At 39.2% G+C, this 115,343-nt stretch carries 83 protein-coding genes, 6 tRNA genes and 3 pseudogenes (1 of these 92 running past the window's edge); 56 read left to right on the top strand and 36 right to left on the bottom strand.

Going from position 1 to position 115,343, the window contains the following annotated elements; genetic code table 11:
* Window positions 1–92 precede the first annotated feature (92 nt).
* The 6 genes from OCV82_RS06825 (at window position 93) to OCV82_RS06850 (ending at window position 8,734) form a co-directional block, all read left to right on the top strand.
* Window positions 93–1,373, top strand: coding sequence for an acetylxylan esterase (locus OCV82_RS06825; protein WP_154043712.1), 1,281 nt, complete (start codon window positions 93–95; stop codon window positions 1,371–1,373).
* 92 nt (window positions 1,374–1,465) lie between these two features.
* Window positions 1,466–2,563: a glycoside hydrolase family 26 protein gene (locus OCV82_RS06830; RefSeq protein ID WP_154043713.1), complete on the top strand. Its 1,098-nt coding sequence runs from the start codon at window positions 1,466–1,468 to the stop codon at window positions 2,561–2,563.
* Between the two features lie 17 nt (window positions 2,564–2,580).
* Entirely contained in the window at window positions 2,581–3,753 is a 1,173-nt protein-coding gene (locus tag OCV82_RS06835; RefSeq protein ID WP_154043714.1) for a glycoside hydrolase family 130 protein, read from the top strand.
* A gap of 21 nt (window positions 3,754–3,774) precedes the next feature.
* Window positions 3,775–5,154, top strand: coding sequence for an MFS transporter (locus OCV82_RS06840; RefSeq protein ID WP_154043715.1), 1,380 nt, complete (start codon window positions 3,775–3,777; stop codon window positions 5,152–5,154).
* A gap of 3 nt (window positions 5,155–5,157) precedes the next feature.
* On the top strand, window positions 5,158–6,354 hold the full coding sequence (locus OCV82_RS06845) for an AGE family epimerase/isomerase (RefSeq protein WP_154043716.1): 1,197 nt from the start codon (window positions 5,158–5,160) through the stop codon (window positions 6,352–6,354).
* A 40-nt stretch (window positions 6,355–6,394) separates the two neighbouring features.
* Complete coding sequence (locus OCV82_RS06850; protein WP_154043717.1) at window positions 6,395–8,734, top strand: glycoside hydrolase family 3 N-terminal domain-containing protein; 2,340 nt, start codon at window positions 6,395–6,397, stop codon at window positions 8,732–8,734.
* Between the two features lie 701 nt (window positions 8,735–9,435).
* Here the strand turns inward: OCV82_RS06850 and OCV82_RS06855 are convergent.
* Genes OCV82_RS06855 through OCV82_RS06865 form a run of 3 tightly spaced genes read right to left on the bottom strand, consistent with a single transcriptional unit; the run spans window position 9,436 to window position 16,065 of the window.
* Window positions 9,436–11,013: a fibronectin type III domain-containing protein gene (locus tag OCV82_RS06855; RefSeq protein ID WP_154043718.1), complete on the bottom strand. Its 1,578-nt coding sequence runs from the start codon at window positions 11,011–11,013 to the stop codon at window positions 9,436–9,438.
* Window positions 11,014–11,046: 33 nt separating this feature from the next.
* On the bottom strand, window positions 11,047–12,828 hold the full coding sequence (locus OCV82_RS06860; protein WP_154043719.1) for a RagB/SusD family nutrient uptake outer membrane protein: 1,782 nt from the start codon (window positions 12,826–12,828) through the stop codon (window positions 11,047–11,049).
* 18 nt (window positions 12,829–12,846) lie between these two features.
* Window positions 12,847–16,065, bottom strand: a complete 3,219-nt coding sequence (locus tag OCV82_RS06865) for a SusC/RagA family TonB-linked outer membrane protein (protein WP_154043720.1) — start codon at window positions 16,063–16,065, stop codon at window positions 12,847–12,849.
* Between the two features lie 468 nt (window positions 16,066–16,533).
* Here OCV82_RS06865 and OCV82_RS06870 point away from each other — a divergent pair, with 468 nt between their 5' ends.
* The 10 genes from OCV82_RS06870 (at window position 16,534) to OCV82_RS06915 (ending at window position 31,497) form a co-directional block, all read left to right on the top strand.
* The gene (locus tag OCV82_RS06870; RefSeq protein ID WP_317258401.1) at window positions 16,534–18,003 is read left to right on the top strand and encodes a pectate lyase family protein; all 1,470 of its coding nucleotides are present in this window, start codon (window positions 16,534–16,536) and stop codon (window positions 18,001–18,003) included.
* Window positions 18,004–18,036: 33 nt separating this feature from the next.
* On the top strand, window positions 18,037–19,488 hold the full coding sequence (locus OCV82_RS06875) for a pectate lyase (protein ID WP_394802651.1): 1,452 nt from the start codon (window positions 18,037–18,039) through the stop codon (window positions 19,486–19,488).
* Between the two features lie 88 nt (window positions 19,489–19,576).
* Window positions 19,577–21,145, top strand: a complete 1,569-nt coding sequence (locus OCV82_RS06880) for a glycoside hydrolase family 28 protein (RefSeq protein WP_154043722.1) — start codon at window positions 19,577–19,579, stop codon at window positions 21,143–21,145.
* Window positions 21,146–21,271: 126 nt separating this feature from the next.
* Entirely contained in the window at window positions 21,272–22,492 is a 1,221-nt protein-coding gene (locus OCV82_RS06885) for a DUF4861 domain-containing protein (RefSeq protein WP_154043723.1), read from the top strand.
* Between the two features lie 25 nt (window positions 22,493–22,517).
* A complete protein-coding gene (locus tag OCV82_RS06890; protein WP_154043724.1) occupies window positions 22,518–24,194 on the top strand; it encodes a glycoside hydrolase family 43 protein in 1,677 nt (558 codons plus the stop codon).
* A gap of 258 nt (window positions 24,195–24,452) precedes the next feature.
* Complete coding sequence (locus tag OCV82_RS06895; protein ID WP_154043725.1) at window positions 24,453–25,895, top strand: tagaturonate reductase; 1,443 nt, start codon at window positions 24,453–24,455, stop codon at window positions 25,893–25,895.
* A 4-nt stretch (window positions 25,896–25,899) separates the two neighbouring features.
* Window positions 25,900–27,399 (top strand): UxaA family hydrolase, encoded by a 1,500-nt coding sequence (locus tag OCV82_RS06900; RefSeq protein WP_394802652.1) that lies wholly within the window; start codon window positions 25,900–25,902, stop codon window positions 27,397–27,399.
* A gap of 156 nt (window positions 27,400–27,555) precedes the next feature.
* Window positions 27,556–29,001: an MFS transporter gene (locus tag OCV82_RS06905; protein WP_262543178.1), complete on the top strand. Its 1,446-nt coding sequence runs from the start codon at window positions 27,556–27,558 to the stop codon at window positions 28,999–29,001.
* 17 nt (window positions 29,002–29,018) lie between these two features.
* Window positions 29,019–30,425: a glucuronate isomerase gene (gene uxaC, locus OCV82_RS06910; RefSeq protein ID WP_154043727.1), complete on the top strand. Its 1,407-nt coding sequence runs from the start codon at window positions 29,019–29,021 to the stop codon at window positions 30,423–30,425.
* A 109-nt stretch (window positions 30,426–30,534) separates the two neighbouring features.
* A complete protein-coding gene (locus OCV82_RS06915; RefSeq protein ID WP_154043728.1) occupies window positions 30,535–31,497 on the top strand; it encodes a pectinesterase family protein in 963 nt (320 codons plus the stop codon).
* A gap of 49 nt (window positions 31,498–31,546) precedes the next feature.
* On the opposite strand, the gene OCV82_RS06920 is transcribed toward OCV82_RS06915, so the two are convergent.
* On the bottom strand, window positions 31,547–35,977 hold the full coding sequence (locus OCV82_RS06920; protein WP_154043853.1) for a hybrid sensor histidine kinase/response regulator transcription factor: 4,431 nt from the start codon (window positions 35,975–35,977) through the stop codon (window positions 31,547–31,549).
* 111 nt (window positions 35,978–36,088) lie between these two features.
* On the opposite strand from OCV82_RS06920, the gene OCV82_RS06925 reads away from it, so the two are divergent.
* Window positions 36,089–37,243, top strand: coding sequence for a dienelactone hydrolase family protein (locus OCV82_RS06925; RefSeq protein WP_154043729.1), 1,155 nt, complete (start codon window positions 36,089–36,091; stop codon window positions 37,241–37,243).
* A 53-nt stretch (window positions 37,244–37,296) separates the two neighbouring features.
* Here the strand turns inward: OCV82_RS06925 and OCV82_RS06930 are convergent, their stop codons facing one another.
* The 5 genes and pseudogenes from OCV82_RS06930 to OCV82_RS06950 all read right to left on the bottom strand — a co-directional run.
* Window positions 37,297–38,607, bottom strand: a complete 1,311-nt coding sequence (locus OCV82_RS06930) for an acetylxylan esterase (protein ID WP_154043730.1) — start codon at window positions 38,605–38,607, stop codon at window positions 37,297–37,299.
* Between the two features lie 4 nt (window positions 38,608–38,611).
* Window positions 38,612–40,363, bottom strand: coding sequence for a pectinesterase family protein (locus tag OCV82_RS06935; RefSeq protein ID WP_154043731.1), 1,752 nt, complete (start codon window positions 40,361–40,363; stop codon window positions 38,612–38,614).
* Window positions 40,364–40,379: 16 nt separating this feature from the next.
* Window positions 40,380–41,489 (bottom strand): glycoside hydrolase family 88/105 protein, encoded by a 1,110-nt coding sequence (locus tag OCV82_RS06940; protein WP_235339406.1) that lies wholly within the window; start codon window positions 41,487–41,489, stop codon window positions 40,380–40,382.
* 235 nt (window positions 41,490–41,724) lie between these two features.
* Entirely contained in the window at window positions 41,725–43,395 is a 1,671-nt protein-coding gene (locus OCV82_RS06945; RefSeq protein ID WP_154043733.1) for a SusD/RagB family nutrient-binding outer membrane lipoprotein, read from the bottom strand.
* An 18-nt stretch (window positions 43,396–43,413) separates the two neighbouring features.
* Window positions 43,414–44,661: pseudogene (locus tag OCV82_RS06950) on the bottom strand (SusC/RagA family TonB-linked outer membrane protein); the annotation flags it as partial.
* On the opposite strand from OCV82_RS06950, the pseudogene OCV82_RS06955 reads away from it, so the two are divergent.
* Both OCV82_RS06955 and OCV82_RS06960 read left to right on the top strand, forming a co-directional pair.
* A pseudogene (locus tag OCV82_RS06955) lies at window positions 44,661–45,494 on the top strand (efflux RND transporter permease subunit); the annotation flags it as partial. The pseudogenes OCV82_RS06950 and OCV82_RS06955 overlap by 1 nt on opposite strands.
* Before the next feature lie 18 nt (window positions 45,495–45,512).
* Complete coding sequence (locus tag OCV82_RS06960; protein WP_154043734.1) at window positions 45,513–46,880, top strand: efflux transporter outer membrane subunit; 1,368 nt, start codon at window positions 45,513–45,515, stop codon at window positions 46,878–46,880.
* 60 nt (window positions 46,881–46,940) lie between these two features.
* Here OCV82_RS06960 and OCV82_RS06965 read toward each other — a convergent pair whose 3' ends face one another.
* On the bottom strand, window positions 46,941–47,984 hold the full coding sequence (locus OCV82_RS06965; RefSeq protein ID WP_154043735.1) for a mannose-1-phosphate guanylyltransferase: 1,044 nt from the start codon (window positions 47,982–47,984) through the stop codon (window positions 46,941–46,943).
* Window positions 47,985–48,152: 168 nt separating this feature from the next.
* Here OCV82_RS06965 and OCV82_RS06970 point away from each other — a divergent pair.
* The 3 genes and pseudogenes from OCV82_RS06970 to OCV82_RS06980 all read left to right on the top strand — a co-directional run bounded on the left by OCV82_RS06970 (window position 48,153) and on the right by OCV82_RS06980 (window position 49,452).
* Window positions 48,153–48,236, top strand: a tRNA-Leu gene (locus tag OCV82_RS06970).
* A gap of 176 nt (window positions 48,237–48,412) precedes the next feature.
* Window positions 48,413–48,535 (top strand): annotated as a pseudogene (locus OCV82_RS06975) (Fic family protein); the annotation flags it as partial.
* 134 nt (window positions 48,536–48,669) lie between these two features.
* Window positions 48,670–49,452 carry a 4Fe-4S binding protein gene (locus OCV82_RS06980; protein ID WP_154043736.1) on the top strand — a complete coding sequence of 261 codons (783 nt, stop codon included), beginning with the start codon at window positions 48,670–48,672 and terminating at the stop codon, window positions 49,450–49,452.
* Between the two features lie 248 nt (window positions 49,453–49,700).
* On the opposite strand, the gene OCV82_RS06985 is transcribed toward OCV82_RS06980, so the two are convergent.
* Window positions 49,701–51,479, bottom strand: coding sequence for an aminopeptidase P family protein (locus tag OCV82_RS06985; protein WP_154043737.1), 1,779 nt, complete (start codon window positions 51,477–51,479; stop codon window positions 49,701–49,703).
* 170 nt (window positions 51,480–51,649) lie between these two features.
* Here OCV82_RS06985 and rpsU point away from each other — a divergent pair, with 170 nt between their 5' ends.
* The 17 genes from rpsU to rpoC all read left to right on the top strand — a co-directional run bounded on the left by rpsU (window position 51,650) and on the right by rpoC (window position 66,144).
* Window positions 51,650–51,841, top strand: coding sequence for a 30S ribosomal protein S21 (rpsU, locus tag OCV82_RS06990; RefSeq protein ID WP_154043738.1), 192 nt, complete (start codon window positions 51,650–51,652; stop codon window positions 51,839–51,841).
* A 75-nt stretch (window positions 51,842–51,916) separates the two neighbouring features.
* Window positions 51,917–52,798, top strand: a complete 882-nt coding sequence (locus tag OCV82_RS06995) for a tyrosine-type recombinase/integrase (protein ID WP_154043739.1) — start codon at window positions 51,917–51,919, stop codon at window positions 52,796–52,798.
* Window positions 52,799–52,814: 16 nt separating this feature from the next.
* Window positions 52,815–53,114 (top strand): ribosome hibernation-promoting factor, HPF/YfiA family, encoded by a 300-nt coding sequence (hpf, locus tag OCV82_RS07000; RefSeq protein WP_154043740.1) that lies wholly within the window; start codon window positions 52,815–52,817, stop codon window positions 53,112–53,114.
* A 93-nt stretch (window positions 53,115–53,207) separates the two neighbouring features.
* Window positions 53,208–53,281, top strand: a tRNA-Thr gene (locus OCV82_RS07005).
* Between the two features lie 8 nt (window positions 53,282–53,289).
* Window positions 53,290–53,372 (top strand) — tRNA-Tyr (locus tag OCV82_RS07010).
* A gap of 11 nt (window positions 53,373–53,383) precedes the next feature.
* Window positions 53,384–53,456, top strand: a tRNA-Gly gene (locus OCV82_RS07015).
* A gap of 23 nt (window positions 53,457–53,479) precedes the next feature.
* Window positions 53,480–53,551, top strand: a tRNA-Thr gene (locus tag OCV82_RS07020).
* Window positions 53,552–53,602: 51 nt separating this feature from the next.
* The gene (gene tuf, locus OCV82_RS07025) at window positions 53,603–54,787 is read left to right on the top strand and encodes an elongation factor Tu (RefSeq protein WP_154043741.1); all 1,185 of its coding nucleotides are present in this window, start codon (window positions 53,603–53,605) and stop codon (window positions 54,785–54,787) included.
* A 59-nt stretch (window positions 54,788–54,846) separates the two neighbouring features.
* Window positions 54,847–54,919: transfer RNA gene (locus tag OCV82_RS07030), tRNA-Trp, on the top strand.
* A gap of 16 nt (window positions 54,920–54,935) precedes the next feature.
* On the top strand, window positions 54,936–55,130 hold the full coding sequence (secE, locus tag OCV82_RS07035; RefSeq protein ID WP_154043742.1) for a preprotein translocase subunit SecE: 195 nt from the start codon (window positions 54,936–54,938) through the stop codon (window positions 55,128–55,130).
* 12 nt (window positions 55,131–55,142) lie between these two features.
* The gene (gene nusG, locus OCV82_RS07040; RefSeq protein ID WP_154043743.1) at window positions 55,143–55,685 is read left to right on the top strand and encodes a transcription termination/antitermination protein NusG; all 543 of its coding nucleotides are present in this window, start codon (window positions 55,143–55,145) and stop codon (window positions 55,683–55,685) included.
* 59 nt (window positions 55,686–55,744) lie between these two features.
* Window positions 55,745–56,188, top strand: coding sequence for a 50S ribosomal protein L11 (gene rplK, locus OCV82_RS07045; protein ID WP_154043744.1), 444 nt, complete (start codon window positions 55,745–55,747; stop codon window positions 56,186–56,188).
* Between the two features lie 16 nt (window positions 56,189–56,204).
* Window positions 56,205–56,903 (top strand): 50S ribosomal protein L1, encoded by a 699-nt coding sequence (gene rplA / locus OCV82_RS07050; RefSeq protein ID WP_154043745.1) that lies wholly within the window; start codon window positions 56,205–56,207, stop codon window positions 56,901–56,903.
* Window positions 56,904–56,917: 14 nt separating this feature from the next.
* Window positions 56,918–57,433, top strand: coding sequence for a 50S ribosomal protein L10 (gene rplJ, locus OCV82_RS07055; protein WP_154043746.1), 516 nt, complete (start codon window positions 56,918–56,920; stop codon window positions 57,431–57,433).
* Window positions 57,434–57,511: 78 nt separating this feature from the next.
* Window positions 57,512–57,889 (top strand): 50S ribosomal protein L7/L12, encoded by a 378-nt coding sequence (gene rplL / locus OCV82_RS07060; protein WP_007567329.1) that lies wholly within the window; start codon window positions 57,512–57,514, stop codon window positions 57,887–57,889.
* A 135-nt stretch (window positions 57,890–58,024) separates the two neighbouring features.
* On the top strand, window positions 58,025–61,837 hold the full coding sequence (gene rpoB, locus OCV82_RS07065; protein WP_154043747.1) for a DNA-directed RNA polymerase subunit beta: 3,813 nt from the start codon (window positions 58,025–58,027) through the stop codon (window positions 61,835–61,837).
* 20 nt (window positions 61,838–61,857) lie between these two features.
* Window positions 61,858–66,144, top strand: a complete 4,287-nt coding sequence (gene rpoC, locus OCV82_RS07070; protein WP_154043748.1) for a DNA-directed RNA polymerase subunit beta' — start codon at window positions 61,858–61,860, stop codon at window positions 66,142–66,144.
* An 85-nt stretch (window positions 66,145–66,229) separates the two neighbouring features.
* On the opposite strand, the gene OCV82_RS07075 is transcribed toward rpoC, so the two are convergent.
* On the bottom strand, window positions 66,230–67,240 hold the full coding sequence (locus tag OCV82_RS07075) for an ATP-dependent 6-phosphofructokinase (protein WP_154043749.1): 1,011 nt from the start codon (window positions 67,238–67,240) through the stop codon (window positions 66,230–66,232).
* A gap of 145 nt (window positions 67,241–67,385) precedes the next feature.
* On the opposite strand from OCV82_RS07075, the gene OCV82_RS07080 reads away from it, so the two are divergent.
* The 10 genes from OCV82_RS07080 (at window position 67,386) to OCV82_RS07125 (ending at window position 81,444) form a co-directional block, all read left to right on the top strand.
* On the top strand, window positions 67,386–68,891 hold the full coding sequence (locus tag OCV82_RS07080) for a GH3 auxin-responsive promoter family protein (protein WP_154043750.1): 1,506 nt from the start codon (window positions 67,386–67,388) through the stop codon (window positions 68,889–68,891).
* Between the two features lie 49 nt (window positions 68,892–68,940).
* Window positions 68,941–70,878 (top strand): Ig-like domain-containing domain, encoded by a 1,938-nt coding sequence (locus OCV82_RS07085; RefSeq protein WP_154043751.1) that lies wholly within the window; start codon window positions 68,941–68,943, stop codon window positions 70,876–70,878.
* The gene (locus OCV82_RS07090; RefSeq protein ID WP_154043752.1) at window positions 70,875–71,681 is read left to right on the top strand and encodes a DUF3108 domain-containing protein; all 807 of its coding nucleotides are present in this window, start codon (window positions 70,875–70,877) and stop codon (window positions 71,679–71,681) included. Before OCV82_RS07085 ends, OCV82_RS07090 begins: the two co-directional genes overlap by 4 nt.
* Window positions 71,682–71,732: 51 nt before the next feature.
* Window positions 71,733–72,713 (top strand): lytic transglycosylase domain-containing protein, encoded by a 981-nt coding sequence (locus tag OCV82_RS07095; protein ID WP_154043753.1) that lies wholly within the window; start codon window positions 71,733–71,735, stop codon window positions 72,711–72,713.
* Between the two features lie 57 nt (window positions 72,714–72,770).
* Entirely contained in the window at window positions 72,771–75,881 is a 3,111-nt protein-coding gene (locus tag OCV82_RS07100) for a glycoside hydrolase family 2 TIM barrel-domain containing protein (protein WP_154043754.1), read from the top strand.
* Window positions 75,882–76,264: 383 nt separating this feature from the next.
* Window positions 76,265–77,395, top strand: coding sequence for a UDP-galactopyranose mutase (gene glf / locus OCV82_RS07105; RefSeq protein ID WP_154043755.1), 1,131 nt, complete (start codon window positions 76,265–76,267; stop codon window positions 77,393–77,395).
* A 107-nt stretch (window positions 77,396–77,502) separates the two neighbouring features.
* Entirely contained in the window at window positions 77,503–78,537 is a 1,035-nt protein-coding gene (locus OCV82_RS07110; RefSeq protein ID WP_154043756.1) for a glycosyltransferase family 2 protein, read from the top strand.
* 100 nt (window positions 78,538–78,637) lie between these two features.
* Window positions 78,638–79,507 (top strand): lysophospholipid acyltransferase family protein, encoded by an 870-nt coding sequence (locus tag OCV82_RS07115; protein WP_154043757.1) that lies wholly within the window; start codon window positions 78,638–78,640, stop codon window positions 79,505–79,507.
* A 47-nt stretch (window positions 79,508–79,554) separates the two neighbouring features.
* Window positions 79,555–80,547 (top strand): stealth family protein, encoded by a 993-nt coding sequence (locus tag OCV82_RS07120; RefSeq protein WP_154043758.1) that lies wholly within the window; start codon window positions 79,555–79,557, stop codon window positions 80,545–80,547.
* 24 nt (window positions 80,548–80,571) lie between these two features.
* Entirely contained in the window at window positions 80,572–81,444 is an 873-nt protein-coding gene (locus OCV82_RS07125; protein ID WP_154043759.1) for a glycosyltransferase family 92 protein, read from the top strand.
* Between the two features lie 130 nt (window positions 81,445–81,574).
* Here OCV82_RS07125 and OCV82_RS07130 read toward each other — a convergent pair whose 3' ends face one another.
* The 8 genes from OCV82_RS07130 to OCV82_RS07165 form a co-directional block, all read right to left on the bottom strand.
* Complete coding sequence (locus OCV82_RS07130) at window positions 81,575–82,624, bottom strand: galactofuranosyltransferase (RefSeq protein ID WP_154043760.1); 1,050 nt, start codon at window positions 82,622–82,624, stop codon at window positions 81,575–81,577.
* Window positions 82,625–82,642: 18 nt separating this feature from the next.
* On the bottom strand, window positions 82,643–83,437 hold the full coding sequence (locus tag OCV82_RS07135) for a glycosyltransferase family protein (protein WP_154043761.1): 795 nt from the start codon (window positions 83,435–83,437) through the stop codon (window positions 82,643–82,645).
* A gap of 100 nt (window positions 83,438–83,537) precedes the next feature.
* Window positions 83,538–85,130 carry an ArnT family glycosyltransferase gene (locus OCV82_RS07140; RefSeq protein ID WP_154043762.1) on the bottom strand — a complete coding sequence of 531 codons (1,593 nt, stop codon included), beginning with the start codon at window positions 85,128–85,130 and terminating at the stop codon, window positions 83,538–83,540.
* Window positions 85,131–85,132: 2 nt separating this feature from the next.
* Entirely contained in the window at window positions 85,133–85,771 is a 639-nt protein-coding gene (locus OCV82_RS07145; protein ID WP_154043763.1) for a lipid-A-disaccharide synthase N-terminal domain-containing protein, read from the bottom strand.
* Between the two features lie 14 nt (window positions 85,772–85,785).
* Window positions 85,786–86,517, bottom strand: a complete 732-nt coding sequence (locus OCV82_RS07150) for a glycosyltransferase (RefSeq protein ID WP_154043854.1) — start codon at window positions 86,515–86,517, stop codon at window positions 85,786–85,788.
* Between the two features lie 95 nt (window positions 86,518–86,612).
* Window positions 86,613–87,653, bottom strand: a complete 1,041-nt coding sequence (locus OCV82_RS07155; protein ID WP_154043764.1) for an NAD-dependent epimerase/dehydratase family protein — start codon at window positions 87,651–87,653, stop codon at window positions 86,613–86,615.
* Between the two features lie 143 nt (window positions 87,654–87,796).
* Entirely contained in the window at window positions 87,797–89,599 is a 1,803-nt protein-coding gene (typA, locus tag OCV82_RS07160; RefSeq protein WP_154043765.1) for a translational GTPase TypA, read from the bottom strand.
* A gap of 97 nt (window positions 89,600–89,696) precedes the next feature.
* Window positions 89,697–90,443 (bottom strand): hypothetical protein, encoded by a 747-nt coding sequence (locus OCV82_RS07165; RefSeq protein ID WP_154043766.1) that lies wholly within the window; start codon window positions 90,441–90,443, stop codon window positions 89,697–89,699.
* A gap of 165 nt (window positions 90,444–90,608) precedes the next feature.
* Here OCV82_RS07165 and rpsO point away from each other — a divergent pair, with 165 nt between their 5' ends.
* A complete protein-coding gene (gene rpsO, locus OCV82_RS07170; protein WP_154043767.1) occupies window positions 90,609–90,878 on the top strand; it encodes a 30S ribosomal protein S15 in 270 nt (89 codons plus the stop codon).
* A gap of 266 nt (window positions 90,879–91,144) precedes the next feature.
* On the opposite strand, the gene OCV82_RS07175 is transcribed toward rpsO, so the two are convergent.
* On the bottom strand, window positions 91,145–91,624 hold the full coding sequence (locus OCV82_RS07175; RefSeq protein ID WP_154043768.1) for an S-ribosylhomocysteine lyase: 480 nt from the start codon (window positions 91,622–91,624) through the stop codon (window positions 91,145–91,147).
* 32 nt (window positions 91,625–91,656) lie between these two features.
* On the bottom strand, window positions 91,657–92,355 hold the full coding sequence (locus OCV82_RS07180; protein ID WP_154043769.1) for a 5'-methylthioadenosine/adenosylhomocysteine nucleosidase: 699 nt from the start codon (window positions 92,353–92,355) through the stop codon (window positions 91,657–91,659).
* Window positions 92,356–92,718: 363 nt separating this feature from the next.
* Here OCV82_RS07180 and OCV82_RS07185 point away from each other — a divergent pair, with 363 nt between their 5' ends.
* From OCV82_RS07185 to OCV82_RS07195, 3 genes are read left to right on the top strand one after another with little or no spacing between them, the layout of a single operon-like run.
* Window positions 92,719–93,099, top strand: coding sequence for a winged helix-turn-helix transcriptional regulator (locus OCV82_RS07185; protein WP_154043770.1), 381 nt, complete (start codon window positions 92,719–92,721; stop codon window positions 93,097–93,099).
* 27 nt (window positions 93,100–93,126) lie between these two features.
* Window positions 93,127–93,705, top strand: a complete 579-nt coding sequence (locus tag OCV82_RS07190) for an NADP-dependent oxidoreductase (protein ID WP_154043771.1) — start codon at window positions 93,127–93,129, stop codon at window positions 93,703–93,705.
* Window positions 93,692–94,453: an EFR1 family ferrodoxin gene (locus OCV82_RS07195; protein ID WP_154043772.1), complete on the top strand. Its 762-nt coding sequence runs from the start codon at window positions 93,692–93,694 to the stop codon at window positions 94,451–94,453. The genes OCV82_RS07190 and OCV82_RS07195 overlap by 14 nt, the downstream gene beginning before the upstream one ends.
* Window positions 94,454–94,591: 138 nt before the next feature.
* Here the strand turns inward: OCV82_RS07195 and OCV82_RS07200 are convergent, their stop codons facing one another.
* Window positions 94,592–95,002, bottom strand: a complete 411-nt coding sequence (locus tag OCV82_RS07200; RefSeq protein ID WP_154043773.1) for a cupin domain-containing protein — start codon at window positions 95,000–95,002, stop codon at window positions 94,592–94,594.
* A 143-nt stretch (window positions 95,003–95,145) separates the two neighbouring features.
* Between OCV82_RS07200 and OCV82_RS07205 the strand changes: the two genes are divergently transcribed.
* Entirely contained in the window at window positions 95,146–95,532 is a 387-nt protein-coding gene (locus OCV82_RS07205; RefSeq protein ID WP_154043774.1) for a winged helix-turn-helix transcriptional regulator, read from the top strand.
* Window positions 95,533–96,046: 514 nt separating this feature from the next.
* A complete protein-coding gene (locus tag OCV82_RS07210) occupies window positions 96,047–98,536 on the top strand; it encodes a YfhO family protein (RefSeq protein ID WP_154043775.1) in 2,490 nt (829 codons plus the stop codon).
* Window positions 98,537–98,700: 164 nt separating this feature from the next.
* Here OCV82_RS07210 and uraH read toward each other — a convergent pair whose 3' ends face one another.
* The 10 genes from uraH to metG form a co-directional block, all read right to left on the bottom strand.
* Window positions 98,701–99,117 (bottom strand): hydroxyisourate hydrolase, encoded by a 417-nt coding sequence (gene uraH / locus OCV82_RS07215; RefSeq protein WP_154043776.1) that lies wholly within the window; start codon window positions 99,115–99,117, stop codon window positions 98,701–98,703.
* 143 nt (window positions 99,118–99,260) lie between these two features.
* Window positions 99,261–100,037 (bottom strand): glycosyltransferase family 2 protein, encoded by a 777-nt coding sequence (locus tag OCV82_RS07220; protein ID WP_154043777.1) that lies wholly within the window; start codon window positions 100,035–100,037, stop codon window positions 99,261–99,263.
* Window positions 100,030–101,292, bottom strand: a complete 1,263-nt coding sequence (locus OCV82_RS07225) for a glycosyltransferase family 4 protein (RefSeq protein ID WP_154043778.1) — start codon at window positions 101,290–101,292, stop codon at window positions 100,030–100,032. The genes OCV82_RS07220 and OCV82_RS07225 overlap by 8 nt, the downstream gene beginning before the upstream one ends.
* A gap of 107 nt (window positions 101,293–101,399) precedes the next feature.
* Window positions 101,400–102,308, bottom strand: coding sequence for a glycosyltransferase family protein (locus OCV82_RS07230; RefSeq protein ID WP_154043779.1), 909 nt, complete (start codon window positions 102,306–102,308; stop codon window positions 101,400–101,402).
* A gap of 14 nt (window positions 102,309–102,322) precedes the next feature.
* Window positions 102,323–103,423, bottom strand: a complete 1,101-nt coding sequence (locus OCV82_RS07235) for a hypothetical protein (protein WP_154043780.1) — start codon at window positions 103,421–103,423, stop codon at window positions 102,323–102,325.
* 10 nt (window positions 103,424–103,433) lie between these two features.
* Complete coding sequence (locus tag OCV82_RS07240; protein WP_154043781.1) at window positions 103,434–104,534, bottom strand: glycosyltransferase WbsX family protein; 1,101 nt, start codon at window positions 104,532–104,534, stop codon at window positions 103,434–103,436.
* Window positions 104,535–104,544: 10 nt separating this feature from the next.
* Entirely contained in the window at window positions 104,545–105,510 is a 966-nt protein-coding gene (locus OCV82_RS07245) for a glycosyltransferase family 8 protein (protein WP_154043782.1), read from the bottom strand.
* Between the two features lie 3 nt (window positions 105,511–105,513).
* Complete coding sequence (locus tag OCV82_RS07250) at window positions 105,514–106,458, bottom strand: glycosyltransferase (protein ID WP_154043783.1); 945 nt, start codon at window positions 106,456–106,458, stop codon at window positions 105,514–105,516.
* Window positions 106,455–107,900 (bottom strand): lipopolysaccharide biosynthesis protein, encoded by a 1,446-nt coding sequence (locus tag OCV82_RS07255; protein ID WP_154043784.1) that lies wholly within the window; start codon window positions 107,898–107,900, stop codon window positions 106,455–106,457. Before OCV82_RS07255 ends, OCV82_RS07250 begins: the two co-directional genes overlap by 4 nt.
* Before the next feature lie 74 nt (window positions 107,901–107,974).
* Complete coding sequence (metG, locus tag OCV82_RS07260; RefSeq protein WP_154043785.1) at window positions 107,975–110,017, bottom strand: methionine--tRNA ligase; 2,043 nt, start codon at window positions 110,015–110,017, stop codon at window positions 107,975–107,977.
* A gap of 212 nt (window positions 110,018–110,229) precedes the next feature.
* Between metG and OCV82_RS07265 the strand changes: the two genes are divergently transcribed.
* The gene (locus tag OCV82_RS07265) at window positions 110,230–111,228 is read left to right on the top strand and encodes a cation diffusion facilitator family transporter (RefSeq protein WP_154043786.1); all 999 of its coding nucleotides are present in this window, start codon (window positions 110,230–110,232) and stop codon (window positions 111,226–111,228) included.
* 19 nt (window positions 111,229–111,247) lie between these two features.
* On the opposite strand, the gene OCV82_RS07270 is transcribed toward OCV82_RS07265, so the two are convergent.
* The 3 genes from OCV82_RS07270 to OCV82_RS07280 form a co-directional block, all read right to left on the bottom strand.
* A complete protein-coding gene (locus OCV82_RS07270; protein ID WP_154043787.1) occupies window positions 111,248–112,786 on the bottom strand; it encodes a YifB family Mg chelatase-like AAA ATPase in 1,539 nt (512 codons plus the stop codon).
* Between the two features lie 6 nt (window positions 112,787–112,792).
* Window positions 112,793–113,800 (bottom strand): thioredoxin-like domain-containing protein, encoded by a 1,008-nt coding sequence (locus OCV82_RS07275; RefSeq protein ID WP_154043788.1) that lies wholly within the window; start codon window positions 113,798–113,800, stop codon window positions 112,793–112,795.
* Window positions 113,801–113,932: 132 nt separating this feature from the next.
* Window positions 113,933–115,343 carry the 3' portion of a tetratricopeptide repeat protein gene (locus tag OCV82_RS07280; RefSeq protein WP_154043789.1) on the bottom strand. The gene runs 263 nt beyond the window's last position, so the window shows 1,411 of its 1,674 coding nt (coding positions 264–1,674); its start codon lies beyond the right edge, outside the window; its stop codon occupies window positions 113,933–113,935.

Here is a 115,343-nt window from a genome sequence, read left to right on the forward strand (position 1 = left end):
TGCTAATCTTTCTTTTGTCAAAATACTCGGTTTTATATCAATTTTAGTATAAACCTGTCCTACTTTATGTGTAGGACGCTTAATATTTACGTATGAAAAATATATTATCCTTTTTAATAGTATTATTTTATTCTATTTCATGTTTTTCCCAAATTAGGGGGGAAGAAATAAATGTGATGGTTTCACCTGATCATGCTGACTGGAATTATCAACTTGGGGAAAAGTGTACCTTCACAGTTAGGGTGCTTAAAGCAAATAATCTGCTTCCGGATGTAGTGATAGATTATGAACTCGGACCTGAAATGTATCCTGTAGAAAAGAAATCCGGTGTTAAACTTAAAGATGGAAAAATAACTCTTACCGGTAAGATGAATACTCCGGGGTTCTTCATGTGTAAGGTTAGTACAACGGTAAAAGGACGTAAATATGAGGGACTGGCAAATGCGGCGTATGAACCTTTGAAATTAAAGCCTGTTACTGTAATGCCAAAAGATTTTACTTCATTTTGGACAGAATGTATAAGCAAAGCCAGAGAAGTTCCGTTGGATTATAAGATGAAACTTTTACCTGACAGGTGTACGGAAACTGTAAATGTTTATGAGGTAAGTTTCCAAAATAATCGTTATGGCTCACGCATTTATGGTATTCTTACTATGCCAGTAAAGGAAGGTAAATATCCGGCTTTGCTGAGAGTGCCAGGCGCTGGTGTACGTCCTTATCAGGGAGATACATATATAGCTTCAAAAGGAGCAATAGTCCTGGAAATAGGAATACATGGGGTATCTGTTACTCAAGAACAGAAAATGTATGATGATTTACAAAATGGACCGTTGAATGGTTATTGGACTTTCAATGCTCATGACAGATATAACTGTTATTATAACCGTGTTATAACAGGTGTAATACGCTCAATTGATTTTATCGAGTGTCTGCCACAGTTTAATCGTGAACAGTTGGGTATAACAGGAGCAAGCCAGGGAGGTGCACTTTCTATAATTGGAGCTGCATTGGATTCAAGAATAACGTTTTATGCGGCAATTCATCCTGCTCTTTGTGACCATACGGCTTTTTTGAAGAAACGTGCGGGAGGATGGCCTCATTATTTGTATTATAATAGTGATCCAAGTGATGAACTTATCAAGAATATCCGATATTATGATACCGCGAATTTTGCGACTCTGCTTAAAGTTCCAGGTTGGTTCAGTTTTGGTTATAATGATGTGGTATGTCCTCCTACATCGGTATATTCTGCGTATAACGTAATAACTGCTCCAAAAGAAGTCCATACTTATCTTCAGACAGGTCATTACTGGTATCAGGAACAGTATGATGAATGGAATAACTGGCTTTTAAAGATGCTGGAGGTACAATAATTCAAGAAACTATATAATATGGTTAAAATAGTATCATATAACGTGTGGTTGTTTTTTTATTTTTGCAATGAAAGAGTAATAAAAATAAGTTTATGACTAAATCTAAATTTTTTTCGGTTATACTTATGGCGTTGTCTGTAATGTCATGTTCTGATATAGAAAAGGAAACAGTAAATAAAACACCTGAAGCAGAGGAAATGCTTGACAAGTTAAGAGATATTTCTGCAGAAAAGAAATTTATGTTCGGTCATCATGATGATCCGGTATATGGAATTGGATGGGATGGTGATGAAAACAGAAGCGATGTTAAAAGTGTGTGTGGTGATTATCCTGCTATAATGTCTTTTGATTTGGGACGTATGGAGATATTTGGTGACAAGACTTTGGATAATGTCCCTTTGGATAGAATAAGAAAAGAGGTTATTGCACAATATGAAAGAGGAGGTATGTCATCTTTCAGTTGGCATGTCGATAATCCGCTTACAGGAAAAGACTCTTGGGATGTAAGTGATTCAACAGTTGTAAAATCTGTATTGCCAGGCGGTGTTAATCATGAAAAATTTATAGGTTGGTTAGATAAGATTGCCGATTATATGAATTCTATAAAAACATCTGATGGTGTCAAGGTTCCTATCTTGTTCCGCCCATGGCATGAACATACCGGCAGCTGGTTTTGGTGGGGACAAAATTTGTGCTCTACAGAAGATTATAAAGCGCTTTGGCGTATGACTTACGACAGAATGCAGGAAAAAGGTGTTACACAGCTCCTTTACGCGTATTCTCCAGGTACAGAACCTAAAGATTCAACTGAGTATCTTGAACGTTATCCGGGTGATGATATCATTGACTTGATTGGTGTTGATGCCTATCAGTTTGACCGTGATGCCTATTTGAAGAGTCTGGATAATTCACTGACTATAATGTCGCAGGTAAGCAAGGCGCATAATAAGCTGATGGCTGTAACTGAAACAGGATACGAGACTATTCCTGATTCGTTGTGGTGGACTCAAACCTTGATGCCGGCAATAGAGAAATATCCTATTAGCTATGTTCTGGTATGGAGAAATGCCAGAGAAAGGGAGAATCATTATTATGCTCCTTACCCAGGACATAAATCTGTTCCAGATTTTGTGAATTTCTATAATGATCCTCGTACTTTGTTTGCAGGTGATATGAAAACTATAAAATAAACTAAATTAAAATAGAAATGAACCAATTTGACGAAAATGTAAAAAAACTGTTTGAACAGCATGAAGAGTTGATTACTCGTAAGAATGAACCTATTGAAACATCGAATGGAGTTTATACTCGCTACAAATATCCTGTGGTTACCGCAGCTCATACTCCTGTGTTCTGGCGTTATGATTTGGACGAAAAGACAAATCCGTATCTGATGGAACGCATTGGAATGAATGCTACAATGAATTCTGGCGCGATAAAATGGAACGGAAAGTATCTTCTGGTTGTACGCGTAGAAGGTGCCGACCGTAAATCTTTTTTTGCGGTTGCCGAAAGTCCTAACGGAGTTGATAATTTCCGTTTTTGGGATTATCCTATTACTATGCCTGACGATGTAATTCCGGCTACTAACATATATGATATGCGTCTGACAGCACATGAGGATGGATGGATTTATGGTATATTCTGTGCAGAACGTCATGATGATAGTGCTCCTGCTGGAGATCTTTCGTCTGCTACTGCCACAGCGGCAATTGCACGTACAAAAGACTTGAAAAATTGGGAACGTCTGCCTGATTTGAAATCAAAGAGCCAGCAGAGAAATGTTGTCCTTCATCCTGAGTTCGTAGATGGTAAATATGCATTCTATACTCGTCCTCAAGACGGATTTATTGATGCCGGAAGTGGTGGCGGAATAGGTTGGGCTTTGGTTGATGATATTACTAATGCTGAAATTAAGGAGGAGAAAATTATCGACCAGCGCTATTATCATACTATTAAGGAAGTTAAGAACGGTGAGGGACCTCATCCTATCAAGACTCCTAAAGGATGGTTGCATTTGGCTCATGGCGTTCGTGGTTGTGCTGCAGGATTGCGTTACGTACTTTATATGTATATGACTTCATTGGAAGATCCTAGTAAGCTGATTGCATCTCCTGGAGGTTATTTTATGGCACCGGAAGGAGAGGAAAGAATCGGTGATGTATCAAATGTGCTTTTCACTAATGGATGGATAGCTGATGAGGATGGTAAGGTATTTATTTATTATGCATCTTCGGATACACGTATGCATGTGGCCGTTTCTACTATTGACAAGCTTGTGGATTACTGTATGAATACTCCACAGGATGGTCTGACTACTACAGCCTCTGTAGAAACCTTGAAAAAACTTATAGATAAAAATTTGAAATTAATAAAATAAAAAGAAGGAGTAAGTACTGCTATGATAAAACTCACGGAAAAGATTGGCTATGGTTTTGGCGATATGGCATCGTCCATGTTCTGGAAACTGTTTGGAGCTTATTTGATGATATTCTACACTGATATATTCGGATTGCCGGCTGCAATGGTCGGTACGATGTTTTTGGTAACGCGTATATGGGACTCGGTTTTTGATCCTATAGTAGGTGTAGTAGCTGATCGTACTTCAAGCAAGTGGGGAAAATTCAGACCATATCTGCTATATCTTGCAGTTCCGTTTGGGTTGATAGGAGTACTTACTTTTTATACACCTCCGTTTGGTAACGCAGGTAAGTTGGTATATGCATATATCACATACTCGCTGATGATGATGGTTTATTCGGGTATTAATGTCCCTTATGCATCATTGTTAGGAGTAATGAGTCCTGATCCTAAAGAACGAAATACTCTTTCCACCTATAGAATGATGTTTGCCTATATAGGTAGTTTTATAGCATTATTACTGTTCATGCCAATGGTTAATTTATTTAGCGGTAATAGTAAGGATTTGTCTGATCAGCAGTTTGGATGGTTCATGGCTGTCGTAGTTATTGCTGTGATGTGCATACTTTTGTTCTTGGGATGTTTTGCATGGACTAAAGAACGGGTAAAGCCTATTAATGAAAAGAAAACTTCGCTTAAGGATGATATCAGGGATTTGTTTCATAACAAGCCATGGTGGATTTTATTCGGAGCAGGTGTGGCGACACTTGTATTTAATTCTATACGTGACGGAGCGGCAGTTTACTATTTTAAATATTTCGTGTTGGAAGAAGAACATAATACAATTTCTTTAATGGGTGTTTCGTTTGTATTGAGCGGACTTTATCTTTCTGTTGGGCAGATAGCGAATATTATAGGTGTTGTTTTAGCCGCTCCTTTAAGTAATAAAATAGGCAAAAAGAATACATTTGCATTGTCAATGCTTGTGGCATCTGTACTTAGTGTTATTTTCTTTTGGTTCGATAAGGATGATTTGTCGTTGATATTCATATTCCAGTGTCTTATTAGTATTTGTGCAGGAAGTATATTCCCTTTATTGTGGTCAATGTATGCAGATTGTGCAGATTTCTCGGAGTTGAAGACTGGAAATCGTGCTACAGGATTGATTTTTAGTGCTTCGTCTATGAGCCAGAAATTCGGATGGGCTATAGGTACCGCAGTAACAGGCTGGTTGTTGTCTTTCTTCGGCTTTCAGGCTAATGCTGAGCAAAGTGCTGAGACAATTAATGGTATAAAAATGTTTTTAAGTCTGCTTCCTGCGGCAGCGGCATTCATCTCGGTTATATTTGTTTGTTTTTATCCTTTGGGCGAACAGAAGATGAAAAATGTAATGGAACAATTGAATTTAAAACGTAAATAAATTATGTCTAACGAAATGGTGAAACAACTAAGTTCTGAGGTTAAAGCTGAACTTGAAAATAATATACTTCCATTCTGGATGACAAGAATGGAAGACTGTGAGAATGGCGGATTTTACGGACGTATTTCAGGTGAAAATGAGTTGTATAAGTCTGCCTCTAAAGGAGCAATCTTGAATGCGCGTATCTTGTGGACTTTTTCTGCTGCTTATCGCTTGTTGGCTAAAAAAGAATATCTTGATACAGCGACCCGTGCGAAGGATTACATCATAAATCATTTTTATGACAAGGAATTTGGAGGTATTTATTGGGAACTTGATTATCTTGGAAATCCTGTAGATACTAAAAAACAGATTTATGCAATAGGTTTTGCTATATATGGTCTTAGCGAGTATTCTCGTGCAACAGGAGATGCGGAAGCTTTAGATTATGCAAAGCGTTTGTTTGATGTGATTGAGAAATATAGTTTCGACTCTGAAAGAAATGGATATGTTGAGGCTTTGACTCGTGAATGGCAACCTATAGAGGATATGCGCCTAAGTGATAAGGATGAGAATGAAAGAAAAACAATGAACACTCATTTGCATATTCTTGAACCATACACAAATCTGTATCGTGTATGGAAGGATGAAAGATTGAAGAAGCAGATAAGTAATCTGATTGATATATTCTTAGAAAAGATTCTTGATAAAGATACTTATCACTTGAACCTTTTCTTTGAAGATGACTGGACAAATAAATATCATATTGTTTCTTATGGACATGATATTGAAGCTTCATGGCTTATTCATGAGGCTGCGCTTGTGTTAGGTGATGAGGATATATTGAAAAAGGTGGAACCTGCTATTGTTAAGATAGCTAAGGCTGCTGACGATGGATTGAATCCTGACGGAAGTATGATTTATGAAAATTTTATAGATAAAGAAAAAGTTGATAGAGAACTGCATTGGTGGGTACAGGCTGAGAATGTAGTGGGACATATGAATCTGTACCAGTATTTTGGAGACAGACAGGCGCTTGAAAAGGCTGTGAAGTGCTGGAATTTTATAAAGACATTCATTATTGACGGACAGAATGGTGAATGGCACTGGAGTGTATATGCTAACCACGAAGTGAATATTAAAGACGACAAAGCTGGTTTCTGGAAATGTCCATATCACAACGGGCGTATGTGTATGGAAATATTGGAACGCTTCAGTTGAATTTTATTATATAAAAGGTCTTATCAATATAATGAAAATTATGAATAACATTAAAAATATAGCTATGGCTTCATTGGTATGTTTAGGTAGTTTGGCGGTAGATGCGCAGGTTGCTCCTGCAATACCTTCTGATCCTGAGATTGAAGCAAATATCCAAAGATGGTTGAAGAAAATGACTTTGGAGGAGAAAATCGGTCAGATGTGTGAAATTACAGTGGATGTGGTTACTGATTTTCCCGGTAGCAAGAACGGATTCAAGCTGAGTGAAGCTATGTTGGATACCGTGATAGGCAAATATAAGGTGGGCTCTATATTGAATGTCCCTCTCAGTGTCGCTCAAAAGAAAGAAGTATGGGCGTCTGCCATCAGACAGATTCAGGAAAAATCCATGAAAGAAATAGGAATACCATGTATTTATGGTGTCGATCAGATTCATGGAACAACATATACTTTGGATGGAACATTGTTTCCTCAGGGGGTAAACATGGGAGCTACATTCAATCGTACTCTTGTACGTCGTGGAGCTGAAATCTCTGCTTATGAAACAAAGGCAGGATGTATTCCATGGACATATGCTCCTGTTGTGGATTTAGGTCGTGATCCTCGTTGGCCACGAATGTGGGAAAATTATGGTGAGGATTGTTATCTGAATGCGGAAATGGGCGTTGAGGCAGTGAAAGGCTTTCAGGGAGAAGATCCGAATCATATTGGTGAATATAATGTAGCAGCATGTATGAAACATTATATGGGTTATGGTGTTCCGGTCTCCGGAAAAGACAGAACTCCTTCTTCTATATCCCGTACTGATATGCGTGAAAAGCATTTTGCTCCTTTCCTCGCGGCTGTTAAGGCAGGTGCATTATCTGTAATGGTCAATTCCGGTGTTGACAACGGAATACCTTTTCATGCAAATAAGGAATTATTGACAGAGTGGTTGAAAGAAGATCTGAATTGGGATGGTATGATAGTTACAGACTGGGCTGATATTAATAATCTTTGCACTCGTGATCACATAGCAGAAACGAAAAAAGAGGCTGTAAAGATAGCTATCAATGCCGGAATTGATATGTCAATGGTTCCATATGAAGTGAGTTTCTGTGATTATCTCAAGGAACTGGTGCAAGAGGGAGAAGTACCTATGAGTAGAATTGATGATGCTGTGGCCAGAGTGTTAAGATTGAAATATCGTCTGGGATTGTTTGAAAATCCATATTGGGATATCAAGAAATATGATAAGTTCGGGTCAGAAGAGTTTGCTTCTGAAGCCCTTCGTGCCGCTGAAGAATCTGAAGTCCTTCTTAAAAACGAAGGTAATATTTTACCTTTGAAGAAGGGTACAAAGATTTTGCTTGCAGGTCCTAATGCCAATTCAATGCGTTGTCTGAATGGCGGATGGTCGTATAGTTGGCAGGGACACCGTGCGGATGAATTTGCCGGTGCTTATAATACAATATATGAAGCTTTATGTAATGAATTCGGTAAAGATAATATAGTTTATGAGCCTGGTGTTACTTATGCTTCATATAAGAATGATAACTGGTGGGAAGAGAATACCCCTGAGATAGAAAAAGCTGTAAAAGCTGCGGCAGGTGCTGATGTTATTATTGCTTGTATCGGTGAAAATTCATATTGCGAGACTCCTGGAAATATGAGCGATTTAACATTATCTGTTAATCAGCGTAATCTGGTCAAGGAATTGGCCGCTACAGGTAAACCGGTAATACTTGTATTGAATCAGGGAAGACCGAGAATTATAAATGATATAGAGCCTTTGGCTGATGCTGTAGTGAACGTTATGTTGCCAGGAAATTATGGCGGGGATGCTTTGGCTAATTTATTGTCAGGTGATGCAAACTTTAGCGGTAAGATGCCTTTTACTTATCCACGTTTTATCAATTCTTTGGCTACATATGATTACAAACCTTGTGAAAACATGGGTCAGATGGGAGGTAATTATAACTATGATGCTGTTATGGACGTTCAGTGGACTTTTGGATATGGCTTGAGTTATACAACTTTCCAATACAGCAATCTAAAGGTTAATAAAACAGAATTTATTGATTCGGATGAACTGGTATTTTCAGTTGATGTAACTAATACCGGAAGTGTAGCAGGTAAGGAAAGTGTGCTTCTATACTCAAAAGACCTGGTAGCAAGCAGTACTCCTGACAATATTCGTCTGCGTAATTTTGATAAGATTGAATTGGCGCCTGGCGAAACAAAGACTGTTACTTTAAAGTTGAAAGGAAGTGATCTTGCTTTTGTAGGATATGATGGAAAATGGCGTCTTGAGAAAGGAAACTTTATAATTAAGTGTGGTGATCAACGTATAGATATCAGTTGTACTAAAACAAAAATATGGGACACTCCTAATCGTTGAATTAAGTTGATGTTATAAATAATAGTCTTAATTCTAGTATTTTTATAAATAAAAGAATCTGAATCTTACCCAAGTTTACAATCTTTGATGTAATCTTGGGTAAGTTTTTTTGTGGGCTAATGATTTATTTAGGACTTAATTACAATGCTCTAGCTTTAGATAATATATAATCTTAATTTATCTAGAAGGGTTTGTATAAATATATAATTGAAATGTAAATGTCTTAAAATAAACTTTGACATAACCCTTTTTCTATTTTATGGAAGATTGTTATAGGAATTTAAGGTAATGTTTATAGGTCGATTTTAGTATTATTTTATACATAAGATGGATAGTATTTATTATACCTTATGAATTATTATAAACTTTGTTGTAATGGTAAATACTTCGTATTATATATGTGTGGTATTACATCTTGCTATATATTAGGGGCCTATTGTAACGGAAAATTTTGTAAGTCTTAGTATTGGTGAGGTTAATATTAAAAAACAGATTTTGATAATCAAATAAGAATTGTTTGACTCTGTATATGTAATAATTTAGATATTACACAGGAAACGATTGAAACATACTGTAATAAATATAAAGAATTTTTGTAGTAAAATGAATGTATAAAGAGGGGCTGTCTCAATTTGTTTTGAAACAGCCCCGTCTCTTTAATAGAGGGTAATAATCTAATCTTCTATTGAATTAATTATAGATTAATACCATCTTGGATCTCCGACTTTGTTGTAGATTAAATCTTCATTACCTAAAGTAAAGTCACCGTTAGTTGTATCTTTATAATTAGGATCTAACGTTGTACCTCTTTCATCGAAGAATTTGGCAGTTGATTCACCAGACTTTGAGGTAAGATTTATAGTATTGAAGTAATTATTGTTTTCAAATGTAGGAACAGCAGTATTACTCTGATCAGAGAAACCTCTTCCGCATGTCGGCATATTTGATATAATGTTATTTGTTATTGAAATTGTATTGTTTTTGAAACGAACATATAGCAATCTTCTACTTGCATCATTGGAAACGCCGTCAATAGTACAGTGATCTATTGTTATAATAGGAGCTGCACCGGCAAAGCTACCAGAAGCATCATCATAACGTATGAAATCGCGTGCTTTGCAACTGTTCCATATTGTAGAGTTAGTGATGTTTAGTTTGGCAATATATCCCTTTCTACTATCAAACAAATCACCTCCACTGCATTCAATATTATGTATAAGACAGTTGTTGATTGTAATCTCTGAAATGTTTGCTGCGACATTGACATAATAGAAACCTTTAGTATAGTTTCTGATCTCGCAGTCGTCAAGAATAAACTTACCATATTCTGTCGCTGTCTTGAAATCAAATGCCTGGCTACCGTCTGTGTTTGTACCGTCAAGTATAATTTGTGACATAGATAAAGAAGCGCCATCCAACAATTGTATGCAACCGTTGATGATAGGACGATCGCTAGGACGTACTGCCTTGATTTCAATATTCTTATTAATTTTCAGACTTCCGACCTTTCCTTCTTCTCCAGTTATGGTATATGTTCCCGGATGTAAAGCGAATGCATCGCCATCATTGGCAGCTTCTATCATTGATATAAAGTCTGACTCAGGTTTAACTTCTATTGCACCACCTAGGTCAATAAGAGTCTTGAACTTTTGTGTTCCTCTTGTCTTTTCTCCGTTCATCAGTTTTGCTGTGTATTCAGTTTCTGCTTTTAGTCCGGTTATTGTGGCTATACCGACAGCAATTTCCTCTGCTGTTACTGTATGAGGTTCAACATCGGCCGGTTCTAATATGATTTCTGTTGCTTCTTCTCCAGGAGTCCAACGTAATACAACTGAATTGAATGTCAAATCTTCTTCTGTTACAGCAGAAAGTATTTGTTCTGTATCGGTTTCAAAGAATACTCCGCTCCATTTTGAGGCTTCAGATTCTGTTTCATTTACAGACTGTACTCTTGCAGAATATTGAGTCTCACCTTCAAGCCCTTTTATAGTGTATGGTATTTCCTCTTCTGTTATTCCGCTAAATGTAAGTACGGGTGAACCCGCAAATGTAAGACTGTCATTGGCAAACAGCTCTATATTATATGAGCTGGCTCCTTTGGTGAGATTCCATGATAATTCTACATTGGTTCTGTCTTTAACACGTGCTTCCAGCTTAATAGGTGCGAAGAGTCTGTCATAATTAATGTTTGTGATTTCAGTACTCTGATCTTCACATGCTGTGGTTAGGGCTAATAGTGATAGCCCTAACATATATTTGTATTTAAAACAATTCTTCATAATCTATATTTTTACTTAGTGTTTTTTCAATGATTATTCATTGGTCAACATACCATTACTGCTATCTATAAATGTTTGCCATATTGGCCATACCTGGTTCTCATCTGGATTCTGGGTATATAATGATTCTATGAGTGTGTCTTCCAATTTTTCTGTTGAAATCCATGTGGTATTGCTTTCATATCCTAAAGCCTCACCTTCTTCGTCTGTGTCACCATGATTAAGTCCGTATATAATAAGAGTTTCGCCATCCTCTGCAGTCTCGAAGTATAATTTTTCAGGCAGGTCATTGTATGGTGCTTCTCTTCTGGCAAGCTTTTTCATTTTATCTTTTGCTTCATCAAGTTTTGTCTTTAGGAGATTCCATCTTATAAGGTCTGCTTTTCTTAAACATTCACCTGCAAATTCAAATGCTCTTTGATCGACTATCGCATTGAAGAAAGCATCTTTGCTTGCTGTAGCTGTTGCCATATATGCCGTTACTTTGTCTGCCGGTAATGCGCGATCAAGAATAGGTTTCAAATATTGTGCGGCTTCTGCAGGTGTGCTAAGCTCATTGATTGCTTCAGCAGCCATAAGGTATACATCTGCCAAACGCATGTATTGCCAGTTCACACCATCGTCATTTGTAGATGTTACTATACGCTTCATCCATTCATAGCGTAATTTCCCGAAACACCAGTTATCCAGACTTCGTAATTCCTGTTTAGAACGTCCGTTAACCAATTCTTTTGACCAGTCGTATGGCACGCATGTAATGTCTCTTCGTATATCTTCTACATCATAGTCGTAGAATAGGTATGGTAGTGGACCATTTACACCTCCATTATTCTGTTGTGTATACTGGTCTTTTGCATTATGCTTTACACCAAATGTATATAGAACACGACCTCTACCGTCTGAGAAAGGAATTTCCCACAATGATTCTGCTCCTGCAGTAACATCATCCTGGCATAATCTAAGGAAATTATCCTTGAATGCAAGTTTTGATAGTTCCGGACAATGCGCTATTACGTCCAGACATTCATCGCGTGCTATTGTATACATCGCCTCGCGAGATAATTCCGGATCATTACTTAGGCGAATACCATCAGCTCTTTGACTGTATCCACCGGCATATAGGGCAACACGTGCGCGAAGTCCTTTTGTAAATGCTTTATTTACACGTTCAACAGATTTTGTAACTGAGGTTTCGTTAGGCCATGCTACCAGTGTGCTGGCTTCTTCAAGGTCGCTAAGCAATTGCTTGTAAATAATATCTCTGTCAGAACGTCCAACGTACATTGTTTCTGTAGTTATAGGCTCAAAACGCGCAGGTACATCACCCCAACCTTTTACCAAATCAAGGTATAATACAGCACGCAGAGTTAATGCTTCTCCAAGCAACTGTGCCATAGTCGAATTATTCTCTACATCTCCGTATGTTTTTAGTCCTACAATTGCCTGATTTGCTCTTTCAATTCCTTCGTAGAACTTTGCGTAAGCATTATTTGTGGTATTCATTTGTGTATTGGTAGCTGTACTGGCGTATGTACACAAATCGTATTTACCTGCATCCGGCATTTTTGTCGGATCCATACCATTTATCCATTCTACGTCTGAGTTTATTCCATAATATGGCAAGTAGCGTCCTCTATATGAATTTGTCTCACCGAATGACTGATGAATACCCATTACTGCACCTTCGGCTAATGAAGGTGTTGAAAATATGACAGAAGAGTCCATTGATGATTTTGAAGGTGCTTCAAGATCACATGATGACACCAATCCCATCAAAGAAACTGAAAATAATGATATGTATATATAACGTTTCATCTTTTTATATTTTTATGGTTAAAAGTTTAAATTAACACCAACAACAAATTGACGGCTTTTTGGATAAGCGGAATAATCAACTCCCGGTGTTAGATTTGTTTTGCGGATTGTTGAAACTTCCGGGTCATATCCTGAATAGCTTGTCAGACAGAATACATTATAACCTGTAACATAAAAACGCAAGTTCTGTATTTTTACTTTGTTCAATAATGACTTAGGTAATGTATAACCTAATGTAAGTGTATTTAGACGTAAGAATGATCCATCTTCTACTGCCCAATCACTAAATACCATTCTGTCTGTCAGTGGAGACCACATAGTTGTATTGGCATTCATAGCTGCAAGTTCTTCAAGATCGTGGCTAAGAGTACCATCAGGTCTCAGGTTTGTCCAACGCTTTCCGTCTGCCATCTCAGATGTCATGTTTCTGTATTGATATTTACTAGTTTGGGTAAATTCTATTTTGTTGGCATTGTATACATCGTTACCGTAACTCCAGTTGAAGTTTGCTGACAGGTCAAAACCATATAAACGAGCGTTAATACCAAAACCACCAGTATGCAAAGGATTGGCATTCCCTATTATTTCACGGTCATCAGTTGTAACTTTATTATCTTCACTACCGTCGATATTTTTCAGTTTCATTGACCCCGGTCTTATCTTACCTACAACAGCAGAGCAGTCAACTACACCGTCTCTTAATAACCATGTATCAGTGGTAGCATCATAGCCGATGAAATCTGTTGTCTCATATCTTCCGTCAGATCGGTAACCGTACATTTCTCCTACAGAACCACCCTTGGAAATCCAGAAGTCATTACCTATTTCGGATGAAGCCCAGTAGGTTTCGGCTCCGAAATCGTTCATCATTCCTAGGTCAAGAATAGTATTTTTGTTGAATCCAATATTTGCATTTAAGCTGATACCCCAGTTCTTCTTGTCAACTATAACCCAATTGATAGTTGCTTCAAGACCCTTGTTCTCTGTTTTACCCATGTTTCTGTATTGGTTGTCATAACCGGTACCGCCTACAGGAAACTGTATGAGAAGGTCTTTGGTTGTATTCAGATATGCTTCTAATGTACCGTTCAGTTTACCTCCAAGCAATGTGAAATCTAAACCAAGATTTCGTGTGACAGTAGTTTCCCATTTCAGATCCGAGTTGGCCATAGTTTTTGATGGAGCCCAATAGTTTGTGAAACCGTTAATCCATGATGTAGCTGAGTTGCTATATGTCTGAACCATTTGTCCTGAAGGAATGTTGTTGTTACCTGCAGTACCATAACTAAAACGTAACTTTAAATCGTCTAACCAGTTCTTGGTACGCTCCATGAAACTCTCAGATGAGATACGCCATGCAACTGCTGCTGAAGGGAAATATCCCCATTCGTTGCCTGCAGCGAATTTAGATGAACCATCGGCACGGAATGTTGCACTTAAAAGATATTTGCTCTGGTAGTCATAATTGATACGTCCAAAATATGATAAAAGTTTATCATCAGGATTGTAGAAGTTATCAATAGAGTACGGAGTACCCATAGAAGTCAGTTTCCATGCATCTTCTGATGAGAATGTTTCGGGGAATCCATGTACAACGTTTGTAAGAACATTTGACTCAGTTATAATCCATTCGTGACCAACCATAGCTGTAAGATTATGATCATCATTACCTATAAGTTTTGAGAAATCATAATTTATGGTATTTGTATTACGGAACTTATTACGATTTGTTGTTGCTAACTGAATAGCCGGTTTTCCCTGATTTTCTGCTGATGGCACATTCTTGATATAATATGTAGTGAGACCGTAGAAACGTTGGTCCTCATTACGATAATCATCGTATCCGAATTCTGTTCTGAACTTAAAATTCTTGAAAATTTCCCATGTGAAACTTCCTGACATGTTCAGTGTCTTTCTTTCTTGATTTCTGTCATTGTCAGAAATAGCAGTAAGAGGATGATACAAGTTTCCTAAATCATCATCACCGCTACCTGCTGATGAATCAAGGTTTTCCAAAGGTATCGGAGTGTAAATAACAGAATATTTCAGTCTCTTGTCTGAATCGTATGTACTTGATACATCATTGGCACCACCTCCGCCTATATTTGTACTTGAATAGCGTACAGAGAAATCAAGAGATACATTTTTAACAGGTTTGGTATTCAGTTTCAGACTTAAATTGTCTCGTTTAAAAGTAGAACCTTCCATGATAGCTTTATCGTTCATGTGGCTATAGCTGAATGCATACTTTATCTTTTCACTACCTCCGGTAATGCTCAAGTTGTGATTGAATGTAGTACCGGTACGTCCAAAAGTCAAATCTTGCCAATCATTATATGGAATATTATTGTATAGATCAATATCAGAATATGAACCAAAATAATTTTCATAATTGTCAACATAGCTGTCACCTCTTAAAAGAGCCTGTTCGTATTGCCATTTTGCATAGTCGGCAGGTGAGAGTACATCCAATGTCTTTGCAATTTTCTTGACACTATAATAGGCATTGTAGCTAACGTTTACTTTCCCTTCCTTTCCTGATTTTGTAGTTACCAATATTACACCATTTGCTCCTCGTGAACCATAGATAGCAGTAGATGAGGCATCTTTCAGTACGGTGATATCTTCAATGTCGCTGGCAGGAATGTCTGATATTGATTCTACCGGGAAACCATCTACAATAAGAAGAGGTGAATTGTCGCCTGTGATAGAACCTCCACCACGAACACGGATTTTCATTTCTGCATCAGGAGAACCTTCTGTAGTTGTGATTTGTACACCAGCCATTTTACCTGTTAGGGCTTCAGTAGCTGAAGCTACTGGAACTGCTGTTAAAGCCTCTGAACTTACAGTTGCTACAGATCCAGTTAAGTCTTTACGTTTAACAGCACCATATCCGATTACAACGACCTCTTCTAGGGCCTGTGTGTCGTCAGTCATAACGACATCTACGCGGCTTCTGCCGTTAACTTTCTCCTCAAGTGTTTTCATTCCAACATATGAAAATACGATTGTTGAATTTTGTGAGACAACTAAACTATAGTTGCCGTCAATGTCGGTAATGGTACCATTAGTGGAGTTCCCTTTTTCAACGACTGAAGCACCGATAATTGTTTCTCCATTTTTGTCTTTCACAACACCCTTTACTGAAAAGTTTTGCGCTGATACGCTTAGCGATATCATTGCTACTAGAAGTGTTAGTAGGCTAACGCGAGTGGTTTTCATTTTCTTAGACATTTTTATTTGAATTAAAGTTATATGTTTAATAAAATTTCCATTCGCAAATTTAGACTTTATAGATTTAAGATATGTGTAAGAATTGATATTAGGTAGTAGAAAAACTGTTTTTTTACATTTGAGATGAAATATTTTACTTTAATGCCTATGTAAAAAAGAAAATTTCCAGATATAGGATTTTGCTGTGGAATTGTTTTTCTAAAAATTGGAGTTTTATAATTAGTTAGGATTAAAGTTGTGGTAATATTACATAATTATAAATTTAGAAGAAAGTTGATATAAACCAATTTTTCAAATATTAAAGTCAAAAAATGCAGTATATAGAAATGTTGAATTCCTAAATTTGTTGTGCAATTGATTTTTTAAGATAATATTATGAAAAGACGATTTTTATGTTACTTTTTTTGTTTTTGTGGGTTGGGAATTATTTCATCTTCATGTGGAAAAACGACAGATAAAGATCTCAATATGAATGAAGATGAATTAAATGGGGAATTGCCCGATTATCAGACACCCGACAGAACAAAAATAAAATCATTTCCTGGCGCATACGGAGCCGGTGCTTATACTGTCGGTGGTGCCGGTGGAAAAGTGTTGATTGTGAATTCCTTGAAAGATGATGGCTCGCAGGGAACGTTGCGTTGGGCTGTAAATCAGTCAGGTAGCCGTACCATAGTATTTGCTGTAGGTGGTATTATCGAGATGGAAAGTGAACTGGCAATCAGAAATGGAAATCTTACTATCGCAGGACAGACAGCACCGGGCGACGGTATATGCCTGAAAGGACATCCGGTTTCTATAAAGACTGATAATGTGATAATAAGATTTATTAGATGCCGTATGGGGGCTGATAAACTGACAGCCGATGAGGCCGATGGAGCTGATGCAATGTGGGGTAAGGGGCATAGTAATATAATAATAGACCATTGCTCGATGAGCTGGAGTACGGATGAATGCTCGTCATTCTACGACAACTCTGATTTTACCATGCAGTGGTGTATAGTAAGTGAAAGCCTTGCACGGTCCTTGCATGATAAGGGAGCTCATGGATATGGAGGTATATGGGGAGGAAACCGGGCGACATTCCATCATAACCTGATTGCTCATCATAGCAGCCGTACTCCTAGATTGTGTGGAAGCCGTTTTACAGGAGACCCTGAAAACGAGATGGTGGACGTAAGGAATAATGTATTCTATAACTGGGGACCCACTAATGGAGGATACGCGGGAGAAGGTGGCTATTATAATTTCATAAACAACTATTATAAACCGGGACCTTCTACTTCTACCAAAAAGAGTCTGGTCAACAGAATCTTCCAGCCTAACGGAGATGACGGCACACAGAAAAACAAGAAAGGAGTGTGGGGTAAGTTCTGCCTGAAAGGTAATTTCTTCGATGATACATGTCCGTATATGACAGGCGAAATGAAGACATTGATTGGAAAGGTGAATTCAGATAACTGGGAAGGATTGCAGCCAAAGACTACCGCGGATGTGCCATTGCCTAATAATGACAAGTCTGAGATTCAGTCTGAAAATGAATTCGAGATATCCTCAGATGTAAGTGAGATGACTCAATTGGCTCAGGATGCATATAATAGTGTGTTGTTGCTTTCGGGCGCTTCTTTAAAACGTGACGCTGTTGATGATAGAATTGTGGATAATGTATTAAAAGGCAACTTTACAGCCAATGGCAGCAACGGTAGTACTAACGGAATAATAGACAGTGCGGAAGATGTGGGAGGATGGCCTGTTTATGACGGAGGAACAGCTCTGGAAGATTCCGACAAAGACGGGATGCCTGATTCCTGGGAGGAAGAACATGGACTTGATAAAAATAAGGACGATAGTTCAAAATATAACTTAAGTAAAGAATATACTAACCTTGAGGTATATTATAATAGTATTGTAGAAGATTTATATTTAATACAAAAATAGCAAATTATGATTTGGAGAGACATTTTTAAAGGTATGTTTGGTTTGCTTTGTCTTAATATGATGACTCTGTCTGTATTGATGGCAAATTCTTATCCGACTCCTGACAGGACAAAGATTCCGGCTTTCCCCGGTGCTGACGGTGCCGGTAAATATACGACAGGTGGTGCCGGCGGTACAGTTTACACTGTTACATCATTGGAGGATGACGGTTCTGAAGGAACATTACGTTGGGCGGTCAATAAAAAAGGACCACGTACTATTGTCTTTGCTGTGAGCGGTATAATTGAGTTGAAGAGCCCGCTGAAAATCTCAAACGGTGATGTGACTATAGCAGGCCAGACTGCTCCAGGTGATGGTATATGTTTGAAAAACTATACTTTCGGAATTCAGGCCGACAATGTGATAGTGAGATTTATACGTTCACGTATGGGAGCTGATATCGTTCAGAAAGGCGACGATGCCATGAATGGATTCAAGTATCACAAGAATATAATAATAGACCATTGTTCTGCAAGTTGGAGTACCGATGAGTGTGCTACGTTCTATAATAACAGCAATTTCACTTTGCAGTGGTGTATCATAAGTGAAAGTCTGGCAAACTCAATTCATGAAAAAGGCGCTCACGGCTATGGTGGAATCTGGGGAGGACAAGGAGCTTCTTTCCACCATAATCTTCTAGCCCATCATACTAACCGTACTCCTCGACTTTGCGGTAGCCGCTACACGGGAAAACCTGACGAGGAGAAAGTGGAACTGTTTAATAATGTGATTTATAATTATGGTAGTGACGGAGCGTATGCCGGCGAGGGAGGTTCGTATAATTTTATAAACAATTATTATAAACCGGGGCCATTCACAGCTACAAAACCATCATACAAACGTTTGTTTACGGCGTATGCCGATGATGGAAAGAATAATAATGTGAAAGGTGTTCATGGTGTATTCTTTTTCAAGGGTAATTACATTGACCCTACATGTCCTAAGTTATCCGATAAACAGCGTAAGGATATAAAGCTTGTAAATAAGGATAATTCTTTAGGACTGATAATCAAGAATGATTTTGCTCCTGCAGGTGAGGTATTGGCCATGAGTCCTTTCGTGATTGCAGAACATAGTTCTTTGCAGTCAGCCAGTGACGCTTTTGTTTCTGTCCTAAAATATGCCGGAGCATCTTTACGTCGTGACTCTCATGATGAACGTATAGTAAGGGAAGCTAAAGAGGGTACTTATACGTTTGAAGGTTCTCATGGCAGTACTAACGGAATGATTGACCAACCGTCAGATGTGGGAGGTTGGGGAGAATACAGGCAGACTACAGCTCCTGTAGATTCGGACGGAGACGGTATTCCAGACGAATGGGAGAAAAAGAACGGATTGAATCCTAATGATCCGAAAGATGGGGCTATATACAGTCTTGATTCTTCATATACTAATCTGGAATTATATATTAATGGACTGGTAGAACATTTATTTCCCGGATTATAACTAAAAGTACACATATATTATCAATTAATACACAAAAAAGTGTCGGTTATAGCCTAATTTTGCGATAAACTTAAACTAATTATCAGGAATGAAAACAACGCTTAAAAACCTTTTCGTGTTTGCTATGGCTTTATTGCCTGTCGCATGTGCACAAAAAAACGAAATGCAAAAATTGGAGAGTGTCATTGACGAAGGCGTTTACGAAGGTTTGCCTTTTGAAATGCAACAGGTGGAACAGCCGGTTTTCCCGGAATATTCTGTAAATATTACTGACTTTGGAGCTGTTGCCGATGGTAAGACACTGAATACAGAGGCGATAAACAATGCCATTAAGGACGTTAATTCTAAAGGTGGTGGTAAGGTTGTTATACCTGCCGGCTTATGGTTGACAGGTCCTATCGAGCTTAAGAGTAATGTAAATCTTTATACAGAACAGAATTCATTGATATTGTTTACTGATGATTTCAATGCTTATCCTATACTTGAAACATCATTCGAAGGATTGGAAACACGTCGTTGTCAGTCGCCTATATCTGCATGGAATGCTGAGAATATAGCTATAACAGGATACGGGGTATTCGATGGCTCCGGCGACAGTTGGCGTCCTGTAAAGAAAGGCAAAATGACTGCATCACAATGGAAATCGTTGCTTGCATCAGGTGGAGTGGTTGAGAATGATGTCTGGTATCCTACTGCAGGTTCTTTGAAAGGTGCAAAGGCATGCAAGGAATTTAATAATCCTGAAGGTATTGAAACAGATGAAGAATGGAATGAAATTCGTCCTTGGCTACGTCCTGTATTGCTTAACATAGTAAAAAGCAAGAAGGTCCTTCTTGAGGGTGTGACTTTCAAGAATTCTCCAAGCTGGTGTCTGCATCCGCTTTCATGCGAACATATCACTATAAAGGATGTCAAGGTGTTCAATCCGTGGTATTCTCAGAATGGTGATGCTCTCGATCTGGAATCATGTAATTATGCATTGATTATCAACAATGTTTTTGATGCCGGTGATGATGCGATATGTATAAAATCAGGAAAAGACGAGGATGGACGTAAACGTGGCGAACCATGTCAGAATGTTATTGTTAAGAATAATGTTGTTCTTCACGGACATGGTGGTTTCGTAGTGGGAAGTGAAATGTCTGGCGGAGTAAAGAATATATATGTTTCGGACTGTACTTTCCTTGGTACAGATGTCGGTTTACGCTTCAAGAGTACCAGAGGTCGTGGCGGTGTAGTGGAGAATATTCATATCCACAATATCAATATGATAGATATACCTCATGAAGCATTGCTGTTTGATCTATTCTACGGTGGTAAAGGCGCTGGTGAGGAGACAGAAGAAGAATTGATAGCCCGCATGAAGACAGCAATACCTCCTGTGACAGAAGAAACTCCTGCTTTCCGCGATATCTACATTTCAGGTATAACAGCCAATGGAGTAGGACGTGCAATGTTCTTTAACGGACTTCCTGAAATGCCTATTAGAAATATCGACATAAAGGATGTGCAGATTACTAATGCCAAAGCCGGTATTGTAATCAGCCAGGCTGAGAATGTAACTATAGATAATGCAAACGTAGAGACAGAAGGCGAAGTGTTGAAGGTTAGATTTGCCAAGAATGTCAAGGTTAATGGTGAAGAGTTCCATAATTGAAAATTAATAAACTGTTGTTTGTGTTTTCGGGATATTTATAATAATGTGGTTTTATAATTTGCTCTTTGCGTTCTTATTGCTTAAATTCGGGTGCAAAGAGCAATATTTTTAAATGTCGTATTTATTATGAAAACAAAGTTATGTCTTTTCCTTATGGCATTTTGTAGTGCTTCTCTTATGGGACAATCTGTAAAAACTGTTTCCTTGGAGTTGAAAAACGGATTGGATAAGGATCTGAAGGATGTCCCTGTATGTGTGAAGATTGATGACTTACGTGCGGGTTTCACAGTCCGTTCAGCTAAGGTTATGGATAGTATGAAGGAGATTCCTTCGCAATTGGATGATATGGATACTGATTTTGTCCCGGATGAACTGGCATTTGTGGTAGATATGCCGGCAAACGGAACAAAACGTATAGAAATCGAACTGAATAGCGAAAGAATGGTCAGACAGTATCCTCAACGTGTATTTGCTACGATGCTTGCACGTGATACAAAGAAAGGAAAACATGCCGAGATACGTTCTGTGACGGTTCCGGGTGACGTTAATTTCTATAATATGATTCATGGTCATGGACCGATGTTCGAGTCTGAGCTTGTGGGATATCGTATTTATTTCAATGCGAAACAGACTGTCGATCCGTATGGAAAGTTTGACAAGGGACTGGAACTTGAAGAAAGCAAGTTCTATCCTAATGATGAACAGCTGGCAAAGGGGTTTGGTGATGATGTTCTTATGGTAGGGAACAGCTGTGGAGTAGGAGCTTTGAAAGGATGGAATGGAGAGAAGGCTATTCATATTGAGCCTGTTGCTTTTAGGACTGAACGAATTCTTGCTAAAGGGCCGGTTCGTGTCATTGCAGAAGTAAAAGTGGAAGGATGGGAGTATCAAGGCTCATTGCTGAATATGACAAACAGATATACTTTGTATGCCGGACACAGGGATCTGATAGTTGATACGTATTTCGACAGTCCTTTGCAGAAAGAAATATTTTGTACAGGAGTTCAGAATATAATGGGAACAGAAACTGTCTCTTATTCAGACCATAAAGGACTTGTTGGCAGTTGGGGGCGACACTGGCCTGTGACCGATACGGTGAAGTATGCAAAGGAAACAGTTGGTATTGCTACTTTTATTCCAAGGAAGTATGTAAAGCAGGAGGTGAGCGATAAGGATAACTTCCTTTATACTATATCAGCAGCAGGTGAAACATCTTTCAGATATTATACAATGTTTACTTCCAGAAAGGAAAAATTCGGCTTTGAAACTCCTGATTCATGGTTCGGATATATGAATGAATGGAAAAAGGAACTTGAGAATCCTGTAGAAGTGAAAATAATTTATTAACTTTTTGATATATAGATTTAATGCCATGAGCATTTTAAAGACTGTTATCGGCATGGTTGCTTTGTCTGTCATGCCTGTTATTGCACAAAACACTGAATATGTTTCTCAGGTGTGGGTATCTGATTTAGGAAACGGAAAGTATAAGAATCCGGTATTGTATGCAGATTATTCCGATCCTGACGCTTGTAGAGTAGGCGATGATTATTATATGACATCTTCCAGCTTCAATTGTTTGCCTGGACTTCAAATTCTTCATTCCAAGGATCTGGTCAATTGGACTATAATAGGAGCGGCAGTGCCATACGAACTGGCTCCTGTACAGATGCCTGAAAGGCCGGAACATGGTAATCGTGTATGGGCTCCTAGCATACGTCATCATAATGGAGAATTTTATATCTTTTGGGGAGACCCTGATCAGGGAGCTTTTATGGTTAAGGCAAAAGATCCGAAAGGACCATGGTCTGAACCTGTTTTGGTTAAGGCTGGTAAAGGAATAATTGATACTTGTCCGTTGTGGGATGAAGATGGTAAGGTGTATATGGTGCATGCTTATGCCGGAAGTCGTGCCGGACTGAAAAGTGTGATTGCTGTGTGCGAACTCAATGCTGAGGCTGATAAGGCTATTACTCAGTCACGTATCATATTCGATGGTCATGAAGCACATGAAACTTGTGAGGGACCTAAGTTTTACAAGAAAAACGGATATTATTATATCTTCCATCCGGCAGGAGGAGTTCCAACTGGTTGGCAGGTGGTCCTGCGTTCGAAGAACGTATATGGACCATATGAATGGAGAACAGTGTTGGCTCAAGGAGATACAGAAGTGAACGGACCTCATCAGGGAGCGTGGGTTGATACGCAGACAGGTGAAGACTGGTTCCTTCATTTCCAGGATGTCGGTGCATACGGTCGTCTTGTTCATTTGCAGCCAATGACATGGAAGGATGGTTGGCCTGTTATAGGAACAGATAAGGATGGAGACGGATGTGGTGAGCCTGTTTCTACTTATAAGAAGCCGAATGTAGGAAAAACTTATCCGATATGTACTCCACAGGAAAGTGACGATTTTGACGGATTTACCCTTTCGCCACAATGGCAATGGCATGCGAATATAAACGAAAAGTGGGCTTATTATGCAGGCGACAAGAGTATTGTACGTTTGTATTCTTATCCTGTGGTAGATAATTATAAAAACTTGTGGGATGTAGCAAATCTGTTGCTTCAGAAAACTCCTGCAAAGAATTTTACAGCTACAATGAAAATGACGTTCACTCCTTCTGCTAAATATAAGGGAGAACGTACAGGTTTGATTGTAATGGGATTTGATTATTCAGGTTTGATTATTGAAAATACTGAAAAAGGACTGGAACTTTCGCAGGTTGAATGTAAGAGAGCCGATAAGGGTACACCTGAAACTAAAAACGCTACAGTTGCCCTGTCTGACAGCACGGTATATCTTCGTGTTAAATTCAGTTGCGATGATAAGAAAATTGCCAAGAGTGAAGGCGGACATGATCTTGTCGTGATGTGTGATTTCAGTTATAGCCTGGACGGAAAAAAATATAAGAAACTGGGCAATAGTTTCCAGGCAAAGGAAGGTAAGTGGATAGGTGTCAAAGTCGGCATGTTCTGTACACGTCCTGCTATTGTCACAAATGATGGCGGATGGACTGATGTTGACTGGTTCAAAATTACAAAATAGAAAGGTTGAGTTCCATGTCTTACAGATGGGACTCTGATTAAGATTGGTTTATTTTATGGCAGAGGTGTATTTTTTATAGATACATCTCTGTTTCTTTATATACATATATCAGCATTATGGCATATAGTGGCAGAAGAATATGAAAGTAACAAAAATTACATGAGAAATAACGATTATTACACATGATATTAGTGTTATATGGATAATTTTGCGGATATGAATAAACACTATAATAATACAATTTAATATCTTTACATTATGAAAGCATTAAATAAAGAGACAGCCGTCAAGGTTGTTCGTCCTGAACGCATCATTCAGTTTGGTGAAGGAAATTTCCTGAGATGTTTTGTTGATTGGATAATCTCCAATATGAATGAAAAGACAGATTTCAACAGCAGCGTAGTGGTTGTACAGCCTATCGATAAAGGAATGATAGATATGATCAATGCCCAGGATGGTCTTTACCATGTAAACCTACAGGGACTTGAAAAAGGCGAGGTAATCAATTCATACAGACTCATTGATGTAATCAGCCGCTGCCTTAACCCTTATACAGAATACCAGTCATATCTTTCACTGGCAGAACAGCCGGAGATGAGATTTGTCATTTCCAATACAACAGAAGCCGGTATCGCATTCGATCCTGCATGCCGTCTTGAGGATACTCCTCCAAGCTCATATCCTGCAAAACTTACACAGCTCCTCTATCACCGTTACAAGTTCTTCAACGGTGCTATGGACAAAGGTCTGATAATCTTCCCATGCGAGCTTATATTCCTGAACGGTCACAAGCTGAAGGAAACAATCTATCAGTATATCGAACTCTGGAACCTAGGCGAAGAATTCAAGACATGGTTCGAACAGGCTTGCGGCGTTTACGCTACACTTGTTGACCGTATCGTTCCGGGATTTCCAAGAAAGACCATCAACGAAATCAAGGAACACCTCGGTTATGATGACAACCTGGTTGTTCAGGGCGAGGCATTCCACCTTTGGGTAATCGAAGCACCTGAAAGCGTTGCAGCGGAATTCCCTGCAAACAAGGCTGGTCTGAACGTATTGTTCGTACCGTCAGAAAAACCATACCACGAACGTAAGGTGACATTGCTTAACGGAACACATACAATCCTTTCTCCTATCACATATCTTTCAGGTATTGATATTGTGCGCGATGCATGCAAGGATGAGGTTATCGGCAAGTATATCCGCAAAGCTATGTATGAAGAGCTCATGCAGACACTAAACCTTCCGGAAGACGAACTCAAGGCATTTGCGGCAAGCGTACTTGAACGCTTCGAGAATCCTTTTGTTGACCACCAGGTTACATCAATCATGCTTAACGCATTCCCTAAGTTCACAGCACGCGATCTTCCTTCGGTTAAGGAATATCTAAGCCGCAAGGGTGAACTTCCATACGGAATCGTTCTCGGTCTTGCCGCGCTTATCGTATATTACAAGGGAGGAAAACGTGCCGACGGTGCTGAAATCGTTCCGAACGACGCTCCTGAAATCGTGGAATACGTGAAGAACGCATGGACTATGTCCGACCTTCATGCAGTAGCAGAAAAGGTATTGGCGGCAGACTTTGTATGGGAAGAAAACCTCAACAATATCCCTGGTCTGACAGATATGGTAGCAGATATGCTTAAGGGAATTGAAGAGAAAGGCATGTATGAAATGGTGAAGGAATACGTAAAATAAATCCCTGATGGAAAATATACTTCATATAAACAGTAAGGACAACGTCGTAGTGGCGTTGTCCGATCTTGCTGCCGGTACAGAAATCGTTGTTGACGGACGTAGCATTACCCTGAAGGATGATGTTCCTGCCGGACACAAGATAGCGCTTCAGGATTTCCATACAGGAGATGTGGTGGTGAAATACGGTTTCCCTATCGGTTCGCTCAAGGAAGACAGAGCTGCAGGAAGCCTTATAAACGAGAAATATATCCGTACGCTCCTTGGCGAGATCAAGGACTATACATACAATCCTGCAGAGGTACACTCATGCAAGTCGGAAGGTATGGTCTATTTCAAGGGTTATGAAAGGAAGAACGGCGATGTCGGAATCCGTAACGAGATATGGATTGTCCCTACAGTAGGCTGTGTGAACGGGGTGGCAAACGAACTTGTCAAGCTGTTCAACGAAAAGACAGCTGGTGATAAAGCCGACAATTTTGACGGTATCCATGCCTATACACACAACTGGGGCTGCTCGCAGCTGTCGGAAGACCACGAGAATACACGCAAGATACTGCGCGATATGGTTCTTCATCCTAATGCGGGAGGCGTGTTGGTATTGGGACTCGGATGCGAGAATAATCAGGTTTCTGCTTTCAGAACAATGCTAGGCGAGTATGACAGTGAGCGTGTGAAATTCCTCGAATGTCAGAAAGTGGAGGATGAGATCGCTGCAGGTATGGAAATCCTTATGGGCCTCTATGAGAATGTAAAGAAAGACGTAAGAACAGAACAGCCAGTATCAAAACTGAGAATAGGTCTTAAATGTGGTGGCTCAGATGGCTTCTCAGGTATCACAGCCAATCCGTTGCTAGGTCTGTTCTCCGACCGTCTTGTTTCATACGGCGGTACATGCGTGCTTACAGAAGTGCCTGAGATGTTCGGTGCAGAGACAATCCTCATGGACCGCTGCAAGGACGAGGAAACTTTCCATAAGACAGTCAGTCTGATAAACAACTTCAAGAACTACTTCATAAAGAACGACCAGGTGATATATGAAAATCCGTCACCGGGCAACAAGGCTGGAGGTATCTCTACTCTTGAAGAGAAATCTCTAGGCTGTACACAGAAATCAGGCTCCAGTGCAGTGATTGACGTGCTGGAATACGGTGACCGTATCTCGGCTCACGGACTTAACCTTCTGAGCGCTCCGGGTAATGACCTCGTTGCAAGTACGGCACTTGCTTCCGCCGGCTGCCATATGGTACTTTTCACTACAGGTCGCGGAACGCCATTCGGAACATTCGTGCCAACGGCAAAGATTTCTACCAACTCAAACCTCTATAACCGCAAGACACGCTGGATGGACTTCAATGCAGGTGTTTTGGTGGAAGGCAAGAGCAAGGAAGAGGTGCTTGACGAGTTCTTCAACTTTGTCATATCGGCCTGCTCCGGTTCATATGTAAAGAACGAGATAAACAATTACCGTGAGATATCCATATTCAAGACCGGTGTAATACTTTAATATTGAGTTGTCAGTTTTTAGTTGACAAGTGGACAAGTTGACGAGTTGACAAGGTTGCCATTTGGATGCTAGTCTAACAACTAATAACTAACAACCAACAACTAATAACTGATAACCAATTCTTAATTTTTAATTTTTAATTCTTAATTGACATAAATGAACAATAATAAAATGACCAATTACCGCTGGTATGTATGTGCGATGCTGTTCTTTGCAACCACGGTAAACTATCTTGACCGTCAGGTTCTTTCTCTTACATGGAAAGACTTCATCTCTCCTGAATTCGGCTGGACTGACGTTCATTACGGTACCATCACCGGATGCTTCTCCTTTGTATATTCCATCGCGATGTTCTTTGCGGGAAGGACAGTCGATTATCTTGGAATCAAGAAAGGCTATTCATGGGCCATCGCCCTCTGGTCTCTCGGTGCCTGTCTTCATGCATTTTGCGGTATCGCTACTGCCGGAATAGTGCTTGACAGCTGGACCATGACATTTGCAGGAGCGCGTGAACATATAGAAATAGCCCGCAATGCCGGTACCGCGATGATGGGTATATCCACCGTGAGCATGTGGCTTTTCCTTATAGCAAGATGTATTCTTGCAGCCGGTGAGGCAGGAAACTTCCCTTGTGCCAACAAGACCATTTCCGCCTATTTCCCTCAGAAAGACCGTGCCTTTGCCACCAGCCTTTTCAATTCAGGCTCACAGATAGGAGCTATGCTCGCTCCGTTTACAATTCCTGTGATAGCCCGTTTCTGGGGATGGGAAATGTCATTCCTCATTATCGGTCTCCTCGGTTTCGTATGGCTGGGTATATGGCTCAAGACATACGAGGCACCGGACAACAATAAGCGTATGAACAAGCTTGAACTTGACTATATACGTCAGGATGAGAATAAGGCGGAGAATGAGACAAAACCGACAGAAGAGCCGAAGGAAAAGGTAAATATCTTCAAGTATTTCGCCTATCGTCATACATGGGCTATATTTGCTTCACGTTTCCTTCCTGAAGGCGTATGGTGGTTCTTCCTGTTCTGGGCACCTGCGTATGTGAAAGATATCTATGGCTACAGCTCAGACTCTTTCATGGGTATGTTGCTGATATTCACATTGTATCTCATCACCATGCTCTCAATCGTCGGAGGATATCTTCCTACGTTCCTTGTGAACAAGAAAGGACTTACTCCGTTCGGCGGCCGTATATCATCAATGTTCGTTTATTCGCTATTCCCTCTGTTGGGTATAGTTGCACCATTCCTTGGAGTACATTCATGCTGGTATCCTATAATCATCATCGGTATCATCGGTGCCGCACACCAGAGCTGGAGCGCAAACGCATATTCTCTTGTAAGCGACCTCTTCCCTAAATCGGTAGTTGCCACACTTACAGGCCTTGCCGGTATGGTCGGTGGTCTTGGAAGCTTCCTTTTCAACCAGGGTTCAGGTATCCTGTTCACATATTCACGCGAGAGCAATATGTCTTTCCTCGGTTTCGAAGGAATCCAGGCAGGCTATATGATAGTATTCCTTGTAGCATCAGTAGCTTATATATTAAGCTGGTTTGCAGTCAAGAGTTTGACATCAGACGTTAAGAAATAACCAAAAACATACTAATTATGAGAAATTTTATGGATGAAGACTTCCTGTTGTATTCGGACACAGCGAAGTATCTGTATCACAATTTTGCAAAACATAATCCGATAATCGACTATCACTGCCACCTTGAACCAAAGAAGATAGCGGATGACTATAAATTCTCTTCAATCACGGAAATCTGGCTTGGCGGCGACCACTACAAGTGGAGAGCCATGAGAACAAACGGAGTGGATGAGGAATATATCACAGGAAAGTCAACTTCAGACTGGGAGAAGTTCGAAAAATGGGCTGAGACAATCCCTTACACAATGAGAAACCCTCTTTACCACTGGAGTCATCTTGAACTGAAGACAGCCTTCGGTATCGACAAGCTTCTTTCTCCGAAGACAGCACGTGAGATATTCGACGAATGTAACGCAAAACTTGCAACTCCTGACTATACAGCCCGCAAGTTCATGGAACGCTACAATGTAGAGACAGTATGTACTACAGACGATCCTGTAGATACATTGGAATATCACAAGACAATAGCTGAAAGCGGTTTCAAGGTAAAGGTTCTTCCTACATGGCGTCCGGATAAGGCTATGGCAGTTGAGAATGCGGCAAACTTCCGCAGCTATGTTGAGAAACTTTCTACGGTTTCTTCAGTATCAATCAGCACATTCAATGACCTGGTTGACGCATTGAAGAACCGTCACGATTTCTTTGCAAGCATGGGCTGCCGTCTGTCTGACCACGGTATCGAAGAATTCTATGCCGAAGACTATACAGATGCCGAAATCAACGCAATCTTCAACAAGGTATATTCAGGCAAGGAACTTACAAACGAGGAAATCCTCAAGTTCAAGTCTGCAATGCTCGTAGTCTTTGCCGAAATGGACAATGAAAAAGGCTGGACACAGCAGTTCCACTACGGAGCTATCCGTAATAACAACACACGTATGTTCGAGAAACTAGGCCCTGATACAGGTTTCGATTCAATCGGTGTGTTCAATACCTCAAAGGCAATGGCCAAGTTCCTTGACCGTCTGAATTCAGCAGACAAGCTGACAAAGACCATCCTTTACAACCTCAATCCGGCAGACAATGAAGTTATAGGTACAATGATCGGTAACTTCCAGCAAGGTCCTGTAGCCGGTAAGATCCAGTTCGGTTCAGGCTGGTGGTTCCTTGACCAGAAGGACGGAATGCAGAAACAGATGAACTGTCTTTCGGTACTTGGATTGCTTAGCCGTTTCGTAGGTATGCTTACAGACTCACGCAGCTTCCTTTCTTATCCACGTCATGAATACTTCCGCCGTATTCTATGTAACCTTATAGGTGAGGATGTAGAGAAGGGAGAATTGCCTGCATCAGAAATAGAATTCCTTGGTCAGATGGTCAATGACATTTCATATAACAACGCAAAGAGATATTTGAATCTTTAATAATATCTCTATATAGAAAATAAATAGATAGAATTACATTAATTAACAATCAGCCAGTAAGTTATCATTAGATGGTTCTTGCTGGCTGTAAGTTTTTTTAAAAAGTATTATGAAAAAGGCATTAACAATAATTTGTCTGATTTTATGTTCTGTGTCTTCAATATTTGCGGCACAGCAATATAAAGACAGTATAGTTGTGGCAAGGGACGGGACTGGGGATTACCGTACAATTAATGAAGCTCTGGAAGGGATAAGGGCTTTTATGGATTACAAGGTAAAAGTCTTTATAAAGAAAGGTATATATAAGGAGAAAATTGTTGTTCCGGCGTGGCTACAGAATGTTGAGTTTATAGGTGAGGATGTCTGTAATACTGTTATAACATATGACGATCATGCTAATATCAATAAAATGGGGACATTCAGAACTTATACACTTAAAGTGGAAGGTACAATGTTGACTTTCAGAAATCTTACTATAGAGAATAATGCTGCACAGTTGGGCCAAGCTGTTGCCTTGCATACGGAGGGAGATAAATTGAGATTCTTCAATTGCCGGTTCCTGGGAAATCAGGATACGGTCTATACCGGTCGTGCAAACTCACGTCTGTATTTCAAGGATTGCTATATTGAGGGTACGACAGATTTTATTTTCGGCCCATCAACAGCCTTGTTTTTGGATTGTATAATTCATAGTAAGAGAAATTCCTATATAACGGCAGCTTCAACTCCTAAGGATGTAAAGGTTGGATATGTCTTTAAAAATTGCAGATTGACAGCTGACGCTAATGTGACTAAAGTATATTTGGGACGTCCATGGCGTCCGTATGCTGCAACGGTGTTTATCGGTTGCGAAATGGGGAAACATATCCGTCCGGCAGGATGGGACAACTGGAGAAATCCGGATAATGAAAAGACCGCCAGGTATGCCGAATTTGGTAATACCGGTGACGGCTCTTCTACTGAAGGGCGTGTAAAATGGTCTGGTAAGCTGAAAAAGGATGAGGCCGGATTGTATGATGATTTTTCATATATGTATTCTGTTTCAGATTCATGGAATCCTTCTGAAAACTGAAAGAATAGTCCACAGACAGTTTTGTAATTCGCCGTCTGTGGACTGTTTTTTATTTGTTCTGCCCTTTCTGATCTCTATATTCCGATGGGGTCATTCCCATTTTCTGTTTGAAGCATTTGCTGAAATATCTTGGATCGTTTATTCCAACCATGTATGCTATTTGTGTGATGGAGTATTCTCCAGACTCTATCAGCTTGATTGCTTTGTTTATTCTTACTTCTTTAATGAATTCTACAGGAGCAAGGCCGGTAAGTGTCTTCAGCTTCTTGAAGAAAACGGATCGGCTTACCGCCATCTCTTTTACAAGATCGTCCACAACCAATTCGCTGTTGTCTATTCTGCTTTCCATCAGTTCCAACAGCTTGTCCATGAATTTTCTGTCGCTTGGGGACATGTCAGGAACTTGCGACTCATTATCTTCTGTCTTGTTGTCCGTGTTCAGACTTTGATCCAATAATCTTTCTCTGTATGCTTGCTGGATCTTCAGTTTCCTTTGCAGGATGTTTTTAACCCTCGCTTTAAGGTAAGTGGCGCTGAAAGGTTTTGTTATATAGTCGTCTGCTCCGTATTCCAACCCTTCAAGCTTGCTTTCAATAGCGGTTTTTGCTGTCAGTAGGATTAGAGGTATATGGCTGGTCGTTATTTCGCCTCTTAGTTCCTGCATCATCTGGAAACCGTCCTTTACAGGCATCATTACATCGCTTATGATGATGTCAGGTACATATTTTAATGCTTTTTCCTTTCCTTCTTCACCATTTGCGGCTTCTATAACATGGTAGTCTGCAGTAAATATGTTATGTAGAAATTGTCTCAACTCGGAGTTGTCTTCTACGATAAGCATAATGTCTTTGTTCGTATCGATCTCTTCATCTTCTTTTGTAACTTCATTATTACATTCTGCAACGGTGTATTCTGTGCCTGATGCATAATCCATGTCATTCTGCAAGAATTCTACTTTGTTGTCGTAATGTTCTTTGCCTTTCTTGAAATCGATTTTGAAGCAGCTTCCTTCGTTTGGCTTGCTTGTTACTGTGATTTCTGCTTTATGCATATCTACAAAGTCTTTAACCAGTGAAAGGCCTATTCCGGTACTCAATTGTGATGTTCCTTTTGTCTCAACATGGTTTTCAAAACGTACAAACAGTTTCTTTTTCTTATTTTCGGTTATTCCTACTCCTTTGTCTATAACAGAAATAGCTACAGTATCTTCGTTTTCGTGTATAGTTATTTTTATAGATTTTCCGTCTGGAGTATATTTGAATGCGTTTGAAAGAAGGTTATATATTATCTTCTCATATTTGTCGGCATCAACCCATAAATAGATTGAGCTCTTGTTTGTTTCAATGTCGTATGATATGTTGCGTTCTTTTGCTACTGCCTCGAAGTATTCCATCACTTTGCGGGTGAAAGAGACTACTTCAAGTAATTGTACCTGCATCTTCATTTTCTTGTTTTGTATTTTCCTGAAATCAAGAATCTGGTTTACAAGTCTGAGCATACGGTTTGCATTACGTTCCACCACGGAAAGTTGTTCACGAATTCCGCCTGGAAGATCTTTTTCTTCAAGGATATTCTCAAGTGGAGCAGTGATGAGTGTCAACGGAGTTCTGAGCTCATGGGATATGTCTGTAAAGAATCTCAGCTTCAGGTCTGTAAGCTGGTGTTCCATCACTACTTTATGTTTCAGTCGGTATATGGTTGATAGAATATATACAGCAGTGAACACTATCAACAGTAGTACAAATACGTATATGAGATATGCCAATGGTGTCTCCCAAAATGATGGCAGAATCCTTATATTAAGATTTCGTGTATTGTCAATCCATACGCCATCGGAGTTCGTTGAGCGTACTTTGAATACATAATCGCCTTTCGGCAAATTAGTGTATGTGGCCATTCTCTGTTTGCCTACATAGTTCCAGTTCTTTTCAAATCCGTCTAATATGTATGCATATTGAATGTCCGAAGGGGTAGTGTAGTCCAATGCTGCAAATTGTATAGTGAATATGTTTTCTTTGTGTGAGAGTGTAAGACGTTCTATATCATCTATTGTACATTCTTTTAACGGAGCTGTTCCCGGAACTACTGTGTTGTTGGCAAGCAGTAATTGTGTGAATATAACCGGTGGCTCATATATACTTTTCTTTATAGAGTCAGGATTGAAATAGAAGATACCTTGATTTGTTCCAAATACCATGTCTCCATTTGACAAGTATTCGGATGATGCTTCACTGAAACGTATCTTGAAGTTCCTATGTCTGTCCTGGAAATTTTCAAAACGTTCGTCCTCCGGATTGAATTTTGTAAGTCCGTTTTCTGTACTTATCCATAACAGCCCGTTCTTGTCTTCCTGGATAGACAGTAGTATGTCTGATGGGAGTCCATCCTTAACCGTATATGTCTTGAAACTTACTTTGCCATCTTGACTTATACTGTTAAGTCTGTTAAGGCCTCCTCCGAATGTGGCAATATATAATTCTCCGTTATGTGTAGGAGTTATCCAGTGTACATCATTATTGCTTAATGTAGTAGGATCGTCCGGTGAACGCATATAATGGTGGAACACGGCTTCTGATGGATTTTCGAAGTCGAGTTCTGTCATAACCAATCCTCCAGTGGTGGCTATCCATAGCCTGTTTTTTTCATCGGCAGTTATGTATCTTACTTTATTGCATTCTTTTATAGGAAATCCTTTAAGTATGTTTCGATGATTGATAAATACAGTTTCACCTTTCTCGTTCTTAGTGATATAGTTTATGCCGTTTGAGAATGTTGCAATCCATATTCTTCCCGAATTATCTTCGTATATGCAATAAACGTTATTGTCTGACAGACTGTAAATGTCATCAGGATTATATTGGTAGCGTGTAAGACGGAACTGCATTGCATCGGCGGTCGGTTCTGCCTTTATCAACCCGGCACCTTTAGTAGCCAGCCACATTATTCCTTTGCTGTCGCGCATCATGTAATAGACATTTCCTAATAATGGAGCTCCTGATTGGGATATTCGGCCTGTTTCTGTCATGTATCCTATTTCGCTGTATTTATTGTCATAAACCTTCAGCATTCCATCTTTGAGTCCTACCCAAAGGTTACCGTTGTACTCCTGATATGCCCTTACTTCATTGCTTAATGTTTCATAGTGGGATTCTACCGGACGTTTAATTCTGAAATGTTCGGTTCTGAATGTTACTTTTTCAAGTCCCTTGGAGTGTGTACACATCCATAAGTTACCCTGCCTGTCAGAAAAAGCGCTGTGTATTTTATTTGAAAAGTGCCATTTCCCGCCATTCATGCTGTTATAGAATGGTACCAGACTATTTTTCTCTCTGTCAAAATATGAGAATCCTCCACCGTATGGGTGTACCCATAGAGACCCGAATATATCTTCGTGTATATGGAATGCCGGTCTGGATCTGTCGGTATTTGTAGGTTCAGCATATACCTTTTCTATTTTGATTTTATTGGTATATGGATTATAGTGTGCAACTTCTCCGGTCACATTTTGCTCAAACCATACTTCGTCAGCAGTATCTTTATATATATCGTCAATGCTTGCATCGGGAAGCATGTTTGGCTTGAAATGTTCGTAAGTATCGTTTTTTATGTCATATACGAAAAAGCCGTCTTTCTTGGAGGCTATAATAAGTTTATCATTTTTCTCTATGTATTTTATACCTGTTATATTTGATTGTACAGGGAGTTTAAGTGGAGTGAAAATATTATTACCTTTATTCAGAATCCAAACGTATCCGTTGTTCGCACCGAAAAACAGCTTGTCTTTGTTCTCTTCAAGTGTGAAGAACTTTTGTTTTCTTACTATGCCGTCTTTGCCTGAACTGTTAAGTTCGAAAAACACTTCAGGATTATTACCCGGTTTATTGAAACATGCGAGTCCGTTGTCCGACAGTACCCATTCATCGTCTCCTATCTGATAGACGTTAAAGACAGATGATACAGGAAAAACTTCGGAACCGGAAGAATAATATTCTGTAGTGATTTTTTTGCTTATTGAGTCTGTTATAATTCTTATTGCTCCTCTATTTTGTGATAGTAACCAGACGTTACCGTTTGGAAGTGTTTTTATTCTTGTTATCGGTATGTGTATTTCTGTATTGTCATAGTCTGGTACACTTTCAAATATTTCAGTACGCGGATCAAAGCGAAAAGCGCGCTCATCGTATGTAAGCATCCAAATGTATCCGTATTTGTCAAGCTCCATACAGTCAACACGATTATTTGTCAGTGCTATTTCATTGTCCAGAAATCCTTTGTAAGTATGGAATGTGTACCCGTCGAACTTGTTTATGCCATTCCATGTTGAGAACCACATATTTCCTTTCTTGTCCTGCAATATATCCATAACCGTGTTTTCGGACAGACCGTCTTCTGAAGAATAATGCGTTATTACGCAGTCTGTTTGCGAATAAACGTTTACTATCTGTAGCAATAAAAGGATAAAAATCGAAAAGTTCTTCATGATGCTGTTTTTGCTTATTTTTATAAACATATTGATATTTTTATATCATTGCAAATATAATGAAAAAATGATTTTTTGGAGTATATTTGCAATGATAACTGGTGATAAAATATGAATATAGTTACTTTATTTTTAGTGTTTTTATTTGTGCTAGGGCATACTAAAGCTCAAAGTACTTCCGATAGGTTTGAGATAAATAAAAATCTGCCGGTTTATTATGATCGGATGAAAAGTCTGTTGACATATCCCATGTCGTGGCAATCGCAGAAAAATAAGGATTTTGATGTTTGGAAGAAACAGGCTCGTGAGATTCTTTTTGAATGTATGGATATTGTTCAGCCTGCTCCTGACGATTATGATATGAAAGTTATAGATAGCGAACAACGGGAGGGCTACAGAGCGTTGAAGATTGAATTCAATATATCCAAGTGGTCAAGAGTTCCTGCTTATCTGCTTGTTCCTGACGGTGAAGGTGTATTCCCTTCTGTGGTTATGCTACATGATCATGGAGCACATTTCCTTATAGGAAAGGAGAAAATGATACGACCTTTTAATGTGGACCGTGAAATCGTGTCTGATGCAGATTTATGGGCATTGAAATGTTATGATGGCAGATATGTTGGTGACTATTTTGCTATGAACGGATATGTGGTATTGTCGGTGGATGCCTTGTTTTGGGGAGATAGAGGTTGTAAGGAAGGTATTGACTATGACCGTCAGCAGGCATTGGCCTCGAATTTCATGCAGATGGGTGCTTCATGGGGAGCTTATATAAATATGGATGATATGAGGAGTGTTGAATTTCTGGCATCTTTGCCTTTCGTTGATAGTGACAGGATAGGATGTCTGGGCTTTTCAATGGGAGCCTACCGTTCTTGGATGCTTAGTTCAATGACTGATATGGTTAAAGTCTCCGCTTCAGTATGTTGGATGAATACCACTGATTGTCTTATGACTGTTGATAATAATCAGAATAAAGGTGGATCGGCTTATTCAATGCTTCTTCCACGTATAAGGAAGTATCTTGATTATCCTCATGTTGCAAGTATTGCATGTCCGAAACCTTCGCTTTTCTTCAATGGCAGTCAAGACAAACTTTTCCCTGTAGAGGGAGTGACGGATGCTTATCGTCAGATGAAAGAGGTTTGGGATAGTGTTGGAGCATCCGATAAGTTGGTCACTAAAATGTGGGATGAGAAACATTTCTTTAATAAGAAAATGCAGGAGGAAGTCTTGGATTTCTTTAATAAATGGTTAAAGCCCTAATGACTTTCGTCTTTGGGCTTTAACTGTTAATGTATTCTCTATTGGGATACCTTTTATTTCAGGTGTTTTTTTATCCATTCCAGATGTCCGCGCTCTGTCTCTTCTGATGTCCAATGTTCATTAATTGGAGTTATAAGCGCTTCTTTATTGCATTCAAGGGTGTTGTAAACTGCATAACTTGTAGTCGGTGGACAGGTGTTGTCGTTGAATCCCCATGTCATGAAAGTGTCAGCCTTTATCAGTCGTGCAAAATTTACCACATCATAATATGACATAGTTTCCAGTTTTTCTTTAGTGTCCATTCCTCTTGTACGGAAGAAATGCGGATATCCTCCTGCACGTCCTGCCATATATCCTGCCATATCGCTTAGTGCAGGATGATTTACTACACATGCTGTCACTCTTTTGTCAAGCCCGGCAGTAATCATGGCAAGTGCTCCGCCTTGGCTGCCACCTTGTACTATGACATTCTTACCGTCCCATTCCGGTAGTGATGTGAGCAGGTCGATACAACGCAGGCATGACAGATATACACGTTTCATGTAATAATTGTCTTTATTGTCCAGTCCGTTTGTAAGGTATCCGTTTTCTTTACCGTTGAAAGCATTGCTTATCTCCTTAAATTGCTCTTCGCTCATGGTAGGATTAAGTCCATGTATTTCGAATTCCAGACGGATAAATCCTTCTTCGGCATAATATTTGTGTCTGAGAGGCTCCTTTATTGTTTTGATTCCTGCTCCTGGAGGAGACAATACAACCGGACAGCTTTCTGGTTTTGCATTTTTGGGATAAAAGAGATAGCCGTAAACAGCTTGTCCTCTGTTGTTGAGCTGCAGCTTTATAAGATAGCAGTCTATCTTCTCAGTACAATATTCTTCTGCCTTTTCTTTGGTGTATTTCAGTGGAAATTCTGATGCTTCTTTGATGTTGTTCTTCCAAAAATCCATGAAACCATTGGGCATTTTAGTATAAGGCTTTATTTTATCCGGAGAAAATCCGACTTTTACGTGATGGCTGTATTTTCTTCCGTTTATCATTACACTGAATATACAGTCGCGGAATCCCGGTTTATCCAATGTGCCTATATTTATTTCAGCCTTACCGTTCTTCAATGTTATGCTTCCCGTTTTGTCGGATGGCATAAGTTCGCTTCCCGTCTCATAGTTTACAGTTATTCCATCCTGTGGAATTCCATATTTGAAAAGGCTGATTTTTATTTTTGCCTTTTCGCCTGTACGGTATATCCAGTCCGGATGATCAGGTTCTGTAACCCATAGCAGATCACTTCTGTAAGGATAATTTTCTGCCATGGACAGAATGACCATTATACAAACTGTTATTGTAAGTAATATTCTGTTTCTCATTTAATTATCTCTTGATGTTTAATAATGCATTACCATTCTTTGAAGGATTCCAACCATCGTTTCCGGATAAAACTTCTTCAATGCTGTAGCCCTCAGTATTTTTCAACTGTTTTGAATAAGCGACACGTTTTCCAGGGTTGGCTCCTTCTCCTTTGCTCTTGTATTCAGCATAAAAAACAGTTTTTTCGTTATTCTTGTTTCTCCAGTTGTCCCATCCTTCAGGAAGGATATGCTTGCCCATATTGCATTGTATAAATACTGCTTGTGCATATGGTCGCCAAGGACGTGACAAATATACTTTGTCCACATCAGAGTTGGCTGTTATCTCACAATTATAGAACACATATCCGTATTTCTGTCCTTTGTCAGTTGACGGAGCAGTGATGTATCCGTTTCCTATGCTGTGTATATGACAACGGTTGAATACTGCAGTTGACCATCCGAATATGAAGTCAACTGTCCCTTCGATATAACATTCGTCATAGTACTGTCTGCATCCTTTCCCATAGGTATATAATGTGTCTTGAAAACCTAGGAATCTGCATTTCTTGAAATATGCCCTGTCTGCACTTACGAAACATGCTACAGCCTGTCCTACAGGTCCTGACGTGTTTTCGAATGTAATGTTTTCAGCATAAAAGTCAGGTGCGTATATATAGCAGGATGATGATCCTGAAGTGCCTTTGTTTTCTCCGAAGATGTTAGGCTTGCTTGCATAGTCATCATAAGTTATTTTTACTTCGCCTTGACCTATAAGAGATACAGCATTCTTACTTGCCGGTATTATGACTTTCTCTTTGTATGAGCCTTCTTTTATCAGAATTGTTGTTCTTGCGTTCTTTCTGTAGTCAGGTACCGCATTAATAGCTTCCTGCACAGTGAAAAAGTCACCGGACCCGTCTTTGGCTACTACTAAATCATAGTGGCGTACGTACTGTTGTAGTTCGGGTATTGCTTCGGCTACAGCTTTTACAGCCATTTCTGCTATAACAGAAGCTCCATGTACATTCAAATGTGTATTGTCTTCTCTACCATTTGGTAATGCAGGCACTGTTTTAGGTTCAACCCACAGATACAGTTCCTTTGATTTCTGAGGTCCCATACCTTCCACCAACTTGTGAGTAAGGCTGTTTAAATCAATGAAAGTAACATTGAGTTCTTTTGCGACATTCTTAGGCGAAATCAGATAAGCTCCGTGTGTATCTATAAGTGTCGCTCCTTCTTCAATGCTGTCTTTGGGTGCTTTGGGATCAATTCCGTTGCGTATATCGTCCTGCTTTATAGCATTAGCTACAGCATTTCCATCAGCTTTACCGAAGTTACGGCGCACAATTGAGTTGAAAAGAACAGGAATACCTCCCTTTGCTCTCGTATCTTCTACAAATTTTTTGAGATTTGCGTCAAATGTTGTTCCAGGATCGGTATGACGGTTCGGATCGTCTTTTTCATCATTATGACCGAACTGAATGAATACATAATCGCCTTTTTGTATTTTTGAGAGAACAGCATCCCATCTGCCTTCATTGATAAAACTCTTTGAGCTTCTTCCGTTTACGGCATGGTTGTCTATGGTAATATCATCTGTAAAATATCTTGAAAGCATTTGTCCCCAACCTCTTTCCGGATTTCCTCCTTCAAGTTTTTTGTTAGCCATTGTTGAGTCACCTATGGTGAATATTGTAATATTCCGTTTGGCAGGTGTAAATGCTGTTAGGACAAACAGAAGTCCTAACAGAAGTGTAATCTTGTTTTTCATATTATTTCCCGATTAATTATTTTACGATTTTTCTTACTTCCTGCAAACGTTCCCATTCAAGGCTTGCCATGATGAACGGACCTACAGCCTTAGGGTCATTGTCTCTGATCTGTTCGTTTATATAGTAGTCATAATCCCCCATGCGGTAATTTTTGCCTCCCAATCCTGCTACGGCACATGCTTTGGTAATGCTTATCATTCCTTTATCGTCGGTAGTGATAAAGTGTTCCAAAACGCCTTTATATCCTTTTTCCGCTACAGCAAGATAAGATGGATCAACATATCCTTTGCGTACAGCCTTGAACAGTGTATATACGAACATAACCGAACATGATGATTCCAGATAGTTTCCTTCATCTCCGCTTCTGTCAAGAACCTGATACCACAATCCGGTTTTTTCGTCCTGGAGTCTTTTTATCTGTTGTGCTACTTTATTAAGAGTTATTATCATGGAATCTCTTCCAGCCTCGTGCTGAGGAATAAATTCCAGTGCATCAACGAATGCCATTGCATACCATCCAAGTGCTCGTCCCCAGCTGTGTTGTGACTGTCCTGTCACAGGGTCTGCCCATTTCTCTTTTCTGCTTACATCGCAAGCATGCTTATATAAATCGGTTTTAGGATCGTATGTGTGGCGTGCGGCCATCAGGAACTGGTTGATGATATCCTGATAAGCCCCGACTTCATTGTTTCTGAACGCATATTCGGCATAGAAAGGAGCTCCCATGTAAATACCATCCAACCATACTTGATTAGGATAGATCTTTTTGTGCCAGAAACCGCCGTCTTCGTTTCTCGGATGGTCTTCAAACTGGCTTCTCATAAGGGCTAGTGCCTTTTTATATTTCTCGTCTTTGGTCTGTTCATATATGCGGAAAAGGAATTTGCCTGAGTTTACACGATCAAGGCTGAATTCCTCGCGTTTGTACATTTTGATTGTACCGTCGGCATTAACCATAGTGTCGGCGTATGCAAGTGCATACTCATATATTTTGTCATCACCGTATCGGTCATAAACATCAAGCATAGCCTGCAATTCAAGTCCGTGACAATAGTCCCATTTCAGTTTAGGCTGGAAGTCAAGTTGCCACGATTCCGGCCATCTTGCCATCTCCGATTCTACCATTCTTACAGACCATGGCTTATCCGGTGTTTCGTTTGGTTGTTGTACTTGCGATTGTGTGTTTTGTGAACAAGCTGTACTGATTAATGCAATTCCTACAAATGCCAATGTGTTTATTAGTTTATTTTTCATGGAACAAATTAATTTTAAAGTTTATATTGGCAAAAGTAGGAACATCTGCATAAATCAATGTGTAGTTTTCATCATAAAAGGTATATTTTTTGGTTTTTATATGGATTTATTTTGCCCAAAACAATTTTGTGTAGTATGTATCTTCGTTTTGCACATCCTTGTAATAAGGGTTGTAGTCCATTTCTGTTGTAGGATATTTCCATCTGTCAGGAACATTTGGTATTGTACCTGCCACTTCCGGGAATACAAGTCCTGAAGGATATCCTGTACGTCTGAGGTCGCTCCATGCTTCTCTGCTGGCAGTAATTGCGAAATGTAACCACTTCTGTGTGATGATGGCATCCTGCTTGTTTTCGTATTTTGTATATGACCATCTTGACTCTGCAAAAGAGTTTATTTCTTCTTCTGTCGGTGCGTCATATTGTCTGGAATTCTCACCAGTGCTGATTGAGTCGTAATAATAATAGAGGCTTATTGACTGGCTGACGGCTTTGATGAATTCTTCTTTTGCCTTGTTTTCGTCTGCCGTTACACCATATCCCATAAGATAAGCTTCAGCTTTCAAGAAATGGATTTCCGGAGATGTCATAATGAGCATATCGAATTTATCGTTTTCCCAAAAGAATCCTTTCTGTGTAATTTGTGAGAAACCGGTATTGCCATAGGCGTCGGTGGCCTGCGAGTTGTAATATTCGGTAGCTTCATCTGCTACAGTAAGATCCGTACCTAAGTATCTGCCTTCATCTTTGGCTCCCGTATATTTATTTGTTATGCTGATTGGATTATAATACAGAAGAATTCTAGGATCGTCAGTTCCTTTTACATATACACCGGTATTAGGATTTTCCTTGTTGTCCATATTATAGTTGCCGTTGCTGAGCATTCTGTTTATTACCGCTCCTGAAGCCTGTCTGTTTGTTACCCAGTCGCCCAGTCCTTGCCCTGCTGTAAAATTCAACTGGCCGGATTTCTGGTTTACGATGAATATATTATTACTCTGTTCGTCTATCAATGGATATGTTTCAGGATTTTCCAGTATTTCTTTCACTGCTGCTTTACCTGTTTCTGCCAGTTCGCCCTGTGAGGATACTCTCACTGCCAGACGCAATCGGAGACTGTTGGCGTATCTTTCCCATTTGTCAATATCTCCATTGTTGATGAAATCCTGTGTAGTGAAATTTCTTGGGATAGTGACAGTACGGAATTTTGGTGCTATCTCTTTCAGCTCATCCAAGATCGTTTTGTATATATCTTCAGCCTTGTCGTATGGTGCATACGATTTTTCTACATCATTGGTAAGCGGGAGAGTACATGCCTTGCTGAACGGCATATCTCCGAAAATATCAACCGTAGCGGAAAAATAGTCGTATAACTGTACTTTTGCAGCTAGCATGAATGCTTCATCCTGTAACTTCTGTGTTTCATTCTCGGCATTGTAGAGTTCTTCCATTTTCCTGTATTGTGTAAGTGCCGAATACAGATTGTCCCACTGGCTGTCGATATATGGGATATATCCAGGGGTGTACATGCTGCTTGAGTAAGTGTATCCGAATGTTTGGGCATACTTGCCTACAAACTGAGAGTCGAAGCCGAAATATCTGTTGTAAGTATGTGTGTCGTAATCCTTGGATTTTTGGAATACTCCTACCATGAGATTACTTATGCTTACTGTGGTAACTTTCGATGGGTCCTGATATTTACTGTCAAAATCTTCCTCAGTGCATCCTGTTGAAGCTAAAGCCAGTGTAAGAGATGTGATATATAATATTTTTTTCATGTCTGTAAATCTATAATGTTAAAAACTTGCTCTTATTGCAAAACCGAAACTGCGTGTGGCTGCAGTAGATGTTCCTACAATAGCCTGACTTGACCATGATGTGCCTACTGATGATTCAGCATCGTAATTTTTTAAAGCCTTGTAGAAGTAGAACAGGTTCCTGCCGAATACAGAAACTGTAAGATTGGTCATACCTATCTTCTGAATAGCTTTTGAAGGTATACGATAACTGAGGTTCAGTTCGCGAAGTTTTACATACGTATTGTCAAATACAGAGTTGGCATATGTCAATTGTTCAGAATTAGTACCCCAGTTATAAGTCATATTGTAATAATATCCGGCTGGGATAATTCTGTTATTAGGCTCTCCTGTTGAAGCCACTACGCCAGGAAGAATTAATCCGTCGTGATAAATGTACTCTCCGTTTGGTCCGGCTGTGGTCGTCGGGTCAACCTGTACCGGTACTCCACCACTATTATTGTTGTTAGGATAATAGTATGAAAGTCCTCCATGTTCGGTGTCACGATATTTTAGTGATTCAGGTGTCAAACCAAGACCTGTGGCATACTGGTTCATTTCGTTTATTACGTCACCTCCAATTCTGAAATCGATACTGAAATCAAGTGAGAAATTCTTGTATGAGAATGAGTTGTATAATCCTCCAACTCCGTCCGGATTAATGTTTCCTACCTTTTTCAGCTCTGTCTGATTCAGATATAATCCGTTGTCAGATACCAGGAACTCGCTGTTCTCGTTTACTTGTGGCACCTGAGTATAAATATCACCCATAGGTTGTCCTGCTACAGCCTGTATTTTTGCACCGCTTCCACCCAGGTTTGATATTTCCAGATATGGAACACCGTCTGCAAGTTTTATTACTTTATTTCTATAAACTCCGTATGTAGCAGTAAGATCCCATCTGAAATCTTTTGTAAGTACAGGTGTGGCAGACAATGCAATGTCCCATCCGTTGTTTGCCACTTCACCTACATTCATTAGTACATATTTAGCTCCTGAACTTGAAGGTTGTGGTGTAGAGAGGATCTGATCTTTTACTATGTTGTTATAGTATGATACGTCTATTCCGAGACGGTTGTTTAAGAACTTGCTTTCAAATCCAATTTCGTATTCATATTTTTTCTCTGGTCTGATATTCTCATTACCTATAGATGTAGGAATGGTATTCCAGGTAAATCCGTTGTCAGAACCTTGTTCATAAACAATGTTTGCCGCGTATGTTTCCGGTGAGTTACCGACGATACCATATGGTGCAGGCTTCACCGGAGTTCCGACTTGACACCGAATCATTGAACAGTATCTATGTCCGTAATGATTCTGGCGAGATGAGTCCTATTAGCCAATATCTGAAACTGACACGTGTATATGGTTCTGAAGTACTGACACGTTTTAACCTGTTCTCTGCCATACAGGTAAATGGTGCCGCTGCATCTGGATATAGCTCTGGTCAGGCAATCAAGGCTGTTCAGGAGGTTGCTGCACAGACATTGCCTACAGGATACGGATTTGAGTTTGGTGGAATGTCGCGTGAAGAGTCAAATACAGGAAACACCACTACTTTGGTATTTGTCATTTGTGTTGTTTTCATCTATCTCATTCTTTGTGCATTGTATGAAAGTCTGTTTGTTCCTCTTGCGGTCATACTCTCTGTGCCGTTCGGACTGGCGGGCAGCTTCCTGTTTGCAAAGATGTACGGACTTGAAAACAATATATACTTGCAGACAGGTCTGATTATGCTTATCGGTCTTCTTTCAAAAACAGCGATATTGCTTACAGAGTATGCTTCCGAGCGCCGTCGTCATGGTATGACTATAATGCAGGCTGCGGTTTCTGCGGCACAGGTACGTTTGCGCCCAATTCTGATGACTTCGCTTACTATGATATTCGGTATGCTCCCGCTTATGTTCGCTACGGGTGTAGGTGCCAATGGAAATATATCTATTGGTGTAGGAACGGTAGGAGGTATGTTGATCGGTACGATTGCATTGCTGTTTATTGTGCCCCCATTGTTTATGGTGTTCCAGTATCTGCAGGAAAAGTTTATGCCTGAACGCCAGTTACCAAAGATTGAGAAAAAATAACATCAAAGAATAAAGTGTATGATAAGAAATATAATAATCGTTTCAGCAGTTTCCATTGCGATGAGCGGATGCCATATATATCGTGCATACGAGCGTCCGGATGTTACGTCGGTAGTCGATAGCATTTACCGTCAGCCTGTAGCTGTCGATGATACCGTTTCGTTGGCTTCTTTGTCTTGGGAACAGCTTTTTACGGACGCTAATCTGCAAGAGTTAATAAGGTACGGTCTTGATAATAATACTGATTTAAGTGTTGCCAGGCTGAAAGTGGAAGAAGCAGAAGCACTTCTTATGACTTCAAGGCTGTCATATCTGCCTTCAATAACATTGTCGCCTGAGGGTACAATAACAAGCGTTGGCGGTGGAGAAGCTTCAAAGAAATATAATATTGCGGCATCTGCAGATTGGGAGATAGACCTCTTTGGCAAATTGCTCAATGCCAAACGTGGTGCACAGGCCGCTTTGGAGCAAAGCGATGCTTATCGTCAGGCTGTACAGACCCAACTGGTGGCTACAATAGCCAACAGCTATTACACGCTGCTTGTTCTTGACGAACAATTAAAGATAACTCAGGAAACAGCAGAGACATGGACTGAGAGTTTGCGTACGATGAAGGCATTAAAACGTGCCGGACAGGCAACGGAGATGGCTGTTGCACAGACGGAGGCAGCAAAACTGTCTGTAGATGCTTCTGTATTGTCGATACAGCGTCAGATATCGGAAATGGAAAATTCTCTGTCAGCCCTGTTGGGAAAAGCTCCACAGGCTATAGTACGTGGAACATTAAGCGAGCAGATATTTCCTGATTCACTGTCAACGGGTGTTCCTTTGCAATTGTTAAGCCGTCGTCCTGACGTGCGTCAAAGCGAAGCACAGTTGGCTGTGGCATATTACGCTACGAATTCTGCACGTTCGGCATTTTATCCGAGTATAACATTGGGAGGTTCGGCAGGATGGACAAACTCCGCCGGTGCGGTTGTAGCCAATCCGGGTCAATGGCTGTTGACAGCCGTCGGTTCATTGGTACAACCTATATTCAATAAAGGCAAGAACATTGCGAACCTGAAAATAGCGAAAGCGCAGCAGGAGGAGGCATTATTGATGTTCAGACAAAGTCTGCTTGATGCCGGAACAGAAGTCAATGACGCTTTAGTACAATGGCAGACAGCAAAAGAACGGATTATATTGGATGAACAGCAGGCTGCGTCACTGAAATCTGCTTTAAAGAGTTCCGAGCTGTTAATGAAATACAGCTCTCAGAATTATCTGGAAGTTATAACAGCCAGACAGTCACTTCTGCAGGCTGAACTGAATACGGTTACAGACCGTTTTGATGAGATTCAGGGAGTAATAAATCTCTATCATGCCTTGGGCGGTGGATACTGATTATAAACAATAAGAGCCGGATTGTTACTGTCCGGCTCTTATTGCTTATAATGCTTTTTGTTATACATATTCATCTCCGAATTTCATTTCCACATCATTCACAAATTTGCGTATGGAGTTCTGGTCGTCTTTCTTGCATATCAAAAGAACATTGTCATGTTCCGCAATCAGATATCCTTCCAGACCTTCGGCTACTACCAGTTTGCCTTTTGGCATCAGGACGATGTTTTCATTGCAATCGTATAAGAGTGAATTGCTGTTTAAAATGACATTGTGGTTAATGTCTTTAGGTGATGCGTCGTATAATGATTGCCATGTACCTATATCAGCCCATCCGAAATCACACATTTGTACATAAACATTATCTGCTTTTTCCATGATACTGTAATCTATAGAAATATTTGGACATGCAGAGAAATCGGGAGTTTCACATTCTAGTCGTGGACACACCTCTGTCATGTTCTCATGGAAAGCCTTCATAATTGTTGTAACATGCCAGATAAATATTCCGGAGTTCCAATAAAACTCATTGTCTTCCACAAATACTTTTGCAAACTCCAATGCTGGTTTCTCAATGAATGTCTTTACCTTACAGAAATCTCCGTCTCTTTCTTCTTCCTCAATCTGTATGTAGCCATAACCGGTTTCCGGCCTTGTCGGTTTAATACCTATATTAATCAGTCTGCCTGATGTAGCTACATAATCCAACCCTTTTAAAATTGATGACCGGAAACTGTCAATATTCAGTATAAGTTGGTCGGAAGGCATGACTACTATAGTAGCGTCGGGATTTATTTTCTGTATTAGATATGAAGCGTATGCCAGCGAAGGTGCTGTGTTTCTTCTTTCTTCTTCTATTATAATCTGTTCGTCTTTTATTTCAGGAAGAATCTTTTTTACAATATCTTTATAATCAATGAATGTGGAAATATAGATATTCTGTGGTGATATTAATCCTTTGCATCTGTCGAATGTGATACGTAACAAGGTTTCACCTGTGCCGAAGAAATCAAGAAACTGTTTTGGCAATTGTTTCCTGCTGTATGGCCAGAATCTTCTCCCCATTCCACCTGCCATTATTATGCAATAGTAGTTATTGTTCATGGTAATATAATTTGTGTTATTAACTATGCTAAGATACTGATTATTTTAGAAAATCGGACTTTAATAGTTTCTAAATAGTGTTAGACATAAAAAATATTACATTTTCTAGCCGAAAAGTATTGCAGATATGAAAATTATGTTTACCTTTGCAACGCAAAATAAAAATAAGCCCAGATGGCGGAATCGGTAGACGCGCTGGTCTCAAACACCAGTGGAGTAACATCCATCCCGGTTCGACCCCGGGTCTGGGTACAGATTAAAAGGCTAAGTAATGAATTATCAATTACTTAGCCTTTTTACTTGTCTGATTTTTCCCCGCATTTTCCCCACAGACGCAAAAAATATAGTAGTAAATCATTATTTTCTTTGGCTACACAATACAAAAACACTACCTTTGAAAAGAAATAAATCCAATTAAATGAAAGTCAATGGAACAAGGTGTTTGGCAAGAGATTGAACAGTTGTACCAGAAGTTTCAGCAACTTGGTATAAGTGAAGCGGTGGACTATGAAAAGTACTACCTCTATTCTCTTATTACCCATTCTACGGCGTTTTCGCTATTGTAATTAAAATCTATTATTTTTTCTCTCAAGTTTCTTATAAAAAACTTATAATATTATTATTTGGTTACACTTATTTGCTTATTTTTGTAACCCAAATAAGGTAATCTTCAAAATATAAGTTTATGAACAGTATTATAAATTCCGTAAATCTGATTTATTATTCACCAACTGGAACGTCAAGAAAAATAGCTCGTGCCGTAGGTGATGGATTGAAGGTGAACAATCTGACCGAATCGGATATTACGTTGGATAATAATAATATAAAAAGTTTCCCGAATGATTCTCTTACGGTTTTCGTGTCACCCGTTTACGGAGGTCGTATCCCTTCAATATTTTTTGAGCGTTTAGGTACATTGAATGGGAACGGAGCTATGTGTGTAGTAGTGGTGGTGTATGGAAACAGACATTATGATGATGCGTTGCTTGAGCTGAAAAACGAGATGACCAATAGAGGATTCCGTGTATCGGCTGCTGCTTCATTCATAGGCGAACATAGTTTCAGTAGAGAGAATATGCCTGTTGCAGCCGGAAGACCTGATTTCTATGATTTGGGTATGGCCGAGCATTTTGGAAAAGAGGTTATGGATAGAATAACAACAGTTCCTGATTTTGGGGATTTGTTTGTGCCGGGAAATTATCCATATAAGGAAGTAAAACCTAAACAGCCTGCCGCTCCAATAAGTACGGAAGATTGTTGTTCGTGTGGATTGTGTGTTTCTTCTTGTCCGACTCATGCTATATCTTTGGACGCATCGGGAAATGTATGTACAGATATTTATAAATGTACATTATGCTGTGCGTGTGTTAAAGTGTGTCCTCAAGGAGCAAGAATATTTGATACACCGTTTACCAAATTCTTGTATGATAACTTCAGGGAAAGGAAAAATCCTGAGTTCTATTTTTGAATCTAATAGTGTAAGTGATATTGTGGAAAAGAACGTGGTCGCAATAGGTTCCACGTTCTTTTTTTTGTCTTAATAGTTCCTTTCTTTTATCCGTTTTTTAGGTCCTAAAATGTAATTTTCAAAGCGTGCGCACATTCAACTTTAAACGTGCGTCCATTCAACTTTAAACGTGCGTCCATTTTACCTAAAATGTGCGCATGTTTTTTACGATTTGTTTTGCTTGTATTCTTGTAAATTTTTCTTACCTACTAAATAGGATAGGTCATTGTTTTGAGCCAGGTATTTTCTTCATTTGTGAGGTATGGCGAAAGTTTTTCGTAAACCGTTGCATGGTAATTGTTCAGCCATAAGATTTCCTCGTGTGACAACATTTCTTTTATTATCGGATCTTTGGATATAGGGCACAGTGTAAGTTGTTCGAACTTATAGAATGTTCCGAATTCTGTCTCTTTCCCCGGTACTATAAGCATTGTGTTTTCTGTGCGTATTCCATATTGTCCGCTTCTGTATATTCCCGGTTCATTTGTAATTGTCATTCCCGGTTTTAATATGGTTGGTACATTGTTCATTCTTATCTGATGCGGTCCTTCATGGACATTCAGGAAATGTCCCACTCCGTGTCCTGTTCCATGGCCGTAGTTAACTCCTTCTTTCCACATTGCAATTCTTGCCAGTACGTCAAGCTGAGTTCCGCATGTCCCGTCAGGAAATTCTGCCATTGCAAGCTGAATAAATCCTTTTAGGACTAAGGTATAGTCTTTCTTCTGGGCGTCTGATATAGCTCCTAGCGGTATGGTACGTGTTATGTCGGTAGTGCCGTCCAGATATTGTGCGCCGCTGTCAAGGAGTAGAAGGCCTTCCGGTTTGAGAGTTGAAGCGGATTCTTCAGTAGCCTCGTAATGTACTATTGCTCCATGTTCCTGATAGCCGGCAATTGTGTCAAAACTGATTCCCTGGAAGTACTCCATTTCAGAACGGTATTTGTATAGCTGCTTGTCTATGCTTGTTTCTGTCTGGTCGCCGTTTTTTACGGATTTGTCCAGCCACATTAGGAACCTTACCATAGCTATACCGTCGCGTATCATTGCATTGTGGAAGCCGGATATTTCAGTCTTGTTTTTTATCGATTTGAATTCGCATACAGGCGAATTGGTAAGGTTTACAGTGTTTTGTCTTATTGCTGCATTATATATTGCAAAATTTATTGTTGGCGACATCCATATGTTATAGTTATGGCATGACATAATATCGCTTTCTATCTCTTCATAGGCTTTGATGGTTATATTGTACGATGTTAAGTAAGCTTCGACATCCTCCGACAGTTTCTCCTTATTTATATATAATACGGCATAATCTTTTAATATGAGCAGATATGACACAAAAAGAGGGTTGCAATGTATGTCGTTACCGCGCATATTTAGTGTCCATGCAATCTCGTCCAGCGAAGATAAGAGTACAGCTTCATTTTCTTTTAATGAAAGCTTGCTCCTGATTCTTGAAAGTTTGACGTCTGTGTTTTCGCCGGAAAACTTTTCGTCTAGAATGAACGGTTTGTGTGTTAGTATTTCAGGCCTGTTGTTCCATATCAGTTTATACGGGTCTTCTGTCATGACCAGTCTTATCCCTTGGGCTGCTAGATTTTCTTCCAAATCTTTTATAACACTTACTGATGTCGTATAACCGTCAAAACCGACTTTATCTCCCTCTTTCAGAACACTGCATAACCATTCGCTTATTGACGGAGTGCCGGCTATACGTTCCTTGAACAATTTAAGTCCGCTTCCGGCAAGCTGTTCTTCAGCCTGTAAAAAATATCTTGAATCAGTCCATAAGCCTCCGCCGTCTTTTGTTATAACTGCTGTTCCCGCGGAACCGGTGAATCCTGTTATCCATTTTCGTGACTCCCAGTGTGCAGGCACGTATTCGCCTGAATGTGGGTCTGTGCTGAATGTTATATATGCTGATAAGTCATTTCTTTTCATGAATTGCCTTAATGAGGCTATCCTTCCTATAATTATATCTTTCATTAGTATATTGGTTTTAGTAATTATTTGATTTACAAAGATAGTGCTATTTATGTGTTTTGTGGAAAAAATGCGTGGAAAGTTTTGTATATTAAGAAAGTATGTGTAATTTTGCACCGCAATTTTGACTGCGGAAAAATATTTAACAACAACATAATTAATTTTTTAAAAACATGATCGTAGTTCCAGTAAAAGAAGGCGAAAACATTGAAAAAGCGCTGAAAAAATTTAAGAGAAAATTTGAAAAAACAGGTGTTGTAAAAGAACTTAGAAGCAGACAGCAGTTTGATAAACCGTCTGTTTTGAAAAGATTGAAAATGGAACGTGCTATTTACGTTCAGAAATTACATCAGGTAGAAGAATAATAATTTCGCAAAGTTCTTTGAATTATTGAATTCTTTTTCATATATTCGTTGCTGAATTAATAATGCAATGTTTCTATGACAGTAGAGTCTTTTCTTCATTACCTAAGGTATGAACGCAACTATTCTGAGAAGACAATTGTTTCTTATGGAATAGACTTGAAGGAATTTCAAGGGTATTTGAATGGATTAGACAGCGAGTTGAAACTTGAAAACGTTGATTCTGACGTAGTACGAGGATGGGTTGTAAAACTCATGGAAAGTGGAATGTCCGGGGCTTCGGTAAATCGTAAGCTTAGTGCGTTGAGAACTTTCTATAAGTATCTTTTGAAGAAAAAGATGATAACAGTCGATCCGATGTCTATAGTGAAAGGCCCTAAAAGAAAGAAACCTTTGCCAACCTTTGTAAGGGAGGAAGATATGGATAAACTTTTGGATGGTGATCTTTTTGATGATTCGTTTGAAGGTGTTCGTGATAAGCTTATAATGACCATGTTTTATGAAACTGGTATGCGACTTTCCGAATTGATTTCGCTTGATGATGCTGACATAGATTTGTTTTCCAATCTTATCAAAGTAACAGGAAAACGAAATAAACAGAGACTGATACCTTTTGGAGAGAATCTGAAATGTGAAATACAGTCTTATGTGGAGTATAGAAATATTGCTGTAGGCTGCTCGTGTGAAGCTTTTTTCGTGAGAAAAAATGGAAAGAGACTTTATCAGATGTTGGTCTATAAATTGGTGAAGCAAAACCTGTCGAAAGTCGTTGCGTTGAAAAAAAGAAGTCCGCATGTGCTCAGACATTCATTTGCAACAGCGATGCTTAATAATGATGCAGAGCTGGAAGCAGTAAAAGAGTTGTTGGGGCATGAAAGTGTTACGACTACTGAAATATATACTCATACGACTTTTGAAGAATTAAAAAAAGTATATAAACAAGCTCATCCAAGAGCGTAAAGAAAAGGAGGTTTTTATGGAAGTAAGAATTCAATCAATTCATTTCGATGCATCAGAAAAATTGGAGGCTTTTATTCAGAAAAAAGCTGAAAAGCTCGAGAAGTTTTGCGACGATATAAAGAAAGTTGAGGTGTCTCTAAAAGTAGTAAAACCGGAAACAGCAATGAATAAGGAAGCCGGAGTTAGAATCTTGGCTCTAAATTCCGAGTTTTACGCAGAAAAAGTATGCGATACATTCGAAGAAGCTATAGATACATGTATGGATGCTTTGTCGAAACAATTGCAGAAAACAAAAGAAAAACAGCAAATTAAATAAAAAAAATAAGAGTATTTATTTTGTGATTTAAAAATTATATCTAACTTTGCAGCCGCAAACTACCGCTTTGCGGTTGCAAAGTTCTTTTAATAAGCCTCTTTAGCTCAGTTGGCCAGAGCACGTGATTTGTAATCTCGGGGTCGTTGGTTCGAATCCGACAAGAGGCTCAAACAAAGGGCAAATACCAGAGTGGCCAAATGGGGCAGACTGTAAATCTGCTGGCTTACGCCTTCGGTGGTTCGAATCCATCTTTGCCCACAAAAGAAGATGCGGAAGTAGCTCAGTTGATAGAGCATTAGCCTTCCAAGCTGAGGGTCGCGGGTTTGAGCCCCGTCTTCCGCTCTCTTTAAATGATAAAATCCATCGCTGTTATAGCTCAGCGGTAGAGCACTTCCTTGGTAAGGAAGAGGTCCCGGGTTCAAGTCCCGGTAACAGCTCATTGAGATAGAAAAGCTGATTATTAATCAAAATAAATAACAAGTAAAGCTATGGCTAAAGAGAAATTTGAACGTTCGAAACCGCATGTAAACATCGGTACAATTGGTCACGTTGACCACGGTAAAACTACTTTGACTGCTGCTATCACAACAGTATTGGCAAAGAAAGGTCTTTCAGAAATGCGTTCATTCGATTCTATCGATAACGCTCCAGAAGAAAAGGAAAGAGGTATCACTATCAACACTTCTCACGTAGAATATCAGACTGCTAACCGTCACTATGCTCACGTTGACTGTCCGGGACACGCCGACTACGTTAAGAACATGGTAACTGGTGCTGCTCAGATGGATGGTGCTATCATCGTAGTTGCTGCTACTGATGGTCCTATGCCTCAGACTCGTGAACACATTCTTTTGGCTCGTCAGGTAAACGTTCCACGTCTTGTTGTATTCTTGAACAAGTGTGATATGGTTGACGATGAAGAAATGTTGGAACTTGTAGAAATGGAAATGCGTGAATTGCTTTCATTCTATGATTTCGATGGTGACAACACTCCTATCATCCGTGGTTCTGCACTTGGTGCATTGAACGGTGTTCCACAGTGGGAAGAAAAGATTATGGAACTTATGGATGCAGTTGATACATGGATTCCACTTCCTCCACGTGATATCGATAAACCATTCTTGATGCCTGTTGAAGACGTATTCTCAATCACTGGTCGTGGTACAGTTGCTACAGGTCGTATCGAAGCTGGTGTTATCAAGGTAGGTGACGAAGTTGAAATCCTTGGTCTTGGTGAAGACAAGAAATCAGTTGTAACTGGTGTTGAAATGTTCCGTAAATTGTTGGATCAGGGAGAAGCTGGTGATAACGTAGGTTTGTTGCTTCGTGGTATCGACAAGAATGAAATCAAACGTGGTATGATCCTTTGCCACCCAGGACAGGTTAAAGCTCACTCTAAATTCAAAGCTGAGGTTTATATCTTGAAGAAAGAAGAAGGTGGTCGTCACACTCCATTCCACAACAAATACCGTCCTCAGTTCTACTTGCGTACTATGGACTGTACTGGTGAAATCACATTGCCAGAAGGAGTTGAAATGGTAATGCCAGGTGATAACGTTACAATCAACGTTGAACTTATCTACCCAGTAGCATTGAACGTAGGTCTTCGTTTCGCTATCCGTGAAGGTGGACGTACAGTAGGTGCTGGTCAGATTACTGAACTTCTTGACTAATACAAGTCAATAATATAACAATATTTAGTTCCCGAGATTTATTTTCGGGAACTATTTTTACGGGAATAGCTCAGTTGGTAGAGCATCGGTCTCCAAAACCGAGTGTCGGGAGTTCGAGCCTCTCTTCCCGTGCTAAAATTGATAGGATATGTTTAAAAAGATAGCTAATAATTTTAAGGAATCATACAACGAACTAGTCCATAAAGTTACATGGCCTACGAGTAAAGAGCTTTCTAGCAGTGCAGTGGTTGTTTTAACTGCTTCCCTACTCATTGCACTGGTTGTTTTTCTTATGGATTCTGCCTTCCAGTTTATAATGGGAGATATTATCTATCCGCACTAAAAATAAGAAAAGATGTCTGAGATTGTAAAAAAATGGTACGTACTTCGTGCCGTAAGCGGAAAAGAAGCTAAGGTAAAGGAATATCTTGATGCTGATTTAAAGCATAATGAACTTAGCGAATTCGTATCTCAGGTATTGATTCCTACCGAAAAATATGTTCAGGTTCGCAATGGCAAAAAGATTGTGAAAGAAAGAAGTTATCTTCCTGGATATGTTTTGGTTGAAGCAGCTCTGGTAGGTGAGGTTACTCATTATTTGAGAAACATCCCTAACGTGATTGGCTTCCTTGGTGGTCAGGAAAATCCGGTGCCACTAAGACAATCGGAAGTGAATCGTATTTTAGGTACGGTAGATGAATTGCAAGAAGTGGAAGAGGATTTGAGTATCCCTTACACAGTAGGCGAAACAGTGAAAGTTTGTGTTGGACCGTTTACTGGTTTCAGTGGTCTCATTGAAGAAGTAAATTCGGAAAAACGTAAGTTGAAAGTAATGGTCAAAATCTTCGGACGTAAAACTCCGCTGGAATTAGGCTTTACGGATGTGGAAAAGGAATAACTCATTCTGTTACGTGATGTTGTTCTATTCGTTATTCAATTATATTAAATCTAAAAAAAATGGCTAAAGAAGTTGCTGGACTAATCAAATTACAGATTAAAGGAGGCGCTGCAAATCCATCACCTCCCGTTGGACCTGCTTTGGGTTCTAAGGGTATTAATATCATGGAATTTTGCAAGCAATTCAACGCCAGAACCCAGGACAAGGCAGGTAAAGTATTGCCTGTTATCATTACCTACTACACAGACAAGTCTTTTGATTTCGTAATCAAAACTCCTCCTGTAGCAATACAGTTGTTGGAAATGACTAAATTGAAGAGCGGTTCTGCTGAACCTAACCGTAAGAAAGTTGCTGAACTGACTTGGGATCAGATTCGTACTATCGCTCAGGACAAGATGGTTGACTTGAACTGCTTTACTATTGAAGCTGCTATGAGAATGGTAGCTGGAACAGCTAGAAGTATGGGTATCGCTGTAAAAGGTGACTTCCCGGGTAATAACTAATTAACTTCAATTGAGAATGGGTAAACTGACAAAAAATCAAAAGTTAGCTGCAGAAAAAATTGAAGCAGGGAAAGCATACTCACTAAAAGAAGCTTCTGAATTGGTAAAGGAAATCACTTTTACAAAATTCGATGCTTCATTGGATATTGACGTACGTTTAGGTGTTGACCCTCGTAAGGCAAACCAGATGGTAAGAGGTGTTGTTTCTCTTCCTCATGGTACAGGTAAGCAGGTTAGAGTGCTTGTTCTGTGTACACCTGATGCTGAAGCTGCTGCAAAAGAAGCTGGTGCTGACTATGTTGGTCTTGATGAATATATTGAAAAGATCAAAGGTGGATGGACTGATATTGATGTGATAATCACTATGCCGTCTATCATGGGTAAGATCGGTGCTCTGGGTCGTGTGCTCGGTCCTCGTGGATTGATGCCAAACCCTAAGAGTGGTACTGTAACTATGGATGTAGCTAAGGCTGTTAAGGAAGTTAAGCAAGGTAAAATTGATTTCAAGGTTGATAAGAGCGGTATCGTTCATACTTCAATCGGTAAAGTATCATTTACTGCTGACCAGATCCGTGAAAATGCGAAAGAATTTATCGCTACAATCATAAAACTGAAACCTACTACAGCTAAAGGTACTTATATAAAGAGTATTTATCTTTCAAGTACAATGAGTAAGGGTATTAAGGTTGACCCTAAATCAGTGGACGAAATTTAAAATAAGGAGTAATCATGAGAAAGGAAGATAAAGGCGCAATTATAAGTCAGTTGGCTGATACAGTTAAGCAATACGGACATTTCTACTTGGTTGATACAACTGCAATGGATGCAGCTTCTACAAGTGAACTTCGTAGAAAATGTTTTAATGCTGGTATTAAGCTGATGGTTGTGAAGAATTCTTTGCTTCACAAAGCATTGATGAGTTTGGATGTTGATTTCTCTCCATTGTATGACTCTTTGAAGGGTACAACTTCAGTAATGTTTACAGAAACTGCAAACGTTCCTGCAAAATTACTTAAGGAATACAAAGAGGGAGTTCCTGCATTGAAAGCTGCATATGCAGAAGAAGGTTTCTATGTAGGTGCTGATCAACTCGATGCACTCGCTACAATCAAGAGCAAGAACGAAGTTATCGCAGATATCATTGCATTGTTGCAATCTCCTGCGAAGAATGTTGTTTCAGCTCTTCAGTCTGGTGGTAACACCATTCACGGAGTTCTTAAGACTTTGGGCGAACGTGCTGAATAATACAGCGGTTCAACCATTAAGAACAAAAAATAATTATTTATATTCAATTTAGTAACAAACAATTAAATTCATACAAAAATGGCAGATTTGAAAGCTTTTGCAGAACAATTAGTTAACTTGACAGTAAAAGAAGTTAATGAACTTGCAACTATCCTTAAAGAAGAATATGGTATTGAACCTGCTGCTGCAGCTGTAGCTGTTGCTGCTGGTCCTGCTGCTGCTGGTGCAGCTGCTGCTGAAGAAAAAACATCTTTCGATGTAGTTTTGAAGAGCGCAGGTGCTGCTAAGTTGCAGGTAGTTAAGGCCGTTAAAGAAGCTTGTGGTCTTGGCTTGAAAGAAGCAAAAGACATGGTTGACGGTGCTCCTAGCGTAGTTAAAGAAGGTTTGGCTAAAGACGAAGCTGAATCTTTGAAGAAAGTATTGGAAGAAGCTGGAGCTGAAGTTGAGCTTAAATAAGATTATCCTGTAAATCAGGTAGTTCGGTTAAGAGTCCTCGTCATTGAGGATTCTTAACCTTTTTGCGTCTCACAGCGTATCGTTGTCTTAACAACAGAAAAATATAATTATTTTTAATTCATAATTGAATTACAGATGTCTTTAAACACTCAAAATCAAAGAATTAATTTTGCTTCTATTAAGAATCCGATGCAGTATCCGGATTTCCTGGAAGTACAATTGAAGTCGTTTCATGACTTCCTGCAACTGGACACACCGCCTGAATTGCGTAAGAAGGATGGACTCTACAAGGTATTCTCTGAGAATTTCCCTATTGCAGATACACGCAACAACTTCGTGCTCGAGTTCCTCGATTACTATATAGACCCGCCACAATATTCTATCGATGAATGTCTGGAAAGAGGTCTTACATATAGTGTCCCTTTGAAAGCTAAAATGAAGCTTTATTGTACAGACCCCGATCACGAGGATTTTGATACAGTAATTCAGGATGTATTCTTAGGCCCGATTCCATATATGACACCAAAGGGTACATTTGTAATAAATGGTGCAGAACGAGTTGTCGTTTCTCAGTTACATCGTTCTCCTGGTGTATTCTTCGGACAGAGCATACATGCTAATGGTACAAAACTGTACTCAGCACGTATTATCCCGTTCAAGGGCTCATGGATTGAGTTCGCTACAGATATCAACAATGTCATGTATGCATACATCGACCGTAAGAAAAAGTTGCCTGTAACAACATTGCTACGTGCCGTTGGTTTTGAAAACGATAAAGACATTCTTGAAATCTTCAATCTGGCAGAAGAAATTAAGGTTAATAAGCAGAACCTTAAGAAGATTGTAGGCAGAAAGCTTGCTGCACGTGTTCTTAAAACCTGGACAGAAGATTTCGTTGATGAAGATACTGGTGAAGTTGTATCTATTGAACGTAATGAAGTAGTTATCGACCGTGAAACAGTTATCGAACCGGAGCATATTGATACTATACTTGAATCCGGAGTACAGAACATCCTAGTACATAACGAAAACGCTAACGCTTCTGACTACTCAATTATATATAATACACTGCAGAAAGACCCGTCTAACTCTGAGAAGGAAGCTGTATTGTACATCTACAGACAGTTGAGAAATGCTGACCCTGCTGATGATGCCAGCGCAAGAGAGGTTATTAATAACCTGTTCTTCTCTGAGAAACGTTATGACTTGGGTGATGTAGGTCGTTACAGAATTAACAAGAAGTTGTCACTTGATACATCAATGGATGTTAGAGTGTTGACTAAACAAGATATTATCGAAATCATCAAATACCTTATCGAGCTTATTAACTCTAAGGCTGACGTTGATGATATCGACCACTTGAGTAACCGTCGTGTACGTACCGTGGGAGAACAGCTTTCAAACCAGTTCTCTATCGCTTTGGCACGTATGAGCCGTACTATTCGTGAACGTATGAATGTACGTGACAATGAAGTGTTTACTCCGATAGACTTGATCAACGCCAAGACTATTTCGTCTGTTATCAATTCATTCTTCGGTACAAATGCTTTGTCACAGTTCATGGACCAGACAAACCCATTGGCTGAGATTACACACAAGCGTCGTCTCTCTGCTCTTGGTCCTGGTGGTCTTTCACGTGACCGTGCCGGATTCGAAGTACGTGACGTTCACTATACTCACTACGGACGTTTGTGCCCTATTGAAACTCCTGAAGGTCCGAACATCGGTTTGATTTCTTCTTTGTGTGTATATGCAAAGATCAACGACCTTGGATTTATCGTAACTCCTTACCGTAAAGTTAAGGATGGCGTAGTTGACTTGTCACCAGAAGGTATCGAATACCTTTCAGCTGAAGAGGAAGAAGATGTAGTAATTGCACAGGGTAATGCTCCACTTAATGACGATGGTACATTTATCCGTGAAAAAGTTAAGGCTCGTCGTGACGCTGACTATCCAGTAGTAACACCGGATCAGGTACAGTTGATGGACGTTTCTCCTCAGCAGATTGCATCTATAGCAGCTTCTTTGATTCCGTTCCTTGAACATGATGACGCTAACCGTGCGTTGATGGGATCAAACATGATGCGCCAGGCTGTTCCATTGTTGCGTACTGAAGCACCTATTGTAGGTACTGGTATTGAAAAACAGCTTTGCGAAGATTCAAGAACTCAGATTGCTGCTGAAGGTGATGGTGTTATTGACTTCGTTGATGCTACTACAATACGTATATTGTACGACCGTACAGAGGATGAAGAGTTTGTAAGCTTCGATTCTGCTTTGGTTGAATATAAAATACCTAAGTTCCGCAAAACTAACCAGAGCATGACTATCGACTTGCGTCCTATCTGCTCAAAAGGTCAGCGCGTGAAGAAGGGTGATATCCTGACTGAAGGTTATTCAACAGCAAACGGAGAGTTGGCTTTGGGTAAGAATCTGCTTGTAGCATACATGCCATGGAAGGGATATAACTATGAGGATGCTATCGTATTGAACGAACGTGTAGTAAGAGAAGATATCCTTACTTCTGTACACGTTGATGAATACATCCTTGAAGTGCGTGAAACAAAACGTGGTATGGAAGAGCTTACTGCAGATATTCCTAACGTAAGCGAAGAAGCAACTAAAGACCTTGATGAGACAGGTATCGTACGTATAGGTGCACGTATCGAACCGGGAGATATACTTATCGGTAAGATTACTCCTAAGGGTGAATCTGATCCTTCTCCTGAAGAAAAACTGTTGCGTGCAATCTTCGGTGATAAGGCTGGTGACGTTAAGGATGCTTCTCTGAAGGCTTCACCATCATTGAGAGGTGTGGTAATAGACAAGAAGCTGTATTCACGTGTAGTCAAGACTCGCAGTGAAAAGAATGCAGATAAACTTATCTTGCCTAAACTGAATGAGGAGTTTGAAGAAAAAGTAGCAAAACTTAAAGATATACTTGTTGAAAAATTGATGGTTCTTACTAATAACCTCGTTTCTCAGGGTGTCAAAGATTATCTGGGAACAGAAGTTATTGCTAAGGGCGCTAAATTCAACAAACGTGATCTTGAAATTCTTGACTATACTGTTATCCAGCTCAGCTCATGGACTTCTGATGAACATAAGAATGGCATGATACGCTCATTGATTATGAACTTCATCAAGAAGTATAAGGAATATGATGCTGAATTGAAACGTAAGAAATTCGCTCTTACTATTGGTGATGAGTTGCCATCAGGTATTATGCAAATGGCTAAAGTTTACATTGCCAAGAAGCGTAAGATCGGTGTCGGTGATAAGATGGCCGGTCGTCACGGTAACAAGGGTATTGTATCAAGAGTTGTTAGACAGGAAGATATGCCATTCTTGGCTGACGGTACTCCGGTAGATATAGTATTGAACCCATTGGGTGTGCCTTCACGTATGAACATCGGACAGATATTCGAAGCTGTATTGGGACGTGCAGGAAAAGAACTTGGACTCAAATTTGCAACACCAATCTTCGATGGTGCAACACTTGAGGATCTTGATAAATGGACAGACAAGGCAGGTTTGCCACGTTATTGCAAGACTTATTTGTATGATGGTGGTACTGGTGAACAGTTTGACCAGCCGGCAACAGTTGGTGTAACTTACATGCTTAAACTTGGTCACATGGTTGAAGACAAGATGCATGCTCGTTCAATCGGTCCATATTCGTTGATTACGCAGCAGCCACTTGGTGGTAAAGCTCAGTTCGGTGGTCAGCGTTTCGGAGAAATGGAGGTTTGGGCTATCGAGGCATTCGGTGCAGCTCACATTCTTCAGGAAATTCTGACAATCAAGTCAGACGACGTTGTAGGACGTTCTAAGGCTTATGAAGCTATTGTCAAGGGTGAACCAATGCCTACACCGGGCATACCAGAGTCACTGAACGTATTGCTTCATGAATTGAGAGGTCTGTGCTTGAGCATAACAATGGAATAAACAAAAAAACAAATTTAAGTATGGCTTTTAGAAAAGATACTAAAATAAAAAGTAATTTCTCTAAGATTACTATTGGTTTGGCTTCACCAGAAGAGATTCTTGAAAACTCTTACGGTGAGGTTCTGAAACCAGAAACCATTAACTACCGTACCTATAAGCCTGAACGTGATGGCTTGTTCTGCGAGCGTATATTCGGTCCGGTAAAGGATTACGAATGTCACTGTGGTAAATACAAACGTATTCGATATAAAGGTATTGTCTGCGACCGTTGTGGTGTTGAAGTAACAGAAAAGAAAGTACGCCGTGAACGTAGTGGACATATACAGCTGGTTGTACCGGTTGCTCATATCTGGTACTTCCGTTCATTGCCTAATAAAATCGGTTATCTGCTCGGCTTGCCTACAAAGAAGCTTGATGCAATCATTTATTATGAACGCTATGTCGTTATACAACCGGGTATTAAGGCTGAAGACGGATTGAGCAAGTATGACTTGCTTGAAGAAGGCGAATATCTTGATATCATGGAATCACTTCCTAAGGAAAACCAGTTCCTTGACGATAGTGATCCTAACAAGTTCATCGCTAAGATGGGTGCTGAAGCAATCTACGATCTTCTTGCAGGATTGGATCTTGACGCACTTTCATATGAACTTCGTCATAAGGCTAACAATGATTCATCTCAGCAGCGTAAAAATGAAGCATTGAAACGTTTGCAGGTTGTTGAATCGTTCCGTTCTTCAAAGGGAAGAAACAAGCCTGAATGGATGATTATCAAGAACGTTCCGGTTATACCACCAGAATTGCGTCCTCTTGTACCATTGGATGGTGGACGTTTCGCAACTTCTGACTTGAATGATTTGTATCGTCGAGTTATTATACGTAATAACCGTCTGAAGAGACTTATTGAAATCAAGGCTCCTGATGTAATCTTACGTAATGAAAAGCGTATGCTTCAGGAAGCTGTTGACTCATTGTTCGATAACTCTCGTAAGGCAAGCGCGGTTAAGACAGACGCTAACCGTCCTTTGAAATCTCTTTCTGATAGCTTGAAAGGTAAGCAGGGACGTTTCCGTCAGAACTTGCTGGGTAAGCGTGTTGACTACTCTGCACGTTCGGTAATCGTCGTTGGTCCTGAATTGAAGATGGGTGAGTGCGGTATTCCTAAGTTGATGGCTGCCGAACTTTACAAACCATTTATCATCAGAAAACTTATTGAAAGAGGTATCGTTAAGACTGTAAAATCAGCGAAGAAGATAGTTGACCGCAAGGAAGCTGTTATTTGGGATATCCTTGAACATGTAATGAAAGGACATCCGGTATTGCTGAACCGTGCGCCGACACTTCACCGTTTGGGTATCCAGGCATTCCAGCCTAAGATGATCGAAGGTAAGGCTATCCAGTTGCATCCATTGGCATGTACTGCGTTCAACGCCGACTTCGACGGTGACCAGATGGCCGTACACTTGCCTTTGAGCAATGAAGCTATTCTGGAAGCTCAGATGTTGATGTTGCAGTCACACAACATCCTTAACCCTGCAAACGGTGCGCCTATCACTGTGCCTGCACAGGATATGGTTCTTGGTCTTTACTATATTACTAAGTTGCGTAAGGGTGCAAAAGGTGAAGGACTTATATTCTACGGACCTGAAGAAGCTCTTATCGCATACAATGAAGGTAAAGTAGATATTCATGCAATAGTTAGCGTAGTTGCTAATGACTTGGATGAAAACGGAAATATTGTCAAGAAGATGATTAAGGAAACTTCTGTAGGACGTGTAATCGTAAATGAAATCGTTCCTGACGAATGTGGTTACCTTAATACAATCATATCTAAGAAGTCATTGCGTGACATCATCAGCGATGTAATCAAGGCTGTGGGTGTTGCACGTGCTTGTGAATTCCTTGACGGTATCAAGAACCTTGGTTATAAGATGGCATTCGAAGGTGGTCTGTCGTTCAACCTTGGTGATATCATTATACCGAAGGAAAAAGAAGAACTGGTAAGACGTGGTAACGAAGAAATTGAACAGATTATGATGAACTATAACATGGGATTCATCACTGACAATGAACGTTACAACCAGGTAATTGATACTTGGACACACGTTAACAGTGATTTGTCTGATATTCTGTACAAGACTATCAAGAACGACGACCAGGGATTCAACTCAGTATTTATGATGCTTGATTCAGGTGCCCGTGGTTCTAAGGAACAGATCCGTCAGTTGTCTGGTATGCGTGGTTTGATGGCTAAACCTCAGAAAGCAGGTGCCGAAGGTGCTCAGATCATTGAAAACCCTATCCTTTCTAACTTTAAGGAAGGTCTTTCCGTGTTGGAGTACTTTATTTCAACTCACGGTGCTCGTAAGGGTCTTGCCGATACTGCGTTGAAGACTGCCGATGCCGGATACTTGACTCGTCGTCTTGTTGACGTATCACACGATGTGATTATCAACGAAGAAGACTGTGGTACATTGCGCGGACTTGTTTGTACAGCATTGAAGAATAACGATGAAGTTATTGCTACACTTTATGAACGTATTTTGGGACGTGTTTCTGTACACGACATTATACATCCTACAACTGGTGAGCTTATTGTTGCTGCCGGTGAGGAAATAACAGAAGCAATAGCTGAAGAAATAGAAAAATCACCTATCGAAAGCGTAGAAATCCGTTCTGTGCTTACTTGTGAGTCTAAGAAGGGTGTTTGTGCTAAATGTTACGGACGTAACCTTGCTTCAAGTAAGATGGTTCAGAAAGGTGAGGCTGTGGGTGTCATCGCTGCACAGTCAATCGGTGAACCGGGTACACAGCTTACTCTTCGTACATTCCACGCCGGAGGTATCGCCGGTAACATGGCTGCTAATGCATCTATCGTTGCCAAGAACCCTGCTCGTCTGGAATTTGAAGAATTGCGTACTGTTGATGCTGTTGAAGAAACAGGCGAACCAGTTAAGATTGTTGTAGGACGTTTGGCTGAAGTTCGTTTCGTTGATATCAATACTGGTATCATATTGTCAACTCACAACATACCTTACGGTTCTAAACTTTATGCAGCAGACGGTGAAATTGTTGAACAGGGTAAACTTATTGCAAAATGGGACCCATTCAACGCTGTAATCGTAACTGAAGTTGGTGGTAAGATAGACTTTGAATCAGTAATCGAGAACGTAACTTATAAGGTTGAATCTGATGAAGCAACTGGTTTGCGTGAAATCATCATTATTGAGTCTAAGGATAAGAACAAGATCCCATCATTGCATATACTTGACGAAAACGGTGGTATCCTGCGTACATACAACTTGCCTGTAGGTGGTCACGTAGTAGTAGAGGATAAGGAAAACGTTAAGGCTGGTGACATTCTTGTTAAGATCCCACGTGCGGTAGGTAAGGCTGGTGATATCACCGGTGGTCTTCCACGTGTAACAGAGTTGTTTGAGGCTCGTAACCCATCTAACCCTGCTGTGGTATCAGAAATTGACGGTGAAATCACAATGGGTAAGATCAAACGTGGTAACCGTGAAATCATCGTGACATCCAAGACTGGTGAAGTACGTAAGTATCTGGTAGCGTTGTCTAAGCAGATTCTTGTACAGGAAAACGACTATGTACGTGCCGGTACTCCATTGTCTGATGGTGCTATTACTCCAGCTGATATCCTTGCTATTAAGGGTCCTACAGCTGTACAGGAATATATCGTTAACGAAATCCAGGACGTTTACCGTCTGCAGGGTGTGAAGATCAACGATAAGCACTTCGAAATTATCGTACGTCAGATGATGCGTAAGGTACAGATTGACGAACCGGGTGATACAAGATTCCTTGAACTTCAGGTGGTTGACCGCCAAGAGTTTAACGAAGAAAATGATAGAATCTGGGGTAAGAAAGTTGTAGTGAGTGCGGGAGATTCTCAGAACCTTAAACCGGGTCAGATAGTAACAGCTCGTAAGTTGAGAGATGAAAACAGCTTGTTGAAACGTCGTGACCTCAAACTGGTTGAAGTTCGTGATGCTATTCCTGCTACATCAACTCAGATACTTCAGGGTATCACTAGAGCAGCTCTTCAGACTTCAAGCTTTATGTCTGCAGCTTCCTTCCAGGAAACTACTAAGGTGCTTAATGAAGCTGCAATAAACGGTAAGGTTGACCGTCTGGAAGGTATGAAGGAAAATGTGATCTGTGGTCATTTGATTCCTGCAGGTACCGGACAGCGTGAATTCGAAAAGATTGTGGTAGGTTCTAAAGACGAATACGATAGAATCCTTGCTAATAAAAAGAATATATTGGACTATAATGACGTAGAATAATCTATTCTTAATATATAAAAAGAGAGCAGTAACTTAATGAATAATATAGAGTTACTGCTCTTCTTTTTTTGTTATATCTGATATTTTATCCGAAACAAATTCCCATTCTTCTGCCTTGTTCCACCAGTTCATGATTTTCTGTTACCAAACGTAGTTTTCCTGCAGTTTCGTAAAGAGGTATGGATGATATCTTGCTGCCTTGCAATGCCACCATTCTGCCGTATTGCTTATTTGAGATTAATTCTACAGCATGACCTCCCATCAGTGTTGCCAGATTTCTGTCGAATGCCGTAGGGCTTCCACCACGTTGGATATATCCAAGAACAGTTTCCCTAGTTTCGAAACCTGTTTCGTATTCTATTTCCTCGGCTATATATTGCGCGGCTTTTTTACCTTCAGGGGTGTTTATTCCTTCTGCTACTACTACTATTGAGTAAGGTTTGCCTTTTTTTAATCTGTTGATTATGGTATCACCTATCCTGTGAATATCAAATGGAATTTCAGGCATTAATATAATATCTCCGCCACCTGCCATACCTGAATACAGGGCCAACCATCCGGCTTTATGTCCCATGACCTCTATAACCATTACCCTTTGATGTGAACTGGCTGTAGAATGTAGCCTGTCTATCGCGTCGGCAGCAATTGAAACTGCTGAATCAAAGCCAAATGATATGTCTGTACCCCATACATCATTATCAATGGTTTTAGGTATGCTTACTACATTTATACCTACTTCCATTAATTTGGCAGCAGTCTTTTGGGTGCCGTTTCCTCCAATACAGACAAGACAGTCTATGCCATAATCCTTGATGGTATTTATGATCATTGATGGCTTGTCATTGTTGATCGAGGCTGAGGCTTTTTTGAATGGTTTCTCACGTGATGTTCCGAGTATGGTACCACCTAATGTGAGTAAACCTGATATTGAATCTTCTGTAAGACGGTTTACATGTCCGTCCATTAGGCCACGGAACCCGTTGTGAATGCCGTAAACTTCCATTCCATAATGATTTAGTGCACTTTTGCATACACCGCGTATCGTTGCATTTATACCAGGACAATCGCCTCCTGATGTCAGTATTCCTATTTTCATATGGCAAACAATTAATTTATGATGTAAAGTTATTAAAAAAACAAGATTTACTCGATTTTAATAAAAAATAATCCTGCCAAACATATATATAATAATAAAAAACATACCTTTGCAATAATATCAAAAACAGAAAATTGTAATCAATATGAATCCAACCAAATTGATTGACAGAATATTTGAACCACGTAGAAAGCAGATTGAAAAGTATTCGGAACATGCCGAAGAAATACAGGAAAAGGTCTTGAACAGACTAGTAACTTCTGCTTCGTGTACAGAGTGGGGAAAACGTTATAATTACAAGAATATAAAAGATTATTCCGGATTTAATAAACTTCCAATTCAGACTTATGAGGATGTAAAAGAGTATATTGACCGCATGCGCCATGGCGAAAAAGATATATTGTGGCCTGGGCAGGTTAAATGGTATGCGAAATCATCCGGTACAACTAATGATAAAAGCAAGTTTATTCCTGTCTCAAAAGACGGACTTAAAAACATCCATTACAAAGGAGGCAAAGATGCCGTTGCCTTATATCTCGGTGAAAATCCTGACAGCCATTTCTTCGAAGGTAAGGGACTGATACTAGGTGGAAGTCATGCGCCTAATTATAATCTGAAGGATAGTCTGGTTGGTGATTTGTCTGCTATACTTATACAGAATGTGAGTCCTTTGGTAAATCTTATACGTGTACCAAGCAAGGAGATAGCATTGCTGAGTGAGTTCGAGGAGAAAGTTGAAAGAATAGCTTCTTCTACTGTTAATGAGAATATTACTAATATTTCCGGCGTTCCGTCATGGATGCTTGCTGTAATAAAAAGAATATTGGAAAAGACAGGGGCAAAAACTTTGGATGAAGTATGGCCAGGACTGGAAGTATTCTTCCATGGTGGAGTATGTTTTACTCCTTATAGGGAACAGTATAAGGGCCTTATAAAATCAGACAAGATGCATTATATGGAGACTTATAATGCAAGTGAAGGCTTTTTCGGACTTCAGAATTCTTTGTTGGATCCTTCTATGCTTCTGATGATTGATTATGACGTCTTTTATGAATTTATTCCTTTAGATGAGTTTGAGAATGAAAATCCTACCGTAGTTCCGTTATGGGGAGTAGAAGTAGGCAAAAACTATGCAATGCTTATAAGTACTTCTTGTGGATTGTGGAGATATGTCATAGGTGATACTGTGAAATTTACTCAGAAAAATCCATATAAGTTTGTCATAACAGGACGTACCAAACATTTTATAAATGCTTTTGGAGAGGAACTGATGGTTGATAATGCAGAAAAAGGACTGCAGACAGCTTGTCGTGAAACAGGTGCACAGGTCTTGGAATATTCGGCAGCACCGGTATTTATGGATGCTGAGGCTAAATGCCGTCATCAATGGCTGATTGAATTCAGCTGTATGCCTGATTCTGTTGAACATTTCCGCCATGTGCTTGATAAGGCCCTTCAGAGTATAAATTCTGATTATGAAGCCAAAAGACATAAAGACATTACATTGCAGGAATTGGAGATTATTGTAGCTCGTCCGGGATTGTTTCATGATTGGCTCAAGCAGAAAGGAAAATTAGGCGGTCAGCACAAAATCCCACGTTTAAGTAATAATCGAGAATATATTGAGAGTATGTTAACTCTTAATATGTAAGCAATGTTTGTTTGAATTAATATCATTTACACCATAGTAAAGTTTTACGATGAAATTATCTACACTACATATTTTGCCAATTGCAGTAATAATATTGATGATATATGCATGTGCAAGTACGGGTACTCCGGATGGAGGACCATATGATGAAACTCCTCCAAAATTTGTGCGTGCTACTCCCGAACCTAATGCTATAAACAATAAACGGAAGAAAGTATCATTAGAGTTTGATGAGTTCATCAAAATTGAAAATGCTGCAGAAAAGGTAATAATCTCGCCACCACAGGCAGAAATGCCGGAAGTAAAGGCTAGCGGAAAAAGAGTTTTAGTAGAGTTTTTTGACTCTTTAAAAGCAAATACTACCTATACAATAGATTTTGGCGATGCTATTGTAGATAATAATGAGGGAAATCCTATGGGAAATTTCTCTTATGCTTTTTCAACAGGAGAGACAATAGATACAATGGAAGTCTCGGGTACTGTTCTTAATGCTCAGGATTTGGAACCTATAAAAGGTATCCAGGTTGGATTGCACAAAAATCTGGACGACTCGGCTTTCGTGAAAATACCTTTCGACAGAATTTCGCGTACTGATAGTAGAGGACGATTTTCAATTAAGGGAATAGCTCCTGGAAAGTATAGAATATATGCATTGAAGGATGGAAACCAGAATTATCTGTTCGATTCGAAAACAGAAATAATTGCATACAATGATTCTGTTATAGTTCCTTCTATGGAAGCAGCAGTAAAGAATGATACTGTATGGAACTCTATTGATACCTTAAAAATTGATACTGTTCTGACGGTGCATTATACTCATTTTATGCCTGATGATATTGTCCTAAGGGCTTTCAAAGAAGTAAATACAATGCAATATCTTGCTAAAAGCGAGAGAGAACAGCTAAACAGATTTTCACTCTATTTCAGCGCCAAGGCAGATACTCTGCCTACAATTACAGGAATTGATTTCGATGCTAAAGATGCTTTTATAATTGAATCTTCTGTTAACAACGATACAATAAGATATTGGATAAAAGATACTGTGCTTTGTGAAAGAGATACATTGACTCTTCAAGTAGATTATCTTTATACTGATACCTTGGGTAAACTTGTGCCGAAATGCGATACATTGATCATGATGAACAAGGTGAACAAGGCTAAACGTATGGCTATGGCAAAAGAAGAAATGGAGAAGAAAGAGAAGGAATTGAAGAAAAAAAGGAAGAAAGGAGATACTATAAATGTGGTTGAAACAAAATTCTTCAACATGAATGTTGATGCTCCTTCTTCAATGGATATAAACAGAAATTTATGCTTGAAATTCGATGAACCGGTATTGAGTATTGATACTTCTGCAATTCATGTTGACGTGAAAGTTGATACCTTATGGGAAAATGAACGTTTCATATTGATGGCAGACAGTGTAGTGCCACGTCAATATTATATACTGAGCGATTGGAAGCCCGGAAACGAATACAGGCTCAGAATAGACTCTACTGCAATAAAGAGTATTTATGGACTTCATACCAACAAGGTGGAAAATACTGTCAAGGTGAAAACTCTTGAGGAGTATGGAACTCTTTATTTGAATATAAGCGGAATAGAAGGTAATGATGCCTATGTGCAGTTGTTGAATTCAAGTGATGCTGTAGTAAGAGAACAGAAAGTAAAGAATAACAATACATGTGATTTTTATTTTCTTCAGCCAAATACGAAATATTACATAAGAATGTATATTGACAAGAATGGCAACGGAAAATGGGATACAGGCGAGTATGATAAAAAAATACAGCCTGAGGAAGTTTATTATTTCCCTAAAGTATGGGAAATGAAAGCAAACTTTGAGTTTGAAGAAAATTGGGATGTTAAGGCTGTGCCTTTGGAAAAACAGAAACTTGATGAGATAAAGAAGCAGAAGCCTGAGGAAGCCAAGAAAATAAAAGATAGAAATAAGGAACGTGCAAAAAAATTAGGACTGACATCATGATAAAACGTATATATATATGCATATTATTGTTCCTATTTACTGGAATATGTGCTAAAGCACAATGTGGCGCTGTAAATGACGCAATCAAGCCCGGTGAAGAACTCTCATATGAACTGAAATTCAACTGGAAGTTTATATGGATAAATGCCGGCTGGGCTAAAATGACGGTTGACACTACCACATATAATGGAATGAAATGTCTTAGGACAGATTTGGAGTCGTTTACAAACAAGAGGATTGATATGTTTTTCAGAATGCGTGATACTCTTACTTGTATTACGTCAGATGAACTTGTGCCGTTATATTTCCGTAAAGGAGCAGCAGAAGGCAAAAGATATAGTGTGGATGATGTAAAGTTCAGTTATAGGAATGGAAAGTGTATAGTAGATCAGTATAGGATAGTAAATGGAAACTTGAGAAAGAACTATCAGGAATCATCCGTTTGCGTTTATGATATGCTCAGCATACTTTTGCAGGCACGTTCTTATGATGCCACAAATTATAATATCGGTGATAAAATCCTGTTCTCTATGGCTACAGGAAAAGATGTAGATAAACAGACTCTTATCTACAGAGGAAAGGATGTTTATAAGGCAGAAGACGGATGTAAATATCGTTGCCTTGTATTTTCGCTTGTGGAATATGTAAAAGGAGAAGAAAAGGAAGTTATTACATTCTATGTGACAGACGACCGGAATCATTTGCCTGTGCGTCTGGATATGTATCTTAACTTCGGATCTGCCAAGGCATTCCTGACAAAGATAAAAGGTAATAAGTATCCGTTGGATTCTTTGGTGGAATGACAATTTTTGTATGACGGGTTTCAATAACCTAATAATTAAAATCCATATATTATGATTAACAAATTGAAGAAAGAGCTTTCAGGAATATACAAAGTATTGATTTTGGTATGTGTATTGCCTTTTCTTGTAAGTGCATACTGTATTGGCTCTGATAATAGAGAAGAGCAAACAGATGATGATAGATATACATGTGTTGATGTTCCGAGATATACTGTATTTTGTGGAGATACAATAGATTTGACAAGATATGACAGGCATGAACGTATGGATAGGGAGTTGTTGGCATTCTCGTTTATGCACAGCACATCTATCCAGACTATTAAAAGAGCGAACAGATATTTCCCTGTGATTGTTCCTATCCTTAAAGAAAAGGGAATACCTGAAGATTTCAAGTATCTTATGGCAATAGAAAGTGCTTGCAACCCGTTGGCACGTTCAGGTGCAGGTGCTGCCGGATTATGGCAGTTTATGCCTACAACAGGAAAGGAATATGGGCTTGAGGTCAATTCTCATGTGGATGAAAGATATAATGTAGAGAAAGCCACTTATGCAGCATGTAAATATTTAAAGGATGCATATAATAAATTTGGCGATTGGGTAAGTGTTGCAGCTTCTTATAATGCAGGACAAGAAAGAATTTCACAGCAACAGGAGAAGCAATATACAGATGAAACCTTGGATCTTTATCTCGTGGAAGAAACCGCAAGATATATATATAGGATTTTTGCAGTTAAAATGTTGTTTGAAAATCCTACCGATTTCGGTTTTTACTTGAGATCATCTGATTTATATCCGCAAATTCATTATAGAACTGTAAAAGTGTCTGAAACTATAACAGATTTGGCGCGTTTTGCAAAAAGTCAGGGAACGACTTATGCACTTTTGAAAAATCTGAATCCTTGGCTCAGAAGTACATCTCTCCCATGCAAGAACGGAAAAGAGTATGAAATAAAGCTTCCGGACAAAAACAATATGAATTATAATCCGGATTTTACAATGCCATACAGCAGGAATTGGGTGATTGATAAATAAGTCACTGTATGGTAATTATCTAATATTTGAAAACATAATATCATAAATAAAATAACCATGAGAAACTTTTTATTATTAGGCACAATGTGTGTATGTGCATTATCTGTGTCTGCCCAGTCATTTAAGGAGTGGCAGGATCCGGAGGTAAATGCCATTAATCGTGCTCCTATGCATACAAGCTTTTTTGCTTATGAGAACCTTGAAACAGCAAATAAAGGAGTAAAAGAAGAATCGGATAATTTTATGACGCTTAACGGAAAGTGGAAATTTCTGTGGGTTGAAAGTGCGGATAAAAGACCTGATGACTTTTTCCGTGTAGGATATGATGATAACGGATGGGATGATTTCCGTATTCCGGCAGTATGGGAGCTTAACGGATATGGTGATCCTATTTATGTCAATATAGGTTATGCTTGGCGAAACCAGTATAAAAATAATCCTCCTTACGTTCCTGTTGAAAAGAATCATGTGGGTTCCTATCGTAAGGAAATTGTTGTTCCTGCCAATTGGAAAGGAAAAGACATAATAGCTCATTTCGGCTCTGTTACTTCAAATATGTATTTATGGGTGAATGGTAAGTTCGTGGGATACAGTGAAGACAGTAAACTGGAAGCCGAATTCGATATCACTAAATACCTTGTTCCCGGCAAAAAAAACCTTATAGCATTCCAAGTGTTCAGATGGTGTGACGGTACTTACCTGGAGGATCAGGATTTCTTCAGATATAGCGGTGTGTCACGTGACTGCTATTTATACACACGCAATCGTAATCGTATAGACGATATTCGTGTTACTCCGTCATTGGACGATGAATATAAGAATGGAATTCTTGATGTGGAATTAAGCCTTAAAGGTAACAATAACGTTAGTCTGGAACTTCTTGACGCTGACAACAATGTTGTACAGGTAAAGGAAGTAAAGGGCTCTGGAACAGTTAAAGCAGAATTTAATGTTGAAAATCCTAATAAATGGACAGCAGAAACTCCATATTTATATACACTTCGTGCGAGTCTGGTTAATGGAGGTAATATTACAGAAATTGTTCCGTTGAAAGTTGGTTTTAGAAGAATCGAGATAAAGAATGCCCAGGTTCTTGTAAACGGACAGCCTGTTTTATTCAAAGGCGCCAACCGTCATGAAATGGATCCTGACGGTGGATACGTGGTATCACGCGAACGTATGTTGCAGGATATTCAGATAATGAAAAAGTTCAATATAAATGCAGTTAGAACATGCCATTATCCGGATGATCCATATTGGTATGAGCTTTGTGACAAGTATGGTATTTATATGGTTGCTGAGGCTAATATTGAATCACATGGAATGGGATATGGAGAAACTACGTTGGCGAAAGTTGATTTCTATAAAAAAGCACATATGGAGAGAAACATGCGCAATGTACAACGTAATTTTAATCACCCTAGTATCATATTCTGGTCTTTAGGAAACGAAGCCGGATATGGATCTAATTTTGAGGCTGCATATCATTGGGTGAAGAATGAAGATAATAGCCGTCCGGTACAATATGAACGTGCCGGATATTCCGGATTGACCGATATCTTCTGTCCAATGTATTATGGTTACGATGCTTGCGAGAAATATTCTGAGGATGACAGCAAAAATAAACCTCTTATTCAGTGTGAGTATGCTCATGCTATGGGTAATTCAGAAGGAGGTTTCAAGGAATATTGGGATCTGATACGTAAATATCCGAAATATCAGGGAGGCTTTATTTGGGATTTTGTAGATCAGTCATGCCGTTGGACCGGTAAGAATGGAGAAATGATATATGCTTACGGTGGTGATTTCAACCGTTTTGATGCCAGTGACAATAATTTCTGTGATAATGGATTGATTAGTCCTGATCGTATTCCTAATCCGCACATGTATGAAGTAGGATATTTCTATCAGAACATATGGACAACCCCTGGTGATATTGCTAACGGAGAAATAAAGATATACAATGAGAATTTCTTCAGAGACCTTTCCGCTTACCGCATGCAATGGGAGGTAATAAACAATGGTAAATCTGTTCGTACCGGAATCGTTGAAAATCTTGATGTAGCACCACGTCAGACGGTATCATATAAAATAGATTTTGGTAAGCTTGATGAATCGGGTGAGTGGCTTCTGAACGTGAAATATATACAGAAGACAAGTGAAAATCTTGTTCCTGCAGGACATGTAGTAGCAAAGAATCAGATAGTATTGAAAGGTTATGATGCTTCGGATATGAAATTCGAGAATATAGCAGAGAAGAATATTTCTGTTATAGCGCCTGTAGCTAATGATGAAAATGTTAATTGTCTTGAAGTCAGTGGCGAAACATTCAATATTCAGTTCAATAAGCAAAACGGATTTATGGACAGTTATTGTGTCAATGGTACACAAATGATAAACGAAGATGCTCAGCTGACTCCGAATTTCTGGCGTGCTCCTACTGACAATGATTATGGTGCAGGTTTGCAGAATAAGTATGCAGTATGGAAAAATCCTGAGATTAAACTTGTTTCAATGAAACACGAATCGGTGAATGATATGATTGTAGTATCTGCAGAATATGATATCGCAAGTGTTTCAGCCAAGTTATATCTCACTTATACCATAAACAATCAAGGTGCTGTGAAAGTAACACAGAAGATGGTTGCAGACAAATCGGCAAAAGTATCTGATATGTTCCGTTTCGGAATGCAGATGCCAATGCCAGAATCGTTTGAGAATATTGTATATTATGGTCGTGGTCCTGTTGAGAATTATATAGATAGAAATCACAGTACAGATATAGGTATTTATTCTCAGACAGTCACTGAGCAGTTCTATCCATATATCCGTCCTCAGGAAAATGGAACCAAGACAGATATACGTTGGTGGAAGCTGTTTAATGAAGAAGGTAAGGGATTAATGTTTGTTGCCGAGAAACCATTCTCTGCGTCTGCTTTACATTATACAATGGAGTCTCTTGATGATGGCAGTGAAAAGAATCAGCGCCATTCTAATGAGGTCGTTCCGTCGAAGCTCACAAACTTGTTGATTGATAAAGTACAGCAAGGTTTGGCTTGTGTTGACAGTTGGGGAGCAATTCCGCGTCCTGAATATAGAATCCCATATGATGATTATGAATTTACATTCATAATGACTCCTATATCCAGTATGGTGATTATGAAATAATGGTTAAAGCTGTCTCAAAATCCGGTTGATGATTTTGGGACAGTTTTTTTATATTATCGTATGTTTATATATACCTTACTATAGGATTATTATAGATTTTGGGTATTATGCATTGAAAAAACGAAAGAAGTTTTGAAATAAGCAACTAATAAACTATATTTGATGTCGGTTTATATTAATCATTTAAATTTAACAAAATAAAATATAAGGATGGTTGCTATTACAAAGTAACATAAATGGTGTACCATGTTAATCACAATAAATTAATATATGTTTTTACTTTAATGCAGACTTAAAAGAATATTTGGCTTTTCATGAATTTGTATTTGAGTTTAAACATTGGACTTATAAACTGATATATAAAATATTTAATTCATTCACATATGTATAAATTTGATTATTTGATAGTTGGAAGTGGCTTGTTCGGTGCTACTTTTGCTTACAGAGCAAAGCAAGCAAACAAGAAATGTTTGGTTATAGATAAACGTAATCATATTGGTGGTAATATATATTGTGAGAATAAACATGGAATAAATGTTCATAAATATGGTGCACATATATTTCATACATCAAATAAAAAAGTATGGGATTTTGTAAACCGCATTGTTGAATTTAACAGATATACTAATTCACCGGTTGCAAATTATAAAGGAAAGTTGTTCAACTTGCCTTTTAATATGAATACTTTCTATCAAATGTGGGGAGTAATTACGCCAGCCGAAGCTCTTGATAAAATAAACAGCCAGAGACAGGAAATGTTGGAGAAGATTTCATTATCTGAAACAAAAGAACCTGCAAATCTGGAAGAACAGGCAATATCTCTGATAGGTGTTGACATTTACGAGAAACTTATTAAAGGCTATACAGAAAAACAATGGGGAAGAAAATGTACTGAACTTCCGTCTTTTATTATCAAGAGACTTCCGGTTAGATTCGTTTATGACAATAATTATTTTAGTGATAAATATCAGGGTATTCCAATCGGTGGATATAATAAACTGATAGAAGGCTTGCTGAAAGATATTGAAGTCATAACTGATACCGATTTCTTTGAGAACAGAGAATACTGGGAACAAATGGCTGAAAAGATAGTATTCACAGGTAAAATAGATGAATTCTACGATTATAAGTTTGGAAAGCTTGAATATAGAACAGTCTATTTTGAAGAGGAAGAGTTGGACTGTTCAAATTATCAGGGAAATGCTGTTGTCAACTACACAGATATAGACGTTCCTTATACAAGAGTAATAGAACATAAACATTTTGAAATGTTTGGAGATGAGGTTGATAAGTGTAAAAAAACGGTTATCTCTAAAGAATACTCTATTGAATGGAATGAAAATCTTGAACCATATTATCCTATAAACAATCCTAAGAATAACGAATTATATCAGCAGTATAAATTGCTGGCAGATAAAGAAACAAGGGTAATTTTTGGCGGAAGATTGGCTGAATATAAATATTACGATATGGCTCCAATCATAGAAAAAGTTCTTAATATGGATATATTTTGAAAATTATAAGGGTGGGTAAATATTAGTTATGCCCGTAAAGCAGTAAATATAAATTATCTGCATTTTATATATTGATATTTTGTAACATTTTAATATGATTTAAATATATGAAGTTATTATCATTAGTTGTTCCAACGTATAATATGGAGAAATATATAGCAAGATGTCTGGATACAGTAACAGATGCTATAGTTCCATCTACTTTGGAGGTAATCGTTGTCAATGACGGAAGCAAGGACAAATCGCTTGAAATCATCCGTAGTTATGAAAAGAAGCGTCCGGATATAATTACGGTAATTGATAAGGCAAATGGTCATTATGGCTCTTGCATAAATGCTGCACTTGCAGTAGCTAAAGGTAAATATTTCAGAATGCTTGATGCCGATGACTGGTTCGATACAAAAGCTCTTGTAGAACTGTTGAGAAGATTGGAAACATGTGATACCGATTTGTTTGTTACATTAAGAACAGAGTACAGAGTAAAGAAGAATGGTAGTGTAGATATAAAGAAATTTCCTTTCAACACGGTTGAATATAATAAAGTCTATCAAATGCAGGAATTCGAAATAGAGCCTCATGTGGTGGGTAGAGAATTCAATATGCATAGTATGGCATACAAAACCGAAATCTTGAGAAAGGTTGGATTAAAGCATATAGAAGGTATATGTTATACTGATATCCAGTACTGTTTTCTTCCTATAGACAGGATAAAGGACTTTATTGTATTTGATTTGTATTTGTACTATTATTTTATTGGACGTGATGATCAGTCAACAAGCGCTGTCTCTTTGTTAAGAAACTATCAACACGTAGTTAAGGTAATAAGCTTTGTGCTTGACTATATGGATAAGTCATATAGTAATAATAGTGAGATTACAGTATCAAATCAGAGATATTTTCTATCGGAGATTTATAATATGTTCATTAATAGTCTTAGGTGGCATAAACCGCTTACTGATGATGAATATTCTGTAGTTGAAAATATTATAGTCAGGGCAGAGAAGTATAAGGCGGAAAGTAAAATCATGAGTAAGTTCTATTTTAAACTATATAAAATAGTTAAAAGTAGAATAGTCTTGAATATGATTATCTTTTTATATCAAAACGTTCATTACCAAAAGAAAAGACGTTTTAAAGTTTAATATTTCTTTAGAATATTATTATCTCTATAGTTGTTAATTGATGGTTTCTGGAAGTAATTCAGATTGTTAAAAAGTTTAGAAACGTTATAAAGGACATTTTATGGTATATTCTCTGTTGTTTTTTTTAGTGAGACTTTTGTCTTATATCCCTTTCAAAGTTTTATATATAATATCAGATTGTCTTTTTTACATAGTATATTATATAGTTAGATACAGAAGGAGGATAGTACGTAAGAATATGATAGAATCATTCCCTGAGAAAAATAAACAAGAGATAATAGCTTTAGAGAAAAAATTCTATCGTTTCTTTACGGATAATATTCTTGAAAGTTGCAAAATGGCCACAATCTCAAAGCAGGAAATAGGTAATCGCATGAAATTTAAAAACTTTGAGGACCTGAACGCTATACTTAGGGATGGCAAATCCGTATCACTTTATTTGGGACATTATGGAAATTGGGAATGGGTATCATCTATACCTTTGTACATTGAAAAAAAAGGAATAGTAGCTGCTCAGATATATCATAAATTACGGAATAAGTATATGGATAAGTTGATTCTTAAGAATCGCGGTCGAATGGGTGCTATAAATGTAGAGATGCATAAGACAGCACGGTATATAAATGAGTTAGCTATGGGAAATAAAGTATCTGTAATAGGGTTTATAGCTGATCAGTCACCTAGAAAGATAGAATCGCGCTATTTTATACCATTTTTAAATCATAACGTGCCTGTATTGACTGGAACGGAAAAAATAACCAAACACTATGGCTTTGAAGCTTTATTCATTAAAATGAAACGTGTAAAGAGAGGTTATTATGAAGTTGAATTTGTAAGAATGCATGATGATCCGAAATCACTTCCAGATTTTGAATTAACTACTATATATTTCAACATGTTGGAAAAAATGATTAAAGAAAGTCCGGAACTTTATTTGTGGACGCATAATCGTTTTAAACATGCTAAATAGTCATAGAAGAAATATTGATTAAGAACCAAATGAAAAACCATATAAAAATGGATATAGATTTTGTAGTCACATGGGTTGATATGAATGACCCAAAATGGCAAGCTGAATTTGCTAAATATTCTGGTAATAAGGAAAACACAAAGAATGGAGTATCTAAAGCTAGATTCCGAGACTATGGCTTTCTTAAATATTGGTTTCGTGGGGTTGAGAAATTCACCCCTTGGGTTCGTAAAATACATTTTATCACTAGTGGACAGAAACCTAATTGGCTAGATGCCAATAATCCAAAGATAAATTTGGTAAATCATAAAGATTATATACCTGAACAGTTTTTGCCTACATATAATTCGGTTGTTATAGAAAGGTATATACACAGGATACCTGATTTGGCTGAACATTTCGTATATTTTAATGACGATTTTTATATAATAAGTCCAACTGGAGAGGAACGTTTTTTTCGTAATGGTTTACCATGTGATATTGCCACCTTTCTATACAATCCTTCATGGTCGCAATGGTATATAAGAATTAAAAATAATATGAGGATTATAAACCGTTATTTTGATAAGAAAGAAGTGATGGCTCGTGATCATGATAAGTGGTTTAACTCAAGTTATGGGTCACGTGCCTGTTGGAATTATATACTTAAGCCATACGGGAAATTTATCACCTTGCGTACACCGCATAATGCACAGCCATATTTAAAGAGTACATTTAATGACGTATGGGCTGTGGCTGAGAAAGAACTTACAGAAACCTCAGTCAATAGGTTTCGTTCATTAAGTGATTATACGCCGGAGTTGTTTAGAACTTGGCAGATATGTAGCGGGAACTTTGAGCCATATAACACATATAGTGATACAAAAATGTTTCCTTTGATGGTAAAGCCTAAGCAGGCTGTCAGAGCGATATATAATCAGTCATATAAATTAATATGTCTTAATGATAATGTGCATATTCGTAATTATGAACAGGTCATGAAGAATATAAAGAATGCTTTTGAGTCAATTCTTCCAGAAAAGTCAAGTTTTGAGCTTTAATATTAAAAAGTAAACATATTTACGATGAATAAAGTATTGGCAGAAATTATAGCAGGAGTGATTCCTAATAAGATGGAGCGCAATAGATGGCGTGGAATCCTTCGCTATGGGCTTTTCAATGCAATAAGATTAAAATATAGGATGATGCATGATAAAACTGTTCCTAAGTATTATCTGACAGTTTGTGCAATAGCTAAAAATGAGGGGCCTTATTTCAAGGAATGGATAGAATGGCATAGTAAGCAAGGTGTAGAGAAGTTTTATATCTATGATAATGAAAGTGATGATTGTACAAAAGAAGTGCTTGCTCCTTTTATTGAATCTGGTTTGGTTGAGTATAATTATTGGCCAGGTCATAAGCAACAACTTGCTGCCTATGATAATTGTTTTGAGAAGCATCGCACGGAGGCACGGTGGATTGCAGTTATAGATTTGGATGAATTTATAGTCCCTGTAAAAGATAAAAATATTCGGGAATTTCTTCAGCGTCTGGAGAGTTTTTCATCTGTTGAGATAAATTGGTTAGTGTATGGTAGTGGGGGAGCTAAGAAACATGAGCCTGGAGGTGTTATGGAGAGGTTTAGAAAGCATTCAGTTCCAAACCATAAGCTTAATACTCATGTGAAAAGTATAGTTGATCCGAGACGTGTCTGTACAATGGTGGGCTGTCATGAAGCTGCACGAATATCCGGACGCGCTGCTGATTCACATGGAGTGTCATTGAAGAAAGGATTTCGTGATCGTGAGCCTCAACAAGATGTTATTCGTATTAATCATTATGCTGTAAAATCTTATGAGGAATTCTTGGCTAAACGTGCTCGTGGACGTGCCCGTATTAATACTTTGCGTGATTTTGGCTACTTTGATTTATACGATTTAAATGATATTGAGGAATAGAGTCATGACTGTTTATGATCGTTTTTCTAATAAGATAAGATTGAAAAGTAGTTTAATTTTTATAATGCAAGCTCTAAAAATATAGTATTGAGAGCTTGCATATTTATTATCTATTGCTTTTTGGTGGGGGCTAAAGTTCTTTTAGTCGTGAGCTAGCTTCAGAAATAGCTGTTTTGCAATACCAGCCTTCTGATAATCTATAACTTATTCTTAGTACGTTATCACACATTTTCACATATTCATCCTTTGTTATATTTTTATATATGTTATTGATGTCTTTTAATGAATCTACACATATTCCAATTTCATTTTCTTCGACAAATTGTGCCATTGCAGCTTTTCGCCATATTATAATCGGTAAGCCACAGCGTATATATAATGAAACTTTATGTGGCGTATTTATTTTGAGGTATTCCCCCCAATTACCATCGCAGCTGTTAATATCTCCTCCGTCCCAAACGAGTCCAAAATCACCTTCTGCGCAGCTGATTAATTTGTCTGGTAGCATAAATCCTTTTATGTCAAACTTCTCAGGACATGTCGCTATGGATTTATCAAATCCTTTTCCGTAAACATTCATAGTATAGTTTTCTATATAGCTTCCTATTTCATATAAGAATTTGTTTTTTATAGGTGCAAGTTGTCCGGCGTATGTAATACTGTGTGAAGGCCATCTTTTTTGTTTGTCTGTGCATTGAGAATCTGATAGGAAATCGAATACATTAAGTGTAACTAAAATACCTTTTCCGTTGTATCCTTTGAAACCATTATCGCATAGCCATTTGTTCATTGTCGGATTATGGCATATTATGGCATCAGACATGTTCATTAATTCTATTTCTTTTCTTACAGAATTCCTTTTTTTACGGAAACATTCTAGATCATGTATTATTGTAATTACTTCTGCTTTTCTTAAATGAACTAGAAAACATAGTAAACGATAGTATTTTACTGGATATTGTAAGATCAGTATGTCTCCTTTTTTAATGTACATTGGCATTTGTACAACCGTAATTAATGTTTGTATGAAATGTATTAGACGGTTTTTACTTATAGCTTTATGTTTACCAGTTGGAATATAACCTAATAAATCCATTGTCCTTTCTATATCAATTCTGGCTTTACTGCCTGCGTCATTAATACGTTTGAATTTGTAGTTTTTTGGTAAATAGTATATCATGATATCAAATAATTAATATTATTTTGTCTCAAAACCAATTCTCTTTCCTACGTTAGGAAATTCTTTAAGAATAGCAGCCAAGGCTGCGGCATTTCTATCAATGCCAGATTTAAAATTTGTAGTTTTCAATGATAAATTTCGTGGCTTATTTAGACTTTTGGGCTTGTTATAACCAAATGGTACAGGTATGACTGGCACATTGTTAGCAACTGCTGCAGCCCAAAACCATATATCGTCTGTTGTAGGTGCTATTTTGGTAAATAAATTAACATCAAGCATTTCGGCCTTTAATGAATGTGGGGGATATAATACTCCACCTACTCCGGTTTGTATATTCCTGAAATCGGAGTGTATTTTCTTGAATAAGAAATTATACCATCTGTACTTCTTCCATTTACGATATGGTTTTCCCGGATACATAAGTTTTGCTCTATGAGCGAATATAGCTTTAGGATATTGCATGTGAAATTGCAATAAGTCACGTAGCATATTTTTGTTATATGCCACATCGTCATCCACAGTTACTATAATAGCGTCAGGAAAATCTGCTAATGCAGGAATTAATTTTCTATATGAACGTATGTCTTTGTCATAATTTCGAATCTCAAACTTAGGATTAACCTGCGATAGGTTCAATAACTGTTGAGGTATACCTTTCTCTCCAAATTGAGAGAAAGTTAGATAGAGTATAACTTTATCAGGAAGTACAGAACCATTTAGGATTGATTCAACAGCCTTTTGTGCGTATGGTATTGCTGCGGGAAATGAAGTCATTGAAACTATGACTTGCTGTTTTGATGTATTATGATTCATATTTCAGAACTTATCGTTTGTTTTTCATTTTAAGTATATAGCAAAGATAGGCATGTTTTTAATAATATGTAATAATACAATTATCTTTTATGACACATACTTACTGTATTCTCACCAAAACATATTTGCCATCCAGTATCTCAACCTGCTCTTTGCCGTCGATATATGATTTTATATTTTCCTCTTCCTTATATCTTCCATCTAGAATAAGAAGGCTATTATTGATGTTCTTCAGTGAGTCTGCTTCATGACGTGAATAAACGGTAAGTCTGTCCGGGAAATATACATCCATGTTTTGGGCTCTCCATACTCCGAGCGTTGTAACTCCTGAAACATTCCATTCCTTTTCTTTTTCCTGAGCCTTACGGCATAATTCGCCATATCCTATTTGCGGATTGAACTTAGGCATGGCAAAACCTGCTAAAAAGGCTGTTATCAGGAATCCGGAGCAGAATGTCACTATGGTCATTCTGATGTTTCTGTCTTTCCATGCCATGACTATTGATATCGCTCCTGTAACTGTAAGCAGTATTGAGCATATCATAAGCAGTGGAGATGTAATTTCAGGTATAAACCTTGTTGCTACTATATAGGCCGGCAGTGCCAACAGAATTACAAAACCGGGGAAACTGGCTGCAAAAGCTTGCCATTTGTTCCATTGTAGCTTTTCCATACACATCAGACTCAGATAAGTCATAAATGGGAAAATAGGAACCAGATATATTGCCAGTTTGCTTCCGAAGCATGAAAGCATTACGAAGGTTGACAATATTTCTATGACAAACAGTTTTTGCAAATCGCTTTTGAACATCCTGTTTTTCATGCCCCATATTATGTTTCCGACATAAAGGAATGTCCATGGCGCTACTCCATAACTCAAATATATGATATAGAAATAGAATGGATGTTTGTGTACTGATACTTTTACGGAACGGCTTACAGTCTGTCCAACAGTAAGATTATAGAGATATTCGCTTCCTGCTTCCACCCATACCATCACGAACCATAAAGCGATACCTCCGATTACTATGCTCCATACCTTCCAGTTCCAATAGCGGAAAAATGTTTTTCCTTCCTTTTTTGTGATAAGGAAAACCAGAGAAGTCATCAGTGGTATCAATACGCCCATGAATGCTTTTGAATAGAATCCCAAAAGAATGTATATGCCGAAAAGTATCTGATGACGTTCGAATTTTCCTTCTCCGGTGTACATACGGTAGAACTCTCTTATGGCAAGTATGATAAACCATACCATAAGCATGTCCATACGCAGTACCATAGCTGTACCTACAAAATATCCTGTAGTTATAAGCAGGAGAGGTGCTATATTCCTATATCCTTTACCAAGTTCCTTGTCACACCATTTATCCATGGTGTACATACATCCCAAGGCAGGAATTATTGAGAACATCATAAGCAGCCATATATGATATTCGCCTGTTATCATCTTGCTTATCATAAGCAGCCAGAAATAAAATGGCGGTTTGTCACTGTATGGCTCACCGTTGTTTGTCAGCATGAACCAGTGCCCGTTTCTGATTGCTTCGTCTGCAATGCTGATGTATCTCAGTTCGTTAGCCGGAGTAAAATCGCGTAAGGCACTTATAGGTATCAGACAGATGAAAATAAACAACATCCATTTCAGAAAGCTTATGCTGTCTATTTTGTCCGTAAAGTTCTTGGCATTGTACATCTTTATTTGTGTTCTAAGTTTGCTGATTTGTTTTTTCTTACTCCCAGGATTATATTCCTTATATATGCTATAAATCCTACTGACTGTCCTAAAATGAGTACAGGGTCAAGTCGGAAAATACCGTAGCTTACTATAATACTGCTGCCTATCAGGCTTATTATCCAGAAGCCTATCGGCAGTTTCGACTCATGCTTATGGTATGAATATATCAACTGATATATGAATCTCAGAGTGAATATCACCTGTCCTGCCGAGCCGAAAACGAGCAGCCATATTGGAATGTCCTCGTTTTTGAAGAACTGGCTTATAAACTGTTCAGGCGATTCCAGAAGGAAAGCACAGGCCACTACAGGTGTTATGAAGAGTATTATTCTCAATATGATATTTATGTTTCTCCATATCCCTTTGGCATTCAGATTCCAGATATAAATATAATAGGAAATGATTTGTCCAAGTATTATCGAGAAATCATCCCTGCACCATCCGTATATAAACAAAAGGTATGATCCGGCAATACTAAGTACCCAGAAGATAGATGGGGATACAATTTCTTTTGCTTTTTCCGACAATATCCATTGTACAAGAATTCTTGCCGAAAAAAATATCTGTGCCAAAAAGCCTATTATATATACAATTGTCATTAGGAGCGGTTTAGTTAGATATTGTTTTCTTTAATATGGTAGTTTATGTATCTGTGTTTCATCCATCTGTAGGCAAAACAGTCCTTAAATGGTGATATAAGTCTGTTCCATAGGTTAAATTTTGATTTTCCTGCAACTCTTGGGAAGTGTCTTACTGGAATTTCCTTAAAGCATCCTCCATCCTGAAGCAATATAAGTGCAGGAAGGAATCTGTGCATTCCTGTGAAGAAAGGAATACGCTTTGCGTAGTCTGTATGGAGAATCTTTAGCGGACAGCCTGTGTCTGTGGCACCGTCGTGTGTCATCATGCGTCGGAAGCTGTTGGCTATTTTGGATTGCAGACGTTTGAAACCAGAATCCTTTCTGTTTGCACGGATACCCATTACCAGTTTAAAGTCATTGATATATTCAAGCAGCAGGTTGAAATCGTCCGGAGCAGTCTGCAAATCGGCATCAATATATCCTACATATTTTGATTGTGCTGTGTCAAAGCCTGCTTTTATAGCTGCGCTAAGTCCTGCATTTTTTAGAAAACTGATATAGAAGAAGTCATTGTGTCTGCTGCAGATATCCTGTATCCCTGCCAGACTGTTATCTTTTGAACCATCGTTTACGAATAGGATACATGCCGGACACTTGGCAATGGCTGTAAATGCCGACAGCTTTTCTTCCAGCATTTTCATGTTCTCTTCTTCGTTATATACAGGCACTATGACAGTCAGGTCATAATCAGCTGTTTTGTTGATAGCAAGTAACTCTTGCGCAAATTCTTTCATAATGTTGTTTGATTAGTGGTGATTTTGCAAAGTTATCCAAAACTTTCAGAAAACAATTATCTTTACTATTCTTTTAAAGGGTTGCTCTCTGATTTATACCATTCAATGAACTTTGTGATGCCTTCGTGAAGGCTGATTTGCGGTTTGTATCCGGTTTCATTTTCCAGTTTAGTGGTGTCTGCATATGTCTGGAATACGTCTCCCTGTTGCATCGGAAGATATTCTTTGATAGCTTCTTTACCCAAAGCCTGTTCCATCTCTCTGATGAAGTCCATAAGTCTTACCGGTTCCGAGCAGCCTATGTTGTATATCTTGTATGCAACACCGTTTTCGCATTCTTCTGCTTTCGGGGTGTTGTTTATCACACGTATCGTACCCTCTACAATATCGTCAATGTATGTAAAGTCTCTGCTTAGATTTCCGTTGTTGAATATTTTGATAGGTTCGTTTCTGGAAATGGCTTTTGCAAAAAGCATGGGAGCCATGTCCGGACGTCCCCACGGACCATAAACAGTGAAGTATCTTAATCCAGTAACGGCAAAACCATATAGCTTGCTGTAGGCGTGTGCCATCAGTTCGTTCGATTTCTTGCTGGCTGCATAAAGACTTACCGGGCTGTCCACCTTGTCGTCTTCAGAATAAGGAGTTTTTGAGTTCAGTCCGTAAACCGAGCTTGATGATGCGAATATAAGATGTTTTACTTCATAGTTTCTGCATGCCTCAAGTATATTAAGGAAACCTACTATATTGCTGTTAAGATAAGAATACGGATTGGTTATCGAGTATCTTACACCGGCCTGTGCTGCAAGATTCATAACCTTGTCGAATTTCTCCTTTTCAAACAGTTTGTCTATTGAATCCTTGTCGTCTATTGACATCTTTATGAACGAGCAATTATTGAAAACAGTGCTTTGCACTCTTTCATTATAGATGTAAGAGTTGTCAGGAACAGCTATTCCGAATTCTTTTAACCTTGCAAATTTAAGACGCACGTCGTAGTAATCATTAATTTCGTCAACTCCTACTACTGTATCACCTTTTTTTGCCAATTGGTACATTAATTTTGATCCAATGAAACCTGCTGCACCTGTAACCAATATTTTCATAATTGCTTTGTTTTTAGATGTGAATCCTTAATGATAGGATATGATTGTTTTCCAGATATAAAATTCAAGGATTGTCAATAATAACAATTCCATTGGACTTTTGATTTGTCCAATGGAATTTGTTTTATGTTCTTTATTGTTTATCAGTTCTTGTTTGCACGCTTGCGTTCTGTTTCGTCAAGTATTATCTTACGCATACGCATACTCTTAGGAGTAACTTCTACGTATTCGTCTTCCTTGATGTATTCCAACGCTTCTTCAAGTGAGAATATTACCGGAGGAATGATACGTGCCTTGTCGTCTGAACCGGAAGCACGCATGTTTGTAAGTTTCTTCGATTTTGTTACGTTGATTACCAGGTCATTCTCATGTACGTGTTCACCTACTACTTGTCCTGCATAAACCTCATCTTGCGGATAGATAAAGAACTTACCTCTATCCTGAAGCTTATCTATTGCATATGCAAATGCTGTACCTGATTCCATGGCTATCATTGAACCGTTTGTACGGCGGTCGATCTCACCCTTATATGGTTGGTATTCCTTGAAGCGGTGTGCCATGATAGCTTCTCCCTGAGATGCGGTAAGTACGTTTGTACGTAAACCGATGATACCGCGCGAAGGCATATTGAACTCAATGTTTACACGGTCGCCCTGAGTTTCCATTGATGTAAGTTCACCTTTGCGGCGAGTCACCATATCAATCATCTTGCTTGAGAATTCTTCAGGCACGCTGATTGTAAGTTCTTCGATAGGTTCGCATTTCACTCCGTCTATTTCTTTGAAGATAACCTGTGGCTGACCTACCTGAAGCTCATAACCTTCGCGGCGCATTGTTTCGATAAGTACAGACAAGTGGAGCACACCACGTCCTGAGACAATCCACTTACCGTCTTCATTTTCAGTCTTTCTCACGCGGAGGGCAAGGTTCTTGTCAAGTTCCTTCATCAGACGGTCGTGTATGTGACGTGATGTCACAAACTTACCTTCCTTGCCAAAGAAAGGCGAGTCGTTTATTGTGAAAAGCATACTCATTGTAGGCTCGTCGATAGCAATTGGTGGAAGTGGTTCCGGATTTTCGAAATCGCATATAGTATCACCGATTTCAAAACCTTCTATACCCACTATTGCGCAGATATCACCAGAAGAAACCGATTCTACTTTTTTACGTCCTAGACCTTCGAATGTATGTACTTCTTTTATTTTTGATTTGACCAATGTTCCGTCACGTTTGGCCAATGTTATATTCATTCCTTCTTTGATTGTACCTCTGTGTACACGTCCTACAGCTATACGTCCTGTGTAAGAAGAATAGTCCAATGATGTGATAAGCATCTGTGGGGTACCTTCAAGAATCTGTGGAGCAGGAATATATTTTACGATTGCATCAAGCAGCGGAGTGATACTGTCTGTAGGAGTTTTCCAGTCTTCACCCATCCAGTTGTTTTTTGCCGAACCGTACAGTACTGGGAAATCGAGCTGGTCTTCAGTTGCGTTAAGGCTGAACATCAGGTCGAATACCATTTCGTGTACTTCTTCAGGACGGCAGTTTGGCTTATCTACCTTGTTTACTACTACTATTGGTTTCAGTCCTATCTGGAGAGCTTTCTGCAGTACGAAACGTGTCTGTGGCATAGGACCTTCGAAAGCGTCCACCAAAAGAATACAACCGTCTGCCATGTTCAGCACACGTTCCACTTCACCACCGAAATCGGCGTGTCCCGGAGTGTCTATGATGTTGATTTTAGTACCCTTGTAATTGATTGATACGTTCTTTGAAAGGATTGTTATACCTCTTTCACGTTCCAAATCGTTGTTATCCAATACCAGTTCACCGTTTGTCTGGTCTCCGCGGAACAGGTGTCCCGCCAGCATCATCTTGTCCACTAACGTTGTTTTACCGTGGTCAACGTGGGCAATGATGGCAATGTTTCTAATGTCTTGCATACTATATACCTATATATTATTGGCTGCAAATTTACTATTTTTCATTGAAAGACAGGTATAATGCTCTATGGTTTTTATATTTTTTAGATATGAGTACTTATGTATTGTTGGTTGCGTCAATACCAATTGAAAATAAACTTCTTATAATGTTATCGGTATCTTTGCGGCTTAATCCGTTGCATTGATGTTTATGGTAGAAATAATCTGAATCAATGATTTCTATGTATTTTATGCTACGTTTGCCGGTATAGAATATATAAATGTTTACTTTCAGGATTGATTTTATTGGGTAGGTATATGTTTTGAATTTGTTTGCGATGACCAAGTCTCCGCCATTGATTGATATTTGGCAGTTTATTGCATACGCCGTATGTACTATTGCATATCCTAGGATAATAAATACTACCCCTGATATGGCTGTAAAAATTGGTTCGTTGTTTTTTGTATTCAATATAAAGAGACCGCCAATAAAAGAATATATGCCTAATATAGATAACACTTCAACTTCAGAGAAGCGTCTTTTATATTTTTTGTCAGATAATTCTTTCAGACAGTTTTCGGTGGTGTACGGCTTGTTGTAGTTGGAAAATTCGATTCCTTTTGAGACAAGATACCTTAATAAAGCGGAAGCCCTCTTGCTGCAATTGTAATAAATACGGATATAGGCAAATGTGCCTGATTTCATTTTAATGCGGAACAGAGATCTGCCCCAAAATTTGTCGTGTGCTTCCGGATATTCATCGTATTTTATGAACTGGAAACTCTCTATATCGTCGATACTGATATTTTTCTTTAACAGAATTTTTTCGGCTGTCATTTTCTCTTTTCCCGTAAGCGGTTTCATACAATATTTTCTATATAATGTGTAAATATACATATAGTTTCCATAATTTATTGTGTAGAAATGGGAAATGGTGAAAAAATATAACAAAATATTTGTAATGTATAAGATTATCAGTATCTTTGCACCCGCAAATCAAATTTATACATTTTAAAAACAGTCAAAATTATGTATTTAGACGCAGCTAAAAAACAAGAAATCTTTGAAAAGTACGGAAAGTCTAACACTGATACTGGATCAGCTGAATCGCAGATAGCATTGTTTTCATACCGTATTTCTCGCCTGACTGAGCACATGAAGCTCAACAGAAAAGATTATAGTACTGAAAGAGCTCTTACAACTTTGGTAGGTAAGCGTCGTGCTTTACTTAACTACCTGAAGGATCGCGACATCGAAAGATATCGTGCTATCGTTAAAGAGCTTGGCTTGCGTAAGTAATTATTACTTGCTGCACGGAAATTTAGAAATGAGTTATCTCCCGAATTAAAATGGGTGATAACTCATTTTTTTTAAACGCCCTGTCGTTTTGATTAAAACGCTTTGTTATTTTAATTAAAACGACGAGGCGTTTTTCTTATTAATATTATCTTTGCTAATAGCATGTTCTCTGTTATTGGGATAATATATGGAAATCTGTAGTATCATTTTAAATTAAAGCCGTTCAGCGAACATTCACTAAACGTTCACTGAACGGCTTGTTTCCTTTATGCAGGATAATTCAAATTCTCCTCTGTGGCTTTTTCCAGTACTTCTTCCAGATATTTCTTAGCTTCCCATTTTGCCATAGGAAGATTCATCATCAGATAGTTACCGCAGTCTTTGGCTGTAGCTCCCGGAACATCACCCTCATAATCGGCAATGAAACGGAAAGTTTCTATCATCAGCGGAAGTATATCTGCCGATTTCAAGTCACCTTTTACTACAAGATAGTTACCTGTGAGGCAGCCCATAGGTCCCCAGTATATAATCTTGTCTGCCCATACAGGATGGTTGCGAAGGAATGTTGCAGCCAGATGCTCAATTGTGTGGATAGCCGAAGGACTTAATGCAGGTTCACGGTTAGGCTCTTTCATGCGTACATCGAATGTAGTTACAGTTTCTGTTCCTACCTGGTCTTTTCTTGATACATATATTCCGCGTAGCAGACGGATATGGTCTATTGTAAAGCTTGGTATCTTTTCCATGAGTGAAGAATTAAAAAATTAATAATTAAAAATTATCCAATTCTGTTAGGCAATGCCTTAAGGAATGTTTCTGTTACCTTGAACGAACGGTTAGCCATTTCTCCCCAGAAGTTCAGATACTGGTCGAAGTGGTTTTCTGCTCCCGGAGTGTCGCTTATTATTCTGAAGCTGATGAACGGAACTTTATACAGATAGCAAATCTGAGCTATTGAAGCAGATTCCATATCTACAGCCAGACCTTCGTGGAAGTTTGATTTTATTTCGTCCAGTTCCTTGCGGTCGGTGATGAATTTGTCGCCGGTACAGATGAGGCCTCCGTGGATAGCTGTTTCAGTATCAAGAGACATTGCTGTATTGTAGAGGGTTTCGTTACCTTCGAAGAATGTAGGCAGTCCCTGAATCTGTCCGTAGGCATTACCTTCGCCGCACCATACATCGTGATATACAATATTGCGGCTTACAACTACGTCCATTATCTTCAGACAAGTGTCTATACCTCCTGCAACTCCTGTACTGATGATACAGTCAGGCTGGAAGTTGTTTATCATTTCCACTGTTCCGGCAGCTGCGTTTACTTTTCCTATACCGCACTGCATCAGTACTATTTCGTTGCTGTTGATTTTTCCTTCTATGTAGCTGAAAGGACCTTTACTTGATTCTTTTATCTCTGTGAGTTGGTTTGCCAGTTGCTTCTGTTCGGAAGACATGGCTGTGATAATTCCTATTTTCATTCGGTAAATTTGTTCTGATTTTGATTTTAGTCAGCAAAAGTACGAATAAAAAGTGATAAACAGAAAAATGTATCAAAGTTATTGGCAGATAGGCATTTTAGGAGGATGGCTTGAAAAAATAAAAGACTGAAAAAGCAATGAAATAGCCATTTAGTGTTTTGATAAGAATTAAATAGATATATTAGGTTTTACGAATGAAGTCAGTCTATATTTCTCAGTCATCAAGCAATAAACTAAATCACATAAAAAATATTTATCAATCATCCATTATATTGGTATAAAAAATATACTTGGTAATTAAAGTATATTATCTATCTTTGTACACTGAAATTTATTAAATATAGACAGTATTATTTATAATTCATGAAAAGATCAACAATACAAGATGCTATGTTTCCGACTTGTCCGGTAAGGAACATACTGGCAAGATTATGTGATAAATGGACATTGCTTGTTATTTATATCCTGGACAGATCAGGCAAGGATAGCATGCGTTTTACAGAATTGAAACAAAAAATGCCGGATATATCACAAAGAATGCTATCAATGACACTCCGTACACTGGAAGAAGACGGATATGTTACAAGAACAATATTCTCGGAGATACCGCCAAGAGTGGAATACGCTCTGACGGAAAGAGCAAAATCACTAAAGCCTATCCTTGATTCACTACTCCAATGGTCTGTTGATAATATGGATGATATTATGAATGACCGCAAAAAAACAGTTTCTGTTAATGATTGATAGTTTTATTTTAATAATAACATAAAAATGAAAGCAGCACAAATCAAGAAATACACAAAGGGAATCAAAGTTTCCGTAAATGAAGTTTTTATTCCAGAACCAAATGAAAATGAAGTTATTATAAAGGTTATGGCTGCCGCTGTAAATCCTTTGGATATTCTTCAACTGACAGGAAGTGTCAGACTGATACAGGATTACAGAATGCCTCTGACATTGGGGAACGAGTGTTCTGGTATAGTGGAAAAGACGGGTAATAACGTAAAAGACTTTAGCGCAGGTGACCGTGTATATACACGACTTCCAATAAACAGGATAGGTGCCTTTGCTGAATATGTTACTGTTTACCATCAAGCTCTGGCTAAAATGCCGTCAGACTATGACTTTGTTACCGCTGCCGCTATACCATTAGCCGGACTGACAGCCTATCAGGGACTTATTGAAGAACTTGAAGTCCAGGCGGGAAAAACACAGCTGATAACAGGTGCGTCCGGCAGTTTCGGACAAGTTGCCGTATCCATAGCACCAGAATACTTATTATATTACCTCTTGGTATGCAGAGTAAAAATAGAAAATAAAAAAGGAGATAGAATATATGAAGATATATGAAATAATTTTCAGTCCGACTGGTGGAACAAAGAAAGTTGCTGATTTTCTGGCAAACGAATTGGGTCTAGACATAACAGGCATTGACCTGTCAGATAGTAATGAAGATTTACATAAATTCTCATTGAAAAATGAGGATATAGCCATAATCGCCGTTCCATCCTATAGTGGTAGAGTACCTTCTACAGCCGCAGAGCGTATTTCAAGGATTCAAGCTAATGGTGCAAAAGCAATCATAGTTTGCGTATATGGTAACCGGGCCTATGAAGACACATTAGTAGAACTTCAGGATATTGTGCAGCAAGCCGGATTTACAGTCATATCGGCAATAGTAGCTATTGCCGAACATTCCATCGCTCATCGATATGCCACGAACAGGCCGGACAAGGATGATTACGAACATTTAAGAGTGTTTGCAGAACAGATTGGAAATAAGCTGAAGAGAAATGATTTTTCAACTCCTGCAATACCGGGTAACAGGCCTTACCGCAAAGCAGCCAATGCAGGTATAGTGCCTAAAACTACAAAGGCATGTATCCAATGCGGTATCTGTGCTTTCAGATGCCCTGTAGGTGCCATCGACAAGAACAATCCGGCAAAAGTAAACAAGAAAATCTGTATCTCGTGCATGCGATGCGTCACAGTATGTCCACATCATGCAAGAAAGGTGAACGGATTGCTTCTTGCTATCGTAAATATGATGCTCAAGAAGTCATGCAGTACACGAAAGGAATGTGAACAGTATATCTGACACATTCCTTTAGGTATCTCTTTGAGAATAATGGATATAATACTTAGGATAACAGAAAATCTCTGGCAATGATGCAATATATAATATACCGTCATTGTCAGAGATTCCAGTTTATCTGATAATCATGAATAAAGCTTTTTACAACAGGCTTTCGCGCTCGGTTATTTCAGCATCCGTCATTGTATAGTCTTCCAGACTTCCGTCCTTTGCCTGAATGCAAATATAAATCATAGGCTCGGCAGAAGTACATTTCAAGTTTCGGTCACATCTCGGTGATACCCGAATGATTGACCCTTCACCGATTTCAAAAACTTCATCGTTCACCTGAAACTTTCCAGCTCCTGATAGAATAATGTAGTTTTCTTCATTCGTCTTATGGCTATGAAAAAACGGAACAGATGCTCCAGTCGGTAATGAACCGAAAGAGACCTCGCATGAAGTAGCCTCTGTAGCTTCTTTTACAAACTGCTTACCTTCAAAGCTTTTGATGCAACCTATTGTTGCGTGAGCGTATTTTTCGCCCTTGTTCATTGTTTTAATGTTGCCCATATTTTTTGTTTTTTATAAAGTTGATTAACTTTGCATTCTAAACTTACTATCGTTCAGATAGTGCAAAATTAATGTTTTTTATATTGATATACAAGAGGTTACATGAATGTAACCCACTTACTTTAAGGTAATTATTATTGAAAATGAACAGTTTGCAATTACAAGAAAATCTGAAAAAATATACTCGCATAGAAGATTGTCCTATCAGGAATGTTCTGTCGCGGTTTTCCAGTAAATGGGCCATGCTCATATTATGTGTGCTTTCTGAAAATGAAGCAACACGCTTCAATACGATAGGTAAAGCAATTCCGGATATTTCTCCTAAAGTACTTACCGAGACATTAAAGAATCTCGAAACTGACGGATTGGTAAGAAGAAAACTATATGCAGAAATACCACCAAGAGTAGAATATTCTCTGACTGAGCTCGGTCAAAGCCTGATTCCAATACTAAACAATCTTATATCGTGGGCAATGGATAATTCGGCTTACATATCAAAGCGTAAGAAAAAAAAGTCTGATATACATTAGTATATTGTATATATGCGATGCTAATTCAAGTTTTAGAACTATAAACATTATACCTTTTCCCAAAAATAGCCAGGCAATTCCTTCATTTTCCTGTATTGTTATCTTCATCCGAACCGACTGTGTGGGTATTAGCAAGAGTACTGTCGGACTCCTCCCATGATTGGACAGCTTTCATTATCCTTAACAGATGTATCTATTTCGTCTCAAGCAGTACCTGTAACCCATGCAATAACTGATAAGCCAATATAAGACTGTATATAATTCATGTTATCTACTTCACTACTGACATGATAAGTTCCCAAGAAACTTGAAGGTGCGCGCAATGCGCAGAAGAATACAACAGCTTATAACTAATAAATCCGTAACCTAAATTGGTAGCTATGACTCATTTTCAATTATTTAGATATTTATCGTAATTTCCACGGGCAAATTTACAACATTTCAAGCAGTATTATGTTATCTTTGCCGACTGAATACTAATAGTTTATTTAATTTTTCAATTCTTTGATATAGTATGAATTTATTCAAGAAACTTATTCCGGACATTGTGGCTGTGGTATTGTTTGCGGTAATATCGTTCGCATACTTCTTCCCGGCAGTCACCGAAGGACGAATATTGGCCCAGCATGATGCCGTAGCAGGTATCGGCTCTGGTCAGGAACAAAAGGAGTATCTGGAAAAAACAGGTGAGCGTACCCGTTGGACAAACTCTATTTTCGGGGGTATGCCTACCTATCAGATGGCACCTAGTTATGACTCTACCGAAGCTTTGGGATTCATCCAGAAGGTTTATCATCTGTTCCTGCCTACATACGTGTGGTATGTGTTTGTGATGCTCCTAGGTTTTTATATCCTGCTTCGTGCATTCAACTTCAAGGTATGGCTTTCTGCTCTTGGCGCAATAATATGGGCTTTCTCATCCTATTTCTTTATTATCATTGCGGCTGGACATATATGGAAATTTGTTACTCTGGCTTACATTCCGCCTACAATAGCCGGTATGGTACTGGTTTATCGTGGAAAATATCTTGCCGGAGGATTGCTCACTGCATTGTTTGTTGCTCTGCAGATAGTGTCAAACCATCCTCAGATGAGTTATTACTTCCTGTTCGTTATGCTGTTTATGGCTGTAGCCTATGGCGTGATGGCTTATAAGGAAAATAAGCTGAAGGATTTCTTCAAGGCGACCGGAGTGCTTGTAGTGGCAGGTGTGATAGGTGTTTGTATCAATCTTTCCAATCTTTATCACACATATCAGTACAGCAAGGAGAGTATGCGAGGCAAGAGTGAACTTGTGAAGAAGAACTCTGCCAATCAGACAGGAAGCGGACTTGAACGCGATTATATCACTCAGTGGAGCTATGGAATAGGCGAAACATTCTCGCTGCTTGTACCTAATGTGAAGGGTGGAGCGTCTGTGCCTTTGGCTGCAAATGAGGATGCGATGAAGAAGGCTAATCCTATGTATCGTGGGCTGTACTCGCAGTTGGGACAGTACTGGGGCGAACAGCCGGGTACCTCAGGTCCGGTTTATGTGGGTGCATTTGTGATGTTCCTTTTCATCCTTGGATGTTTCATAGTGAAAGGCCCAATGAAATGGGCTCTTGTAGTGGGAACAGTCTTCTCTATTGTGTTGTCGTGGGGAAAGAATTTCATGGGAGTGACAGACTTCTTTATCGATTATGTTCCTATGTACAATAAGTTCCGTGCCGTTTCGTCTATTCTTGTAATTGCGGAATTTACTATTCCTCTGCTTGCCATCATGGCATTGAAAGAGATAATGGAACGTCCTTCCGTAATTAAGGAGAATGCGAAAGGATTTTATACCAGTCTGGCACTGACAGGAGGTTTGTCGCTTCTGTTTGCTTTGGCTCCTCAGGTGTTCTTCCCTTCGTATATTTCCACAATGGAGATGTCAGCTCTTCAGAATGCTATCCCTCAGGACCAGCTTGTTCCTATATTGACAAATCTTGAAGAGGTTCGTGTTTCAATATTTACTTCCGATGCATGGCGCAACCTTGTAATTATTCTGATAGGTGTGGCTTTGGTATATGCTTATTCGATTGGAAAACTGAAACCGAAGGTTACGGTAGCTCTTATAGCTCTGTTGTGTCTTGTGGATATGTGGAGTGTGAACAAACGCTATCTGTACGACGAACAGTTCGTGGCAAAAGGTACTGAGATGAAACCATATCTGGAACCTTCGGAAACAGACAAGGAAATCCTGAAGGACAAATCGTTAGATTACAGAGTATTGAACCTGGCTGTAAATACATTTAATGAGAACAATACAGCTTACTGGCATAAGAGTATCGGAGGATATCACGCAGCTAAACTTCGCCGTTATCAGGAGATAATTGAGGAACATATCCATGGTGAAATGAACGCTATATTCTCTAAACTATCAGAGGCAGGTGGTGATATGAGTAAGGTTGAACGGAATGCTTTCCCTGTTCTGAACATGCTTAACACAAGATATTTCATTCTTCCGCTTCAGGACGGAAAGACTGCTCCGGTGTTTAATCCTTATGCTTGTGGAAACGCTTGGTTTGTAGGCGATGTGAAATATGTTGACAATGCAAATGAGGAGATAGATGCATTGCATGATATTAATCCGCTTCATACAGCTGTTGTTGACAAGAAATTTGCTGAACAGGTTAAGATGACTGCCGCTCCAGACTCACTCAGCTCAATTGTTCTGAAAGAGTATCAGCCTAACGCATTGAAATATGAGGTTGATTCCAAGAACGGTGGGGTAGTGGTATTCTCGGAAATATATTATCCGGGTTGGATTTCAACTATAGATGGCGAGGAGGTGGAACACGGACGTGCCGACTATATCCTCCGTGCGATGAATGTTCCTGCAGGAAAACATGTGATAGAGTTCAAGTTCGATCCAAAATCGCTTCATACTACTGAAACCATTGCTTATATAGCATTGGCTTTACTCGCCCTTGGGGTAGTGGCGGTGTTGATTTCGGAATATAAAAAGCGCAAAGAATAATCATATTTAGCGGAACACGAACGTGTTGCGCGTGGAACACGGCCGTGCAACGCGCGTTACACGAACGTGTAACGGTAAATAAACACAGGCGTTTCAAGGATTGTTTTGGTAATAATCATTGAAACGCCTTCTTTTGTATCATTTATGTGTGTGGACTGTATTTATCAGTTCCCTCTATAGGTTGAATATCCGTAAGGTGAGAGGGTTATAGGTACGTGGTAATGGCTGTCGTCCTTTATTTCGAACACTACCTCAATAAACGGATAGAAGGAGCTCTTGTCCTGCGACTTGAAATAAGGTTCAGTGTGGAATGTCAGTTTGTATATACCTTTGTTTTCCGATTTGCCGTCTTGTGGGAGGAAGTCTTTCACCCTACCGTTCGTATCGGTAATTTTCTCGTCTATTACAGTCCATTGGCCGGCATTGTTCATCTTTGAGAGACTTATCTTTACATCTTTTGCAGGGTAGCCTGTATTGATATCGAGGATATGGCTTGACAGCTGATATTGTTTCTCCTGTGAGAAAACTTGTATGGTTGAAAATAATACGAAAAGTGTGAATAGTGTTAAGATCTTTCTCATAAGTTTTTGGTTTTAAATGGTTAATGAATAGCTTATGAGACAAAAGTATATAAAATTGTAATTATTACAAATTTATATACTCAATCTTATTTGTTTTTCCGATTTATTAAGATGTATTTTCAACTTTCGGCTGAAATGCCAGTCTATTTCTTCAACACGGCTCTTATTACGAACCACAGATGATGAGCAATGGTAGATATAAATCCGTAGTGATGGCACATGATATTGAAACGTTCCATCAGCGAAGCCTTATGGTTTTGTGTGGTCATACCTTCGTTCAGATAGTCTATTATGGTTAGCCTTGAATTATGAATGCTGCTGCTTTTCTTCATTATGCGTATGCACCAGTCAAAATCGGCGGAGAAACGGTATTTCAGATTATATGGTTCGTTTACAGCCAGTTCGCGGCGTGCGAAGAAAGCCTGATGGCATACAAGCATACCTTTCTTGAAACTTTTCCACGTGAGTACTTCCGGAGCCGATAGACGTCGCATCCTGATGAAATGTCCGTTCTCGTCAACTATCTGTGTCTCGCCATAAATAACATCCGGCAGTGTATCTCCTTTTATACTGTGTACCATATAGAACAAAGTATCATCCTCATGCAATTCGTCACCGGCATTGAGGAAACACAGATAGTCGCCGGTAGCAAGTCTGATTCCCTTGTTCATCGCGTCATACAGTCCTTTGTCAGGTTCGCTTACCAGGTGTGCTATGTGCTGTCTGTATTTTTCTATTATACCTAGTGTTCCGTCTTTCGAACCGCCGTCAACAATGATGTACTCCACATTCTTGTACGACTGTGTGATGACACTCTGTATAGTGTCCTCCAATACCTTTTCGGCATTATACGTCACTGTGATAATGCTGAATTTAGGATGCTGGTGCTGTATGTGGTAATTTGGAGCGGTGTTATGCATTTTTGCCTGTCAGCTTGTTATAGATTTGCAGATACTGGTGTGCGACAACAGATTCGGAATAAGTGTTTACTGCCTTACGGTGAGCTTCCTCGCTTAAGGTCTGATAGTCACCGTCGGTAAGCACCCATTTTATGCCGTTGGCGAGGTCGGATGCCGACTTATATTCTGCTACATATCCGTTGTGCAGATGGTCTATCATCTGCGGGATACCTCCTGTTTCGAATCCTACGCAAGGGATACCGCACGACATGGCTTCCACTATGGTATTGGGCAGATTGTCCTGCAGTGACGGCGTAACGTATATATCAACTGCATTGTATATATCTACCAGATCTTTTTCACTTTTCACATAATTCATTGTATATATAGGGAACGGGAACAGTGAAGAATGTTGTTCCGGATGCGAGCCCAATATCACAACTCCGAGTTCTTTGCTTAGTTCCGGATTGCTTTGTGTCAGTATCTTGCATGCCTCTATCAGATAGTCTATACCTTTGCGCTTGTCAGTAATCTTGACCGATCCGAAAAGCAGAAGTTTTTTGTCCTGAGGTAAGTTAAGTTTCTCTCTTGACTGACGTTTGTTGCGTGGCATGAACAGGTTGGTGTTAATGGCATTAGGAATGCTTGTGATGTTCTGTCTTCCTATAAGTGCACTGCTCTTTGCCATTTCCTCCAGCCAGTGACTGCATGCTACGAAGGTTATTTTCGAGTTTGAGAAAATCCTTTGTTTCTTTTTGAATGTTTTATATGAAAGATCTTTCTTGTGAGGTCTCAGAAGAAGCTCACAGTTGTGGCAAGTCTCTTCATACTTCTTGCATGAGCCTGCATAGTGGCATATTCCGGTGAATGGCCACATGTCGTGCATTGTCCATACCACAGGCTTTCCTGATTTAAGAATTTTTTCGATGTCGTTAAGCGAAAGCATTCCCTGGTTGACCCAGTGCAGATGTATCACGTCGGCCTGTACGAATTCGTGCAGTTTTGTGATGTCTGTACCTGTATTTGCTATATCAACGGCAAAGAGGTTACGGCGTGTAAATCCGTTTGCTATCCATATTACGATACGTTCCCAGGCGAATTGCCATATTCTCCTCCATGAGTTTTTCAGAGGGATGACGGTTAACTGCTCTGTCTGTTTGTGGCGGACAAGCATTTTTGTTTTTATTCCATTATTTTTTAGTGCGTCCATCAGTCGGCTCGCTGCAATAGCCGCACCTCCTATACGTTCTGCCGTGTTTATGATTAGTATTCTCATGGTCGGGAATTTTTTTTTGCAAAGATAGTGCAAACCGTCCTTTTTTATCCCAATTGATGTATGAATAATTAATGATAATATAGTTAAAAACGACGTCTGAGGCCATTTTATCTGCCAAAATCACCTTTCAGAGTGCGTTTTATCCTTCTGATGGCTTTAGCCATGAATGAATTGGTGCGGGCATAGTATCTCACGTATGCCTGTCTTGCTTCTTTGTTTTCCACTGCCGGAGTGATTCTTTTCACCTCAATCCTGTCCATGAACAGATTTGAGGAATACAGTCTGCCACCGCCGCAGTTGGTACCGCTACCGTCGAAACCTTCGTTCTGTACAAGTGATTTTCCTACATTAAGCGAAAGTATGTTATTAAGGAATAGAGAGGCATTCCATCGTATAGCCCAGGAATTGTTCTTCCCCTCAATCTGACGGCGGAGCATACGTGTGTAACCGTATTTACCGTCGAAGTCGAAGGTATATGTCAGCTTTCTGTCTTCAAGTTCTTTCAGAAGAGCCATTCCGTCGGGGTTGAAATACTTCCATGCGCGTTCCCATGTAGCCCATCCCCAGCTTCCTGTCCATTTTATCAGGAAAGTATCGGGCAGGGAAGAATCCTGAGTGAAATCACATCCCTGTATGTGACCCACTCTCTCTTCATCTTTATAAGTCTCCAGAGCATCATTCATGAACTGAAGGAAATACGGTGCGGTGATAAGGTCATCTTCAAGCACTATTACTCTTCCGTACTCTTTCACACGTGTTGTAACGCCGTCGATAATGCTTCTGGCAAGTCCCCAGTTCTCCTCTCTCTCAATGATGTTTATTTCCTTGAATCCTCCGATGGTGTGTATGTATCTTCTCACTTCGCCCACTGCGTCTTGTTGCTCCGGAGTGCGTGCGGCATCGGAATAAATATACAGTATGCTTTCCGCAGCAAGAGTGTTGCGTTGCAGAGCTTCTACAGTCCGACGTACATGATCAGGACGGTTGAATACGAAGAGTAGTATAGGGGCATTCATGTTAGTATTGTCTTTTATTTAATGAAACAGAGTCTGTCTGCTATTTTGTTATACCATTTATAAGGTTTTGCCTTCCCGGCTTTTCTTTTTTCTTCAAGACAGTTGGCGAGTGACTGTACCGGTGCATCGAAGAATAATTCTTTCAACACTTTACGCTGTTTGGCCAATAGTTCCTGATACAAATCCGGATTGTTTTCCAACTTGTTTATCAGGCTAACCATCTGGTCCATAGTCTTCACGTCACATTCGTCTATAATCAGTTCATGGTGTGTCACTTCGTTCTTGTCCATTATAGCCAGTGTCCCTAAAGAGACTGCTTCTGCCACAGAGTTTCCGCGTATATGTCGTCCACCCATCTTTACGAAATACTTGGCATCGTATATGCTTTTCAGATTGTCGAATATACGCTGCTTGTGGAGAATTATTTCGTATCCTGCATCTATGAGAGGCTGGAAATGTGCTGGTGCCTTTGTTACGGGGCGTTCTGTAGTGGAATTTATTTCCATAAAGATTCCTTTATTCTCCGATTCTCTTCCCAGATGATTCTGCATGATTTTCTGCAGAGTGTCCGAACTGAGGAATGTATATGGAAAATCCATAATGCCGCATTTCCTGGAGATTATTCCTCTTGCCATCTGGTTCATGGTGACATCGTATCCGAAGTGTACGCTTCCCGTAGCCATGTTGGCTTCGCCTATCATATATGCGAAGAGTGTCTGCGGGTACCTTCTTACGACAGACGTAGGAAGGCTGACGTTAATGGAAATCACAACATCGTATTTGCTCCAGTCTATGTCGTGGCTGTCAATTGCGAATTTGCCGTTCGGATACGGACTGCCCGGCTGTTTGAATTCCTGTCCTGGAATCTTGTCGAGTGTCTCAGTCTTGAGCAGATACAGATGTTTGGAGATATGTGGTATCACTTTGCGGTAAATCTGTGTTTCGTACTCCGGTTCTTCCTTCACTATATAAAAGTCTGCATCAAGTTCTGCCATAAGGCCGATAGGGCCCACTCTTCCCATTGACGAAAAGAGAATGTTTGCCGCGTTTTTCTCTGTTACCGGGCAAACGTAAAGATCCTGATATACTTCTTGTTTGACTAATGCTATTTTCATAATTGAATGTTTATTCTCCAAAGACTTTGTTTATTGCTTTCATCAGAGCCTCAAGGTATCCTCTTCCGAATTTTAAATCGGGTTCCATATAATTACCTTCAGCCCATTCGTTCCATGATTTCAGGAAAACGATTCTTTCTTCTTCAGGCTTGTCCTTCACATTATTAAACGTCTGCTCCGCATGCTTCTCAAATTTATCCGGAGTTGAGTTTATCAGTATGTGTCCTGCTCTTCCCGAACGGGGCGAGTGATCCCAGTTTGGTATTAGAGTAGGATAACAGTCTGTATTCTTGTCTTCAGGTCCGCAGAAATATTTTGCGGCTTTTGAATAGTCTATCCTTCGTCCCTGTTTGAAAGCAATACGCTGGAATTTGGCATTTATGCGTTCCAATAGGGAAAAGTCGTGCTTGAAAACATCGAACAGTCTGACCATTATTGTAGCTTTAAATCCCCATTTCTTATACTGTTCCATTTCTTCGGGTTTTGATGTATGTGCCACAAAATGTATCTGAAAACCATGTGGTTTTGCCAATTCCTGCCATAAACTGATGAAATGAGCCGCATCAGGTACATTCATAGGTGAATATATTACGAAAACAGGATTACCGTTCACACGGATGTATCTATGATCCTTAAATGCAGGAAGAACAGCATTGAAGTGTGCTATATAGTCTTCGTCTCCAGGATAAAGCTGTTCCATGAGCATCTTATGTCCTCCGTCCTTACTGAACTGCTTGTCTTCCCAACTGTGATTTGCCCATGCCAGACAGAAAGGAAAATCCGGCTCACCACTGTTCAATACTTCGTTGAAAGGTCTTTCAAGAAGACGTCTTCCGTTGCCGAACCAATAATGCCAGTAGCAGAAACCTTCTATACCATATTCCTTGGCCATATCAGCCTGAGCTTTTCTTGTCTCCGGTACTCTAAGGTCATAATATCCTAGGTCTGCCGGAACCTTAGGCTGATAGTGTCCCTTGAACAAAGGCTTGGCTTTGCCTACATTTGTCCATTCTGTAAAACCTTTACCCCACCATTTGTCGTTTTCCGGTGTAGGATGAAACTGTGGAAGATAAAATGCTATAACTCGTACTTTATTTTGTCTGTTGCTCATGTTCCGCTTGTTAAATATTGAAGTGTTTACGGATAAATCTTCTTAAACTGTATTTTTTTATTTTTTGCGCAAAGAATTTAGGCTGGCTATAGATATATTCCCATAAACATCCGGCCTTGATCATTGCTTTGAACCATTCCATTTGTTTTGTCACCATTATACTGTTCCATGGTTTGTCGGGGCCGGCGTAATGTATTTGTACTGGGTTGTCCAATGCTGATTTGAAATGTTCTACAGCTTCTCTGTGCGGGCAGTCGAAATCCGGAGTCCCTTCATAGAAATGAAATTTGTCTATGTCTATTTTATAAAATGAGTTTATAACAACAAACTTGGTTGGTATGTATCTCACTAAAGGCCAGCATGTAAGAATCATACAATCCTGTTCGGGCAGTAAAAGTCTTTCGTAGTTGTTGATGTAGAAGTCTGTCATCTCTTTCTGCTTGTCATGGCGACGTATCGCCTTTAGATTCAGCAGGAGAAAACCTGCTCCAATCTCATGTTCCAATATTGCCAGCTCGTCTTTTGAAAATTTATCCATATATTTAGGCATACGTCCCGAATTGTTTGTAGGCCCAACTCCTGCATAGATGAAATCTTCATTGGGGAACACGAAAAAGGCTTCTGATATGTCTCCTGTGAATATAACATCTACATCAGTACATAAAATTCTGTCATATTCCGGAAAAATGTCGGCGGCAATCAGTTTGTAGAATATTTCTTTTGAATAGTGTGCCTTGCCATGCAGTCCTTCTATCTTCTTTTCGTATTCAGAAACATTGATGAAATGAATTCCGGCGTTGAAATCTTCTGTTACGGATCGGATGTTTCTATAGTCGTTGTCATCAAGAGAAGTATGCAGAATATATAATTCATACTTATAATCTTTTGATGCATGAACCAGCATGGAGTGGATAGCCACTTTTGCTGCCAGAACATAGTTCTTGTCGAAAGTGAAAAATACCGGTATTGTTTTCATTTCCTATTTCCTTAAAATATATTGTCCGTAATCCCGTACAAAAAACAATGGAACAAAGAAAGCCCTTAAACTTTGTTTTATTCCGCTACACTCTGTTATGAGTTCGTATCTATGTTTATAGCAAAGGTAGCATATACCGATAAAATTTACAATGTTTATTCTGCTCATTTTATCAGCCAATTTTCTTGCTGTTTTGTCTGCCACAGGAATTGAACTGTATAACTTGAAGTAGCTTCGCGTAGTATTCATGTTCGACGTTCTGAATAATGCTTTTGCAGCATTTATGTATCCATGGATTTTTCCTTCGTCTTTCTTTTCTGAATATGTTGATGCACTCTCGTGTCTTCTCCACCTGACGAGCGATGTATCAATGTATCTGATTTTTCCAGTAACCCCGCTCAGACTGTATATGAAATAGTCATACGAGAGGTTTAGTGTTGCGAACGGTATGAGTAATTCCTGTATATCTTTTCTGAACATAATCTGGTGTCCGTAACTACGGGGAATCATCAGGGCGTTTATGCTTGATGGAAATTCGCACAACGGTCTGTTGTGAAGTTTTCCTATAACTGAGTTGGAATTGAAAAGAACGGAGTTGTGGAATATAAGTGATGCGTCTCCTATATTCTTTATCATCATTTCCAGCTTGCAGGCTTCCCATATGTCGTCTTGGTCGCAACATGCTATGTAGTCTCCTTTTGCTTTCAGTATTGCGCTGAAAAAGTTTCTGTTAAACCCCAGATTTATGGAATTCCTGTATAACCTGATATTCAACTCCGGATGACGTTCTTTATATCCGTTTATGATTTCTATTGTTTCATCATTCGAACCGTCATCCTGGATAATCAGCTCCATCACAGGATACGATTGTCCGGCAAGAGAATCAAGCTGCTCGCGCAGATATTTTTCTCCATTATATGTACACATTACTACAGAAACAGTTTTCATCTTTTCTTTTTTATTAGATATTCAAAACTTTCTTTCAGAGTGACAGAGCCGCACAACCACACAGACGAGATGTATAATATACACGCTATGATGATTTTTGATATTAATGCCAGATAAATGTTTGAGATACTGTTTTCAACTATATATGTAGTAACAAACATTGTTATTGCCGCTATTGACAGGTATGGCATAATATCGCGCAATGCTTCCATAATGCTCAGTCTGATTTCTTTCCATACGAAATACTGCCATACGGCAAGCCATGCAATGTTTATGCAGACATAAAGTTTTATCATTACAGGTATTCCGTATGGATGGCTGATTACCATTATTATGGTCTGTGTAATTCCCTGGAATATGGTATTCCACATGAAAATCCTTGATTTGCCTTTACTGATTATCAGATTGGAGTAAAGATAGGATATGCTTGTGAATGCGCTACCTATACATAATATATGTAGGATATATGCACTTTCTGACCATTTGGAAGTGATGGCTATTGTTATAAGCTCATTTGCTGTGATGGACAGTCCGAACATGACAGGAAATGTGACGAGAGATGTGAAACGCAGCATTTTTCTGAAAATCCTTTTTTGTCTTTCTTTCTCGTCGTCAACCCTTGACAGTACCGGCTGCGCTACACCATATATAGTTCCTGTAATTACAGAGTAGCCCATATAGTTCCATTTGTTAGCCTGATTGAAATCGCCGACTTCCTGACCAGAATAGAATTTACCAAGAATAACAGACAGTATATTATAGTTTATATGACCGAATATATTTGTAAGAAGCAGACGCCCGCTGAATGAGATCATATTTTTCAACGGATTGAAATCTATCTTAAGGCTTGGGCGCCATGGAGAAAAATACCAGTAGAAACATGTTACAGATGACACGTAAACCAAATTCTGTGTGGCTATACCCCAATATGCATATCCGTTAAGTGCCATTATCACACCGGTAATGCCTGATATTGCCAGACTTATGTTCAATGCTATGGTACGTTGTCTGATCATCAGATTACGATACATGTATGCGCTTTGTGCCGTGCCAAGACTGGATATGAATATACAGAGGAATGAATATCTTGACAATGATTCCAGTTCGGGCGTATCGTAAAAACGCGAAATAAGTGGGGCGCACATTGACAGTACAAGATAAAGGAACAGTCCCATTAAAGAACTGAACCAGAATACGGCATTATAATCTTTATGCTGTATATCTTTTTTGTTTGTCAGTGCTGCAGTAAATCCGCTCTCTTGTATGGATGATGCAATGAGTGAGAAAATGCTTAACATCCCAATCATTCCATAATCTGTACGAGACAGTATTCGTGATAAGAATATCCCGAAAAAGAGGTTGAGCAGTTGTTGCATACTGTTGCTGAGCCCACCCCATAGAAGTCCTTTCGCTGTTTTTTCCTTTAGAGAATTGTTTGACACGTTTCTGTCTTTTATGAAAAAGGCGGGACATCCATATCCCGCCCTTTTATTGTTGATTTGTGTTGATTAATCTGTTAGCAAACTTGGCTTCCCGGTTTTACTTCTTTAAGCAGTGAAGTAACAGCCAAAGAGCCGTCGAAGTTTTCTGCACTCAGAATCATACCTTCGCTCACCAGACCGTTCTTGAACTGACGTGGAGCAAGGTTGGCTATGAACAATACCTGTTTTCCTACCAGATCTTCCGGTTTGTAGTGCTGTGCTATACCGCTTACGATAGTACGGTTTTCAAGTCCGTCGGCAATCTTGAATTTCAGCAGTTTCTTCATCTTAGGCACTACTTCGCATTCCAGAACTGTACCCACACGGATATCAAGCTTTTCGAAATCTTCGAATGCTATTGTAGGCTTGATAGGGGTAGCCTTGTAAGCTGCAGCTTCGTTGGCTTTCTTTGTGTCCAGAAGTTTCTGTACCTGTGCTTCGATGGCGCTGTCCTCAATCTTTTCGAACAGAAGTTCTGCTTTACCAAGCTGGTGACCTGTAGCAAGAAGGTCTGTACGTCCCAGATTATCCCATTCGAATGAATCCATGTTAAGCATTGTACGCAATTTTGCTGAGCTGAACGGCAGGAACGGTTCGAATGCTATTGCAAGGTTGGCAACAAGCTGAAGAGCTATGTTCAGGATAGTAGCCACACGGTCCATATCTGTCTTGGCAAGTTTCCAAGGTTCTGTATCTGCAAGATACTTATTACCGATACGTGCAAGGTTCATTGCTTCCTTCTGTGCATCGCGGAACTTGAACACGTCAAGAAGTTTTTCCACTTCAGCCTTAACGTCCGCAAATTCTTTCAGAGTTTCACGGTCGTAGTCTGTCAGTTCGCCTGCAGCAGGAACTTTACCGTCGAAATATTTGCCTGTAAGAACGAGTGCGCGGTTTACGAAGTTACCATAAACGGCAACAAGTTCGTTGTTATTGCGTGCCTGGAAATCTTTCCAAGTGAAGTCATTATCCTTAGTCTCAGGAGCGTTAGCTGTGAGGACATAACGCAGAACATCCTGCTTGCCAGGGAAGTCTTTCAAGTATTCGTGCAACCATACAGCCCAGTTGCGTGAAGTTGAAATCTTGTCGCCTTCAAGGTTCAGGAACTCGTTTGAAGGAACATTGTCCGGCAGGATATAGCTGCCTTCAGCTTTCAGCATGGCAGGGAAGACGATACAGTGGAACACGATGTTGTCCTTACCGATGAAGTGTACAAGACGTGTTTCCGGATCTTTCCACCATTTTTCCCATGAATCAGGAAGCAGTTCCTTAGTGTTTGAGATATATCCGATAGGAGCGTCGAACCATACGTAAAGCACTTTTCCTTCTGCTCCTTCTACAGGAACAGGAATACCCCAGTCAAGGTCACGGCTTACGGCGCGTGGCTGAAGTCCCATGTCAAGCCAGCTCTTGCACTGACCATATACGTTAGGACGCCATTCTTTATGGTCTTCAAGAATCCATTTGCGCAACCATCCTTCGTGTTTGTCGAGTGGCAGATACCAGTGTTTTGTTTCCTTCATTACAGGCTGGCTACCGCTGATGGCACTCTTAGGATTGATAAGCTCAGTAGGAGAGAGTGTACTACCACACTTCTCACACTGGTCGCCGTATGCACCTTCTGCATGACAGCGAGGACATTCACCGGTGATATATCTGTCGGCAAGGAATGTCTTTGCCTCTTCGTCGTAGTACTGTTCAGAAGTCTTTTCTATGAACTCGCCTTTATCGTAAAGCTTGCGGAAGAAATCTGAAGCTGTCTGATGATGTATTTCTGATGAAGTACGTCCGTAAACATCGAATGAAATACCGAATTCCTTGAATGAGTCGCGTATAAGTGTATGATAACGATCTACTACATCTTGTGGAGTAACGCCTTCTTTCTTTGCGCGGATAGTGATAGGCACACCATGTTCGTCTGATCCTCCGATGAAGATTACATCTTCCTTCTTGAGGCGAAGATAGCGGACGTAAATATCGGCAGGAACATAAACTCCGGCCAGGTGTCCTATGTGTACAGGACCGTTGGCGTATGGAAGTGCCGATGTTACGGTTGTTCTTTTGAATTTCTTTTCCATTTGCTATATAGTTATATTTTGTTGTAACTGGTTTAAGATGAGTGCAAAGATATACATTATTTATCAGCTGTGCAATTTGAATAGCTCAAAGATGCAGTTCTTTTAAATACTGTTTATGTACCATTTAAACACCATTTGGAAAAGCTAATATAAATTATTATTCCTGTTAAATCTAATATTTATAACTTTGCCGAAGATTAATGTATTGACTTATGAATGAAGAACAGATAAAACTGAAGGTCCAGAAACGTATAGTTATTGTTTCAGGACTAATACTTATAGGTAAATTTATCGCTTATTTCGTTACTAACTCTGTGGGAGTACTGACAGACGCTATGGAGAGTATAGTAAATGTCGTGGCTGGACTTATAAGTCTGTATTGTCTCAGATGGGGAGCCAAGCCTGGCGATAAGGAACATCCTTTCGGACATGGAAAAATAGAGCTTATATCAGCATCGGTAGAAGGAATCTTGATCAGTGTGGCTGGAGCCATGATTATATACGAGGCTATAAAGAGGCTTCTGATCCCTGCAGAAGTTGATAAACTGGACATCGGTATAGTGATAGTTGCTGTATCTGGCGCATTGAACTATCTGATGGGATATTATAGTATTAAGACGGGCAAGAAGTATGGTTCTATGGCATTAGTGGCTGGAGGAAAGCATTTGCAGTCGGATACTTATTCTACTATCGGACTGGTTGCCGGACTGCTGGTGTTGTATTTTACAGGTCTGGCTTGGATAGACAGTGCATTGGCACTTGTATTCGGGTCGATAATTATAATAACCGGTATATCTATCTTGAAAAATACTATTGCCGGATTGCTTGACACGGCAGATGACAAGTTGCTGGAAGAGTTGGCTGAACTGCTGAATGACAACAGACAGCCGGAGTGGGTGGATATACATAATACCAAGGTTATAAAATCCGGTAACTGTATATACATAGACTGTGATCTTACTGTTCCATGGTATTATACAGTATCTGAAGGACATAAGGCAGGCGAAAAACTCAAGAGTGTACTGACGAGTAGATATAATGAGAAAGTACAGCTGACATTACATCTTGATCCGTGCGATATTTTTGAGAGACCTAAATGCAGTACATGTATATTTGAATCATGCAAACATAGAAAAGCTCCTATGGTTAAACCGGAGAAAATAACATTGTCTAGTTTTATTCTCAATGAAGACGAGATGAAGGCTGAGTGAAAAATACTGGCATGATATATCATCCAGCCCAGTTTTCTCTATCCAGATTTCTGTAGCTGATGGCTTCTGCTATATGCGATGACAGTATGTTCGGACTGCCTTCAAGGTCTGCGATTGTTCTTGATACCTTGAGAATACGGTCGTAGGCACGTGCTGACAGATTCAATCTTGTCATTGCATTTTTCAACAGATTCAGACCTTGTACGTCAGGTTGTGCGTGTATGTGCAGGAGTGATGAGGTCATCTGTGCATTGCAGTGTATGCCTTTTTCTTTTTCAAATCTTTTTTCCTGGATTTTACGTGCCTTAATAACTCTTTCTCTTATGGCGGCGCTGCTTTCACCCTTTTCACGTTCGGAGATCTTTTCGAATGGTACGGGAACTATTTCTACCTGTATGTCTATCCTGTCAAGAAGAGGGCCGGATATCTTGTTCAGATATCTCTGTACCTGTCCTGGCGAGCACACGCAGTTGCGTGTAGGATGATTATAGTAGCCGCACGGGCATGGATTCATTGAGGCAACTAGCATGAAACTTGCAGGATAGTCCAACACGTATTTGGCCCTTGATATTGTGATATGTCTGTCCTCCAACGGTTGTCTTAGAACTTCCAATACGCTTCTGTTGAATTCAGGCAGTTCGTCCAGAAAAAGAACTCCGTTATGTGCAAGGCTTATTTCTCCCGGATGAGGGTTAGTGCCTCCACCTACCATTGCCACCTGCGATATGGTGTGATGTGGACTTCTGAAAGGTCTTGTAGCAATCAGTGATATGTCTTTGCCTAATTTCCCTGCAACGGAATGTATTTTAGTGGTTTCAAGACTTTCTGATAAAGTTAGTGGCGGTAATATACTTGGGAGCCTTTTTGCCATCATTGACTTTCCGCTACCGGGAGCACCTATCATTATGATGTTGTGTCCTCCGGCGGCTGCTACTTCTAGGGCACGTTTTACGTTCTCCTGTCCTTTGACATCTGCAAAATCGAATGGAAAATCTTTCTGGTTCTGATAAAACTCTTCTCTGGTATGTACTATAGTCGGTTCTAGAACACGTGTACCATTGAAAAACTCAACTACTTCCTTTATATTATCTACGCCGTAAACATCCAGATTGTTCACTACAGCGGCTTCGCGTGCATTCTGTTTTGGAAGTATGAAGCCTTTGAATCCTTGGGCTCTTGCCGCTATAGCTACAGGCAAGGCTCCTTTTATAGGTTGAAGGCTTCCGTCCAGACTGAGTTCTCCTATAATTAGATACTGTCCAAGCTTTTCAGATGATACGATACCGGTTGCGGCCATTATTCCAATGGCTAATGGAAGATCGTATGATGAACCTTCTTTACGGATGTCTGCAGGTGCCATGTTGACAACTATCTGGCATCCGGGAATCTTATATCCGTTTACATTCAATGCCGACATGATTCTTTCGTGACTCTCTTTTACGGCAGAGTCAGGAAGTCCTACAAGAAAGAATTTTATTCCCCTTGAACTGTTGACTTCTATTGTTACTATAGTTGCGTCAATGCCTTGAACTGCGGCTCCGTATAGCTTTACAAGCATAATTGATTATTTCTTTTTCTTGTTTTCCTGTATCAGATCCTTAACTTTTTGAACAAGTTCATCACCATATATGCATGACGTGATGATCTTTCTGTTCTTTGTAACCAGTATATTGTATGGCAGTTTGGATATGTTCATTTGTTTCACTATAACATTTTGCCATCCTTCAAAGTCGCATGTTTCAATCCATTGTTCGTTTTCCTTCTTACAATGTTTTTCCCATTCTGATTTGTCAAAGTCGATTGATATATTCAATACTCTGAATTCTTCTTTAGGCAGTGATTTTATTTTTATGTATAGTGAATCTCTTATAGATTTGCTTTGTTCGTCCCAAGAAGCCCATATATTTACCAGTGTGTAAAGTTCTTCTTTGCTGCTCCATGATACATATTTGCCGCTCCTGTCTTTGCAGGAAAAGTAATTCAAGTATTCTGATTTTTTATCCCTGTTCTCGGACAATGTCTTTTGGATTATATCTACTATTCTGCAGTCTTTTATATGTCCGTCCATCTGAGATATAATTTCATCAAGTTTCTGCAGGTCAGGGTTAGGATTTTGTATGAAATACTGATTGAATATATATGCCGAAGCATATGATTCCCTGTTTGATAAGATGAAATCTTGAGCTTTGGATATTATGTCAGTCGTATCTTTGCTGATGAGATTTCTGAAGTTCTGAAGTTCGTTGTTCGGACCGTTGCCTGTGATTTGTGGATTGGAAAAATTTCCTTTAAAGTTTACCTTCCATTTTTTATCTGCAAAAACTGGCACTGACAGTCCTGAGTCGTTTACAAGCCTGATTAGTGTTATTGTATCTGGCAAAAATGTATATTCGTATTTTCCTTCCTTTAATTTTATTGTATCTATTTTAGCTATAGGATCATCGTATATGGCATATATGTTTTTTTCTTTTTTATTGTTTAATTCAATATTTAATGTAAACATGTCGCTACCCCCGCATGATGTTAATACGATAGAAGTGTATAGTAATATAGCTTTGTAGAGTATTTTCATAAAATTATAGTTTGTTTTCTGCGAAAATACATAAAAATGATGTAAAGTCGGAATTATACAGTATTTAATTTGCAAAAAAAGGCTGGAACAGTTCGTTCCAGCCTTAATATAGTAGATTTTATAATTATCTAATTATTTGATTTCGTTTGCATATTTAGCAAATTCGCGGTCGTTTGCAGCTTTAGCAGCAAGAGCAGGATCTTTCTGAGCAACCTTAGCCATGCTAGTCTTAACCAAGTCAGCATTGTTAGTTCTAGCACCAACGATAGCCATCAAATAGTCAGTGTAAGCATCTGGGTTCTTAACTGCAGTCAAAGTATTCTTAGCTTTGTTGTAGTCTTTAGCCAAGATCTGAGCCAAAGCAGCTGAGTTAGTTTTAGTATCACCGAATGCAGCTACAGCCTTGTCATACTGACCCTGTTTGATATACAAGTTACCAAGAGCTTCGTTAGCTGTGTTGGCACCTGTAGCCTTAGCAAGATAAGTTTCAGCGTTAGCAACATTACCCTTAGACAATTCGATCAAACCGAGGTTAGTGTTAACTTCAGGAGCGTTAGCGTTTTTGCTAGCAGCCTGTTTGAAGTATTTTTCAGCAGTAGCCTTGTCAGATACATATGCCATTTCACCAAGGTTGTTGTATGCACGATAGTCGTTAGGATACAATTCGATAGTCTTCTTGTAGATAGCTTCTTTGCGAGCGTTGTCGTTAGTCAAAGTAGCAGCATACAAAAGTTCTTCTACGCTCAATACAGATGCATCTGAATCGAATGCAGCATTGATTTCTTCGTCGCTACGTCCGATAACATCATAGTTAGCAGTCAAGCGAGCACGACGCAACTGAGGAAGGATTTCGTCAGCCAATGTCTTGTAAACTGAAGAAATGTTCTTGATTTCAGTTTCACGCTGTTCTGGATCCTGATACATTGAAAGAACACGCAAGATAAGATCTTTGTCTTGGATATCTGATTTAGAAACCAATTCCTGGAAACCTTCCCAGTCCTGAGCTGTGTATTCAGTATCAACTGTAGTTTCAATCTTACCTTTCTTCAACTGCTGTTTCATGTATTTTTCAGTGTTGTCCTGACGTTTTTCAGCCAATCCTGTGTTCAGTTTAACACCACCATCAGGTGAAGCGTAAGCAGAAATTTCGATATTGTTAAGTTTGTAGTTCTTAGTGTCGCCAGCGACGATTGCAACCTGTTTGTGGAAATCTTTAATACCTTCTGCTTTCAATTCGCTAGAGCGAAGGTTAGCCTGCTGGATCAAGAACATAATCTGAGCTTCTTTAGCTTCTTTGATTATACGCTGGAATGCATCTGTAGAGTTTGCAGCGTTAGCAGAAGCTACAGTTGGTAGTTCTGAAGTAGCTATTACACCATCAGCAATTTTAACTGAAGGAATTGTGTATTCTTTGCTTCCTTTCTTTATCTTGAAATCAAGATAAAGTTCAGATTTAGCCATTTCTGGAACATAGTCGAAAGAAGCTTTCATAGTGTAAGTACCACCAGCTTTGTAAGAGATAGTCTGGTTGTTGCCTTGTACT

Source organism: Bacteroides cellulolyticus (assembly GCF_025567135.1).
Classification (GTDB): domain Bacteria; phylum Bacteroidota; class Bacteroidia; order Bacteroidales; family Bacteroidaceae; genus Phocaeicola; species Phocaeicola cellulolyticus.

Coding starts and splice junctions, on each gene's coding strand:
- OCV82_RS07275 (WP_154043788.1), bottom strand. CDS start 113,800: ATGAAAATACTCTACAAAGCTATATTACTATACACTTCTATCGTATTA.
- OCV82_RS07235 (WP_154043780.1), bottom strand. CDS start 103,423: ATGAAAATAGCATTAGTCAAACAAGAAGTATATCAGGATCTTTACGTT.
- OCV82_RS06895 (WP_154043725.1), top strand. CDS start 24,453: ATGAAAGCATTAAATAAAGAGACAGCCGTCAAGGTTGTTCGTCCTGAA.
- OCV82_RS07165 (WP_154043766.1), bottom strand. CDS start 90,443: ATGAAACCGCTTACGGGAAAAGAGAAAATGACAGCCGAAAAAATTCTG.
- OCV82_RS07145 (WP_154043763.1), bottom strand. CDS start 85,771: ATGACAATTGTATATATAATAGGCTTTTTGGCACAGATATTTTTTTCG.
- uraH (WP_154043776.1), bottom strand. CDS start 99,117: ATGAGAAAGATCTTAACACTATTCACACTTTTCGTATTATTTTCAACC.
- OCV82_RS06985 (WP_154043737.1), bottom strand. CDS start 51,479: ATGAAAGATATAATTATAGGAAGGATAGCCTCATTAAGGCAATTCATG.
- rpoB (WP_154043747.1), top strand. CDS start 58,025: ATGTCTTTAAACACTCAAAATCAAAGAATTAATTTTGCTTCTATTAAG.
- OCV82_RS07240 (WP_154043781.1), bottom strand. CDS start 104,534: ATGAGCAACAGACAAAATAAAGTACGAGTTATAGCATTTTATCTTCCA.
- OCV82_RS06870 (WP_317258401.1), top strand. CDS start 16,534: ATGAATGAAGATGAATTAAATGGGGAATTGCCCGATTATCAGACACCC.
- hpf (WP_154043740.1), top strand. CDS start 52,815: ATGGAAGTAAGAATTCAATCAATTCATTTCGATGCATCAGAAAAATTG.
- OCV82_RS06875 (WP_394802651.1), top strand. CDS start 18,037: ATGTTTGGTTTGCTTTGTCTTAATATGATGACTCTGTCTGTATTGATG.
- OCV82_RS07135 (WP_154043761.1), bottom strand. CDS start 83,437: ATGAATCATAATACATCAAAACAGCAAGTCATAGTTTCAATGACTTCA.
- OCV82_RS06830 (WP_154043713.1), top strand. CDS start 1,466: ATGACTAAATCTAAATTTTTTTCGGTTATACTTATGGCGTTGTCTGTA.
- OCV82_RS06905 (WP_262543178.1), top strand. CDS start 27,556: ATGAACAATAATAAAATGACCAATTACCGCTGGTATGTATGTGCGATG.
- OCV82_RS07090 (WP_154043752.1), top strand. CDS start 70,875: ATGATAAAACGTATATATATATGCATATTATTGTTCCTATTTACTGGA.
- metG (WP_154043785.1), bottom strand. CDS start 110,017: ATGGAAAAGAAATTCAAAAGAACAACCGTAACATCGGCACTTCCATAC.
- glf (WP_154043755.1), top strand. CDS start 76,265: ATGTATAAATTTGATTATTTGATAGTTGGAAGTGGCTTGTTCGGTGCT.
- OCV82_RS06995 (WP_154043739.1), top strand. CDS start 51,917: ATGACAGTAGAGTCTTTTCTTCATTACCTAAGGTATGAACGCAACTAT.
- OCV82_RS06865 (WP_154043720.1), bottom strand. CDS start 16,065: ATGTCTAAGAAAATGAAAACCACTCGCGTTAGCCTACTAACACTTCTA.
- OCV82_RS07110 (WP_154043756.1), top strand. CDS start 77,503: ATGAAGTTATTATCATTAGTTGTTCCAACGTATAATATGGAGAAATAT.
- OCV82_RS06920 (WP_154043853.1), bottom strand. CDS start 35,977: ATGAAGAACTTTTCGATTTTTATCCTTTTATTGCTACAGATAGTAAAC.
- OCV82_RS07085 (WP_154043751.1), top strand. CDS start 68,941: ATGAAATTATCTACACTACATATTTTGCCAATTGCAGTAATAATATTG.
- OCV82_RS07140 (WP_154043762.1), bottom strand. CDS start 85,130: ATGTACAATGCCAAGAACTTTACGGACAAAATAGACAGCATAAGCTTT.
- rpoC (WP_154043748.1), top strand. CDS start 61,858: ATGGCTTTTAGAAAAGATACTAAAATAAAAAGTAATTTCTCTAAGATT.
- OCV82_RS06915 (WP_154043728.1), top strand. CDS start 30,535: ATGAAAAAGGCATTAACAATAATTTGTCTGATTTTATGTTCTGTGTCT.
- OCV82_RS06925 (WP_154043729.1), top strand. CDS start 36,089: ATGAATATAGTTACTTTATTTTTAGTGTTTTTATTTGTGCTAGGGCAT.
- rplJ (WP_154043746.1), top strand. CDS start 56,918: ATGAGAAAGGAAGATAAAGGCGCAATTATAAGTCAGTTGGCTGATACA.
- OCV82_RS07180 (WP_154043769.1), bottom strand. CDS start 92,355: ATGAAAATAGGAATTATCACAGCCATGTCTTCCGAACAGAAGCAACTG.
- OCV82_RS06960 (WP_154043734.1), top strand. CDS start 45,513: ATGATAAGAAATATAATAATCGTTTCAGCAGTTTCCATTGCGATGAGC.
- OCV82_RS07075 (WP_154043749.1), bottom strand. CDS start 67,240: ATGAAAATAGGAATACTGACATCAGGAGGCGATTGTCCTGGTATAAAT.
- OCV82_RS07185 (WP_154043770.1), top strand. CDS start 92,719: ATGAAAAGATCAACAATACAAGATGCTATGTTTCCGACTTGTCCGGTA.
- rpsO (WP_154043767.1), top strand. CDS start 90,609: ATGTATTTAGACGCAGCTAAAAAACAAGAAATCTTTGAAAAGTACGGA.
- OCV82_RS06885 (WP_154043723.1), top strand. CDS start 21,272: ATGAAAACAAAGTTATGTCTTTTCCTTATGGCATTTTGTAGTGCTTCT.
- rpsU (WP_154043738.1), top strand. CDS start 51,650: ATGATCGTAGTTCCAGTAAAAGAAGGCGAAAACATTGAAAAAGCGCTG.
- OCV82_RS06825 (WP_154043712.1), top strand. CDS start 93: ATGAAAAATATATTATCCTTTTTAATAGTATTATTTTATTCTATTTCA.
- OCV82_RS07155 (WP_154043764.1), bottom strand. CDS start 87,653: ATGAAAATATTGGTTACAGGTGCAGCAGGTTTCATTGGATCAAAATTA.
- OCV82_RS07250 (WP_154043783.1), bottom strand. CDS start 106,458: ATGAAAACTGTTTCTGTAGTAATGTGTACATATAATGGAGAAAAATAT.
- OCV82_RS07195 (WP_154043772.1), top strand. CDS start 93,692: ATGAAGATATATGAAATAATTTTCAGTCCGACTGGTGGAACAAAGAAA.
- tuf (WP_154043741.1), top strand. CDS start 53,603: ATGGCTAAAGAGAAATTTGAACGTTCGAAACCGCATGTAAACATCGGT.
- uxaC (WP_154043727.1), top strand. CDS start 29,019: ATGAGAAATTTTATGGATGAAGACTTCCTGTTGTATTCGGACACAGCG.
- OCV82_RS06835 (WP_154043714.1), top strand. CDS start 2,581: ATGAACCAATTTGACGAAAATGTAAAAAAACTGTTTGAACAGCATGAA.
- OCV82_RS06850 (WP_154043717.1), top strand. CDS start 6,395: ATGAATAACATTAAAAATATAGCTATGGCTTCATTGGTATGTTTAGGT.
- OCV82_RS07080 (WP_154043750.1), top strand. CDS start 67,386: ATGAATCCAACCAAATTGATTGACAGAATATTTGAACCACGTAGAAAG.
- OCV82_RS07115 (WP_154043757.1), top strand. CDS start 78,638: ATGGTATATTCTCTGTTGTTTTTTTTAGTGAGACTTTTGTCTTATATC.
- rplA (WP_154043745.1), top strand. CDS start 56,205: ATGGGTAAACTGACAAAAAATCAAAAGTTAGCTGCAGAAAAAATTGAA.
- OCV82_RS07230 (WP_154043779.1), bottom strand. CDS start 102,308: ATGAATGCCCCTATACTACTCTTCGTATTCAACCGTCCTGATCATGTA.
- OCV82_RS06930 (WP_154043730.1), bottom strand. CDS start 38,607: ATGAGAAACAGAATATTACTTACAATAACAGTTTGTATAATGGTCATT.
- OCV82_RS07190 (WP_154043771.1), top strand. CDS start 93,127: ATGAAAGCAGCACAAATCAAGAAATACACAAAGGGAATCAAAGTTTCC.
- rplK (WP_154043744.1), top strand. CDS start 55,745: ATGGCTAAAGAAGTTGCTGGACTAATCAAATTACAGATTAAAGGAGGC.
- OCV82_RS06855 (WP_154043718.1), bottom strand. CDS start 11,013: ATGAAGAATTGTTTTAAATACAAATATATGTTAGGGCTATCACTATTA.
- OCV82_RS07210 (WP_154043775.1), top strand. CDS start 96,047: ATGAATTTATTCAAGAAACTTATTCCGGACATTGTGGCTGTGGTATTG.
- OCV82_RS07100 (WP_154043754.1), top strand. CDS start 72,771: ATGAGAAACTTTTTATTATTAGGCACAATGTGTGTATGTGCATTATCT.
- OCV82_RS06980 (WP_154043736.1), top strand. CDS start 48,670: ATGAACAGTATTATAAATTCCGTAAATCTGATTTATTATTCACCAACT.
- OCV82_RS06840 (WP_154043715.1), top strand. CDS start 3,775: ATGATAAAACTCACGGAAAAGATTGGCTATGGTTTTGGCGATATGGCA.
- OCV82_RS07125 (WP_154043759.1), top strand. CDS start 80,572: ATGAATAAAGTATTGGCAGAAATTATAGCAGGAGTGATTCCTAATAAG.
- OCV82_RS07220 (WP_154043777.1), bottom strand. CDS start 100,037: ATGCATAACACCGCTCCAAATTACCACATACAGCACCAGCATCCTAAA.
- OCV82_RS06935 (WP_154043731.1), bottom strand. CDS start 40,363: ATGAAAAACAAGATTACACTTCTGTTAGGACTTCTGTTTGTCCTAACA.
- OCV82_RS07270 (WP_154043787.1), bottom strand. CDS start 112,786: ATGCTTGTAAAGCTATACGGAGCCGCAGTTCAAGGCATTGACGCAACT.
- nusG (WP_154043743.1), top strand. CDS start 55,143: ATGTCTGAGATTGTAAAAAAATGGTACGTACTTCGTGCCGTAAGCGGA.
- typA (WP_154043765.1), bottom strand. CDS start 89,599: ATGCAAGACATTAGAAACATTGCCATCATTGCCCACGTTGACCACGGT.
- OCV82_RS06965 (WP_154043735.1), bottom strand. CDS start 47,984: ATGAACAATAACTACTATTGCATAATAATGGCAGGTGGAATGGGGAGA.
- OCV82_RS07095 (WP_154043753.1), top strand. CDS start 71,733: ATGATTAACAAATTGAAGAAAGAGCTTTCAGGAATATACAAAGTATTG.
- rplL (WP_007567329.1), top strand. CDS start 57,512: ATGGCAGATTTGAAAGCTTTTGCAGAACAATTAGTTAACTTGACAGTA.
- OCV82_RS07245 (WP_154043782.1), bottom strand. CDS start 105,510: ATGAAAACAATACCGGTATTTTTCACTTTCGACAAGAACTATGTTCTG.
- OCV82_RS07200 (WP_154043773.1), bottom strand. CDS start 95,002: ATGGGCAACATTAAAACAATGAACAAGGGCGAAAAATACGCTCACGCA.
- OCV82_RS06860 (WP_154043719.1), bottom strand. CDS start 12,828: ATGAAACGTTATATATACATATCATTATTTTCAGTTTCTTTGATGGGA.
- OCV82_RS07120 (WP_154043758.1), top strand. CDS start 79,555: ATGGATATAGATTTTGTAGTCACATGGGTTGATATGAATGACCCAAAA.
- OCV82_RS07130 (WP_154043760.1), bottom strand. CDS start 82,624: ATGATATACTATTTACCAAAAAACTACAAATTCAAACGTATTAATGAC.
- OCV82_RS07205 (WP_154043774.1), top strand. CDS start 95,146: ATGAACAGTTTGCAATTACAAGAAAATCTGAAAAAATATACTCGCATA.
- OCV82_RS06890 (WP_154043724.1), top strand. CDS start 22,518: ATGAGCATTTTAAAGACTGTTATCGGCATGGTTGCTTTGTCTGTCATG.
- secE (WP_154043742.1), top strand. CDS start 54,936: ATGTTTAAAAAGATAGCTAATAATTTTAAGGAATCATACAACGAACTA.
- OCV82_RS07265 (WP_154043786.1), top strand. CDS start 110,230: ATGAATGAAGAACAGATAAAACTGAAGGTCCAGAAACGTATAGTTATT.
- OCV82_RS06845 (WP_154043716.1), top strand. CDS start 5,158: ATGTCTAACGAAATGGTGAAACAACTAAGTTCTGAGGTTAAAGCTGAA.
- OCV82_RS06940 (WP_235339406.1), bottom strand. CDS start 41,489: ATGGTAGAATCGGAGATGGCAAGATGGCCGGAATCGTGGCAACTTGAC.
- OCV82_RS07175 (WP_154043768.1), bottom strand. CDS start 91,624: ATGGAAAAGATACCAAGCTTTACAATAGACCATATCCGTCTGCTACGC.
- OCV82_RS06880 (WP_154043722.1), top strand. CDS start 19,577: ATGAAAACAACGCTTAAAAACCTTTTCGTGTTTGCTATGGCTTTATTG.
- OCV82_RS06945 (WP_154043733.1), bottom strand. CDS start 43,395: ATGAAAAAAATATTATATATCACATCTCTTACACTGGCTTTAGCTTCA.
- OCV82_RS07225 (WP_154043778.1), bottom strand. CDS start 101,292: ATGAGAATACTAATCATAAACACGGCAGAACGTATAGGAGGTGCGGCT.